100 protein-coding genes (1 of these 100 running past the window's edge) are annotated in these 115,343 nt (G+C 60.1%); 17 read left to right on the top strand and 83 right to left on the bottom strand.

The features are described 5' to 3' along the window. Window positions 1-43: 43 nt before the first annotated feature. Window positions 44-409 (top strand): glyoxalase superfamily protein, encoded by a 366-nt coding sequence (locus ACI5GA_RS26495; RefSeq protein WP_404634445.1) that lies wholly within the window; start codon window positions 44-46, stop codon window positions 407-409. 112 nt (window positions 410-521) lie between these two features. On the opposite strand, the gene ACI5GA_RS26490 is transcribed toward ACI5GA_RS26495, so the two are convergent. The 9 genes from ACI5GA_RS26490 to ACI5GA_RS26450 all read right to left on the bottom strand — a co-directional run bounded on the left by ACI5GA_RS26490 (window position 522) and on the right by ACI5GA_RS26450 (window position 10,228). Then, window positions 522-1,535, bottom strand: coding sequence for a GlxA family transcriptional regulator (locus ACI5GA_RS26490; protein ID WP_421424942.1), 1,014 nt, complete (start codon window positions 1,533-1,535; stop codon window positions 522-524). Window positions 1,536-1,596: 61 nt separating this feature from the next. Continuing rightward, the gene (locus tag ACI5GA_RS26485; protein ID WP_404634441.1) at window positions 1,597-2,595 is read right to left on the bottom strand and encodes a 4-hydroxyproline epimerase; all 999 of its coding nucleotides are present in this window, start codon (window positions 2,593-2,595) and stop codon (window positions 1,597-1,599) included. 34 nt (window positions 2,596-2,629) lie between these two features. Beyond that, entirely contained in the window at window positions 2,630-3,478 is an 849-nt protein-coding gene (locus tag ACI5GA_RS26480) for an ABC transporter permease (RefSeq protein WP_404634439.1), read from the bottom strand. Next, on the bottom strand, window positions 3,475-4,323 hold the full coding sequence (locus ACI5GA_RS26475) for an ABC transporter permease (RefSeq protein ID WP_421424941.1): 849 nt from the start codon (window positions 4,321-4,323) through the stop codon (window positions 3,475-3,477). The genes ACI5GA_RS26480 and ACI5GA_RS26475 overlap by 4 nt, the downstream gene beginning before the upstream one ends. Further along, window positions 4,320-5,438 (bottom strand): quaternary amine ABC transporter ATP-binding protein, encoded by a 1,119-nt coding sequence (locus ACI5GA_RS26470; RefSeq protein WP_404634435.1) that lies wholly within the window; start codon window positions 5,436-5,438, stop codon window positions 4,320-4,322. The genes ACI5GA_RS26475 and ACI5GA_RS26470 overlap by 4 nt, the downstream gene beginning before the upstream one ends. A gap of 91 nt (window positions 5,439-5,529) precedes the next feature. Further along, window positions 5,530-6,378: a glycine betaine ABC transporter substrate-binding protein gene (locus ACI5GA_RS26465; protein ID WP_421424939.1), complete on the bottom strand. Its 849-nt coding sequence runs from the start codon at window positions 6,376-6,378 to the stop codon at window positions 5,530-5,532. An 85-nt stretch (window positions 6,379-6,463) separates the two neighbouring features. Beyond that, the gene (locus ACI5GA_RS26460; RefSeq protein ID WP_421424937.1) at window positions 6,464-7,810 is read right to left on the bottom strand and encodes an NAD(P)/FAD-dependent oxidoreductase; all 1,347 of its coding nucleotides are present in this window, start codon (window positions 7,808-7,810) and stop codon (window positions 6,464-6,466) included. After that, a complete protein-coding gene (locus ACI5GA_RS26455; RefSeq protein WP_421424935.1) occupies window positions 7,807-9,324 on the bottom strand; it encodes an aldehyde dehydrogenase in 1,518 nt (505 codons plus the stop codon). The genes ACI5GA_RS26460 and ACI5GA_RS26455 overlap by 4 nt, the downstream gene beginning before the upstream one ends. Beyond that, a complete protein-coding gene (locus ACI5GA_RS26450; RefSeq protein WP_421424934.1) occupies window positions 9,317-10,228 on the bottom strand; it encodes a dihydrodipicolinate synthase family protein in 912 nt (303 codons plus the stop codon). The genes ACI5GA_RS26455 and ACI5GA_RS26450 overlap by 8 nt, the downstream gene beginning before the upstream one ends. 642 nt (window positions 10,229-10,870) lie before the next feature. On the opposite strand from ACI5GA_RS26450, the gene ACI5GA_RS26445 reads away from it, so the two are divergent. Both ACI5GA_RS26445 and ACI5GA_RS26440 read left to right on the top strand, forming a co-directional pair. After that, on the top strand, window positions 10,871-12,190 hold the full coding sequence (locus ACI5GA_RS26445) for a methyl-accepting chemotaxis protein (protein WP_421424932.1): 1,320 nt from the start codon (window positions 10,871-10,873) through the stop codon (window positions 12,188-12,190). A gap of 448 nt (window positions 12,191-12,638) precedes the next feature. Next, window positions 12,639-12,860, top strand: a complete 222-nt coding sequence (locus ACI5GA_RS26440) for a hypothetical protein (RefSeq protein ID WP_421424929.1) — start codon at window positions 12,639-12,641, stop codon at window positions 12,858-12,860. A 58-nt stretch (window positions 12,861-12,918) separates the two neighbouring features. Here the strand turns inward: ACI5GA_RS26440 and ACI5GA_RS26435 are convergent, their stop codons facing one another. From ACI5GA_RS26435 to ACI5GA_RS26405, 7 genes are all read right to left on the bottom strand, one after another. Further along, window positions 12,919-13,713: an acyl-CoA thioesterase gene (locus tag ACI5GA_RS26435; RefSeq protein ID WP_421424927.1), complete on the bottom strand. Its 795-nt coding sequence runs from the start codon at window positions 13,711-13,713 to the stop codon at window positions 12,919-12,921. Window positions 13,714-13,813: 100 nt separating this feature from the next. Then, window positions 13,814-14,593, bottom strand: coding sequence for a CHAD domain-containing protein (locus ACI5GA_RS26430; protein ID WP_404634419.1), 780 nt, complete (start codon window positions 14,591-14,593; stop codon window positions 13,814-13,816). A 21-nt stretch (window positions 14,594-14,614) separates the two neighbouring features. Next, complete coding sequence (locus tag ACI5GA_RS26425) at window positions 14,615-16,618, bottom strand: transglutaminase TgpA family protein (RefSeq protein ID WP_421424925.1); 2,004 nt, start codon at window positions 16,616-16,618, stop codon at window positions 14,615-14,617. A gap of 13 nt (window positions 16,619-16,631) precedes the next feature. Next, window positions 16,632-17,588, bottom strand: a complete 957-nt coding sequence (locus ACI5GA_RS26420) for a DUF58 domain-containing protein (RefSeq protein WP_421424924.1) — start codon at window positions 17,586-17,588, stop codon at window positions 16,632-16,634. Beyond that, complete coding sequence (locus ACI5GA_RS26415; protein ID WP_404634413.1) at window positions 17,585-18,502, bottom strand: AAA family ATPase; 918 nt, start codon at window positions 18,500-18,502, stop codon at window positions 17,585-17,587. Before ACI5GA_RS26415 ends, ACI5GA_RS26420 begins: the two co-directional genes overlap by 4 nt. A gap of 310 nt (window positions 18,503-18,812) precedes the next feature. Further along, window positions 18,813-19,091: a hypothetical protein gene (locus ACI5GA_RS26410; protein ID WP_166595210.1), complete on the bottom strand. Its 279-nt coding sequence runs from the start codon at window positions 19,089-19,091 to the stop codon at window positions 18,813-18,815. Window positions 19,092-19,205: 114 nt separating this feature from the next. Beyond that, complete coding sequence (locus ACI5GA_RS26405) at window positions 19,206-19,589, bottom strand: tautomerase family protein (protein ID WP_404634411.1); 384 nt, start codon at window positions 19,587-19,589, stop codon at window positions 19,206-19,208. Window positions 19,590-19,714: 125 nt separating this feature from the next. Here ACI5GA_RS26405 and ACI5GA_RS26400 point away from each other — a divergent pair, with 125 nt between their 5' ends. Continuing rightward, entirely contained in the window at window positions 19,715-20,611 is an 897-nt protein-coding gene (locus ACI5GA_RS26400; protein ID WP_421424921.1) for a LysR family transcriptional regulator, read from the top strand. A 73-nt stretch (window positions 20,612-20,684) separates the two neighbouring features. Beyond that, window positions 20,685-21,746, top strand: coding sequence for a patatin-like phospholipase family protein (locus ACI5GA_RS26395; protein ID WP_421424918.1), 1,062 nt, complete (start codon window positions 20,685-20,687; stop codon window positions 21,744-21,746). Between the two features lie 141 nt (window positions 21,747-21,887). Here the strand turns inward: ACI5GA_RS26395 and tssE are convergent, their stop codons facing one another. The 28 genes from tssE to kdpF all read right to left on the bottom strand — a co-directional run bounded on the left by tssE (window position 21,888) and on the right by kdpF (window position 59,801). After that, window positions 21,888-22,328, bottom strand: a complete 441-nt coding sequence (tssE, locus tag ACI5GA_RS26390) for a type VI secretion system baseplate subunit TssE (protein ID WP_421424915.1) — start codon at window positions 22,326-22,328, stop codon at window positions 21,888-21,890. Window positions 22,329-22,330: 2 nt separating this feature from the next. Further along, on the bottom strand, window positions 22,331-22,867 hold the full coding sequence (gene tssJ / locus ACI5GA_RS26385; RefSeq protein ID WP_404634403.1) for a type VI secretion system lipoprotein TssJ: 537 nt from the start codon (window positions 22,865-22,867) through the stop codon (window positions 22,331-22,333). After that, window positions 22,749-23,942: a type VI secretion system baseplate subunit TssG gene (tssG, locus tag ACI5GA_RS26380; RefSeq protein ID WP_421424913.1), complete on the bottom strand. Its 1,194-nt coding sequence runs from the start codon at window positions 23,940-23,942 to the stop codon at window positions 22,749-22,751. The genes tssJ and tssG overlap by 119 nt, the downstream gene beginning before the upstream one ends. Further along, entirely contained in the window at window positions 23,906-25,675 is a 1,770-nt protein-coding gene (tssF, locus tag ACI5GA_RS26375; protein WP_421424911.1) for a type VI secretion system baseplate subunit TssF, read from the bottom strand. Before tssF ends, tssG begins: the two co-directional genes overlap by 37 nt. Before the next feature lie 24 nt (window positions 25,676-25,699). Next, window positions 25,700-27,283: a type VI secretion system protein TssA gene (tssA, locus tag ACI5GA_RS26370; protein WP_421424910.1), complete on the bottom strand. Its 1,584-nt coding sequence runs from the start codon at window positions 27,281-27,283 to the stop codon at window positions 25,700-25,702. After that, window positions 27,280-30,336, bottom strand: a complete 3,057-nt coding sequence (locus ACI5GA_RS26365) for an ImcF-related family protein (protein ID WP_421425546.1) — start codon at window positions 30,334-30,336, stop codon at window positions 27,280-27,282. The genes tssA and ACI5GA_RS26365 overlap by 4 nt, the downstream gene beginning before the upstream one ends. A 310-nt stretch (window positions 30,337-30,646) precedes the next feature. Then, on the bottom strand, window positions 30,647-31,834 hold the full coding sequence (locus tag ACI5GA_RS26360; RefSeq protein WP_421424909.1) for a hypothetical protein: 1,188 nt from the start codon (window positions 31,832-31,834) through the stop codon (window positions 30,647-30,649). A 1-nt stretch (window position 31,835) separates the two neighbouring features. After that, window positions 31,836-32,099 carry a PAAR domain-containing protein gene (locus ACI5GA_RS26355; RefSeq protein ID WP_421424908.1) on the bottom strand — a complete coding sequence of 88 codons (264 nt, stop codon included), beginning with the start codon at window positions 32,097-32,099 and terminating at the stop codon, window positions 31,836-31,838. 25 nt (window positions 32,100-32,124) lie between these two features. Then, on the bottom strand, window positions 32,125-32,823 hold the full coding sequence (locus ACI5GA_RS26350) for a DUF3592 domain-containing protein (protein ID WP_421424907.1): 699 nt from the start codon (window positions 32,821-32,823) through the stop codon (window positions 32,125-32,127). A gap of 11 nt (window positions 32,824-32,834) precedes the next feature. Beyond that, window positions 32,835-33,872, bottom strand: a complete 1,038-nt coding sequence (locus tag ACI5GA_RS26345) for a formylglycine-generating enzyme family protein (protein ID WP_421424906.1) — start codon at window positions 33,870-33,872, stop codon at window positions 32,835-32,837. Further along, window positions 33,869-36,124 (bottom strand): hypothetical protein, encoded by a 2,256-nt coding sequence (locus tag ACI5GA_RS26340; RefSeq protein WP_421424905.1) that lies wholly within the window; start codon window positions 36,122-36,124, stop codon window positions 33,869-33,871. The genes ACI5GA_RS26345 and ACI5GA_RS26340 overlap by 4 nt, the downstream gene beginning before the upstream one ends. Window positions 36,125-36,209: 85 nt before the next feature. Further along, window positions 36,210-36,848 (bottom strand): DUF2931 family protein, encoded by a 639-nt coding sequence (locus ACI5GA_RS26335; RefSeq protein ID WP_421424904.1) that lies wholly within the window; start codon window positions 36,846-36,848, stop codon window positions 36,210-36,212. Next, on the bottom strand, window positions 36,845-37,333 hold the full coding sequence (locus tag ACI5GA_RS26330; protein ID WP_404634383.1) for a hypothetical protein: 489 nt from the start codon (window positions 37,331-37,333) through the stop codon (window positions 36,845-36,847). Before ACI5GA_RS26330 ends, ACI5GA_RS26335 begins: the two co-directional genes overlap by 4 nt. After that, window positions 37,320-37,958 carry a DUF2931 family protein gene (locus ACI5GA_RS26325; protein ID WP_421424903.1) on the bottom strand — a complete coding sequence of 213 codons (639 nt, stop codon included), beginning with the start codon at window positions 37,956-37,958 and terminating at the stop codon, window positions 37,320-37,322. The genes ACI5GA_RS26330 and ACI5GA_RS26325 overlap by 14 nt, the downstream gene beginning before the upstream one ends. Beyond that, window positions 37,955-41,989: a type VI secretion system tip protein VgrG gene (gene vgrG / locus ACI5GA_RS26320; RefSeq protein WP_421424902.1), complete on the bottom strand. Its 4,035-nt coding sequence runs from the start codon at window positions 41,987-41,989 to the stop codon at window positions 37,955-37,957. Before vgrG ends, ACI5GA_RS26325 begins: the two co-directional genes overlap by 4 nt. After that, window positions 41,982-44,651 carry a type VI secretion system ATPase TssH gene (gene tssH, locus ACI5GA_RS26315; protein ID WP_421424900.1) on the bottom strand — a complete coding sequence of 890 codons (2,670 nt, stop codon included), beginning with the start codon at window positions 44,649-44,651 and terminating at the stop codon, window positions 41,982-41,984. The genes vgrG and tssH overlap by 8 nt, the downstream gene beginning before the upstream one ends. A gap of 76 nt (window positions 44,652-44,727) precedes the next feature. Continuing rightward, window positions 44,728-45,219, bottom strand: a complete 492-nt coding sequence (locus ACI5GA_RS26310) for an Hcp family type VI secretion system effector (RefSeq protein WP_404640317.1) — start codon at window positions 45,217-45,219, stop codon at window positions 44,728-44,730. Window positions 45,220-45,253: 34 nt separating this feature from the next. Continuing rightward, window positions 45,254-46,921 (bottom strand): OmpA family protein, encoded by a 1,668-nt coding sequence (locus tag ACI5GA_RS26305; RefSeq protein ID WP_421424899.1) that lies wholly within the window; start codon window positions 46,919-46,921, stop codon window positions 45,254-45,256. After that, entirely contained in the window at window positions 46,921-47,610 is a 690-nt protein-coding gene (gene tssL, locus ACI5GA_RS26300) for a type VI secretion system protein TssL, short form (RefSeq protein WP_421424898.1), read from the bottom strand. Before tssL ends, ACI5GA_RS26305 begins: the two co-directional genes overlap by 1 nt. Further along, entirely contained in the window at window positions 47,607-48,959 is a 1,353-nt protein-coding gene (gene tssK / locus ACI5GA_RS26295; protein WP_421424895.1) for a type VI secretion system baseplate subunit TssK, read from the bottom strand. The genes tssL and tssK overlap by 4 nt, the downstream gene beginning before the upstream one ends. A 21-nt stretch (window positions 48,960-48,980) precedes the next feature. Continuing rightward, window positions 48,981-50,519, bottom strand: a complete 1,539-nt coding sequence (tssC, locus tag ACI5GA_RS26290; protein WP_421424893.1) for a type VI secretion system contractile sheath large subunit — start codon at window positions 50,517-50,519, stop codon at window positions 48,981-48,983. A gap of 39 nt (window positions 50,520-50,558) precedes the next feature. Further along, the gene (tssB, locus tag ACI5GA_RS26285; RefSeq protein WP_404640327.1) at window positions 50,559-51,053 is read right to left on the bottom strand and encodes a type VI secretion system contractile sheath small subunit; all 495 of its coding nucleotides are present in this window, start codon (window positions 51,051-51,053) and stop codon (window positions 50,559-50,561) included. A 455-nt stretch (window positions 51,054-51,508) separates the two neighbouring features. Next, window positions 51,509-52,198, bottom strand: a complete 690-nt coding sequence (locus ACI5GA_RS26280; RefSeq protein WP_404640329.1) for a response regulator — start codon at window positions 52,196-52,198, stop codon at window positions 51,509-51,511. A 258-nt stretch (window positions 52,199-52,456) separates the two neighbouring features. Next, window positions 52,457-55,111, bottom strand: a complete 2,655-nt coding sequence (locus tag ACI5GA_RS26275) for a DUF4118 domain-containing protein (RefSeq protein WP_404640331.1) — start codon at window positions 55,109-55,111, stop codon at window positions 52,457-52,459. A gap of 214 nt (window positions 55,112-55,325) precedes the next feature. Beyond that, complete coding sequence (gene kdpC / locus ACI5GA_RS26270; protein WP_421425545.1) at window positions 55,326-55,886, bottom strand: potassium-transporting ATPase subunit KdpC; 561 nt, start codon at window positions 55,884-55,886, stop codon at window positions 55,326-55,328. Between the two features lie 33 nt (window positions 55,887-55,919). Then, the gene (gene kdpB / locus ACI5GA_RS26265; protein WP_421424891.1) at window positions 55,920-57,995 is read right to left on the bottom strand and encodes a potassium-transporting ATPase subunit KdpB; all 2,076 of its coding nucleotides are present in this window, start codon (window positions 57,993-57,995) and stop codon (window positions 55,920-55,922) included. Window positions 57,996-58,005: 10 nt separating this feature from the next. Next, the gene (gene kdpA, locus ACI5GA_RS26260) at window positions 58,006-59,700 is read right to left on the bottom strand and encodes a potassium-transporting ATPase subunit KdpA (protein ID WP_421424890.1); all 1,695 of its coding nucleotides are present in this window, start codon (window positions 59,698-59,700) and stop codon (window positions 58,006-58,008) included. Window positions 59,701-59,705: 5 nt separating this feature from the next. Next, a complete protein-coding gene (gene kdpF / locus ACI5GA_RS26255; RefSeq protein WP_037009437.1) occupies window positions 59,706-59,801 on the bottom strand; it encodes a K(+)-transporting ATPase subunit F in 96 nt (31 codons plus the stop codon). Between the two features lie 351 nt (window positions 59,802-60,152). On the opposite strand from kdpF, the gene ACI5GA_RS26250 reads away from it, so the two are divergent. The 3 genes from ACI5GA_RS26250 to xopAW all read left to right on the top strand — a co-directional run bounded on the left by ACI5GA_RS26250 (window position 60,153) and on the right by xopAW (window position 63,228). Continuing rightward, window positions 60,153-60,905 carry a response regulator gene (locus tag ACI5GA_RS26250; RefSeq protein ID WP_404640337.1) on the top strand — a complete coding sequence of 251 codons (753 nt, stop codon included), beginning with the start codon at window positions 60,153-60,155 and terminating at the stop codon, window positions 60,903-60,905. Next, a complete protein-coding gene (locus ACI5GA_RS26245) occupies window positions 60,902-61,972 on the top strand; it encodes a sensor histidine kinase (RefSeq protein ID WP_421424888.1) in 1,071 nt (356 codons plus the stop codon). Before ACI5GA_RS26250 ends, ACI5GA_RS26245 begins: the two co-directional genes overlap by 4 nt. A 380-nt stretch (window positions 61,973-62,352) precedes the next feature. Continuing rightward, on the top strand, window positions 62,353-63,228 hold the full coding sequence (gene xopAW, locus ACI5GA_RS26240) for a XopAW family type III secretion system calcium-binding effector (protein WP_421424887.1): 876 nt from the start codon (window positions 62,353-62,355) through the stop codon (window positions 63,226-63,228). A gap of 90 nt (window positions 63,229-63,318) precedes the next feature. Here the strand turns inward: xopAW and ACI5GA_RS26235 are convergent, their stop codons facing one another. The 8 genes from ACI5GA_RS26235 to ACI5GA_RS26200 form a co-directional block, all read right to left on the bottom strand. Beyond that, window positions 63,319-64,335 carry an AI-2E family transporter gene (locus ACI5GA_RS26235; RefSeq protein WP_421424885.1) on the bottom strand — a complete coding sequence of 339 codons (1,017 nt, stop codon included), beginning with the start codon at window positions 64,333-64,335 and terminating at the stop codon, window positions 63,319-63,321. Between the two features lie 107 nt (window positions 64,336-64,442). Then, window positions 64,443-65,270 carry a DUF4892 domain-containing protein gene (locus ACI5GA_RS26230; protein ID WP_404640345.1) on the bottom strand — a complete coding sequence of 276 codons (828 nt, stop codon included), beginning with the start codon at window positions 65,268-65,270 and terminating at the stop codon, window positions 64,443-64,445. 132 nt (window positions 65,271-65,402) lie between these two features. Continuing rightward, window positions 65,403-66,257 carry an alpha/beta fold hydrolase gene (locus tag ACI5GA_RS26225; RefSeq protein WP_404640347.1) on the bottom strand — a complete coding sequence of 285 codons (855 nt, stop codon included), beginning with the start codon at window positions 66,255-66,257 and terminating at the stop codon, window positions 65,403-65,405. Then, complete coding sequence (locus ACI5GA_RS26220) at window positions 66,254-67,087, bottom strand: alpha/beta fold hydrolase (RefSeq protein ID WP_421424882.1); 834 nt, start codon at window positions 67,085-67,087, stop codon at window positions 66,254-66,256. Before ACI5GA_RS26220 ends, ACI5GA_RS26225 begins: the two co-directional genes overlap by 4 nt. Window positions 67,088-67,198: 111 nt before the next feature. Continuing rightward, a complete protein-coding gene (locus ACI5GA_RS26215; RefSeq protein ID WP_404640351.1) occupies window positions 67,199-67,642 on the bottom strand; it encodes a hotdog fold thioesterase in 444 nt (147 codons plus the stop codon). Between the two features lie 77 nt (window positions 67,643-67,719). Further along, window positions 67,720-68,178 (bottom strand): phosphohistidine phosphatase SixA, encoded by a 459-nt coding sequence (sixA, locus tag ACI5GA_RS26210; RefSeq protein WP_404640353.1) that lies wholly within the window; start codon window positions 68,176-68,178, stop codon window positions 67,720-67,722. Beyond that, window positions 68,175-68,519, bottom strand: a complete 345-nt coding sequence (locus ACI5GA_RS26205; protein ID WP_404640355.1) for a DUF4389 domain-containing protein — start codon at window positions 68,517-68,519, stop codon at window positions 68,175-68,177. Before ACI5GA_RS26205 ends, sixA begins: the two co-directional genes overlap by 4 nt. A gap of 25 nt (window positions 68,520-68,544) precedes the next feature. After that, window positions 68,545-69,570, bottom strand: a complete 1,026-nt coding sequence (locus ACI5GA_RS26200; RefSeq protein WP_421424880.1) for an NAD(P)H-dependent glycerol-3-phosphate dehydrogenase — start codon at window positions 69,568-69,570, stop codon at window positions 68,545-68,547. Between the two features lie 243 nt (window positions 69,571-69,813). Here ACI5GA_RS26200 and ACI5GA_RS26195 point away from each other — a divergent pair, with 243 nt between their 5' ends. The 3 genes from ACI5GA_RS26195 (at window position 69,814) to fabB (ending at window position 73,700) form a co-directional block, all read left to right on the top strand. Beyond that, complete coding sequence (locus ACI5GA_RS26195; protein ID WP_404640379.1) at window positions 69,814-71,739, top strand: response regulator; 1,926 nt, start codon at window positions 69,814-69,816, stop codon at window positions 71,737-71,739. 214 nt (window positions 71,740-71,953) lie between these two features. After that, window positions 71,954-72,469, top strand: a complete 516-nt coding sequence (gene fabA / locus ACI5GA_RS26190) for a 3-hydroxyacyl-[acyl-carrier-protein] dehydratase FabA (protein WP_421424878.1) — start codon at window positions 71,954-71,956, stop codon at window positions 72,467-72,469. 10 nt (window positions 72,470-72,479) lie between these two features. After that, window positions 72,480-73,700, top strand: coding sequence for a beta-ketoacyl-ACP synthase I (gene fabB, locus ACI5GA_RS26185; RefSeq protein ID WP_404640361.1), 1,221 nt, complete (start codon window positions 72,480-72,482; stop codon window positions 73,698-73,700). Window positions 73,701-73,871: 171 nt separating this feature from the next. On the opposite strand, the gene ACI5GA_RS26180 is transcribed toward fabB, so the two are convergent. Further along, a complete protein-coding gene (locus ACI5GA_RS26180; protein WP_421424876.1) occupies window positions 73,872-75,497 on the bottom strand; it encodes a methyl-accepting chemotaxis protein in 1,626 nt (541 codons plus the stop codon). 211 nt (window positions 75,498-75,708) lie between these two features. On the opposite strand from ACI5GA_RS26180, the gene ACI5GA_RS26175 reads away from it, so the two are divergent. Further along, window positions 75,709-76,572 carry a pirin family protein gene (locus ACI5GA_RS26175; RefSeq protein ID WP_421424875.1) on the top strand — a complete coding sequence of 288 codons (864 nt, stop codon included), beginning with the start codon at window positions 75,709-75,711 and terminating at the stop codon, window positions 76,570-76,572. A gap of 148 nt (window positions 76,573-76,720) precedes the next feature. Here the strand turns inward: ACI5GA_RS26175 and ACI5GA_RS26170 are convergent, their stop codons facing one another. Both ACI5GA_RS26170 and htpG read right to left on the bottom strand, forming a co-directional pair. Further along, window positions 76,721-77,446, bottom strand: a complete 726-nt coding sequence (locus ACI5GA_RS26170; protein WP_421424873.1) for a dienelactone hydrolase family protein — start codon at window positions 77,444-77,446, stop codon at window positions 76,721-76,723. A gap of 78 nt (window positions 77,447-77,524) precedes the next feature. Continuing rightward, window positions 77,525-79,429, bottom strand: a complete 1,905-nt coding sequence (gene htpG, locus ACI5GA_RS26165) for a molecular chaperone HtpG (RefSeq protein WP_421424871.1) — start codon at window positions 79,427-79,429, stop codon at window positions 77,525-77,527. A 333-nt stretch (window positions 79,430-79,762) separates the two neighbouring features. Between htpG and ACI5GA_RS26160 the strand changes: the two genes are divergently transcribed. Then, window positions 79,763-80,017 carry a hypothetical protein gene (locus ACI5GA_RS26160; protein WP_404640371.1) on the top strand — a complete coding sequence of 85 codons (255 nt, stop codon included), beginning with the start codon at window positions 79,763-79,765 and terminating at the stop codon, window positions 80,015-80,017. Window positions 80,018-80,113: 96 nt separating this feature from the next. Here the strand turns inward: ACI5GA_RS26160 and brnQ are convergent, their stop codons facing one another. The 10 genes from brnQ to sdhC all read right to left on the bottom strand — a co-directional run bounded on the left by brnQ (window position 80,114) and on the right by sdhC (window position 93,371). Continuing rightward, window positions 80,114-81,427 (bottom strand): branched-chain amino acid transport system II carrier protein, encoded by a 1,314-nt coding sequence (gene brnQ / locus ACI5GA_RS26155; protein WP_421424870.1) that lies wholly within the window; start codon window positions 81,425-81,427, stop codon window positions 80,114-80,116. A gap of 416 nt (window positions 81,428-81,843) precedes the next feature. Then, window positions 81,844-82,728, bottom strand: coding sequence for a succinate--CoA ligase subunit alpha (gene sucD / locus ACI5GA_RS26150; protein WP_421424867.1), 885 nt, complete (start codon window positions 82,726-82,728; stop codon window positions 81,844-81,846). Further along, window positions 82,728-83,894: an ADP-forming succinate--CoA ligase subunit beta gene (gene sucC, locus ACI5GA_RS26145; protein ID WP_108238734.1), complete on the bottom strand. Its 1,167-nt coding sequence runs from the start codon at window positions 83,892-83,894 to the stop codon at window positions 82,728-82,730. Before sucC ends, sucD begins: the two co-directional genes overlap by 1 nt. Window positions 83,895-84,097: 203 nt before the next feature. Further along, window positions 84,098-85,537: a dihydrolipoyl dehydrogenase gene (gene lpdA, locus ACI5GA_RS26140; RefSeq protein ID WP_404633538.1), complete on the bottom strand. Its 1,440-nt coding sequence runs from the start codon at window positions 85,535-85,537 to the stop codon at window positions 84,098-84,100. A gap of 169 nt (window positions 85,538-85,706) precedes the next feature. Then, window positions 85,707-86,945: a 2-oxoglutarate dehydrogenase complex dihydrolipoyllysine-residue succinyltransferase gene (gene odhB, locus ACI5GA_RS26135; protein WP_404633536.1), complete on the bottom strand. Its 1,239-nt coding sequence runs from the start codon at window positions 86,943-86,945 to the stop codon at window positions 85,707-85,709. 41 nt (window positions 86,946-86,986) lie between these two features. Next, a complete protein-coding gene (locus ACI5GA_RS26130; RefSeq protein WP_404633534.1) occupies window positions 86,987-89,818 on the bottom strand; it encodes a 2-oxoglutarate dehydrogenase E1 component in 2,832 nt (943 codons plus the stop codon). 324 nt (window positions 89,819-90,142) lie between these two features. Beyond that, a complete protein-coding gene (locus ACI5GA_RS26125; protein ID WP_108238738.1) occupies window positions 90,143-90,847 on the bottom strand; it encodes a succinate dehydrogenase iron-sulfur subunit in 705 nt (234 codons plus the stop codon). A gap of 11 nt (window positions 90,848-90,858) precedes the next feature. Next, entirely contained in the window at window positions 90,859-92,631 is a 1,773-nt protein-coding gene (gene sdhA / locus ACI5GA_RS26120; protein ID WP_404633532.1) for a succinate dehydrogenase flavoprotein subunit, read from the bottom strand. Window positions 92,632-92,634: 3 nt separating this feature from the next. Beyond that, window positions 92,635-93,003, bottom strand: coding sequence for a succinate dehydrogenase, hydrophobic membrane anchor protein (sdhD, locus tag ACI5GA_RS26115; RefSeq protein ID WP_404633530.1), 369 nt, complete (start codon window positions 93,001-93,003; stop codon window positions 92,635-92,637). After that, a complete protein-coding gene (gene sdhC, locus ACI5GA_RS26110; RefSeq protein ID WP_404633528.1) occupies window positions 92,997-93,371 on the bottom strand; it encodes a succinate dehydrogenase, cytochrome b556 subunit in 375 nt (124 codons plus the stop codon). The genes sdhD and sdhC overlap by 7 nt, the downstream gene beginning before the upstream one ends. 363 nt (window positions 93,372-93,734) lie before the next feature. Between sdhC and gltA the strand changes: the two genes are divergently transcribed. Further along, complete coding sequence (gene gltA / locus ACI5GA_RS26105; protein ID WP_404633526.1) at window positions 93,735-95,024, top strand: citrate synthase; 1,290 nt, start codon at window positions 93,735-93,737, stop codon at window positions 95,022-95,024. Between the two features lie 67 nt (window positions 95,025-95,091). Here the strand turns inward: gltA and ACI5GA_RS26100 are convergent, their stop codons facing one another. The 9 genes from ACI5GA_RS26100 to ACI5GA_RS26060 form a co-directional block, all read right to left on the bottom strand. Then, entirely contained in the window at window positions 95,092-95,700 is a 609-nt protein-coding gene (locus tag ACI5GA_RS26100; protein ID WP_404633524.1) for an START domain-containing protein, read from the bottom strand. Window positions 95,701-95,754: 54 nt separating this feature from the next. Continuing rightward, the gene (locus tag ACI5GA_RS26095) at window positions 95,755-96,012 is read right to left on the bottom strand and encodes a YkgJ family cysteine cluster protein (RefSeq protein ID WP_421424865.1); all 258 of its coding nucleotides are present in this window, start codon (window positions 96,010-96,012) and stop codon (window positions 95,755-95,757) included. Window positions 96,013-96,108: 96 nt separating this feature from the next. Next, a complete protein-coding gene (locus ACI5GA_RS26090) occupies window positions 96,109-96,912 on the bottom strand; it encodes a translation initiation factor 2 (RefSeq protein WP_421424864.1) in 804 nt (267 codons plus the stop codon). Between the two features lie 4 nt (window positions 96,913-96,916). After that, a complete protein-coding gene (locus ACI5GA_RS26085) occupies window positions 96,917-98,356 on the bottom strand; it encodes a PLP-dependent aminotransferase family protein (RefSeq protein WP_404633518.1) in 1,440 nt (479 codons plus the stop codon). 231 nt (window positions 98,357-98,587) lie between these two features. Then, on the bottom strand, window positions 98,588-99,403 hold the full coding sequence (locus ACI5GA_RS26080) for an OmpA family protein (protein ID WP_421424861.1): 816 nt from the start codon (window positions 99,401-99,403) through the stop codon (window positions 98,588-98,590). Further along, window positions 99,400-99,726 carry a DUF4398 domain-containing protein gene (locus ACI5GA_RS26075; protein WP_421425544.1) on the bottom strand — a complete coding sequence of 109 codons (327 nt, stop codon included), beginning with the start codon at window positions 99,724-99,726 and terminating at the stop codon, window positions 99,400-99,402. Before ACI5GA_RS26075 ends, ACI5GA_RS26080 begins: the two co-directional genes overlap by 4 nt. 61 nt (window positions 99,727-99,787) lie before the next feature. Beyond that, the gene (locus tag ACI5GA_RS26070; RefSeq protein WP_421424859.1) at window positions 99,788-100,615 is read right to left on the bottom strand and encodes a substrate-binding periplasmic protein; all 828 of its coding nucleotides are present in this window, start codon (window positions 100,613-100,615) and stop codon (window positions 99,788-99,790) included. A 138-nt stretch (window positions 100,616-100,753) separates the two neighbouring features. Beyond that, window positions 100,754-101,683: an electron transfer flavoprotein subunit alpha/FixB family protein gene (locus ACI5GA_RS26065; RefSeq protein WP_404633512.1), complete on the bottom strand. Its 930-nt coding sequence runs from the start codon at window positions 101,681-101,683 to the stop codon at window positions 100,754-100,756. Beyond that, window positions 101,684-102,433 (bottom strand): electron transfer flavoprotein subunit beta/FixA family protein, encoded by a 750-nt coding sequence (locus tag ACI5GA_RS26060; RefSeq protein ID WP_404633510.1) that lies wholly within the window; start codon window positions 102,431-102,433, stop codon window positions 101,684-101,686. A gap of 538 nt (window positions 102,434-102,971) precedes the next feature. On the opposite strand from ACI5GA_RS26060, the gene ACI5GA_RS26055 reads away from it, so the two are divergent. Next, a complete protein-coding gene (locus ACI5GA_RS26055; RefSeq protein ID WP_421424857.1) occupies window positions 102,972-104,636 on the top strand; it encodes an electron transfer flavoprotein-ubiquinone oxidoreductase in 1,665 nt (554 codons plus the stop codon). 106 nt (window positions 104,637-104,742) lie between these two features. Here ACI5GA_RS26055 and ACI5GA_RS26050 read toward each other — a convergent pair whose 3' ends face one another. Continuing rightward, a complete protein-coding gene (locus tag ACI5GA_RS26050; RefSeq protein WP_404633506.1) occupies window positions 104,743-105,648 on the bottom strand; it encodes an AraC family transcriptional regulator in 906 nt (301 codons plus the stop codon). Window positions 105,649-105,825: 177 nt separating this feature from the next. Here ACI5GA_RS26050 and ACI5GA_RS26045 point away from each other — a divergent pair, with 177 nt between their 5' ends. Then, window positions 105,826-106,878, top strand: coding sequence for an NAD(P)-dependent alcohol dehydrogenase (locus tag ACI5GA_RS26045; protein WP_421424855.1), 1,053 nt, complete (start codon window positions 105,826-105,828; stop codon window positions 106,876-106,878). Between the two features lie 183 nt (window positions 106,879-107,061). On the opposite strand, the gene ACI5GA_RS26040 is transcribed toward ACI5GA_RS26045, so the two are convergent. The 5 genes from ACI5GA_RS26040 to ACI5GA_RS26020 all read right to left on the bottom strand — a co-directional run bounded on the left by ACI5GA_RS26040 (window position 107,062) and on the right by ACI5GA_RS26020 (window position 112,208). Further along, window positions 107,062-107,868: an IclR family transcriptional regulator gene (locus ACI5GA_RS26040; protein WP_404633502.1), complete on the bottom strand. Its 807-nt coding sequence runs from the start codon at window positions 107,866-107,868 to the stop codon at window positions 107,062-107,064. A gap of 63 nt (window positions 107,869-107,931) precedes the next feature. After that, a complete protein-coding gene (locus ACI5GA_RS26035; protein WP_421424853.1) occupies window positions 107,932-109,245 on the bottom strand; it encodes an MFS transporter in 1,314 nt (437 codons plus the stop codon). 98 nt (window positions 109,246-109,343) lie between these two features. Continuing rightward, a complete protein-coding gene (gene dgoD / locus ACI5GA_RS26030) occupies window positions 109,344-110,492 on the bottom strand; it encodes a galactonate dehydratase (protein WP_404633498.1) in 1,149 nt (382 codons plus the stop codon). A 68-nt stretch (window positions 110,493-110,560) separates the two neighbouring features. Then, on the bottom strand, window positions 110,561-111,193 hold the full coding sequence (locus tag ACI5GA_RS26025) for a 2-dehydro-3-deoxy-6-phosphogalactonate aldolase (protein ID WP_421424851.1): 633 nt from the start codon (window positions 111,191-111,193) through the stop codon (window positions 110,561-110,563). Between the two features lies 1 nt (window position 111,194). After that, window positions 111,195-112,208 (bottom strand): 2-dehydro-3-deoxygalactonokinase, encoded by a 1,014-nt coding sequence (locus ACI5GA_RS26020; protein ID WP_421424850.1) that lies wholly within the window; start codon window positions 112,206-112,208, stop codon window positions 111,195-111,197. A 358-nt stretch (window positions 112,209-112,566) separates the two neighbouring features. Here ACI5GA_RS26020 and ACI5GA_RS26015 point away from each other — a divergent pair, with 358 nt between their 5' ends. Continuing rightward, the gene (locus ACI5GA_RS26015; RefSeq protein WP_421424849.1) at window positions 112,567-113,730 is read left to right on the top strand and encodes an acyltransferase family protein; all 1,164 of its coding nucleotides are present in this window, start codon (window positions 112,567-112,569) and stop codon (window positions 113,728-113,730) included. A gap of 9 nt (window positions 113,731-113,739) precedes the next feature. Here ACI5GA_RS26015 and ACI5GA_RS26010 read toward each other — a convergent pair whose 3' ends face one another. From ACI5GA_RS26010 to ACI5GA_RS26000, 3 genes are all read right to left on the bottom strand, one after another. Then, window positions 113,740-114,219 carry a VOC family protein gene (locus tag ACI5GA_RS26010; RefSeq protein ID WP_421424848.1) on the bottom strand — a complete coding sequence of 160 codons (480 nt, stop codon included), beginning with the start codon at window positions 114,217-114,219 and terminating at the stop codon, window positions 113,740-113,742. A gap of 148 nt (window positions 114,220-114,367) precedes the next feature. Next, on the bottom strand, window positions 114,368-115,123 hold the full coding sequence (locus tag ACI5GA_RS26005) for a GGDEF domain-containing protein (RefSeq protein ID WP_404633488.1): 756 nt from the start codon (window positions 115,121-115,123) through the stop codon (window positions 114,368-114,370). A 14-nt stretch (window positions 115,124-115,137) separates the two neighbouring features. Continuing rightward, a protein-coding gene (locus tag ACI5GA_RS26000) for a DUF1987 domain-containing protein (protein WP_404633486.1) crosses the window boundary here: on the bottom strand, window positions 115,138-115,343 show its 3' portion. 181 nt of this gene lie beyond the right edge of the window; only the last 206 of its 387 coding nucleotides appear in the window; its start codon lies off the right edge, out of view — the gene reads right to left on this strand; its stop codon occupies window positions 115,138-115,140.

The raw sequence follows: 115,343 nt of genomic DNA, 5'->3' as shown, positions 1-115,343 counted from the left end.
GCTCGGATAGAATCCTTGGCTCTCTCAACAAGGAGCGTGACCCATGCAGGTTTCAGGAGCCATTCCGTTGCTTCGTATCTTTTCCGAGGAACAGGCGAAAGCGTTTTATGTGGACTTTCTGGGGTTCAGGATCGAGTGGGAGCACCGCTTCGCAGACGATCTGCCGCTGTATGCCCAGGCCCGGCGTGGCGATCTGGTCGTCCACCTGACTGGTCATCATGGCGATGCCACACCCGGCTCGACGATTTTTGTCCCGGTGATAGAGATCGAAGCCTTGTGCGAAGAACTGAACGCCAAACGCTACAAGCACGCCCGCCCCGGGATTCAGGAGCAGGGTTGGGGCAAAGTGATGGAAATTGCCGATCCGTTTGGCAACCGGCTTCGATTTTGCGAGTTGGCACAAGACTGATCCATACCGACTCGCTCCAGCCCAGCCGTTGCTCTTGCTCTTCATGCGCGCAGGTCCAGACCAAGCCCCGCTAGCTCTGACGGACAGAATCAAGAGCGCCACTACAAACACTTCACTTCACCAACCGCTTTTCCTTCGACGGCCGATACCCGAAATACGAGCTGTAGCATTTGCTGAAGTGGCTCGGTGAAACGAACCCGCACGCCACCAGCACTTCGACCTGAGACAATTCGGTGTGCTGCAACAACCGTCTGGCTTCAGTAATGCGCAGTTCGAGGTAATAGCGCTGTGGCGTGGTGCCGAGTTGCTCCTTGAACAGCCGTTCGATCTGCCGACGTGAACGCCCGGCGTACACCGCCAGTTGCTCCATTTCCAGCGGCTCTTCAAGGTTGGCGTCCATGAGTTTGACGACTTCCTTGAGCGGCGCGCTGACCGAGATGTGGCGGCTGGGTTTGATCCGGCGATAGCGCGACTCTTCGAAGGACAGAATGTCTTCGATGCCTTCCACCAGCGCCTTGTCGTGCAGGCCCTTGATCCACTCCAGCGCCATGTGGAACGCGCCCGAGGGGCTCGACGCGGTCAAGCGATCCCGGTCCACCACGAACGGCTCACTGGTGACGTGGGTGATTTTCGACAGCTCCGCCAAGGCCGGGCGATGCTCGGGATGGATGGCGCAGCGATAACCTTCCAGCAACCCGGCCATACCCAGAAACCAAGCGCCATTCCACAACCCGGCCAGGACAATGCCCAGATCGGCAGCCGTGGTCAACAGCGCTGTCAGGGCTTCGTGGGTTTTGAGTTCAGTGCGATAACCGCCGCAGATGACCAGCAGATCGAGGTCTTTGAGGGTGGGCAATTCAAGTTTCGCGTCAGGCCGAATGACCAGCCCCAAGTCGCTGATGACCTCGCCTTCCTGCAAACCGAACGTGCGCGAGGTGAACAGTTTGGGTCGCAGCAAATTGGCCGTGACGATGGTGTCCAGCACTTGGGTGAAAGCAGGCAGGGAAAAGTGTTCGAGCAACAGAAACCCGGTCCGGGTCGTTGCACAGGGTGTGTTTTTATTGTCGTCCAGGTAGCGAAGGTTCTTGCCCTTCATGCCCCCACTGAACTCGCGTCTTTCGCTCAACGTTTGCCTCGGTCATTAAAAGTGCGGCCCCGACGCCTCATCGCGCATCCGGGCCGCCGTGCTACGCCAACTGAAAGCCGTGGGCGAGCGGGTCTCTGTCGTCTACAAAAATGGTGTTGTGGCCGGTCACCTGCGCCCAGCCGGTGATGCTGGGCTTCATGCCCGCAAAATCGCCAACGTGGGTCGCCGCCTCGACTTTGCCCTCGTAGAGAGTACCGATCAAACTCTCGTGCCGGTAGAGGTCACCCACCTTCAAACGGCCTTTGCCGAACAACTGCGCCATTCTCGCCGAGGTGCCGGTGCCGCCGGGAGAACGGTCGATGGCCTTGTCGCCGTAGAACACCGCGCAACGACCATGGGCCGTGCTGTCTTTCGGCTTGTCGCACCAGATGACGTGGTGCACGCCGCTGATCCGCTCGTTCTCCGGGTGAATCGGGTTGCTGACGTGGGCCAGCGCCTCGCGCAGTTTCACGCTCAGGCCGACGATGTCGGCGCTGCTTTGCCCTTCCAATCCCGGCCAGTTGACCTGAGGCTCAACCACGGCGTAGAAGTTGCCGCCATAGGCGATGTCGACCGTCAGGGTGCCAACACCTGGCACCTCAACTTCAACATCGGCACTGTGCAGGTAGCTGGCGACGTTGTGCAGGCTGACCGACGTCACGTGTTCGCCCTCCAGCGTATACACCACGTCAACGCGCCCGGCCGGGGTTTCGATAGCGAGCCTGCCCGGCTCCCGAGGCGTAATCAGCCCCTCTTCGATCACCACTGTCGACAACCCGATGGTGCCCGCTCCGCACATGGGCAGGCAGCCGCTGACTTCGATGAACAGCGCGCCGAAGTCGCAATCATCCCGCGTCGAGGGGTAGATGATCACGCCGGACATGACGTCGTGGCCGCGCGGTTCGAACATCAATGCCTTGCGCACCCAGTCGTGGTCGCGCACAAAGATTTCGCGGCACTCGGCCATCGACACCGAGGGCAACAGCGGCCCACCGCCTGCGACCACCCGCACCGGGTTGCCGCAGGCGTGCGAGTCGATACAGAAGAAACTGCGTCTCATCGTGGTAATTCCCTGTCAGACCATTTTGTTGGGCCTAAGCCAGCTTGTTTGAAGAGCGACGCTGCAACGCGCCGCGAGACAACCGGTCCAGCAACAGCGCGATGGCGACGATGGCCAGACCCGCACGCAGACCCAGGCCCATTTCCATGCGCGACAAACCGCGCGTCACCTCTGCACCGAGGCCACCCGCACCGACCAGCCCCGCCAGCACCACCATCGCCAGCGACATCAGAATGCACTGGTTCAGGCCCACCAACAGGGTCGGTGCAGCGGTCGGCAGTTCGATCTTGAACAGGATGTCCCGTGGCGAGGCGCCAGACGCCTGCCCCAGCTCCAATAGGTCTTTGGGCAATTGTTTGAACGCCAGCGTGGTCAGGCGCAGCATCGGCGGAATGCCGTAAACGATGGTGGCGATGATCGCTGGCACGCGGCCCAGGCTGAACAAAATCACCGCTGGAATCAGGTACACCCAGGGCGGCACGGTCTGCATGATGTTGAGGATCGGCAGGAAGGCGTCATCGACCTTCCTCACCCGCGCCGCCAACACACCCAGCGGAAAGGCGATGGCCACCGAAATCAGCACCGCCACCGACACCAGCGCGATGGTCTGCATCGACGCCACCCACAGCCCGGAGAACAGACAGAACGCCAACATCAGGGCCGAAAACACCGCCACGCGTTTGGTGGCAAAGATGAACGCGGCGACGAACACGATGGCAATCGTGACGTAGGGATGAGGCGCCAGCAGGGCCTTTTCCACCACGCCCAACACCGCTTCGACGATCTGACTGATGAACACGAACAGACCGTGCAGGTTGGCGTTCAGCCAATCGACGGCAGGCGCCAGAAACTCACCGGGGGAAAAACGGAAATCCGCGATCATTGCGCTTCTCCTGTGCGCGACCGAACGGCGCTCTGGGCCAGACGGTCGAGGATCATGGTCAGGATGACGATGGCCATCGCTGCGTTGATCGACTTGGCGATGTCCAGCGTGCGCACCGCGCCATAGATCGACTCACCCAAGCCGCCGGACCCGACGATCCCAGCAATCACCACCATACCGAACGCCATCATCAGGCTCTGGTTGACCCCGGCCATGATGCTCGGCATGGCGAACGGCAGGCGGATCTTGAAGAACATCTGCAAACCCGTCACACCGCTGGCATCGCCCAGCTCGATGAATGCTTTGGGCGTCATGCGAATGCCCAGTGAGGTCAGGCGCAACGCTGGCGGCAGGGCAACGATGAACGTCGCCAGCAGCGCGGTCGCCGGGCCATAGCCCAACAGCGCAATGGCGGGCAGCAGGTAAATGTAGGGCGGCATGGTTTGCACCAGGTCCAGGCACGGATCGACGACCCGATCGAAGGCCGGGGTCAGCCCGGCGATCACGCCCAGAGGAATGGCGACGACCAAGGCCAGCAGTGTCGCGGTCAGCACCAGCGCCAAGGTGCTGACCGTTTCCGGCCACAGCCCGATCAAGGCGCAGAACACCAGAGCCAGCGCGGCGATAATTGCAAAGCGGGTGCCGACCATCTTCCAGCCCAGCACCGCGATGATCAGCGCCACGACGTAATACGGCGGGAATGCGAGGCACCACAGCACCGCTTTGTAGAGCCCGGACAGCGCATCGTTGGCCGCGCTGAACAGGAAATCACCGTGGTCGGCCAGCCAGCCGAGGCCCGCGTCGACGGCCTCGTCGAACTGGCTGGAAAAGTCGGGAGTGTTCATGCCGAGGCCTCCAGCGCCGCGCCCGCTGCCGAGGCCGCGAATTCGTTGGGAATGCCTTGCACGCCGCGCAGCAGATCACGGGTGGTGACGATGCCGACCACCGCGCCGTTGTCGACCACCGCCAGTGCATCGCGCTCGGATTTCATGGTCAAACCGATCAGTTCATCGATGTCAGCGCCGGGTGAGGTCTTGATCAGGCGGCTGACGTCGCAACCTGGATTCGAAGCCTTGTACGCCTCCACCGGGGTCATCACCGAATGGGCCTTGACCAGATGCAGGCGGGAAATACCCGCGACGAACTCGGCGACGTAATCGTCCGCCGGGTTGAGGACAATCTCCTCGGCAGTGCCGACCTGGATGATCGCACCGTCCTTCATGATCGCGATGCGATCACCGATGCGAATGGCTTCTTCCAGGTCGTGGGTAATGAAGACCGCTGACTTGCCCAGTTCCTTGGTCAGTTGTCGGAATTCGTCTTGCAGTTGCCTGCGGATCAGCGGGTCGAGCGCACTGAACGGCTCGTCCATCAGGATCACTTCAGGGTCTGCGGTGATGGCGCGTGCCAGGCCGACACGCTGCTGCATGCCGCCAGACAGCTCACTTGGGTAACGTGACGCCCACTCGGTCAAACCGACCTTGGCCAGCGCACGTTCGGCCACCTGATAACGCTCGGCCTTGCCGACGCCCTGCACTTCCAGACCGAACGCGGTGTTTTCCAGCACCGTGCGGTTGGGCAGCAGGGCCACGCTCTGAAACACCATGCCGATGTGGCGGGCACGGACTTCACGCAGTTGCGCCGGGTTGAGCGAGGACAAGTCCTTGCCCTTGACCAGGATCTTGCCGGAGCTTGGGGTGATCAGCTTGTTGAGCAAGCGGATCAAGGTGGACTTGCCACTGCCGGACAATCCCATGATGCAAAAGATTTCTCCGCGGCGAACCTGGAGACTGACGTCCGAAACCCCGACCACGCAGCTGTAGTCTTGCAGGATCTGGCTCTTGGAAAGGCCCTGCTGAACCACAGCGTTCATTGCAGCAGGGGCGCTTTTCCCGAAGATTTTCCAGACGTTCTGGCAATCCACCAGCACTTCGTTTGTGTCTATTTTAGCCGTAGTCATTTCGTAACCCGTCGAGCCAGTTGTACTGACTTCTCTCATTGATCAAAAGGCGGCAGTGGCAAAGCTGAAACAGTCAGCGTGGAGCGCTTTATCAGTTCTTGACGTTTTCCCAACGCTTCAACAGGTCGGCATGGTTGTCGGTCCAGTCCTTGACGGCCTGATCCATGGTCTTGCCATCCTTCACTTCGGTGTTGATCGCAGTAATGTCCGGCAGCGGCACATAAACACTGGCCATCAACTCACGCGCATGGGGGAAGTCAGCCGAGAAGCCCTTGTGGCCGATCCAGTAGTAACCCTGTGGTGGCGGGAAGATGCCTTTCGGGTCCTTGAGGAATTTCACGTCGTATTTCTGCACCATCCACGACGGCTCCCAGACCGTGACGGCGATCGGCTCCTTGCGGTCCACGGCCGACTTCAGCGCAGCGGTCATGGCGGCGGTGCTGCCCTCTACCAGTTGCAGCTTGAGGTCATAGCCCTTGACCACGTTGGTGGCGTCTTTCATCAGGCCCGAACCCGGCTCGATACCGATGATCTTGCCGCCGAACTTGTCCGCGTTGGCGTTCAGTTGATCGACCGAATCGATGTCGACGTACTTGGGCACCGCGATGCCCTGATAGAGGCCATGGGAAACCGGGGACAGTTTCTCCAGGCGGTTCTTGTTCTTGTTCCAGTATTCGTTGGCAGCGTAGTCGGTCTGGGAGGCCAGCACCTGAACGTCACCTTTGGTCAGCGCGGCGTAGGCAATGCCCCACTCGGAGAACTCGACGACCTTGACGGTGTAGCCTGCGTCTTCCAGCACCTTTTTGGTGATACCGGTGATGGGCGTCAGGTCTTCCCAGTTCATGGTGCCGACGGTGATGGTCTTTTCTTCAGCATGGGCCGACAGGGTCATCATCCCCGCGACAGCCACAGCGCAAACGGTTTTCCAGATGTTCTTCATGGCGCTTCCCCGATCTACGTTTATGAAAATCAACTCGTGTGTGTTTTTTCCAAACCTGATGCGTGTCATGCCGGGTGACGAATCCTCACCCTTCTTTTCCTGCCCTCAATTCCTGCCAGCGAATGACCGAACTCACCCCCAGTTGGGTCAGCAGGCGCGGTGGCAGTTTGCTGGGTTCCGGCGACTGGCTGAAACGCTGCAAAAACGCTGACTCCGTACCCGTCGCCAACTCCGCAGCCATGACCCCAGCCAAAGTGCTTTTCACCGTGCCCAGACCGTTTTCGCAGCACGCCGCGTAGAGGTTGTCTTCCACTTCGCCGAAGGCCGGCACGCTGTTGCGACTCAGGCACAGACGCCCCGCCCAACTGAACTCGATGGGCGTGTCTTTCAGCTCAGGAAAGCGTGCGTCCAGCGATTGCCGTTGTTCTTCAGCGATGGCGGCAACTCGTTTGGGCGTGACGGTGATGCTTGGGTCGTAAGTGAACTTGGTGCGAATGACGATGCGTGACAGCCCGTTTTCAGTGATCTTGCGCACCGTGGCGCCCATCGGATCGGCAGGCAACAAGGCCCAGCGATCCTTGCCCGTGGCGGGGCGAGAAAACTGATCATGGCTGTAGGCAGCGGTCATCGAGGCGTAGGTGAAAACGTGCAGCAAACGCCCCTGAAAATGCCCGAAGTCTTCGATGTGGCCGTTGACCGCGAGAATCACTTTCGGCGCACTGACCTGCCCCGTATGGGACTTGGCGACCCAACCGGCCCCCGCCTTCGTCAACTCGACAATGGGCGAGCGCTCGTAGAGGCTGATCTTCTGCGCCAGACCATCGGCCAGATCGCGGATGTACTGCGCCGGTTGAATCATCACCGCACCGGGGGTGTACAACCCGCCGTGGTAGTAATGAGAGCCAGTGATCTCGCGCATCTGCGCCGCATCGAACAGCTCATGTTTCTCGCCGATCCCGGCCAGGGATTTGGCGTACTTGAGGTTCAGCTTCAAACCCCGCTCGGTGGCCGCCGCATTGATCTTCCCGGACGGGTCGAAGGTGTGCGCCGACATCCCGTACTCGGCGGCGGCGTGCGCCGCGAAGCCGATGGCGAAACGGTTCTGCTCGATTTCCAGTGCGGTGGCCGATTCTCCGGCCACCGAGTACTCGCCCGTCGAGAGGCTGTGGGGCACGTCGATCATGAAACCGGAGTTTCGTCCCGCCGGGCCTTTGGCGATTTCGTGGGCATCGACCACGACAATGCTGTCGTGGGGACGCAACTGGGACAGCCGACGGGCCGCCGACAGACCGGCAAATCCTGCACCGATGATCAGCCAGTCCGCCGACACGTTCCCATCAAGCATGCGCACCGGGGCAGAACGCGTGGAGATCGCCTCCCAGCCTGAAACACCGGTGTCGACCGGCAGACGCTTGATGGTATGCGTGTTCATTTTACGGTCTCGTCAACGGAGCGGTCGGACACGTCGATCCAGATGGTCTTGATCTCGGTGTACTGGTCGTGAGCGAACACCGACTTGTCGCGACCGCCGAAACCGGACTCCTTGTAACCGCCGAACGGGGTCGACGCATCGCCCTCGCCGAAGCAGTTGACGGTGACGATGCCTGCACGGATTTCCCTGGCCAGCTTGATCGCCTTGCGCAGGTTCCCGGTGTACACCGAAGCGGCCAGGCCGTAGGCGGTGTCGTTGGCCAGGGCGATGGCTTCGGAGATCGAGTGGAAGGTGGTCACCGACAGCACCGGGCCGAAGATTTCTTCCTGGAACAGACGGCTGTCGCGGTCCACGCCATCGATCACGGTCGGCTGGATGTATGCGCCGTCCTGAGTGTCGCCGCCGTACACCGCCTCCAGCTTGCTGGAACTGGCGTAGTCCAGGTACGACTTCACTTTTTCGAAATGATCGCTGCTGACCAGTGCACCGACGCGGTTCTGCGGGTCCAGCGGGTCGCCCATTTTCCACTCACGGATGTAGGCGCCCATGCGCTGAAGCAGTTCGTCTTTGACTGAGGCGTGAACCAGCAAGCGCGAGGTGGCCGAACAGTTTTCACCCATGTTCCAGAACGCACCGTTGACCACCTGCTCGGCGACCAGGTCCAGGTCCTCGGCGTCGTCCATCACCACCGCCGGGTTCTTGCCACCGCACTCCAGCACCACGCGTTTGAGGTTCGAATCCGCGGCGTAATGCAGGAAACGACGACCCGTGGCGGTGGAACCGGTGAAGCTCACCATGTCGACGTCTTTGTGCAGGCCGATCGGCTCGCCGACGTCCTTGCCGGTGCCGGTCACGATGTTCAGAACACCGGCCGGAATACCCGCTTCGAACGCCAGTTCAGCGACACGCAGGGTGGTCAGGCTGGTTTGCTCGGCCGGTTTGACGATCACCGAGCAACCGGAGGCCAGTGCCGGGCCGATTTTCCAGGCCAGCATCAACAGCGGGAAGTTCCACGGCAGCACGCACCCGACAACACCGATCGGCTCGCGAACCACCATGGTCAGGGCGTCATTGCCCACGGGCGCCGTGTGGTCGTAGAGCTTGTCGATGACTTCGGCGTGCCAACGCAGGGTGTGAACGGTGTCCGGCACGTCGACCAACTGGCATTCACGCACCGGTTTGCCGCTGTCCAGGCTCTCCAACACCGCCAGCTCATGGCGATTGCGCTCCAGCAACTTGGCGAACTCCAGCAAAACAGCCTTGCGTTCGCCCGGTGGCAGCAAGCGCCAACGCCCGTCGTCGAAGGCCTCTTTGGCTTTGCTGACGGCGTAGTCCACGTCTTCGGTATTGCACGCGGCGATGTCAGTCAGAAACGCGCCGTTGGCCGGGTTGATCGTGGCCAGCGTGTTACCGGAAATCGCCGGTTTGAACGCGCCGTTGATGAAGGCGTTGGAGGGAAACGACATCGACTGGGCGATGGCGGCGTATTCAGCCGCTGTAAGAAGATCACGCATGGCTGGCTCCGGAAGTGATGTGTGCGACGGTGCGTTTCAGAGTGGTGACAACGGTCTGGAAACTGCGCTTGTCATCCGCGTTCAGCGGACGTAGCGGTGCACGCACATCCCCCACTTTCAATCCATTCAATTCACAACCGAACTTGATGCATTGCACGAACTTGCCGCCGTCCAGTGCATTCATCATCGGCATCATTGCCGACATGATCTGACGGCCCTTGTCGAAGTTCTTTTCAACGACACACGCCTCATATAAAGCAACGTGTTCGCGCGGCAGGAAGTTTGAACCGGCACACACCCAACTTCTTGCCCCCCAGGCGAAGAACTCCAGCGCCTGATCGTCCCAGCCACAGGATAATGCGATGTGCGGATATTCACGCGCCAGAAGATGCACACGGCCCATGTCGCCAGAACTTTCTTTAATCGCCTTGACGTTCTTCGACTTACCAACGCGGGCCAAGTAGTCTTCGTTCATTTGCACACTCATCCGGCCCGGATAGTTGTACAACATGATCGGCAAGTTGGCGGCGCGGTCGATGGTCAACGCATGAATGGCGTTTTCCTGATCGGTGGGTAGCGCATAAGGCGGGGTGGTGACCAGAATGGCATCCGCCTTGATCCGCTTGGCATCCTCGGCGAACATCACCGCGTCTTCAGTGCGAATGGCGCCGGTTCCCACGATCAACTGCACGCGAGTGCCAATGACTTCCTTGGCATGGGCGGCCAGTTTCAGACGCTCTTCGGCGGTCTGGGCATAATATTCGCCCGTCGAGCCACCAATAATGATGCCGTGCACTTTCGCTTCGATCAGAGATTCAAGAACCTCTGAAAATACGCTCCAGTCGATTTCACCGTCAGGCGTATGTGGCGTGACGGCCGGTGTATAGATGCCTTCGAATTTCAAGACGTTTCTCCGGTGATGTATGGCGCATAAACTGTGTAAAAAAAGAATATTAAACAGCGTTAAAAAACATGCCTTTGTGCACTCGACATACCGGCCAGGTCGCAGAAAAACATTCAGCGATCAACAGACGCAGGTGTACCGCTCGCTCGAACCGAAAGAGGTGCGAGAGACGGAGGGACCGTGATCGTTAGAAACTGTTTAGTCGGGACAAGACCGCTATCAATAACGGGCGCTGTTCGACAGTGGGCAGAGGAAACTCAAGTGTGTTCATAGACCGTATCTGTCCCCATTGGCAGTGACGACGGTTTCTTGTTTTCAAGCGGTACGGAGAGGCCCCGTCCACTTTTTTGCACGTCTTGAACCCCCGATTCATGCCGGGGATTGCTTGCGGCTTGTGTGAAGATTACGTGTCGTTCGAGGGCAGGAACAAGAAACTTTTACGCTCATCAATCCATAAACTGATGTTATCGATCGAGGCAAAAACGGGGATTCACGATCGCTTTTGAAGGGCATCGAGGGGTGTTTCTGCCGTGCCATGGGGTGATGTCGCAAGCGTTGATCCAGATCAACGCCACTGTCACGCCCTGTTGAGAAACTACTGGCACCTTGCCTTATCACGTGCAATCACAGAAGAGCTTCCTTATGAGCCGCTGGTTGAGCAACATCTCGCTGAAGTACAAATTCTGGGCGGTGAACGCCGTCGCCTTCATCACCACCTTGCTGCTGGTGGTGTACGCACTGAACATCGAGCAGCAAAGCCGCGCCGAGGATGCCCATCTGGCTGCCCAGGCTCAGACGCAGTTACTGGCCGCATGGCCTGCCGGGCAACCGGTGCCAGCGTTATCGCCGCTGCCCGCCCCGCCCTCTTTCAATCAGTTACTCGCCGAGCACTTCACGCAGTACGCCTTCGCGGTACTGGTGTTGATGCTGGCCATGCTCAGCGCTTCGCAGTTGCTGATCCGCTTTCTGCTGACCCACCTGAACGCCCTCAAGGACGTCATGCTGCACGTTGAAAGCAGCGGCGATCTGTCCGCCCGGGCGCCCATGGCCGGAGAAGATGAGGTCGGGCAGATGTCCAAGGCTTTCAATGCCATGCAGGCCGGGTATCAACGAATCGTCGGCACGGTGGCGCAATCGGCGGCGCGGCTGGATCAAGGTGCTGTGCACCTGGCCACCGGCATGAGCGATGTGCGCGAAGGCATGCTGGGCCAGCAAAGCGAAACCGATCAGGTGGCCACGGCCATCAATGAAATGACCGCCACGGTCTATCACATCGCTCAGCACGCCAGCGCCACCCGGGACCAGTCACAAAATGCAGATGCCCTGGCGGGCAGCGGCAAGGACGTGGTGGACCGGGTGCAAGCCTCGATTGCCGGGCTGTCCAGCGGTGTGCAGCAGACGGCGGGGATGATTCAGCGCCTGGCCGAAGACAGCCAGAAGATCAACGGCGTGGTCAACGTGATTCACAGCATTGCCGAACAAACCAACTTGCTGGCCCTCAATGCCGCCATCGAAGCCGCCCGGGCCGGGGAAATGGGCCGTGGTTTCGCGGTGGTGGCTGATGAAGTGCGCAATCTGGCCAAGCGCGTGCAGACCTCCACCGACGAAATCACCACCATGGTCTCGGCGCTGCAAGCGGGCACGCGCGATGCCGTGGATTTCATGCAGGAAAGCTCTTATAAAGCTGACGATTGCGTGCAACATGCCCAGGAAGCCGGAGAGGCGCTGGCCGCAATCACCGAAGCCGTGGCACAGATGCGCGAGAGCAACACGCAGATTGCCGTGGCCGCGCAACAGCAGAGTCAGGTGGCAGAAGAAATGAACCGGGCGGTGGTGAGCATTCGTGACGTGACCGAGCGCACCGTGCGCCAGACCGTGGACTCAGCCAGCACCAGCGATGAGCTGGCGACCCTGGCCGGTGAATTGAACACCGCCATCGGGCAGTTGAAGCTTCAGGGCTAGAGCCTGCTGAGTTGTCACCCTGGATTCTGAATGGGCAACTCCATCTCATGTAGAAGAATCTATGTTGCCTGGCTAACTGCATTCGCCACCAAGGCGGCTCCCACAATAATTGTGTCGAACCCAGATTTAACGTTCGACGCTGAACCTGTGGGAGCCGGCTTGCTGGCGAATGCGTCGGATCAGATGATATTTGCGTTTCTGACACGCCGATTTCGCCAGCAAGCCGACCCCACAAGCGTTGCGCCGGTCCAGAGTGTGCTGATTGCCTCCAAGCGGAGAAGCCCCCGCAGGGGCGCGCCACATCCACGATCGGTGCTTTTCCTCACCGATTGCTTTCCCCCATCCTGGCTATCAATCCGATAGCAATCCTCCATTCGCCGTCCCGCGAACACAGGCCTATTCTGAACCCATCGAAAACGGTTCTTATTCAGGCATTACGGAGGTCATCATGCCCAAGTTCATTTCCAATCTTCACCTTGAAGACTTCTTCAGTGCCACACACAAATCCGGTCTGTCGTCGAAACTGGTGCTGTCGTCCATGGCGTTTCCGCTGTCGATCGTCTCTGGCCTTCTGCTGCTGGATGGCGCGTTCAACGCCAGCATCACCTCTGCCGGTATCGGCATTCTGGGGCTCATTGCAGCGCAGGCGATCAAAACCCCAGGCCAATAAGGTCTCGGGGCAGGTTTTCTCAGGGTCCAGTTTTCACAGAGCTTCGTTTTCTCAGGGCTTAGCCGAACACGGTCACCGTCTGACGGCTGATCGCCACCAACTGGCCTTTAGGCGTCCATAGCGCTGCCGCAACATGGCCATAGCCATCGCGGGCATGCTCGATCACCGCACGGTATTGCGTCCAGTCGTGGGTCGTCATTTCCGGCAGCGGCTGAACGAACTCGATGGTCCACGTCAGCGAACTGCCCGGCGCCGGTTTATTCAGGTGAGGCAATACCGCAGGCGGCCAGGTGTCGACCAACGCCAGCAGATGCGCTTCGGTCAATCGCTCCTCTGCCACATCCCGCAACCGTGCATAGCCGCCAATGGCAGGCGATTTCGTGTTCGTGTACGGCAAACCACCCAAGGCCCAGCGCATGTCGATATAGCGCAAGTATTCGGGCATCACGCCGGGAATGAACGGGAACACCGGCACCTCGTCGACCGGTTTGAATTCAGGCGCAGGCTCCGCCGCTACGGCAATCGTCGATTCGCGGGCCGCACCGAAACTGCCCTGAATCAGCGTCACGGTTTCGCCGTTCTGGATCGCCCGCCCCAAGACCTGGCTCACGGCCTTGCCTTCGCGCAGGATTTCCACTTCAAAGGCAATCGGCACATCAATGGCAGGCGGGCCGACGAAACACACCGCCAGCGAGCGAATCGGCCTGCCCGCCGGAACCTTCCCGCGCATGGCTTCGAACAGCAAGGCCGCCATCAGCCCACCAAAGCATGAACGCCCCTGCCCCCATGAGGCGGGAATGGAAACGGACGCAGGATTGTCGCGCACGGCGTCGAGCAATTCGGAAAAGGTCATCAGGCACTCCATGTGGCTCGGCAAAGACATGCCCGGATCTTAACCAGACGCCCTCTGCCGAACAGCGCTCATAACTGCCAATCCTGCGGCCTGATCGGGATCAAGGGACGGGGCGATCACCAAAACAGGCGTGGTGCAGACGCTCCAGCGCTTTGTCGGACTTCTCCTCGGCGCGCAGAATCCCCAACTCCCACCCTGCCACACACGGTGCCAGATCGGCTTGTTGCTCAGCCTGCGCCAACCATTGCAGATGATCGTGCCAGTCGCCCAAAGCGCCCTGCGCCGATTTCAAGCGCTTTTGCATGCCTTCAGGTTGATGACTGAGTTCGGGATACGCTTCAGCAGCATAACGCACGCGCTTGATCAGCAAACGCAGGCGATGGCGATCATGGGCCGGATCGGCCATGGCTTCGCGCAGTTGCTTCCACTGTTTGTCCATGCGTTTTTCGATGCGCTGGCGCAGGCGTTTCAACAGGCCGTGACGTTGCTGCGCGCGCAAAAACGAGGGCAACTGATCCAGCACGCCGAACAGGCGATTCAGTTCGGGCGACGTGGCGACCTGCGGACACGCCGCATCCAGATACGTCGTGCGCTTGAGCGCCGCCTGATTCATCCCCTGTTTGTTGAGAAAAACCGCCAACACCTGCATGTCGCGCAACGGCGTGGTCAGGTCGCCCACCCCTTTGGCGGCTTCTTCGACCTGATCCATTCCCGGCAGGCCACGCAATGGCCGCAGCACACTGCGCAGGCGCCGGACCGTGGTGCGCAGTGCATGCAGCGCCTCGCTGTCGGTCGAGGCGGCCAGTCGTGCATGGCACGCCAGCAGTTTGACGTTGAGGCTGAGAATCTCGGCGATCAGATGATCGACCATGGCAGACATGGAACACACTCCTTCATCATTTCAAGACGGCGATTTGTCTTTCGCCGCCGACAGGCGCCAGGGCAAACGACGGCGCACCTGTTTCAAACACCGACGCAACTGGCCGACCGAGCCGGGTTCACCGGCATAGCGTTGTGCTTCGAACTCTCGGGCAAAATCCTCGATGGCGTCGGCGTGGTCAGGAAAACGCTGTGCCGCACGCCGGGCAAACGCCTGAGCACCCTCACCGGGCTGACGTCTGAGACCTTGCCTGGCCAGCAATCGTTCGAATGCCGCAAACAGACGCAACTGGGAATCGCTTTCCCGACGCCACGGCTTGAACAGCCACAACGCCAGCAAACTCAGAATGACCACCGCCCCGCCCGCGAAGACCGGCGCCTGAAAGCCCGAAAACCAGCGACCCAGCACCTGCAACTGCTGCTGGCCCTGGTACCCCAGCACCCAGCGTTGCCAGCCGTAGTTGAGATTATCCCAACTCAGGCGAATCGAATTGAGCCAGGCCAGGTGTCTGTACCGCAGCGCCGACATGGGCGAATCCGCGAGGAATTCTTCATCCGGCGCCAACGCCTGTTCCAGACCCTGTTCAATTCGCGCTGGCGCTACGGCGGCGGTCGGGTCGACACTGCGCCAACCCACCCCGGCCTGCCAATATTCGACCCAGGCATGGGCATCGAGCTGACGCACGCTGATGTAATGACCGTCCGGATTGATCTCGCCGCCCTGATAACCGGCCACCACCCGCGCCGGAATGCCCGCGGCCCTCAACACGAATGTCATCGCCCCGGCATAGTGAGCACAGAACCCGGCGCGGCTGCCGAACAGGAAGTCATCGATACTGTTGGGTCCCAAAACAGGAGGCTTGAGGGTGTAATGGAATGGCTGCTCGGTGAAGTACGACAGCAGGCTGTCGACCATGTCGTCCGGCTTGGGATGACGACGATGCACGTCCGCCGCCCACTCGCGTGCCTCGGGGTTGCTCTTGGCGGGCAGTTGCAGGTTCTGCATCCTTGCGCCCTCACTCAGAGCGGTTTCACGCACCGCATTCGGCCATGAGTTGACCGCGTACAGCATCGACTGATCGATGGGCCGCCTGCGCTGCCAGCGAAAATCGCTCATCTGCCGCACACCATTCAGGTCGGGCACCCCCATGTCCAGCAACATCAGCCACGGTTTGCCGGTGGGCTCCATGACCACGCTGTAGCTGATCTTCTCACCCTCCTTGCGCCAGTCCGGTGCATCGGGCACCTGTGCGCGGGAGGACTGTGACCAGCGCCGACCGTCGAATTGCTCCAGCGTCAGCGCGCGCCAGTACTGCTGATCGCGAGAGGGAATCGGCCCGTCAAAACTGGCACGAAACACCAGTGCCGCCGATTTGCTCAACTCGGCGATATCACCCGGCGCCATACTGTCCGATAGCCCCGTGAGCGCCTTGTTGCTGGGCTGGGGCAATGACCAGAGCGGGTCCAGCCGGGGAAAGAACAGAAACAACAGCAGCATCAATGGCACGGCCTGCAACAGCAGCTTGGCGGAGAGCATCAAGGTGGCGGCAGGTCGCGTGGCCAGGCTCGATTGCTGCAAACCGATCAGCGCCGCCAGCAACGTGGCGATGGGCAACAGGGTAAACAGCCCCCAGAGCAGCGCATCCTCGAACAGATAGCCGACGGCGACGCAAAAGAACCCGAGGAAGATCAGCACCAGTGCGTCACGCCGGGTCTGCATTTCCAGCATCTTCAGGATGAATGCCGCGATCAGCAGCGCGGCTCCGGCGTCCAGGCCCACCAGGCTGCCACGGGCCAGAAAGATCCCGCCCGCCGTGCCCACCAACAGCCCGGATTTGACCCAAGTGCCCGGCATGCGCACCCGCATGCGAAAAATCTGGATGCGCCAGAAGCTGCACACCAGCCACAACACGATCAATGCCACAGGGATGTGCAATGAAAACGGCACGATCACCAGCGCCTGAGCGATCAGCAACCAGTTGAGGCTGACCCGTGGGATCGGCTTGCCCAGATTGGCGGAGGTCATGACTCGCGCTCACTCATGCCCGCACCCCGTACAGCGCCAACTGCCGTAAACAGGCCTCGCGATGGGCATCGCCAGTGTCCACCGCAGACAGAAAGCCCGGCAGGCGCAGGGCAAACGGCTGCTGACGCTGGGACAGCTCCAACACCCAGTAACACAGGCGCGACAGCCGCTCTTCGATATCCCCGCCCAGCGCCATGAAATCCAGGCACAGGTCATGGCCGCTCAGGTCGGTGAACTCCTTGACCATCAGGCCTTGACCGCGCGACCAGGCTTTCCAGTGCATGCGCCGCATGGAGTCGCCGGGTTGCCACACGCGCAGGCCTTGATAATCGTCGACACCTTGCCCTTGCGTCGCCTGCCCGTCGTCTTCGGCGTGGGGTTGCACCCCTTGCAACAGCGGCAGGCTGCCCGCCACCGGACGCGGATAAATGAGTATCGTCTGCTCCAGATCCAGCCAGCTCCAGGCGCGGAAAATACCCAGCGGAAACACACTCTCGACCCGCAGGCGCGGCGCCCGCAGCCAGCCTCGGTTAACGGCGGGCAGCGTCAAGGCGACCTCGACCTGACGCTGCGGATCGACATCGGTCTGCTCCAGTTGCTCACTGTCCCAACCCAGCGCAATGGCCTGATGACCGCTGGAAGCGCTTTCCAGCCGCAGCCGCAGTTGCACCGGCTCGCCGACGAACACCGAGCGTGCGTTGCTGGCGCTGAGGATCAGGCCGCTGAAATTGCGATAGGTGTGCAGGATGCCGAGGATGCCCACCGACAGCATCAAAAACGTCAGGCCATAGGCCAGGCTGTTCTGGTAGTTGATCGAGACCAACAGCAGTAAAAACAGGACAAGTGCGTAGGTGCCGCCGACCCGGGTCGGCAGGATGAAGATTCGACGGTGATCCAGCTCGATCCGCGACGCCGGGGGAATGCGACGCCCCACCCAGCGTTGCCAGAGCGGCTTGAACTGAGAGATCAAAGCACCGGCACCTCACGCAGCAGCCATTGAACCAACGCCCCGCCCCCATGCCCGGTCGGGTCGGTCCGGTCGCGCAGGCGATGGCCGACCACCGCAGGCAGAATCGCCTGAACGTCTTCAGGAATCACATAATCGCGCCCGATCAGCAGCGCCCAGGCCCGTGCCGCGGACAAAATCGCCAGACTGGCCCGCGGCGAGAGGCCGTAGGCAAACTGTGGCTGGCTGCGCGTGGCATCGACCAGCCGCAGGACGTAATCGACCAGCGCATCACTGACCCGCACCCGACGCGCTTCCTCTTGCAGAGCGGCCAGTTCGGCGTGGTCGATGATCGGCTCGATGCGCGGCAACAATTCACGACGGGACTCGCCCAGAAGCAGGGCTTTTTCCGCAGAGCGTGCCGGGTAGCCCAATGACAGGCGCATCAGAAAACGATCCAGTTGCGACTCGGGTAACGCAAAGGTGCCGCCCTGACTGAACGGGTTTTGCGTGGCAATCACGAAAAACGGATCGGGCAACAGGCGGGTGGCGCCTTCGATGGTCACCTGCCCTTCTTCCATCGCTTCGAGCAACGCGCTCTGGCTTTTCGGCGTGGCACGGTTGATCTCGTCGGCCAACACCAGTTCGGCGAAGATCGGTCCCGGATGAAAGGTGAATTGCCCGGTTTCCCGATCGAAAACCGACGTGCCGAGAATATCGCCCGGCAGCAGGTCAGAGGTGAATTGAATCCGCTGAAAGCTCAACCCCAGAATTCGCGCCAGCGCGTGGCTGAGCGTGGTCTTGCCCATGCCGGGCAAATCTTCGATCAGCAAATGCCCGCCGCCCAGCAGGCAGGTCATGGCCAGACGGACTTGAGGCTCCTTGCCCAGCACCACTTCATTGATTGCGTTCAGACACGCATCCAGTTTTCTGCCCATTGGAAAGCCTCCCCAGGCGACTGCTCTTGGCTAAACGGGACCGCAGACCATGCCAAACCTGCTGCCAGACATGCCGTCACTTTAAAGTCAGCGTAGGCGGTTTCGCCAGAGCGGAGGGAGGGATCGAGAGGATTTGTTGTGCACATTAGCCAACGTGATGGATTCGCCGAACGTGTGGGAGCCGGCTTGCTGGCGAAAGCAGTGTGTCAGCCAACTCATCTGTGACTGACCCACCGCGTTCGCCAGCAAGCCAGCTCCCACAAGGACCGCGTTGAGTCAACTCGGCAATTAGGGCGGTCTAGGCCCTTACTCAACGCCCCGCGCGGGACTCGCGAATGTAGAAGCGCGCCTTCTCGGCTTTTTCATTACAGCCTTCGAACGCTTCGAATTGCTGCTGGGTCTTGGCACCGGTCAGCAGTGACAGTGCCTTGGAGTAGCTGACAGTACCGGCAAAACCTTCGGCCTTGGCCAGATCCAGCTCGTGCCAGGCGGCGTCCAGATTGGTGGCGCAACTGTCGCGATAGGCGGTTTTACCGGCGCAGCCTGTGAGAACAAGGGCGAGCAGGGGCAGACAAATCCAGGCTTTCATCGGGTGTTACCTCAACAATGGAAATCGACAATGCGCGTTGGACGGTGTAGCGATGTAAAAGTGCCATAACCTGGACTCGCAGCGCATCGGTTTTCATTGTCTGCCCGTGCTCTTTCAGGCGTATTGCATCTCGCCGTTACCAAACGACCAGTTTTCCCGCTTGGTCTCGACCAGATTGATGAACACATCCTCCTTGCGCACGCCCGCTCGTTCATGAATCCCCTGCGCGACCGCCTGATAGAACGCCTTCTTCACCTCGGTCGTTCGCCCCTCGTTCCATGTCACCTGAATGAACACGATATTCGGCGTGTAGGTAACGCCCAGATACCCCGCCGCAGGGTAAATCAGTTCCTCGGCGGCATGGCGCTGAACGATCTGAAACTTGTCGTGCTCGGGAACATTGGCGGTGCTGCGCATCGCCTCATACACAACTTCACTGATAATCGCCAATGTGTCAGGCGAGGTGCGGTCGGCAACATCTATACGAACCAGAGGCATGGTGGTGTCCTTGCTTGAGGAGGCAGAGGCCCGGCGAACACATTGCCGGGAACAGGCCTTCACCCTATGCTCAGGAAAAAACCGCTTCAAGCGCATAATTAGCACCATTTACATGAGCATTTCGCATGCTATTTGAAGACCTCAAGGCGTTTGTCGCGGTGATCGAATGCACGTCGCTGACCAAGGCCGCGTCGCGCCTGAACCTGACCCAGTCCGCCGTCTCGCGTCGCATTCAGCATCTGGAGCAAGTGCTGGACGCAGAGCTGTTCGATCGCTCGACTCGTCCGCCTCAGCCCTCCGCCATCGGACGACGCATTTACCAGCGCGCCGTCGGTTTGCTGCACGACGCCGACCTGCTGCTGGCCATTCCCCAAGAGGATGCAGCGCCCAGTGGCACCTTTCGCGTCGGCTTTCCGCAGGTGATCGCCGACATCGCCGCGTTCGATCTGGTGTCGCGCATGAAAGCGGCATTTCCGCGACTGGACCTGCAAGTGATCACCGACTGGAGCTTTCTGCTGGAAAAGCGCCTGGCCCGTGGCGAATTTGACGCGGCTGCCCTCATGCGCCCTGCCCCCAGCCGTGCCCCGACCGGGTTCGAAGGCCAACAACTGGGCGCGTTCGAGGTGTGGGTGGTGCAAAGTCGCGCTCAACCGCTGGCTGACCCATCGTCGAGTCTCGCAGCCCTCGCCGAACACGAATGGGTGCTCAATCCGGAAGGCTGCGGCTACCGCGATGCCCTGGTCGCCGCCATCGAGGCCAAGGGCAAGAAACTCAAACTGGGCATCGACACCCACGGCACGGCGATTCAGATGCGCATGGTTGCCTCAGGACTCGGGTTGGGGCTGATTCCTCGGCAGTTCATGGACGACAGCCCGCTGGCCAGCGAATTGTCGGTCATCTCGGTCAGTGATTTCTCCCTGACCATGGACATCTGGGGCGTCATTTCCGGACAGCCGGGCAACCTGCGTCTGGCCCATGACTTGTTGGCGCAAACCGTTCGCGAGGGTCTGGCCGGGCGCTAAAAATCTGCACCCGGACAGGTGAATCGCAGGCGCCTTGGGCGTAGGGTAGAAGCCTTGCAAGGGGGAGTGGCGCATGAAAAAAAGAATCGCACTGGTCCTGGGCTCAGGGGGCGCCAGGGGGTACGCGCACATCGGCGTGATCGAGGAACTGGAACGACGCGGGTATGAGATCGCCTGCATCGCCGGCTGTTCGATGGGCGCGGTCATTGGCGGTATCTACGCCGCAGGAAAACTGCCGCAATACCGGGCCTGGATCGAAAGTCTGGACTACCTCGACGTGCTGCGGCTGGTGGACGTGAGTTTTCGCCTCGGCGCCATTCGCGGGGAAAAAGTCTTCGGGCAGATTCGCGAAATCGTCGGCGAGGTGAACATCGAGGATTTACGCATCCCCTACACTGCGGTCGCCACCGACCTGACCAACCAACAGGAAATCTGGTTTCAGGAAGGCAACCTGCATTCGGCCATGCGTGCCTCGGCGGCGATCCCCAGCCTGTTCACCCCCGTGGTGCAAGGCAATCGCACGCTGGTGGACGGCGGGCTACTCAACCCATTGCCCATCGTTCCGGTGGTGTCCAGCCATTGCGACCTGATCGTCGCCGTGAACCTCAACTCCACCAACCAGAAGCAATACCAGCTGCCGGTCATCGAACGCCCACCTGCAGTAAAAAAGCGTTTCGACAGCCTGATCAGTTCCATCGGCTCGCACCTGCCGTTCCGGCGCAAGCTGGACGTGGCAGGCGACGATGTCTTGCGGCTGGAACAGGACAGCCTCAAAGCCACTGCCGCCGTCCTGCCCAACCCATGGCTGGACAGCAAAGACCCGGAATCTGCCGACCCGCAAGGCCAGCAACCCGCCGCCGCCCCCACCAAGGCGGGAGCGCCGAAATCGGCCAGCGGCGCGGTGATCGTCGACAACGTCGGCCCGGCGTCGCTGCTCGACCTGATCAACCAGAGTTTCGAGGTGATGCAAACGTCATTGGCGCAGTACAAGATCGCCGGTTACCCGCCCGACATCCTGATCAACGTGCCCAAGCGGGTGTGTCGGTTTTTCGAGTTTTACAAGGCGCCCGAGTTGATCGCCCTGGGCCGTGAGATTGCGCGGGACACGCTGGATCGGTATGAACGCGAGCATTGATTCACGCATTGGTCTGCGCTACCGCATTCGTCGGAACGCCGCCCGCACCAAACCGGCTCCCAAGGATCGCGCCGAACCTAAACCTCGTGTCCGGCGCAAGAACTGTGGGAGCCGGCTTGCTGGCGAAAGCGGAGTGTCAAATCACAAAGGTTTCAACGCATACCGATCCCTGAGATGACGAACCAGCACCCTCCCCTCCGGCCCCAAGGTGGTGCCGAAGAGCACACACCCGCCGTCCTTGAGCTGCACGTCCAGCGCATAGTCCAGATGGCCAGGCAGCGTTTGCGGTAACAGCTCGATGCTCACTGCCGCCAGGCGCGGCTCATATTTGAGCAAGGTGGCCGTCATGGTCCCGATCAGCCTATTGGCCGTCGCTGGCAGTCCCTGCAAGACCACCCCCATATCGGGCAACCCATAATCCGGCAAGTGACTGAGGCTGCCCGCCCGGCTACCGAGGACGCGGCGAATGTTGTCGAGAATCGAGAGCGTGCGCTGTTCGGTTTCGTCGATGCGCTGTAAGTCCAGTTCGCCGTGAACATTCTGCAGGAGCATTTCGTACAGCGAAGGTGTCACGCCGTCCATGATCACGCCTCCGGCCGAGGGCGCAGACGCAGGCGGTCATCGCTCAGATCAATGATGCGTGGCCGGTCGGCGTCGAGCTCGTCCCGCGTCAGGGTGATGCGCCACGTGTTGGCCTGTGTATCCGGCGTGCGCAACAAGGCCACCACCGTGACGAATCGTGTTTCCGGCTTCAACGGCACATTCAGTTGCGCCCCCTCCCCGGGCTTCAGGAGCACAGCCTGCCTGTCCAGCAACTCGGCGCCCAGCAGGCTTTCGTCATCATTGAGCAGCCGCTCGTAGGTGCCCAGTTCGATCGATCGTCTGTCGCTGACTTGATAAACCCTGAGCACCGTCGGCACCGACAACGCGGTCATGTCACGGGCATCGGTGTTCAGTGCCCCCCGACCGTTGAAGTCCAGACTCAGGCGGGTGATCGGCGTGTCAAATAAAGCACTCATGGTGGACGATGTGGCGTCGGATACCTTCTGTGCCACCCCACAAGCGGTCAACGGCAGAGTAATGGCTATGCAGATCAGTGCGTTCCAGAGTGTTCGGATCATGGTGAAGGCTCCTTGCGTTCGGGTTATCGGGCAAACCTTGATAGCGGCCCAGGTTGATCGTGACGATGTCTTCATGACAGCGAATCTTGCCAAGTGCACTGCGTGGCACCACGCCGGTCATGCCCAGTCTCACCGCAGTCTGGCCCAGCACTGGCCTTGGTAAATCACCGATGGATAACGACAGCTGCACCTTCGCGGTGTAACGCCAGCCCAGATAGACGCGCAGCAACACCAGCAGGTCGGTGTGCAGCCGTGCATGAGGCAGCCAGCCCTGGGTCTCCGTTGGATCGCGGGTAGACAGGGTGATGAGCAACTGGCTATTGGCATCGAGGCCGACAGGTCCCAGTGGCGTGCCTTGAGACAGGCTCGCTGGATGAGCCCGCGACAGGCGCGCAGGTTCAGCCAGTCGAACCGACTGCGGCCAATGTGGCGTCACCCGCGTTTGGGTGGCGGGCGCCAACAGCGTGACCAGTGCCGCGATTCCCTCGGCATTGCGCGTGGGCAGGCGCATCACGCTGAGCAGCGCAAGGAAGCGCGAGACCGGCGTCGCGATGTGCCGCGCAGTGCCCGGAATGCCCAGACCAATCAGGCCAAGCAGGCACTGCGACGTAGCATCGGTGCCGCCCGCTTCGAAGGAAGCTGGGTACGAGTATTTGCGCCAGATGCGATAGAACTGGGTGAATATCCGGTGATTGAAAATGTCGAGAAACGCCTCCAGTGCCTCATGCCCCTCCCGACGCTGAGTGATGTCGTCGAGATAGGCCGTCGGCAAGGGCGAGTCGACGCCGTACAGCCCCAACAACCGCGTGCGCATCGTGGCACAACCTTCGGGATCGTCTGCGATCTCGATGGCTTTCAGTTCGGCCGCCGGAAAGCCCATGCCGGGGTCTGGCCGAAAGCGTACCGGGTCCTGTTGCGGGTGCTCGGTGCTGCCCAGAAGCGGATGACCCGGCAAGGCTTTTTCCAGCAACTGGCAGAAGCGATAGACGTGAGTCTGCGCCACCCGCCCCTCAAGCCTGCCCAGCAGGCCCGACGCGTTCAGCCGGGAATTCGCTGATTGTGATTTTCTTTCCATCGCACGCACTTTCCAGAAGGTTGCAGCACCAGGGTGAGTTGGTTGAACAGGTGAATGTCGGCATACAGCGCGAAGAATCGATTGAGCATTTCGCCGAACAGCCGCAGATCGCCCTCGCCGGCAAAGCCGTGCTCATCCAGCGTGACTTCGATGTCTACACCCCGCAGCAGAAAGCCTTTTTCGAAGCGCTGAATCAGGAAATGGCCGACATCCAGAATGGCGGCGAGACGGCGGCGATTCATCTCGCTGCCGGTCCAGTCGTACAACGCCAGGGTGCCTCGCAGCACTTCGGCGCTGTCCATCATCGACAGAAAGTTCGACCCCAGATGACTGAGCACCCGCCAATGAAACCGATCCCGGTCCGGCGGGTAACACGGCAACGTGGGCGCCGACAGATTACGAACACTCAGGCTGCTCTGAGTGGACCCGACGGCGCTGTCGAGCAAGGTACTCTGCAACGCCTTGCGCGGTAGCTGACCGTGGGTGCCGGTCAGGCGCAGCGACAGGCTTTCCTGTCGGTCCTGCGCGGCGTTGTCGAATCCGTCGCCGCCGAGAATCAGCCAGGTATCGTGCAGGCCGTTGGCGCCCCGCTTGAGGCGGGTATGGAAATAATGCTCGGGAGCCTCGTCACGCAACATCCCGCCCTTGTGGCGAAAACTGCTGAAAGGCACGTACTCATGCCGCGCGCCGCCCTTGGACGAGACGACGCTGTCCACCGTATATATTTCGGTGTGGCCGTCCTGCAAACGCATGGGCCGCAACAGGTACTCGGTCTGCAACGGTTCGACCGTCAGCGGATCGCACTCCAGCGAAAACAGATTGATCACCGGCACCGCGTGCAAACGAACGTGCTCGGCAGTCAAGGCGAACGTGTGCGGCCATGGCTCGCGCAACACCACGTCCACCTCGAACCAGGTGGTTTCCGGCGTGAGCTTCACGTGTTCAAGACCACACAGCGTCACGAACATGAATTTCTCGCGGAAGGTGAAGTATTCCAGCAACAGCTGATAGCCACTGAATGCACTGTCGCCCTTGGGCCACAAACGATCCTCTTCGCGAAAGCCCCTGGCGGCGAAGTGACCAGACAGTGGTTGCCGATCCTGCTGCCCGGACAACCGCACGTAGAGTTCCTGCGTGTTGATTGTCAGGGCCAGGTGCAAGGTGCTGGCCAGCGGCGCGGAGGCATTCAAATAGAGCGGCAAACGGCTCATATCCACCTGACGCCAGTCTGTCGACGCACTGCACTCGAAGCGAAAGCGCAACCGCGAACGGCCATCCGGCTCATGCCCCTGCTGCACACTCGCCAGCGCGATCGGCCGCAACACCAGGTCCTGAGTCGTGGTGTAGCGACAGCGCGTCTGCTTCGGCCCCAGGGGACGAGACTGGACCTCAAATCCCTTGGCAACGATTTCGCTGCCTTTCAACTGCATGGCATCGGGTGCCAGTTCGACGATGGCGAGCGACGGGATCGTGCGCAAATAGTGCGGCCAGAGCAGGCTGACCAGGCCTTCGGTCAACTCCGGTAAATCGTCGTCGAGCTTTTCCCTCAGGCGCCCCATGAGAAACGCGAACCCTTCGAACAGCCTGTCCACATACGGGTCCTGAGCGCCGGGCTTGTCCAGATTCAGGTACGCCGCCCGGTCGGGAAACGCGTGCGCAAACTCCTTGCCCGCTTCGCGCAAATAACGCATTTCGGCATCGAAGTACTGCAACGTGAGGTTGTCTTCATTCACTGAAAAACTCCTTGTAAATAAACATCAGGGGCACAGGGCCGCTGCGCGCACCGGATCGATGGCGACCAGCGCCGCCAGTAACGCGTCCATGCGTTGATGAGTGGGTCTGTCGGCGTCGTGACGTTGCGCTTTGTGTCGCAGCAGCTTGAGCAGGCGCGCCTTGACCTCGAAACTCAGCTCCGGCTCCCAATCGGCCAACGCCTGTCGCTGCCCGATGGCATCGAGTTCACTCAACAGGTGCAGCGCCAGATCGCCTTTGCCGTACTGCTCGGCAACGCGCGCCATCAACAGCCTTATGCGCCAGCGCTGGCGACCGCTTTGCTGCGCATCGGGCTGGGTGATCAGCCCGTTCAGCGCAAACTCCACGCCGTGGCTGCTCGCCTGTTCAAGCGCGTCGTTCTCCAGTGCGAGAAGGTGAGCATCCGCCGATGCCAGTGGCGCAGCGGGTGCTGTCAGCCATTGCCGGGAATCCCCCACCGCCATGCGTTGCGCGATCCACTCTCGCGTGGTCTGGTCGGCAAACGGGCTGCCGTCGCTCCAGCGCAATTCGTCCAGACCGGGCAGGCGCTCGATGAGCGTGACCAGATCCCGAGCGACAATCGGCGCCCAACTGTCCATCGGGGCAGGCTGCTTGCTGAGCGCCTGGAACAGGTACCACTGCACATCCAGCCAGAAGTGATTGACGCCCTCACTGAACACGCGCTGCGCCTGATCGATCAACTCGCTCCAGTACTGTTGCAGATACAGGCGCTTGAGCTGAGCCCGATAATCGCTGCGCGGCGGCGTCAGGCGGGTCAGTCCCCCCGCCTCCTGTAAAGGCGCGCGATGCACAGTGTCCCACCGCAGGCTTTTCATCAGTCGATGGGCCGCCAACCAGCCTTGAGGCTGGTCACACAGATAAGCCGCCAGTGTACGACCGCTGTCCAGCAAGTCGCGCCCGGACTTGATCGCACGTCCAGGCGCCGTCATCTCCGAGGCGGCGTCGTGGCTTGCGCTGTGTTGCGGCACCACGGCATCCACCCCGCCGGACTGGCTCAAGCGAGCCAACAACGCGGCATACAGCGCACCCAGTTCAGGGCGTTGCGCCTCCGGCAACCGACCCAGCCCATGCTCCAGCCAGACCAGCGCTGCCACAGTCTGCTCCGCTTCGCCTTTCACCACTTCCGGGTACAACGCCAGGCTGTCCAGCACCTTGCTGCTGGTCAGCCACTCCAGCGCCATTCGCCGACTGTTGGGGCGTGCGGGTAACACCGCATCACCGAATTGTTCCAACAACGCGGCGATCAGACTCAACCCTTCACTCAGCCCGACCTCGCCCAGCGTGTGCAGGCGCGCCCACAGGTAATACGACGCCACGCGCACATCTTTGCAGCGCTGTGTGAGCAGCTTTTCCGCGAGTTCAGCCACACGCTCGGCGTCGATACCCGACAGCTTGTTGACCTCCTCGCGCATGAACTGGAAATCGTCGTCATAACCGGGGTCTTCACCTACCGCGCAATCATCGTTGATCGGCTCCAGCAAGACCGCCCAGCGCTCGGCTTGCGCGCGTGCCAAGGCCAAGCCGTCACGCTCTCCCAGACACTGAGTGATCAGGGTTTGCAGGCTCATGACTCACCCCCATTGTGTGCGGGCTGGCGTGCGGTCAGAAAAATCTGCTTCGGCAACGTGAAACCGCGCAACTTCAGCAAGCTCATCGGCCCCGCGCCCAGTTCGGTGCGCAGGTACCAGGTCAGGCCCAGCCCGTCCGGGGCAGTGAGTACCACGCGAAAGCGGCTTTCGCTGTCGTCCAGTGGCGTGACCCTCGCCTCTTCCAGCAAGCGAATTAGCCCCCAGGTTCCTTGATAATCCCCATACAAGCGCTCGCCGGTGCGCACGCTGGTCCACGTCAGGCTCGCGCCGGGGTGCGCGCTGCTGCCCGGCCAGGCAAAGCGCTGCCAGCTTTCCTTCTGGTTGAAATAGTGATGGCGTTCGCCATTGAGGGTGAAGGTGGTCTGCACCACGTCGCGCACGGCCTTGCCTTGCAGCTCGAAACTCAGGCCCATGCCGCCGTCGGTGTACAGCACGTCCGCCAATTGGCTGAGTTGGTTGATCGCGGCGAGAAACTGCGGATTGATACGCAAACCCTGGCTGTGTTGCGGGTCGGCCACCCAGCGGTTGCCTTCCTTGCGCAGCACGCCGTCCAGTTGCCGTTGCAAAAACTGTTCGATGCGCCCGGAATCCGCTCGGATCAACTGGCCCAACAGGGGCAGCGAGGCATCACTGCCCGTCGCCGCGAACGGGTAGCGACCGACGAACGCGTCATTCCAGTGATCGACGATGGACTGTTGCCATTGCCGGTTCAGACTCGCCGCCGAAGGTTGCAGCACCTGCTGCCACGCCTGATCCAGCGGCTGCACGAACAGCGTCTGGCCAATGCCCGCCCATTCCGCGCCGAGGCTGGCAGCCAGCAGATGACCGTAGGCCTGAGTCTCGGTCAAATCGATGCCCTTGCCCTGAAACACCGTCTGCGCCAGGGCCTGGGTCATGCCCTGCGGGTCGCTGGCGTTACCCACCTGTTGCAGCTTCAGGCGCGCGCGGGTGACGCGGGTCATAAAGGCGTGCAGGCTAAGGCTGTCGTCACCCGCACCTGCTTCTTTGCCCATCAGGCTGAGCAGCGGTCCGAAGGTGGCGTCCAGCGGTCCGTGATGATCGGGCAAGGCCTGATCGATCCCCTGCGTCTTGTCACGGCCCACCAGTTTCTGCGCCGACTTGAGCAGTGAAGTGCTCAGGGCTTGCGTTGGCTGCCCGGCCTGCCCTTGCCAGGCGAGGTTGTTCATCAGCGCGATCAACGGCGACTGGCGCACGTCGCTCATCAGGCTCAACTGATCGATGACATCGCCCAGGCTGCCCGTGCGCTGCCAGCGCAGGCTGTTGAGAAACGCCAGCCAGGCGCTGCCGTAATCCTGAAAATAACGCGCCGTCAGACGCTCGCGCAGCGTGTCGGGAGTCAGGTCAGGTGCGATATCGCCTTCGCGGTCGCTCAGCACCCAGTCGATCTGTTCACGTCGCGCCTCGGCGATGCGCTCGATGGCGTCGCGCACCTGCCCGTCCCACGCCTGGCGGGTAAACACCCCCGGCACGCTGGCAGTGCTGCTGAACAGGCTGCGCGCGTCGGTCTCCCCCGTCAGGTCCTGCAGGTCCAGCGCCGCGTACTCATCTGCGGCGCTGTCCAGCACCTGACGGTACAGCGTGGCTTCGGCATTGCGATGGCCCAACTGGCCGATCAACACCTGTCGCGCCCGCGCCAACAGCGTCGGGTCGACCTCGATGCGCCACTCGGGATGGGACTTCAACTGGTCGGCGTAGAACTGCCATAGCGCAGGCGACAACCCCTGCCACAGCCCCGGCGAGACGCCCGCTCTCTGCGGCTCTGCCGCTTTCAACACCTTGCCCAGGAACGCCGCGTCCACTTTCTCTGGCCGGGCCATCATCAAATACGCCTTGAGTTGCAGGTACGCCGTATGGGCCTGCGCACTGCGCTCAGGGCTGTTCGGCGGCAAGGCGATCAACGCCTGCAACTGCTGCTCCAGCAGCGCGCTGGCCGGATCGCGCATCAGCCGATGATTGGCCTCCACATAACGCGGCCACAAGCGCTCCAGCAACACCCCGTTCTGGCTCAGACCGAACCGCCGAGACCACGCCTCGCCGTGCTGCGCACGCCAATCCAGCCGACCCAATTCACGCATCAGCTCATGCAACGCCAACACCTGCTGATCGGGGTCGCCCTGCGGCCGCACCGCCGCCAGATTGCGCTCGACCTCCAGCAACTGCGCGCGATTGCTGACAAACGACAGCAACAGCCCCGCGCCCCACAGCGCCGCCAGACTCAACGCGCACGCATACGCGATGCGCGTCTTCGGCCAGCCAATGCGCCGCGCACGACCGGGGCGGTCCTTGAGAATGCCGTACCAGGCAGGGTCCATCAGCCAGAACGACGAACGCACATCATCACGTACGGGGAGCACGGCCTTCAGCGGCGGACTGAACCACAGACCGCGCAGCGTCACGCCCGGTACAAAACGCCCGAACAGCGGCGACAGCGCCTTCGCCCACCGAGCGATCTCTCCCGCCTGCAAATCACGGGACAAACGCAACAGAAAATCGTGATGAAGGTTCTCCTGAACCTGCGCCCAGCCGCCCCGACGCAGCGGCTCGATCACCCCGCGCAACACCTCGCTCAAGGCCTTGGCAGAAGGCTGCGACGGCAACACACCGCCCACCGGCTGCGTCGCCCGGCCGTCCTGCCCCCACTCCCCGTCACAGACATGCCAGATGTGCAGCGGCAACTGCCAACGCAGCGTTTGGGCGAGTTCGCGGAGTTGGCGCACGCCCTGGCCCATGGCCTTGGTGTCGTTGCGTTGGTCGGCGGTCAACGCCCAGACCACGCCGTCGAAGGCGCGTCGATGGCAGAGGGATTTCCAGTGGGTGAGTGAAGGGTTAACCGCTGCCTTTTGTGCAGAGCCGCCCTGGATCAGCACAATACCCTCGCCTTCGAGCCATGGGTTGGTCGACAGGCCGGGGGCCAGGGCGTCGAGTTGGGCGGGTTCGCCGAAGACCAGGAGCAGGCGGAATTTCTGGCGCCAGAGGGGGCCGTGGATTTGCTTTAGCTGGGTTGCACACATCCCAATGGAGCCTGAGTCGAGCTCTCCTTTGGTAGAACGCAAATCGCCACCCGAGGCTGCGCGGAACCAGGACAAGAATTCCATCCGGCTCAGTGAACTGATCATCCATTGGTCAGCACGGTTAAAAAAAATCAGCAGCAAGCACGCCGCGACCAGCGCCGCTGACCACTTCCATTGTTCAAGCTCGGTTCTGTGCTCGACAACCGGGTTGTCGACCCAGATCAGCAGTGCCCCCGCAACAAGCAGACTGGCAATCAGAATCCAGCCGGCGATCCGTATTTTGTTCAAGATTCCATCCTCATCGAACGCCTCATCCAGGCTGAACAACGCAGGCTTGCGTTGAATGGTCATGCAGCAGAATCAATTGAGGCCTTGCCTCGACAAGCGCCTGCTCTGCGGCAACGATCAGCGTCGTGTTCCCAACCGCAGCCCCCGCCTTTCCGAACGAGCCGTCCAGCGAGTGCCAGGCGTCGGTAGGGGGAGACTGCCCAGATTCATGGAGGTCGACGCTGAGTACCCCGGTGATGCCCTCGGGTAACTGGCTGTGCCAAATGAAGAAATCTGCACTGTCCGGTGGGACCTTGCCCCAGAGCAGAGCCCGTCGAATGTCGGCCGCGCCACGGGTTAGCTTGACCGGTCTGTGAATCCACGACTGTGGGCGCAACCCTTTTTCGGCGCACCACCCGGTATGCGCCAGCAATATCGCTGAAACAGACTCGCCCTGACCGTCCCCGGGTTCTGAGAGCCTATTGATTTCCAGCGACAGACAGGCACGGGCTGGAAAGCCATCGTCCAGCCATGCATCCAGCCACAACAATCCGTCCTCCTGCACAGCGAACGCCACCTGATCACGGGCGCCCAGCGCTCCTCGGATAGAACGCCACAGGGCTTCAACCTCGTCCTGAGACTGCTCGACGCAATGACGAATCCGCACGTGCAGCGATGCGTCATTCAGCACGTCCTGCATATCGGCCTCAAAGCCTGCCAGCACGCGTTCAATGGACGTTGCCAACCGCAGGAGGTGTTCACCTTTCCTTCGCTCCCGCTCATCTTCCCGGGCAGGGCAGTCAAAATCCGCTTGCGGATTGGTCTCCTGCGCCGGAGAAACCTGTTGTCCTGCGCGCAAGGTCTGCGCCAACTTCGAACTGCCCGAATCACAAACATAAGAGGCGGCCAGCATCGCAATGGCTCGCTGTCCGCGCTCGATCAACTGACCTTCGTGCTCGTCATGACTGTCGTTCCAGTTCTGCGCATAATCGCGGCGCTGTTCATGCATCAGCAGCCTGATCGAAAACAGCATGATCCCGCCCAAGAGCGGCAATACCAGCACCGAGCACCAGAACCAGGTGGATGAGTAACTGTCCGGCGCCGACCAGAACACGGCCACCAGCGCGCCGCACAGCAGCGTGAACACAAGGATGAACAGCAGCCCGCGCCCTATCCTGGGAGATGCGGGCAACTGCATCTTTGCCGGAAGCGCATCGAGATCGACAGGCATCTCATGCCCTCCCGACCTGAGGCAACGAGGTGATCAACGTACAACCACACTCGCAACGGTGCCCGTGCAAAGCCATTGCGCGCCCCAGGTAGGTCGAACCTTTATCACCCTCCGCGATAGCGTTAGGCCCATGACCGGGCAAGGGGCAAATAACCTTATCGCCCACACAGGCAACAGCAGCACCGTTAATGATGATTTGGCGGGTTCCGGCAATGACGACCCCGCCCGATGACAGTAAGTCACCGGTGCGAATAACAGGTTTCATAGAGTGAATCCGATATGAAAAGTGGTTAACTTGCCGACGGAGGCAAGAATGAAATATCGACGTAATACACCTTCAAGTTACCGGGTTTGACGAAGACATTGATTTTGTCCTGGGTGACGTAAACCGTGGGATCGAACCAGATATGCTCGCTTTCAAAACGGTGCAAGGCATAGGTTTCCGGATTGGTCCACTCGCAGGTAATCACGTAGGGATGGCGCCCGTTGACTGAAAACCGGGCATTGCGCTCGACCGAAGTAATCGTTGCGCAAAGACTGGCACCGCGCCTCATGAGCGCCGCCTTTTTTCGGCGTTTTAATAGCCCCATCAAAAACATCGCAGCGCCTATGGAGAAAAAAACAACCCCCAACAACACTTCAACCACGACGTCCCCCCATAGAGAGAAAAAACTGTCTATTTTCGCCTCCTCGGGAGCATGAACCTTATACAGCACGTTGACAGATTCGCCTTTCTTATAGGCCGCTGGATTGCTGCCCACCGAAGACACAAAACTGTGTTCCCCACTGTCTGCTGCAAATTTTATGACAGGCTGGTAATAGACCACACCCTCCGATACTCGGGTCTTGAAGCCTTCGACCACACCCACAACAGACGCTGCACCTTTTAGAAACTCACTGTCACTCTTATAGCTGCTGACAGCCATCACCAGCATGCCAAGGCCTACAATAGAAAAGACCCATTTCAATATTAACAATATGACATTCATAATAATTCCTTTTATTCGGTTACTACAGGAGCAGGGCTATTGACGACGCAGCGGGCGGTTTTGTCGAACAAGGATGGCGAGCCATCTCTAGAGATACTCCCTAACGGATCAATCTTGGTTCTGAATACGTTAGCACCGCCACCCCACCACGGGTCCGCACCTCCCTGGCCGCGCAGCACTTTGGTGTAGCGACCAAATGCGTCTTTAATCATCGGCTTTTCAGGTCCTTTCGGATCTTTTAACGGCGAATACGAATAGTAATCCGGATCGTACCAATCACTGACCCACTCATAGCCATTGTCCGTCATGGAATACATGCCCAATGGATTGGGCGGAAACATAGCTACCGGTAACGGGGACATGTTCCCAGTTGTCCACCCCATCTCTTCGGCAAACGCTTCCACATTTCCAAAGCTTGAAATATTGATACCTCTGGGAAAATACTCCTCTGTGACCAAATCATAAGATTCAGCCTTGTAGGTGCCGTCGTCAGTGGCGACCATTAGAAACTGCCCTCTACTTCGGGCGGCATACTCCCACTGTGCTTCAGTAGGCAGCGCAAATGGGAGCCCAGTTACAACTGCTAGCCAATTGCAGTAGTTTTCCGACTCAAACCAATCTACATGAGCAGGTGTATCGGCACGACTGTTCATCTGATCCCATTCAGATTTAGGTGACGCACCATCGTCTCTGAGCTGAAGCGCACTCGCTCTCAGATAGAACTGAAACTCTGCGTTAGTCACTTTAAACTTGCTCATCGAATAACTGCTAAGCTCGACTTCATGCAAGGGACGACTGTGCTTTTTCATATCATAGGGTAAGTGTTCAGGAGCATACTCTGGGCCAAAGTCGCCCATCAGAAATTTACCACCTTCGACAAATACTAAATTGGCCTTTACTTTTTCGATGAAACCACGCAACTCATCGGCGGGCACTGCCGGAGAGAAAGATGTGTGGGAAGTACTTTCTTCATTGCAACCTTGCAGAGCCAACATCAGACAGATCCCACAAACCATATGATGATTGAAATTTACCAAACGCATATTCATGCCAGCTCACTCTTCGGCGTTAAAGCTGGGTCAAAATTGCATCGCGCCGGATAATGCAGATGAGTGTCGCACCGGGTGCGATAGTAGTAACTGTTATTCATTGACAGCGAATACCCCGTCGCGGGCAACTCTTTCAAGTTGCCATATATCGCGGTCAAGCCGTCACGTATTTCTCGCATGTCATCATCTCGATTACGCCCCTCTTGCAAAAAGCGAATCAAATGATCTTCTTGAGCTTTTGAGACTGTTAGCGAGTCCCCTGACAACCTGGAGCCATCATTCGTGATGCGGCACATCACCTTGTGCCACTCCGAAGTCGTTTGAATGCTGTTCAGAATTAAAATGACCGCTTCCTTACGACGATGATAGATATCTCCACCCCAAGAGCGATTACTCAAATCGACATGATCGAGTCTCCCGTGACGAGTCAGCAGATAGAGAAATATACCTTTTGCTTCTGGAGTAGAAACTAACAAATCTTCCCGCCATTCAATAACAATCTCAGCAATCTGATTTCGCCCGCTAGAATTATGAATTTCATCTACACTCTCACGCGCTATAGAGGCGACTAGCTTTTTAAGCTCAGCGCGCATTTGTTTTGGTGACTCAATGGCCCATGCAACACCTCGATACACCAAATTTTCCCCTTCTATCATTTTCAATACGCAATATTGCGAATACGCCCTAAACGCTTCTTCATTGAAATACTCAAGAATCCCATAATTATTCAAATACAGTTGATAAGCTACCCACCGCCCAAACTCAATAATGTCTTTAGCCCCCACCTCAGCAATAAACCCACCTTTCGCCCCCGTCCCCACGCAAAGACTCGCCGCAACATGCAAACAAAACTTGCCATTGATAAACGTGCAGTAGAACTTTCCACCTGCTCCGAGTCCGGTCATTCCCGCGATGCTGGAACCGATCGTGGCGAAGTCGACGTACTCTCCTGCATTTGCCTTGTCATCAGGCGGCACCTCTCCCGCGCTGTCCGGCGGTGGCGAAGGCTTGAGCCATTGCAGAGTGCTCTTGCCGAGCAGCTCCACCTTGGCGCCGGCAAATCCACCCGCGGTGATCGTCGCACCCTGGTCCTCGGCTTCCATGGCCTGAAAGAAATTTCGCCCTTGTTTTTGGCGTGTCCGAAAACTGGGCAAGCGGCCTGACTGACCTGTGATGACCTGCTCATCGCCTTTGACCATCACTTGCACCTGGCCCTCGATCTGCAATGAGGCACCGAGAAAGCCATTGATCTGCCCTGCGAGGCACACACGAATCAGCCCCAGGTCCAGGGTCTTGCCGCTGCGCGTCTGCATGGTCAACGGCCAGCCAAACCGGTCGGGAACGTAGCGTTCAATGTCGGCATAGCCCGACGCCAACGTCATGACCGTCTGGCTTTCAGCTTTGATGGCGGCGCTGCCTTTGTTGACATCAAACTCGGCATTGGCCCCCAGATTGGAGGTGAAGCGCATGAACTGCGCGGCACCCGACACATCGACGTTATCGGTCAGGCTACTCTTACCAAGCAGGCTGTGGTTCCAGCTTTCGGCCCAATCGAACAGGGTGACGTCTTTATTGAATGCCTCCAGATCAAGGTCCGAACCGGCCCACCCGAGGACATCCTTCAGTTCGAGCTTGAGTTTGTGCCACTCGAACGCGGTCAGTTGCTCCATCAATTTGGCGGCGTCTACCACAAGATTGCCGCCCGAATCACGACTGATAATGCTGTCTTTGCCGCGCTTGCCGCCCCCCTGTCGCAACGAGACGGCGTGAAGACGACGCTTGGCCTGTTGGTCAGTGAAGTAGCTCTGCTTGACATACGCATACGGCATGCGTCTGGCACCGACCTGCGCCGCCATCGGAATCAACTCGACGATGTTGTCGTAGCCCACGCCACTGGCTGTTCCGGCCAGTTTTTCCTTGATGGCTTCACGGGTGGCCTTCAGCTCGGCTTCCGCAGCATCGATTGCCGCCAGGCTCTTGCTTGTCTGATGCATGGGGGCGGTTGCTTTGACGCAGTCATCATAATGTTTCAATGCACCGGAGTACTTAGCCTGAGCCTGATGGAACCTGTCCATTTCATCGGCCATATCACGCCAATGCGTTTCGAATTCCCCTGCCTCTTTACCTGCGAGAAAAACGAACTCTTCGGTTTCCGGGCGAAAGTAACAGCGCAACGCCGAGCGCGGCACATTGACCACCGTGCCTTTTTTGCCCAAACGGTTTTCGGCGAGAGGTGACTGATCCTGGATCATCTATTTCAACTCCATAAATGATGAAATGGCTTCATGCCGGGTTTACTGACGGATATCTCTTCCAGGGCTGATCGCTGAGCAACGCTTACCAACTGCCATAAGGAATTCCGAATTGCTCGACGTAGGCCTTGTTTTCGGGTTCCAGAGGCACGTACTTGCCTTCGCTCTTACCGAGGTATGGGCCGCGGGGTTCGATTTCAGCTTGGTAGCGGCCGATTTCGAGGTATCCCAAGCACCCAGAACCCACCCAGACCTTGACGATGCCCCCCGGGGCCATGCCCAGCGTTATCTTGTCGCGATAAAGAGTGAGCACTTTCTGATCCGGTTTGCAAAATACGGTCTCGGGCTTGACCATCTCGTCTCGTACCCATTGAGGAATATGAATACGAAGCTTGTAGGCTTGCGGCTCAACCAGCGACTGCCAGCGCAGAAATAGACGCTCTGGGAGATCGACGTTGTTGATGGGCATTCCACCCGATCCTCCGTTGTGCCAGCCCTTAGCGCTACCCGTATAGCTCGCAACCCCTCCGGTCACATGGAAAAACGGCAGCCCTCGCTGGTCGATCACATCCACTGTCTCGACCCACACCTCCATGTGCTTGGGCGCAGCCAATCCCACATACCACGCGTAATAAGGCAGCTTGGGAGGCGGTATCGGTTGTGGACCACTGGCACAGGCGCAGAGGCTGATCAGCAGCCCAACTAGAAGCATCAGTCGTTTCATTGCGGATATCCCTTCTGCGGCTGATCGGGGTATACGTTGCGGCGGTTATCCGGTGCAGGCTTGGCAAGCATCACGCCCTTGGTCGGTGTCCAGTGCGCCGACTGGTGGATGTAACGCGAACGCAGCAATCGCTCTTGATCGGGATCAAGCACGACAGAAGAGCCCGCCAGCACCTGCTCGATGATGTGGTCAGCGACAGGCGCCAGATCGAAGGGCAGCTTGAAGCGCTGATCGCTGTCGCTGATCTCGTCAAACGGCACACCATGGCGCACGCCCAATTCGCGCATCACGCGCAACCCGACCAGCGCCAGTTCCCCACGAACGCTTCGCTCCAGCGTTACGGTGAGCCAGTAAGCCTGCGTGTCGTTGCCATCCCTGCGGTAATGAGCCTGAGCGGCCGCCCAGGCTTTGGCTTCGATACGCCCATCACCATTCAGGCCGCTGGCACTCAGCGGGAAAGCTGAGCAACGCTTACCAACTGCCATAGGGAATTCCATTTTTCTCGATCCATGCCTTAGCTTCTGGCGTGGGCGCGCGGTAGTACTCGCCCTTGTTGTTCAGGTATGGGCCGCGGGGTTCGATTTCAGCTTGGTAGCGGCCGATTTCGAGGTATCCCAAGCACCCAGAACCCACCCAGACCTTGACGATGCCTCCCGGGGCCATTCCCAGCGTTATCTTGTTGCGATAAAGCGTGAGCACTTTCTGATCCGGTTTGCAAAATACGGTCTCGGGCTTGACCATCTCGTCTCGCACCCATTGAGGAATATGAATACGAAGTTTGTAGGCTTGAGGCTCCACCAGCGACTGCCAGCGCAGAAATAGACGCTTTGGGAGATCGACGTTGTTCACGGGCATCATTTTTCCCCCACCTTTGTGCCAGCCTTTCACCTGCCCTGTGTAACTGGCTACCCCTCCGAACACATGAAAAAACGGCAACCCTCGCTGGTCGATCACATCCACTGTCTCGACCCACACTTCCATATGCCTTGGTGCAGCCAAGCCCACATGCCACGCGTAATAAGGCAGCTTGGGCGGAGGTATCGGTTGTGGACCTCTGGCACAGGCGCAGAGGCTGATCAGCAGGCCAACTAGAAGCATCAGTCGTTTCATTGCGGATACCCCTTTTGCGGCTGATCGGGGTATACGTTGCGGCGGTTATCCGGTGCTGGCTTGGCAAGCATCACGCCCTTGGTCGGTGTCCAGTGCGCCGACTGGTGGATGTAACGCGAGCGCAGCAGTCGTTCTTGATTGGGATCCAGAACGACCGAAGAACCCGCCAGCACCTGCTCGATGATGTGCTCGGCGACAGGCGCCAGATCGGTGGGCAGCTTGAAACGGCGATCGCTGTCGCTGATCTCGTCAAAAGGCACACCATGGCGCACGCCCAGCTCGCGCATTACGCGCAACGCCACCAGCGCCAGTTCCCCACGCACGCTTCGCTCCAGCGTCACGGTCAGCCAGTAGGCCTGCGTGTCGTTGCCATCCCTTCGGTGATGAGCCTGAGCAGCCGCCCAGGCTTTGGCCTCGATGTTTCCGTCACCATTCAGCCCGCTGGCGCGCAACCCCTCCGCCTGCGCGACCATGGCCAGCCATTGCGGATGCGACTCCAATGAGCGGCCCGCTGCGACCTCAATCCGTTTGGGCTCGACCAGCCACAGACGCTCCCGAGCATTAGGCAGGTAGCCTCCGCCAATGTCCGAATGCACGCCGGGAAGGCTGATTTGCAGGTGATGACTCAGTACGCCATTCAGTGCGAAATTGAGCCTGCACTCGTCCCGGGCCCCCAACTGAATCACTTCGCGGGCACAGCGAGGAGGCAAGTACAGGTTGACACCGTCGTTGTCGCTGTTGGCCGGACTCCAGTCGCCACGCTCAGGCGAAGAGATGGCCGCCACAGTGTCGAACAAACCGATCAGGTTGAGCTTCACACCCACCGCTGGATCAAAACTGTTCACCAACCCAAAGCGCCCGGGCTGAAGTAATTCTTTGAAAATCCCGCAGCCCGGTTTGAGGAATTCGTTAGCGCAATGGCGGGCAGCGGCGGCACCACGACTGAAGCCGAAAATGTCAACTTCGATGCGGCGAACTGCAATGCCAGGATTAAGAGATACAAATTCCCGAAGCTGGATTTGAATAGCTTCAGGTGCTTGCTGAACTTTCGCTACGACTCCCGTCTCGCCACGCCCCAGCCCCTGACCAATCACCGTGGCATCTTTGCCACCACTCCGCGTACCAATGCCCTCTACATAGACAGAGACAAAGCCGATATCCGCACTCTTTTTAAGTGGTGTTACGGCGTTATCCGGATACAGCTGATGCAAATACACCACATTACTCGGCGCATTCCCGTAGCTGTTATCCGGCGCCTGCGCAAACGCGCTCCCGGTAAACCCATCGAAGCCGTATTTGTTGCAGACCGACTGGATGCTTTCCAGATCCCGGGCGTCGTAGATCTCCAGGTCCTCCCGCCGACACTGTTCGGTGGCTGCCGCGTTGGCCATGTTGTTGCCGGTGCCATCGAAGAACAGGCCCAGACGCAGGGTGATGCCCTCTTCCAGTTCTTCTTCCTCTTCCTCCTCTTCGCGTGCTTCAGGGTCCAGCTTCACACCGGTTTCTTCCAGAGTGATCCGATCGGCGCCGTAGCCGTAGGCGCGCTCGGTCAGGCCTTCGCTGTCGGTGACGCCCTGCACGGTGCTGCCGTCGGCCAGGGTCATGCGGTAAGGAATGTAGGGCGCGGGTTTTCCGCTGTCCTTGTCGACCATGCGAAAGCCACCCTTCATCGGGTACAGGAACTCAGGGTCTTCCTGTTTCCACGGTTGCAGGGCCTTGTCCAGTGAGGACGCGCCGCCCCAGGTGATCCGATCATTCTTCAGGTTGATGCGGTTGGGGCAGCCGATTTCGACGCTGCCGTTGGCGATCTTGAGGTAGGCGCTGCCACTGACCAGGGTGATGCCGTTCTTCGCATTGAGGACAATTTCACCGTCAACACTTTCCAGGCTTAGCTCGGCCTTGGAGCGAAGGGTCATGGCGTCACTCTGCGCCTCGACCCGCACCGGGCCTCTGGCCGCCAGCAGCTTCAACCCCAGCCGATGGGCGTACAGGCTGATAGCCTCGCCCGCCGCGACGCTGAAGCGTTTGAAGACGCTCACGTCGGCGCTCTCGGCCGCGGTGACCGCAAGATTTTGCGCGGCCGACACTTGCAGGTTCGTCCCGGAGGTCAGCGCCATGCCTTCCGGCGCCGATGCCAGCAGCCCGACCTTGTCGAGGCCGGACAACGCGGCTTTCAGGCGCTTTTGCTCAGCCGCATCGGCGGGCAAGGCCCCCGACACCGCAGCACTTTGCGCCAACGCCTGCACCAGTTGCAGTGCATCTTCCAACTGCGCCAGCGCGGCGTTCATGCTGAGCACATCACCCTGCGCTTTCGGCTGGCGGTCGGCGGTAATAAACAACCCCTTGCCACCCCGAATCGCCCCCCAGCCATCGGTCCTCAGCTCAAACCCTTCCCCGCGCTTTTTCTTCTGCGCATCCACCAGATGCCCCAGGTTCAACTGGCTTTTCCCGCTGTGCTCGGTGCTGAGCTTCACATGCTCCTGTCCGCGCTCATCCTCCATGCGCAGTTTGTTATTGGCCGGGGTGCGCAGCACGTTGCGTCTGTAGTCGAGCCGCGCCAGGGTCACGTGGTCGGGGTGTTGGTCGTCGTGCAGGGCGTGGGCGATGTAGGGGCGGTCGGGGTCGCCTTGTTCGAAGGCGATGGCCACTTCGGTGCCGCAGATCAGCGGCAGGTGCAGGCCGTGGGTGTCGCCCGCGTAAGGTCGGGCCAGGCGCAGCCAGAGGCTTTCTTCGCCCTGTTTCCAGTCGTCGCGGTCGAACAGGAAGTTGACCTTGTAGCGGCCTTCCCTGTCGATGTGGCTGTAGGGGTCGTTGGCGCGGTTGCTGGTGACGCGGGCAGGCAGTGTTCCGGCGATGCGCGGTTTGGGCTGCAACGGCGGTCGGAAGCAGACGCGCTCGGCGTAGGGCATGGCGTCGAAGGTGGTTTGCAGGCTTGAATCGCGGGCGGCGTGCAAGGTCAGGCCGGTGATGACCGCGCCCGGTTTGAAGGCCTGCGGTGCGCCGCCGGTGATGTCCAGCACTTGCGCCAGATGAAGGGTGGCGCAGTTGCTGGTGCCGCTCAGGCCGGTCTGGGCGTTGAGGTAGCGTTCGTGGCGCAGGCGGGCGTAGAAGAAGCCGCTTTCGCTTTGCAGGTCTTCGTCCTGATCCAGTTTGTCGCCGAGTTCGGTGTAGGGCTCGGCGTAGTGATAGGCCTCGCCGTAGGTGGTGCGCGCGCCGCGGGTCTGGTCGACGTTGTCGTCGAGTCCGACACGGGCGTTGCGTGGGTCGTAGGCACGGAAATGGATGTTCTTCTCGACCACTTCGTGGCGGGCTTGCAGGTTCCACACGGCATCCTGAGTGCCACCGCTCAGGCCCGACGGAGGGCGGCATGGCAATGGGGTGCGGGGCCAGCGGTAGTGGCGCTGGTCGTCGTGGAATTCCACCACGTCGATGCCCAGTCGGTCATCGCTGACGAAGCGGTACCAGATGCCGACCTCGGCCAGCAGGCGGGCGATGAAGGCCAGGTCGCTTTCGTCGTACTGCATGACCTGCAAGCGTTGCGGGTACTCGCGCACGGTGTTGAACCAGAAATCCTGACCGAGCATGTCGTGGCGGCTGCGCAGGACGTGATCGACGATTTCCGGCACGGATTTGTGCTGATAAATACGGGTTTGTCTGCCACGCGCCAGCCGGGCCAGACGCGGTTGCAGGGTCACGGCGTAGCGCGCTTCGTCGTGGGAGCCGGACAGACGCCGAAAGCCGGTGATGACGCCGTTCACGGTGCGCAGTGGTTTGATCTCAGGCTCCGGAAAGCCGGGGAACGGCTTGTCCAGCGGGTCGGGCACAGCATGCAGGCTGAAACGGGCCTGACGGTTGAGCACGCGCTCGGCGGCGATGTCCTGATCTGACGAGGTGAATTCGATCTGGTAGGTGAACGGCTCGCTCAGGCGCTCGGTGCCGGTGAAGGTCAGGACGTCGAGGGTGGTGTCGAGGCTGCAGACCCAGAGGGTGTGGCGGGAGTGGTCGAAGAACAGACGAGAAGGCTCAAACATCGGCGCTCTCCTCGTTCAGCGATTCGGCGGTCGCGCCTTCGGAAAATTCAAGGGTGATGCCCTCTTCATCGCAATAGCTCAGCGTGACGCTTTGTGTGGGCTGGCCCAGCGCCTGACGCTGCAACAACTGCTGGCTCAGTACTGGCAAAATCTGCTGATTGAGCACGCTGTCGATGTTACGCGCACCGCTGTCTGGCAGCAGGCAGGCGTCGACCAATACATCGCTGAGGCGTTCGTCGATCTGGCCGTTCAGCCCATAGTGGCGACGCAGGCGCTGTACCACTTTGTCCAATTTGAGGGTGACGATGGTTCTGAGCGCCGACGCGTGCAGCGGGCGATAGATCAGGGTTTGGAAACGGGCCAGCAACGCGGGTTGGAAATGCTCGCGCAGGATGGGCCGCAGCCGTTCGTGCAACGTCGCGTCAGGCGCGTCGGGCTGTTGCTCAAGACAGGCCTGCAAGGCATCGCTGCCGAGGTTGGAGGTCATAACGATCACGGTGTTGCGAAAATCGATCTCTCGCCCTTCCCCGTCGCGCATGAAGCCACGATCAAACACCTGATAAAACAGATTGAGTACATCACGGTGGGCCTTCTCCACTTCGTCGAGCAGGACCACGCTATAGGGTCGCTGGCGAACGGCCTCGGTCAATACGCCGCCCTGACCGTAACCGACGTAACCCGGCGGCGAACCCTTGAGCTGGCTGACGGTGTGCGCTTCCTGATATTCAGAGAGGTTGAGAGTGATCAGCGAACGCTCGCCACCGAACAACTGATCGGCCAGCGCAAGCGCGGTCTCGGTCTTGCCGACGCCGCTGGTCCCCACCAGCAGGAAGACACCCAGCGGCGCATCTTCGCCGGTAAGGCCGGTTTTGGCCGCACGCAGCCGCTGTGCCAGCGCGCTCAGCGCGTGGTCCTGGCCGATCACGCGCTGCGCCAGTTGTTGCTCCAGCTCCAGCAGGCGGGTTTGCTCGTGCTTGAGCAGATTGCCCAGTGGCACGCCGGTCCAGTCGGCGACCACTTCAGCGACACTGCGCGCATCGACATCCAGCGAGACCAGGGGTTGTGCACCCTGAATCCGGACCAGCTCCTGGCGCAACAGTGCGCAGTCGTTTTGAGGGGATTCACCACGGCGCATGGCAAGCACGTCGTGACTCAGGCGCAACTCTTCGCGGTATTGCTGCTCAAGCGTTACCAGTTGTTCGCCGAGTTCGGCCTGACGTTGGGCAATCTTTGCCAGACGCCCCTGGGCCTGAATGCCGTGCACCTGTCGATCGGCTTCAAGCGCCTTACGTTCCACCTCCAGCGAGGCGCGTTCAGCCTTGAGCCGCACCAGTGCATGAGGTTCGCAATCGATGCTCATGCGCACCCGTGCGCTGGCGGTGTCCAAAAGGTCGACGGCTTTGTCCGGCAACTGGCGGCCGGTAAGGTAGCGGCGCGACAGATTGACCGCAGCTTCCACTGCCCCGTCAAGGATGTGCACGCCGTGATGCCGGGCGTAGCTGGCCTTGAGGCCGCGCAGCATGACACACGCCGTCGCATCGTCAGGCTCATCCACCTTGACCTTCTGAAAGCGGCGCTCCAGCGCGGCATCGCGTTCGAAATACTGGGTGTACTCGGCCCAGGTGGTCGCGGCGATGGTACGCAATTCTCCCCGCGCCAATGCCGGTTTGAGCAGGTTCGCGGCATCGCCACCCCCGGCCTGATTCCCGGCGCCGATCAACGTGTGCGCTTCGTCAATGAATAGCAGGATGGGCTTGCTCGACGACTGCACGGCCTGAATGACGTTTTTCAGCCGCTGTTCGAAGGCGCCCTTGACGCCCGCCCCCGCCTGCAACAGACCCAGATCCAGCGAATGCACGCGGACCGTTTTCAGGCTGTCCGGCACCTGGCCCTGGGCGATGCGCAGCGCCAGGCCTTCAACCAGTGCGGTCTTGCCGACACCCGGCTCGCCCACCAGGATCGGATTGTTCTTGCGGCGACGACTGAGGATGTCGATCACCTGACGGATTTCATCGTCGCGCCCGAACACCGGGTCGAGCTGTCCGGCTTCGGCTTTGGCGGTCAGGTCCTGAGTGAAGGCGTCGAGCGCTTCGTGGGTCGTATGAGAAGACGGCGTGGCAACGGGAGGCCCGGTCACCTCGTCCGTTGCCACATATGGCTGGATCAGGTGTTCATCCTGTCGAGCCTGTTGTGTTTCTTCAGAATGTTCGTGGAGAAAAGGCACGAGCTGTTCGAGCTGCACCCGGCTCAGACTGAGCAACGGCCACGCCGCTTCACAGGTCAAGAGTTCCGGCATCTCGATCAGAGCACCCAGCAGATGGACTGAGCGCAGCCGGTCATGGTCGCCGTCCAGTGACGCCAGCAACCAGGCATTTTCGATCAGTTTCTGTAATTTGCCGCACAACCGCGGCTTGTCCTGCATGCTGCGAGGCAGAGCGTCCAGATGATTCCACAGCCCTGTCCAGAGCGCCTCCATGTCCCATTCGTAGCGGCGCACGATCAGGGGCAGATCACCATTGGCCTGCCCTAACAGCTTGAACAGCCAGTGCTCGACGCTCACATGGGGGTGCGCGCGGGTCTGGCACAACGACGCGGCCGAACTCAATGCCTGAGCGCAGTAAGGGTTCAGGCGACGCAACAAACGGGTGGGGTTCTGTACCATCGGGCACATCCTTGTTCTGGGGTCAGGGGATGTCGGGGAAACGGCACACGTGGTCCACCACGCGTGCCGTGGCGGGTTATGCGCTCGGACGCTCGCTCCAGGCGTCGGAGTGAATGATGTTGCCGTCCTTGTAGGTCCAGATGATCTTTTCGTAGCGCAGCTCGATCATCTCCAGATGGTTGTGTTTCTCCTTCGAGGGGTCCTTGACGTCGTGCATCTTCGGCGCCACGCCGACCACCTTGACGTTCTCCAGCCGGGTGTTGAAGTACTCGACTTCCTGACCGGCATCGTCGATGCGGTACCACTTGAATTCGGCACTCTTGAGGGTCTGCCCGGAAGTCACGGCCTTGTACAGGTACGCGCTGGACGCATCGATTTCCTTGGTAAAACGAAACGGGGTGTGCACCCGTGCCCCGGTCAGCTTGCCGGTGTTGCTGTCGGTGGGGATGTAGACGTTGTGATCTTGGGCCAACACTTCGATGCTGCCTTCCCGGTTCTGAACGTCGACCGAACCTTTGATCTCTGCGCCACCATCGTCTTGCAGCCACAGATAAACGGGTATAGCCATGTGAAGCTCCTTGTTTACAGCGTTGTGTGCCGCGTCATGCGGCAGGGGTGGAAACGTCAGCGACCGAGCCGGAAGGCAAACAGGCCTCCGCTTCGGGCACCAGACGAATGTCGACACGGCGGTTCGCACGGCGACCGGCTTCGTTGTCATTGCTGGCGATCGGTTGGGTATCGCCGAAACCCTGCACCGCGAAACAACGGGCAGGGATGTCCCCCATGCGCTGCATCCAGTCCCGTACTGCGGCCGCACGGGAGCGGGACAGCAGCAGGTTGTGCTCGGCGCTGCCGATGGAGTCGGTATGGCCACTGATCACAATCAGCCAACCCGGCTGAGCCTTGATCCCCTGCAAAGCGTTGATCAGCACCTTGGTCGAATCAGGCCTGAGCTGGGCGCTGCCGCTGCTGAACAGCGACAGGCTGTTCAAGCGTATGGGGACGATCAGTTGCACCACTGGGTCATGGGGCGGTGGGTGGTGCCCGGCAATCATGGCCAGCAAGGGCGCGCGCAACTGCTCACCCCGGTACAGGCCAAACCCCAGCGACAGCGGCTCGCCATGCCGCCAGTAGTTGTCCAGCAAGGAAAGGTCTTCACGCAGGGCTTCGATGGCCTGTTCCTGACGCGCAAACTCCGGTTGATCACGCCGTTGTGCCGCCGTGATCACGGTGTATCGGTGTACGTCATCCGTGACCTGACGCAGCAACAACATGTTCTGCCGGTCGGAACTGAGCAGCGCGATGGCGGCAGCCGAGGTGAATGCCCACAGCGCAATCGTGAAGGCACGACGTCGGGCAGTACGCGCCACCGGCCTTGGCAGTAACGGAAGCAGTGGATCGGGCAGCGGCAATGCTATCCCGGGCACATCGGGAACCGCCTGCGCCAGTGCGATCTTGCCCTGGAGCCACTGTTGCCACAGGTTGCCCTCAACGGATCGAGGCAGTATCGGCACGGCGGCTATTGAACAGACCGCCATTCGCACACTCATGTGCGGGAGGACGCGTTCGCCCAACCAATGCGCTGCGTGATGGGCCTGAATGCAGGCTTTCAGGCGATCGTCCTGTTGCTCTGCACGTTGCCAGTCGGCTGCGGTCAGGCACGCACCGGCATCATGAACCAATGCATCTGAGCCGCCGGCGTGCCAACTGAGCCACACGGGATCGGTTACGACGGTCTGCTGATAACTCACCAGCATCAACGGCAGTGGCGCACGGCTCCTGCGAGCCACCGCCAACTGGTGGCAGAAGGTGCGCACATGACCCGCCAGCGCCGACACATCGTGATGCTCGACCGCATTGACCACGAACATCACGCGCAAGCGATCACGGCAATCCGGGTACTGCGCGATCAGGCGCGTCACGGTTTCCGGCAGGTGCAACACATCGGGGATTGCCAGGTACACCCCGGAGCGGGTGACGCGCAGGCGCTCGGCCTCACCGCCCAACGGGGACGGCGATTCGGTCTGGCCGTCACCGCAGACCAGCACCACAGGCACCCTGCCTGCCGATTTCAATCGGGCCAGCGTTTCAGCGCAATCCGACGAAGGCGGCGCTCTGCGCCCGGCCATCAGCCACGCAAAGGTTGTCAGCGCCACCACCACGAGGATCGCAAGGACACGATGCGTCGTCGCCAGTGGAAGGATTGCGCACAACGCCAGCAGCAAACCCGCCGTCCACAGGTAGAGCATCCGGGTCAGTTTGAGCGTCATCAGAGCGGTCCCCGCACCGGAGCCATCGACGCGATCAGATCCGACAAATGCTGATCCAGCCCCCACCAGAGCCCGGCGAGCAGCATCGTCGCCAGCAGGCCATGAAGCACTGGCGAGCCTCGCCACCGAAATGCGTCTGACAGCCGTCTGCCAACGAGTTGCCTGCCCAGCGCAGGGCCGATGCGCCAGGGCAGCACTTTTTCCCGCAGCGCGTGGACCAGTTCCTGCCGCTCCGGGTGGTCGAAGTCCCTGTAGCGCCCGAGAAACCCCAACGTCAACACTCGCTGATACACCGTCAGGACGTGAGGATCGAGGACTGGCGCACGCAAGGCTTCACGCATTTCCTCATAAAGAAATTCGCCCGCCTGATGACGATTGAAGAACCGCACCTGAAGCGGCTCGCGGGCCCATGTTTCCTTCGCGGTTTCCTCGGCGCAGGTAAACACGGTTTCATCGAGCAGCGCGCATTGCGCATGGCTGATGCTGTCAATGCTGCGCTGACTGAAACCCGCCCTCTGGAGCGCGTCACGTACGTGTTGAACCTGCGCGGCGCACAGGTTCCACAGTTCATTGTTGCTTCTGGCCCGGCCTCCCTGACGCAGTTCGATGATCAGCAGGTAGCTGTCCTGCAGCAACTCATCGGTGTTCACGCCAGCAAAGGGCGAGGTCGTGGATTTGAACAGGCTCATGTGCGCAACACCGCAAACAGTTCGAGTTTCAGGTCATCCAGAGGCTTGGAGATGTAAAGGGCGCAGACCCCTTCGTTCAGAATTGCCCGCCCCTGAGCATGTTTGAAATCGAAGGCGAAATACTGGTTTTCCAGACGTAACGGGATCGCCGCCGGAACGTGGCTGAGTGACTGCAACAGCGTGCCGTCCCGCCCGCTGTTACGCAGTTGGAAGACGTCATCAGGCGTCCCGACCTTGCACAGCACCGGAAACTCCTTTTGCAGGAATGCCGCCGACTCGCGGCAACGTACGGACAGGTAAAAATCGGCGCCCTCCGGCTCGCACAGACGCGGGTCATGCAGTTTGAACTGCCAGCGATTGGCGCCCTTCTTCTCCAGTTCCAGCGTGACCACGCGGGACGGAAGACTGGCTTCGAGCAACGTGGAGATCGTCTGCATCAGCGGCCGAAAAACGCTGCTCAAGTGCTCATGGCTGTACGCCGGAATACGGTCAATGTCGTGCTCCAGCGAGAACGTCAACAGACTGCCTGCAAACCTGATCAGCTCCAGGTACACGGCTTCGGGGTGCCGGTTCGGATACTTCAGCACATCGGCCAATACCGGCTGATAGGTGTTGAGAGCGTTGAGGAGCCAGAACAGCGACACATCCGCTACGGCAAAGTCGGCCATGCGCTGATTGCTTTCCCGGCGCATGCCCATCAAACGCTGCCGCTTGGCAGCCACCTGCGTGAGCAGATTGTCCAGTTGAACCAACAGCCCAGGATGCGCCGCAAAGCTGAGCAAGGGCGGCACGTAGTCCGGATCCAGCGTCCAGGCGCCCTGGCCGTCGCGTGCCAGGCGGGCGACAGGGCACGTGACGTAATCCGCGTTGCTGTCGCAGGACAAGCGCAGGCTCAGGACGTGTTCCAGCACGCCCATCGACTGGACCTCGTCGCCATGGATGTCTTGCACGTTGCGCCAGTCCTGGCGGTAGCGCATCGGTCGGACAGCACGCTCGCCGTCGAACAGGCAATTGCCGCCATTGCCCTGTTCAAGCGGCAATGCGAGCAGCACCAACGCCTCTTGAAGCGTGGCGGGCAGAGCATCCAGTGCCAGTGCGTCGGGCAAACGGTCCACATGATCGGTGTCGATCGGTGTGCCGTCCGGCAGCTGCAGACTTAACCGACTGGCCTTGAGCTTACCCAGCATCAAGGCCTGCTGATCGAACTGCACCGCCTGAACACCCCACGGATGAACCCATGACAAATGCGCCAGACGCTCCTGGCTCCACGCTTCCCAGCGAGCCTGCTGTTGAAATTGCTGCTGAGACAGCAGCGCACCTGCGGCCCACAGCGGGCGGTCAATCTTCATCGCTCAGACTCCCTGCGAGACTCAGGCCTTGGCCTTGGGCATTTGCGAAACCAGCGACAGGTTGACGTCCATGCCTTCCACCTGAAAATGCGGCACGGCGAACAACTTGACGCGGAAGAAGCCGGGGTTGTCGTCGATGTCCTCGACGATCACCCGCGCCTCACGCAGCGGATGAGACGCCTGAAGGTCGTCGCTCGGATCGGTCATTTCGGTCACCAGCCCACTGACCCACGTGTTCAGCTCCAGCTCCAACAGGCGGCGGTCCTTGGTGGTGCCAATGTTTTCTCGCTGGATGAGCTTCAGGTAATGGGCAATGCGTGAGAGCAGAAAGATGTAAGGCAGGCGCGCATTGATGCGGCTGTTGGCGGTGGCGTCAGCAGTGTCGTACAACGCTGGTTTCTGCGTCGAATTCGCCGAGAAGAAACAGGCGTAATCGCGGTTCTTGTAGTACGACAGCGGGATGAAACCCAGATTGGCGAATTCGAACTCCCGCGTTTCGGGAATCATGACTTCCGACGGAATCTTGACCTGATTGCCCGTACCAAGGTCGTAGAGGTGAATCGGCAGATCCTGGACGGCGCCACCGGATTGCGGCCCTCGAATCTGCACGCACCAGCCATTGGCGATGAAGCTCTTGACCATGTTCGCGGCAAAGGCAAATGACGCATTGGTCCACAAGTACTTGTCGTGGTCGACGCCTTTCACGCTTTCGACATAGTTGAAGCTGCGCACGGGAACGGTGTCGGGACCGTACGGCAGGCGTCCCAGTACCCGTGGCAGGGTCAAGCCGATGTAGCGCGCATCATCGCTGTCGCGAAACGACTTCCACTTGATGTATTCGGCTCGATCGAAGTAGTTGCCGATGTCCTTGATCGCCGCCACTTCCTCCATGCTCTGCTTGCCGAAAAACGCCGGCCCCACGGACCCAATAAAAGGCATGTGCGCTGCCGCCGCGACTTTCGAAATATTGCGCAGTAGCGCAATGTCCTGCGGGCCACGCCCGAACTCATAATTTGAAATGGCTGCCGCGATAGGCTCTCCGCCGGGGGTATCGTATTCCTGGGTGTACGTGTGCAGGTACAACCCGCTCTGAGTGATCTCCGGGGCGTCTTCAAAGTCCTGGACCAGATGATCCTTGCTGACATCCAGCAATTCGATGCGCACGTTCTGACGGAAGTCAGTCTGATCGATCAACGACTTCACACCCCGCCAGGTAGACTCGACGCGCTGGAAATCAGGATGGTGCATGACCGCATCCAGTTGACGGCTGATCTGGCAGTCAAGTGCGGCGATGTGTTCGTCGAGCAGGGTTTTGTCAAGGCGCTGCACTTTGCGCGACGACTGTTTCAACAGATCGAGAAATACACTGACAGCCGCGGTCACCCGCTCGTCGGCCGAGACATCAGACAGCGCTTCAATGTTCTGGAACGATTCGATGTTGCCCAGGGTTTCAACCGGGCTGAGATTGATCTTGCTGAACAAGTCCCCGTAAACACTTTGCGTTTCTTCCGGCAATACGGGAGCGTCGCGCGAAGTCGCGCCGGTATTATTTACAGACATGAATATTCCCTATAAGAAAACCACGTAAAACCGAGATAACTATTCCGTGGCCAAGGCAGCCAACTCGGCGCGAAGTCCGTCACTCAATGTATCGTCTCGAAGAATGCGTTCCAGTTCCTGGCGAAACGTTGCGTTGTCCAGCAAATTGGATTTGAGGTCACGCAGTAAATTGCGCATGGCCAACAGCGCACGCAACGCCGGAATTTGCCGGGCGACGTGCTCGGGTTCAAAATCTTTCATGGCGCGAAACTCAAGCGCAACGCCAGCCTCGCCCCCCTCTCCTGCCACGATATTTTCTACGGTCAGTTTCACACTGGGCGCGTACTCGAATAACACGCTGTCGATATTATTCTTGTTGATGTTGACCTTGTGCCGTTCTGACAACGGGGCCGTTTCCCTTCCGTTACTGTAGTCCCCCATCAGCATGAGCTTGAGCGGCAGCTCGACCTTTTTCAGGGCGCCGCCGGTGTGCAGATCGAGTTTGATGTTGACGCGCGCTTTCGGCACTTCATTTTGAAAACTGTTCGAGGCCATGACTTCTCCTTGACCGGACGCGAGCGTGATCGAATATAAACATTCCGTTTAATAAAAACTTGCAAACCACCCACAGGCCGATGGCAAACCAAAAGAGTTAAATATCTAACGCACCCCAGTGCTTTTGACGGGCAGCACGATATAGAGACGACCGGGAACATTCCAGCCCCCAAGGCAACTTTCAGAAACGTCTTACTTGTTTTCTAATTTGGTAATAATCACTTCATCGACTGAGCGCACCGCGACCGCCTATGTATTGTATTAACGAGGAGCCAAAGGGGGAATCAGCTATATCGATGAGGAGAAGGCTAGATAGGATCACCTTCCAGCACAAGGGGGTTAAAAGAATTCGGAAATTTCACGCAAGCGAGAGAGATCGACTGTGTGGGACCCATGAAACTCGGAGCACCAAATACGGTAATTTCCCGATGACGGGCGAGTTCCACGGGTACGCATCAGAGCACCATCAGTCGGTACCCCACCCCCGCCTCGGTCATGATGAATCGCGGGGCCGCAGGATCGTCAGCCAGTTTCTGCCGCAAGTGGCCGACCACGATACGCAGATAATGGGTGTCCTCCACGTGAGTCGGACCCCAGATGTCCTTGAGCAGTTGTTGCTGGGTGATCACCCGACCTGGGTGGCGGGCCAGTTGGGCCAGCACGGCGTATTCCTTCTTGGTCAGGGCGACTTCGTTGTCGTCGAGCAGCACCCGACGGTACGCCAGATCGACCGTCAGCGGGCCGATGACCAACGCTGCCTCTGTCTGGCTGCTGTCCGGTACTTGCCGCAACAGCGCACGGATCCGCGCCAGAAACTCCTGAATGCCGAAGGGTTTGGTCACGTAATCATTGGCCCCGGCGTCCAGCGCGCGCACTTTCTCACCCTCGCTGGCCCGCACCGAAAGCACCAGCACCGGCACACTCGACCATTCGCGGAATTGGCTCAGTACATTTTGGCCGTCGATGTCTGGCAGGCCCAGGTCGAGCACCAGCAAATCGGGCTTGTTCAGCGCGGCCTGACTCAGACCCTCGGTGCCAGTTCCGGCTTCCAGCACTTTGTAGCCTTGTGACGCGAGGCTGATGCGCAGAAATTTGCGAATCTGCGGTTCGTCGTCGATCACCAGGATGGTGGGGGTCTGGCTCATGGAAATCCTGTCAAACGGTATATCAGTTAGAGATGAGGTAACTCATGCATCGCTTTCGCCAGCAAGCCGGCTCCCACATGTTCAGAGTCGAATGCGAGATTGAGGTCGAGCACAGCCCTTGTGGGAGCCGGCTTGCTGGCGAATGAGGACTGTCAATCAACGAATCCACGGCTGACTCCCCACCATCACCCATGAAGCGGCTTCCACAAAAAAAACGCATACAAAGGATGGCCGCCAGCCTACCGCAAAGCCGCTTGACTACGCCTGCTCCATTTCCGCCTCAGGCTGCGCCTGCAATGGCAAATGTAGGCTGATGCAGGTGCCGCGTCCGTCGATACCCTCGCCGACGCTGATACGCCCACCATGGGCGCCGACCATGCCCTGACAGATCGCCAGACCCAGTCCGGTGCCCTGTCCGCCGCGGTCGCCCCGCGCAGCGGTGTAGAACATGTCGAAGATCTTCGCCCGTTCGGCTTCGGGAATGCCGGGGCCTTCGTCGCTGACCGCGAATACCAGTTCCTCGGCCGACGCGCTGACCTGAATCTGCAAACGGCCATGAAGCGGCGAAAACCGCGCCGCATTCTCCACCACATTGATCAACGCCTGTTCGATCAGCGCAGCGTGAACGTAGAGCAACGGCAGTTCGGCGGGCAGATCGGTAATGACCTGCAACGGTGCCAGTACCGCACGCAGGCGGTTCAGCGTGCTGCCGACGATGTCACCGGGCGAGACCCAGTCCCGCGCCAGCTTGAGTGCGCCGTGACCCAGGCGCGTCATGTCCAGCAGGTTCTGGATGTAACGGTCCAGACGCTCGGCTTCATCGCGCGTGCCCTCCAGCAATTCGCGGCGGTCGTCCACGGGAATCGCCTCGCCCAACGCCAACAAGCTGTCAATGCTTCCGCGCATGGCGGTCAGCGGCGTGCGCAGGTCGTGGGACACCGATGCCAGCAAAGCGCTGCGCAATTGCTCGGTTTCGCCGTGCAAACGCGCGGCTTCCAGGTCCTCAGCCAGACGAGCACGGGCCAGCGCCTGACCCAAGGGCTGACTCAGCGCGGTCAGCAGGCGTCGGCGCTGAGCCGTAAAATCCTGCCCCGAACGTGGCCTGACACCGAGCAACGCCAGCGGCGCGTCGTCGACCCACAACGGCAGCCACCACCAACTGCCCGATGGCAGAGTGCCCGTGCCTTTGCCCGCAGGCTGGCCGTGTTGCCAGGCCCAATCGGCGGCGGCGCGTTCGAATTCGACGAACTCCAGCGGCCCTCCTGTTTCGACTTTCCAGCCTTGGGCTGTATCGTGATCGAGGATGCACAGCTGCAGCTCGCGCCACCCCGCCAAATGATGCTCGGCGGCACTGAGTACGGCCTGTCTGTCCGTCGCTGCGGTCAGTCGTTTCGACAGGTCGAGCAGCTCGCTGGTCTCTTCCTGCGTGTCGCGTAATGCCTGCAACTGCCGACGCTGACGGGCCGCGAGGTTGCCGGTCAACGCAGCCATCATCAGGAAGAACAACAGGGTCAGCACGTCTTCTTCGCGCTGAATACTCAGGGAGAAATTCGGCGGAATGAACAGGAAGTCATACGCCAGAAACGACAGCACCGAGCAGACCATCGCAGGCCCCACACTACTGCGCACGGCCACCAACAGCACCGCCGCCAGAAACACCAGCGAGATGTTGGGCAAAGCCAACACGCTGGACACCGCCCACGCCAGCGCACTGGCCCCGACCGTCGCCAGCACCGCCAACAGATAATCGAACCAGCGCAGCGAACGCGGGGTGATGGAGCGAGGCTGATCAGGACGTGCTTCGCTGTCGAGCACGTTGATTTCCAACCCATGTGCATTGCGTAACAGACGCGCCGCCAGCCCGCCACCGAACACGCGCCGGCGCAGTAGAGGCCGGGACTGGCCTACCAGCACAAGGCTGGCGCGACGCTCGGCGGCGTGTTGAATCAGGGTCTTGGCCACCTCCGGCGCACGCAACACAACGACTTCGCCGCCCAGCCGTTCGGCCAGTTGCTGAGCACTTTGCAGACGGCTGCGGGCCAGTTCATCGAAAAACCGCCCGTTGTCGACATGCACCAGACTCCACGGCAGGTGCCGACGCTGGGCAACGCGACTGGCATGGCGCACCAGCCGCTCGGCTTGGGCATCGCCATCGACCCCCACCAACAGACGCCCGCGCACCGCAGGCGCGGCCTGACCCAGTTGCCGGTAGCCTTGCGCCAGATCGTTATCGACTTGCGCCGCCGCGGTCTGCATGGCCAATTCACGCAGCGCAGTGAGGTTGGTCTGAGTGAAGAACGCGTCGATGGCCGCGCGCGCCTGCTCCGGCACGTAAACCTTGCCGTCGCGCAGGCGCTCCAGCAGTTCGCGGGGCGGCAGGTCGATCAACACCAGTTCATAGGCTTCCTGCAACACCCAGTCCGGCAGGGTTTCGCGCACCTGCACGCCAGTGATGCCGCGCACCTGATCGTTGAGGCTTTCCAGGTGCTGGACGTTGACCGTGGTGTAGACGTCGATCCCCGCCGAGAGCAGCTCTTGAATGTCCTGCCAGCGCTTGGCGTGACGGCTGCCGGGCGCATTGCTGTGGGCCAGCTCGTCGACCAGTGCCAGTTTCGGTTTTGCAGCAAGCAGACCATCGAGGTCCATCTCTTCGAGCATCACTCCACGGTATTCGGAACGCAGCATGGGCAACTGCGGCAGGCCGCCGAGCAAGGCTTCGGTTTCGGCGCGACCATGGGTTTCGACGACGCCGACCAGCAGCGACACGCCCTGACGCAACTGGGTGTGGGCGGCCTGCAACATGGCGAACGTCTTGCCCACGCCGGGGGCTGCGCCGAGAAATACTTTCAGCCGGCCACGGTCATCTCGGGGGAGAGAAGCCAGCAAGGCGTCGGCGCGGGTGTCTGAGTTCACGTGGGGTGTCCTGTTTGTTGACTGGCTCCGGTACAAACGTTGTGGGAGCCGGCTTGCTGGCGAAAACGGTGTATCAAGCAATGTTCGAGTGACTGACAAGATGCATTCGCCAGCTAGCCGGCTCCCACAATCATCGCGCTGAGCCGAAGATTTCTGATCGTCCCCCACAAGGGATTCGCGTCAGCGGTAATAATCAATCGTCCCGGCCATCAATTTACTGTTTTGCGGTCGGCAACTCACTCAAACTCTGGTTCAACGCCAGCACATTCACCACCGGCGGGCCGATCAGCGGATTGTAGGTGTTCTCGCTCACCAATCGTTGCACCGTCTCTCGTGACAGATGCCGGGCGGTGGCGACACGGGTCACCTGATAATCGGCCGCCGCAGGGGACAGATGAGGGTCCAGGCCGCTGCCCGACGTGGTCAGCAGATTCAACGGCACCGGCCCCTGCCCTTCGACCGTTTCTTTCGCCGCGTCATCCGCCACTCGCGTGGCCAGCGCCGGGTTGCTTGGCGCCAGGTTGCTCGCGCCACTGGACACGGTAGCGAACGCTCCCGCCGAGGGCCGCGGGTGAAACCACTCTTCGCCAGTAAAGCTCTGCGCGATCAGCTCCGAACCCCGCACCTTGTCCTGATCGTCATACACCAGGCTGCCATTGGCCTGATCCGGAAACACCGTCTGCGCAACGCCGGTCACTACCAGCGGATAAACCCCGCCGGTGATCAAGGTCATCAACACAATCAGGCTCACGGCGGGACGCACTATAGTCGACATCATTCAATCCTCAATTCAATCAGAGCACAGCACTTAAACCAGGTGCAGGCCGGTCAACAGCAGGTCGATCAACTTGATCCCCACGAACGGCACGACAATCCCGCCCAGCCCATAGATCAGCAGGTTGCGCCGCAGCAGGTGCGCCGCACTCGCCGCCTGCACCCGCACGCCGCGCAGGGCCAGAGGAATCAGCACCACGATGATCAGCGCGTTGAAGACGATGGCTGACAGGATGGCGCTCTGTGGGCTGGTCAGTCCCATGATGTTGAGCACGCCCAGTTGCGGGTAAATGGCGGCAAACAACGCGGGCAGGATCGCGAAATACTTGGCCACGTCGTTGGCAATCGAAAAGGTGGTCAGCGCGCCACGGGTGACCAGCAATTCCTTGCCGATCTGCACCACGTCCAGCAGCTTGGTGGGGTCGCTGTCCAGGTCGACCATGTTGGCCGCCTCCCGCGCTGCCTGCGTACCGTCGTTCATCGCCATGCCAACGTCCGCCTGGGCCAGCGCCGGGGCGTCGTTGGCGCCGTCGCCGCACATGGCCACCAGACGCCCGTCGTTTTGCTCCTGACGGATGCGCTCCAGTTTTTTCTCCGGCGTGGCTTCAGCCAGCACGTCGTCCACGCCCGCTTCGGCGGCGATGGCAGCGGCGGTCAGCGGGTTGTCGCCAGTGACCATGACGGTGCGAATGCCCAGTTTGCGCAGCTCATCGAAACGCTCGCGAATGCCCGGTTTGACCACGTCCTTGAGGTGAATCACGCCCAGCAACGTGTGGTCGACCGACACCAGCAGCGGCGTGCCACCGGTCTTGGCGATCTTGTCGATTTCGCGGGAGAGGGTCAGGGGCAGATCGGCGCGATCACGGCCAATGAATGTCAACAGCGAATCCACCGCACCCTTGCGATAAACACGCCCGTCGAAATCCACCCCGGACAGGCGGGTTTCAGCGCTGAACGGTACGGCGGTGAGCTGGCTCGGTGCAGGCTCGTTCATTGGGTGCAGCGCACGCAGGTACTCGACGATGGATTTGCCTTCAGCCGTGTCGTCCGCCAGCGAGGCCAGCAATGTGCCTTCGCTCAGTTCCTTGCCGCTGACGCCAGGAGCCGCATAGACCGCCGCACAACGACGGTTGCCGAAAGTAATGGTGCCGGTCTTGTCCAGCAGCAACACGTGCACATCACCTGCGGCTTCCACGGCGCGGCCGGACTTGGCGATCACGTTCAGGCGCACCAGACGGTCCATCCCGGCGATCCCGATAGCCGAAAGCAGGCCGCCAATCGTGGTGGGAATCAACGTCACCAGCAATGCCACCAGAAACACCAGCGGCAGGTTGCCCCCGGCGAAATGGGCGAACGGTTGCAGGGTCACGACCACCAGCAGAAAGATCAGGGTCAGGCCAATCAACAGAATGTCCAGCGCCACCTCGTTAGGGGTTTTCTGGCGTTTTGCGCCTTCCACCAGCGCGATCATGCGGTCTAGAGTCGATTCGCCAGGGTTGCTGCTGATGCGCACCAACAACCAGTCCGAGACCAATCGGGTGTTGCCGGTGACCGCCGAGCGGTCGCCGCCGGATTCGCGAATCACGGGAGCGGACTCACCGGTGATTGCCGCTTCGTTCACCGCCGCGATACCCGCGATGACCTCGCCGTCGCCGGGGATCAACTCACCGGCCTCGACCCGCACCACATCACCTTTGCGCAGAGTGCTGGCGTTGACCGTGATGAACGCACCGGTCGCGCCTTGCAAACGAGCCTTCAGGCCTTCGGTTCCGGCTTTCAGGCTGTCGGCCCGGGCCTTGCCCCGGCCTTCGGCCAAGGCTTCGGCGAAGTTGGCGAACAGCACGGTGAACCACAACCACAGCGCGATCTGCACAGCCACGAAGGTCGGCACGGCGGGGTTGGGAATCAGGCACAACACGGTGGTCAGAATCGCCGTCAATTCGACCACCAGCATCACCGGTGCGCGTTGCAACTGGCGCGGATCGAGTTTGACGAAGGCCTGAATCAGCGCCGGACGCCACAGTTGGGCGAAGCCGGTTTTCACGGATTCGGCGATCTGCTCAGGTTGTTTCGGTGCAACGTCTTTGGGTACAGCAGCACGCATATTCATGATGTGATCCTCAGAAACCCAGGCTCAGGTGTTCGGCAATCGGGCCCAGCGCCAGAGTCGGCAGGAAGGTCAGGCCGCCCACCAGCAAAATGGTCACGGTCAGCAGCGTGACGAACAGCGGGCCATGGGTCGGAAAACTGTTCAGGCCCAGGGGCGCGGTCTTCTTCGCCGCCAGACTGCCCGCCAGCGCCAGCACTGGCAGGATGTAGCCAAAGCGGCCAATGAACATTGCCAGGCTCAGCATCAGGTTGTGGAACAGGGTATTGGCGCTGAAACCGCCGAACGCCGAGCCGTTGTTCGCCGTGGCTGACGTGTAGGTGTAAAGCAACTGGCTGAAACCATGGGCGCCGGGGTTGCTCACCGCGCCTGCCGGGCCGGGCAACGAGGCGGCCAGCGCACCGAACACCAACACGCCCACCGGCATGACGATCAGCGTCGCCACCAGCAATTTCACTTCCCGGGCTTGTAGCTTCTTGCCGAGGTATTCCGGGGTACGGCCGATCATCAATCCGGCGAGGAACACCGCGATCAGCACGTTCAGCAACATCCCGTACAACCCTGCGCCGACACCGCCGAAGATCACTTCGCCGACCATCATGTTGGCCAGCGCAATCATGCCGCTCAGCGGATTGAGGCTGTCGTGCATGCCGTTGACCGAGCCGTTGGACGCGGCGGTCGTGGCTGTCGCCCACAGCACGGTGGCCGTGGTGCCGAAGCGGGTTTCCTTGCCCTCCATCGGCGCAGTCTGCTCGACATTGGCGATGTGCAGCGCCGGGTTGGGCTGGTACTCGGCCCACAGCGCCACGGCACCACCGATCAGGAACAGCACGAACATGCAGGCGACGATAGCGCGGCTCTGGCGCATGTCCTTGACGTAGTGGCCAAAGGTGAACACCAGCGCTACCGGGATCAGAATGATCGAGACCAACTCGAACAGGTTGCTCCACGCCGTCGGGTTCTCGAACGGGTGCGCCGAGTTGACGCCGAAGAAGCCGCCGCCGTTGGTGCCCAGTTGCTTGATGGCGATCTGGCTGGCGGCTGGCCCCAATGGAAGGGTCTGATCAGCACCTTGCAGGGTGACCGCGTCCACGTAATGGGCGAAGGTTTGCGGCACGCCCTGCCACACCAGAAACAACGCCAGTACGAGGCACAGTGGCAGCAGGCCGTAGAGGGTGGCGCGTGTCATGTCGGCCCAGAAGTTGCCCAGATGCTGCGTCGAACGGCGGCCAATCCCACGACATAACGCCACCAGCACAGCAATGCCGGTCGCGGCGCTGACGAAGTTCTGCACGGTCAGCCCTGCCATCTGGCTCAGGTAGCTCAGAGACGCCTCTCCGCTGTAGCTCTGCCAGTTGGTGTTGGTGACGAAACTCATCGCCGTGTTGAACGCCAGCGACCACTCCATGCCCGGCAGCCCTTGTGGGTTGAGCGGCAGCGCGCCCTGAAACAGCAGAATGGCGAACAGCACGACAAACCCCGCCAGGTTGAACGCCAGCAGGGCCAGGGTGTACGTCTTCCAGTTTTGCTCGACGGCCGGGTCGACACCGGACAGCCGATAGCAGATGCGCTCGACTGGCCCCACCACCGGGGTCAGCCAGGTGCGCTGGCCTTCCATGACTTTGTAATAGAAGCGCCCCAACAGCGGCGCGGGCAGCAACACCAAGGCGAAGAACGCCAGAATCAGCAGATAGTCATAACCGTGCATGGCCGTCACTCCTCGACCCGGCCAGCACGCAACAGCGCCACCAGCAAATACACGAATAACCCTGCCGCCAACAGCAGAGACACCCCATCCAGAACGCTCATGAAAACACTCTCCGTCATACGGCGATTACCGTGTGGGAATTGTCTTCATGAGGGGTGTAAAGGAACGAGATCAAGGGTGGGCGTGGGGCATAAAGAAAGTGTAAAAACTGCCGATCACGTACAGGCCGCTCCATGGCTGAACGCAATCAAGTGGGAGCCGCCTTGGTGGCTCCCACAAAAAAGGGTGGGGGTCACACCCGAATGGCGGCTTGTAGCTTTTCTGATACATTCACGACAATCCACAGACACCTGCTACCCGCACCCTTCCGCCCCGCTCGCCAGCGAAGTAGCATGGCAGCGTCGTTCCTCACTCGCGGCCCTTCCCGGCGGCATCACCATGGCGGCAGCACCATGCAAACGACCCCTGACAGCACCACCGCCAACGCACCGGCCGAAGAGCGGCGCTGGAACACCCGCGCGCTGATCGTCGATGACGACGTGCCGATCCGTGAACTGCTGTGCGACTACCTCGCCCGGTTCAACATCCAGAGCACTGGCGTCACCGACGGCAATGCCATGCGCCAGGCGCTGGCCGAAGAAACCTACGACGTGGTGGTGCTGGACCTGATGCTGCCCGGCGAAGACGGCCTGTCGCTGTGCCGCTGGCTGCGCAGTTCGTCGGATATCCCGATCCTGATGCTGACCGCACGCTGTGAACCCACCGACCGCATCATCGGTCTGGAACTGGGTGCCGACGACTATATGGCCAAACCGTTCGAACCTCGCGAACTGGTAGCCCGCATCCAGACCATCCTGCGCCGCGTGCGCGATGACCGTACCGAAGAACGTACCACGCTGCGCTTCGACAACTGGCGCCTCAACAGCGTCCTTCGCCAACTGACCGCGCCGGACGGGCTGGTGGTGCCGTTGTCCAACGCCGAATTCCGCCTGCTGCGCGTGTTCCTTGAACGTCCGCGTCGCGTGCTCAACCGCGAACAACTGCTGGACGCCGCCCGCGGCCGCTCCATCGAAGCCTTTGATCGCAGCATCGACCTGCTGGTCTCGCGCCTGCGCCAGAAGCTTGGTGACGATCCGAAATCCCCTCAACTGATCAAGACCGTACGGGGCGAAGGCTATATGTTCGACGCCAGGGAGATTGGTTGATCCGCTCGGCTGACACCCTGTTCGCCCGACTGTTCGGCGGCGCACTGCTGGCGATCATTCTGGCGCACCTGCTGGCGTTCATCTGGTTTCACTACTACGACCCTCATCGCCCGCCTCCGCCTCCACCGCCACACAACGCGCAGGACATGCCGCGCGGCTACCCGGACAAACCGGACGACGACATGGCGGCGGAAGAAATGCGCCGTCCGCCACCACCGTTTTTCGGTATCCCGCTGATTCCGCTGCTGTTCCAGTTGATCACCCTGGTGATTGCTGCCTGGTTCGGCGCCAAGGCCCTGAGTCGGCCGGTCCGGCGTATCAGCGATGCCGCCGAACGCCTGAGCGAAAACCTCGACAGCCCACCGCTGACCATCACCGGTCCCCGCGAGGCGCGCCAGGCCGCTGCGACGTTCAACCTGATGCAGGAGCGGATTCGTGAGCAGGTGCAACAGCGCGGGCGCATGCTGGCGGCGGTCTCCCACGACCTGCGCACTCCGCTGGCGCGTTTGAAACTGCGGGTCGAACAGATCGAGGAGCCCAAGCTGCACGGGCAGATGACGCAAGATTTGAACGACATGATCGGCATGCTCGACGCCACGCTGACCTACCTCAATGAGCAGCGAACCAGCGAGGCCTTGCAGTATTTCGACGTGCAGGCGCTGATCGAGTCGCTGACCGAGAACGCTCAGGACAATGGCGATGACGTCGAAGCCAGCGGCAGTTGCCGACCGCTGAAATCCCAGCCCATGGCCCTGCGTTCCTGCCTGCACAACCTGATCGACAATGCCTTGCGCTATGCCGGGCATGCGCGGGTGGAGATTGAGGACTACAGTGATCGCCTGCTGATCCGCGTGGTCGATCGCGGGCCAGGCATCCCGGAAAACCTGCGCGAAGCGGTGTTCGAGCCGTTCTACCGGGTTGAGGGGTCGCGCAACCGAAACTCGGGCGGCGTGGGCATCGGCATGACCATCGCCCGCGAAGCCGCCCGGCGCATGGGCGGTGATCTGCGCCTGGAAGAAACTCCCGGCGGCGGCCTGACGGCATCGATCGATTTGCCACGGATCTGAACGCAGCTAAAACATGTCGGGGCAACCTTCACTCACCAAAACGCCCCATCACTGTGGGAAATTCTACGTTGGCTGGTTAACCGCCTTCGCCACCAAGGCGGCTCCCACAGAACCGGCGTCGATCACGAACCTATGACTTGGCACACACCCCTGTGGGAGCCGGCTTGCTGGCGAAGGGGTCCTGTCAGTTGTCACGCAAAGACCTGATTCACCGCATTTGCCTTCAAGGCGGCGCCCACAGGGTGAACCTGCACCCGCGATGTACCTGCCCCCGTAAGCCTCGCGTTACAAACACCACATACCCACGACATCCCACCCCGCGACGCTGCATAAGCCGGTACACCGTACCGGCTTCATTCATCTGATGGGGAGTCAGTCCGATGGTCACAGGTATCAGCGGCAGCAGCAGTTATTCCAGCTACATCAGTTCAAGCAGCTCCACCCGCAGCACCGACAAGAGCAAGCAGTTCGCCGACGACCTGCTGAAAAAGCTCGACACCAACGGTGACGGCAGTATCGACAAGGATGAACTGAGTTCAGCCCTGTCCTCCGATTCCAAAGACGGCATCACGGTCAGTCTGAGCAAGGCGTTCAGCGATCTGGACAGCAACGACGATGACAGCCTGGACGCCGACGAGTTGGCGTCCATGACCCCGCCACCGCCGCCACCGACGCAGATGGACGGCGGCTCGGCGGCGGATGAAGCCCAGGACCTGCTGAGCGCCATCGACACCGACGGTGATGGCAGCGTCAGCAGCGACGAACTGACCGCCGCGCTGAGCAGTTCGGACAGCAGCGCCGACAGCACTCAGGTATTCGACGCACTGGACACCAACAAGGATGGCACCGTCAGCCTCGAAGAGCTGACCGCCAGCCTGCAACAGGCTCAACAACCGCCTCCCCCGCCCGCGCAAGACTCCAGCGACCTGTTCAGCAGCCTGGACAGCGATGGCGACGGCAGCATCACGGCCGCCGAACTGACCAGCGCCCTGCAAAGTGGCAGCTCGACCAGCGGCTCCAGCAGTTCCACCAGCACCGACGCGATCAATTCGCTGTTCAGTGCCCTGGACGCCGACAGCAGTGGTGGCGTCAACGCCGACGAGTTGAGTGCGGCGCTCAAGCCTGACAATACTCAGCAGCAGACCACCACGACGCAGGCCACTGAGGCGTTGAATCGCATGGTTGCTGCCCTCAGCGACCGCTACAACCTCAATAGCAACGCGACGGCCGGTAAATACGTGAGTATTTCCGCCTGATAAAAAAGCGCCGCCGGATCCGGTCCGGCGGCGCTTTTTTATCTTCAGTGCGCGTTATTTGGGCACCTGCCGTGCGCGGCTGTCAGCGACCTAGTCGAGCAGCAGGCTATAAGCCACGGCCAAGAGCGTCGGGCCGATGAACAGGCCAATGAAGCCAAACGCCAATAACCCGCCGAACACCCCCAACAGCACGATCACCAACGGCAAATTGCCGCCACGGCTGATCAGATACGGCTTGAGCACGTTGTCGACACCACTGACGATGAACATGCCCCACAAACCGAGAAACACGGCCATCCCGTACTCGCCTTTCCAGGCCAGCCAGGCCGTGGCCGGAATCCAGATCAGCGGCGGCCCCATGGGCACCAGACTGAGCAAAAACGTGCCAATACCCAAGACCAGCGCTCCCGGCACGCCCGCGATCAGAAAACCGATCAACGCCAGAATGCCCTGAGCGGCTGCCGTACCGATCACCCCGTTCACCACCCGCTGGACCGTCCCGGCCACCAGATCGACGTAATACTGGGCCTTGTCGCCGATCAGCCGCTCCAGCAGGCTCAGCACGAACGCCGCCAGACGCGGACCGTCGCGGTAGAAAAAGAACACGAAGACGATACTCAGGGTCAGCTCCAGGATGCCCCCGCCGATCTGCGCACTACGGGCCAGCAGCCAGTTACCCACCTGCCCCAGATAGGGTTTGAGCGTGGCCAGCATCGCCGCGCCCTGCTGATCGATGGTGTTCCAGTAGCCCACCAATCGCTCCCCGACCAAGGGAATGCTGCCCAACCAGGCGGGTGGGTCGGGCAAGCCATCGACCTGCACATCGCGAACGAACGCCGTGGCATCGCGCACATGATCAGCCAGGTTGAACCCGAGCCACACCAATGGCGCGGCCACCAGTACCATCCAGCCGAGGGTCAGAATGCTCGCGGCCAGTGACTCCCGGCCATTGAGCGCGCGGGTCAACAGGCGCATCAGCGGCCAACTGGCAAACGCCAGCACCGCCCCCCAGAACAGCGCAGACCAGAACGGCGCCATCACCCACAGGCAGGCGCCCAGCAGTGCCAGCAGCAGAATCTGCACCAACAGGCGATCGTTATTGAACATGGGTCATACCGTAGAAGAGAAATCCAGAACGCGCAGCATAACGGCGAACGTCGACGCTCGCCTTACACCAATTGAACAGCAACTGAATGCCTGAGATAAAACACTCCTCAGCGAATGAGTTCGACGACCAGCCCCTGAGTCTGCTTGCTGCCGATTTCCAGTCGGGCTGCGCGCACGCTGTTGTTGACCAAAGCCTCACGCCACGCCTCGGCCTGCGGCCCGGAAAGCGTCACACGCAAGGTGCTGTCCAGATTAAGCCCTCGTGAGAGCAAAGTGATCCACGGCTGTTTGGGCTCACCCTTGAGCATAGGCAAGTCCAGATCACCGGAGCTCTTCAGCTCTCTGAGCAGGGTCGCAGAGGTGGGCAGCACCTCGCCCAGCGGCGCGTCAGCCTGGAACTCTTCGACATGCAGCAAGGCGCGGCGATTGCCGCGAGTGATGCTGTACAACGCCACCAGCGTGTCGCTGTCCGGCGACAGGCGCAGCAGCAAATAGGCTTGTCCGTTGTCGGCCCCGTAGAGCCGCGCGTTGCTGAACACTTCGTTGGCCCACAAGCTGCTTTCACCACAGTCCCGGGCCTGACACCAGAACAACAACTGCGCGCCCTGCTGCTGAAAGGCTTCGCGAGCGGCCGTGAAGGCCTCGTCGGCGGATCGCTCTGGCGGTAATTGATAGGTCACGGCACTGGCGGTGCCACGGGAAGCCACCTGACCATCGAAGCGCAATTGGCCGCTGATCTTGCGAATCGAGCCCATGGGAAAAATGCGTTCAAGGTTCGCAGCGGGCTTGTAATCGACGATTTCAGCGTCAGTCGGCCGAGGCAAGTTGGAAAAGTCCTGACTGCCCGCGACATCGGCGGCCAGACCGGTCGTGGCGTAACCGGTCAGGCACAGCAGCCAGCCGAGCGTGCAGGCAGCACGCGTGGAAAGGCTCATGGGCGGATCATCGTGGGGGCCATCACGACCGCACGCGAGCGCAGTCCGAGGGAGGGAATCGAGTGTGGGCGGTGGTCCATCGTGCAGTCTCCTGTTTCAACCCGCCCAGCCTCGACAGTTGCGCTGCGCAAGTCAAGAAACGGCGAAGAACCGATTGAAACAGTCTGCAACAGAGGTCGCGCCCGCCTCGTCGTTCAGATGCAGATGATGCCCACCGGGTAACACAGTGACCTCGAACGAAACACTGTCGAGCAGCGCGGTGTTCTGCGCCAGCATGCCCAGGTCGGCAACCACCAGGTGTGCAGGACAACGAATGGCATTCACGAAGGACAAAGCTTGGGCGCGCGTCAGACGCATCGCCGACGCCAGTGTCAGGCGGCTGTCACTGCGCCAGGTGTAACCGCCCGGCACCGGCATCAGGCCACGCTGCGCCAACAGCTCAGCAGCTTCGCGACTGACAGCGACCATGCCTTTCATGCGGGCTTCGACCGCTCGGTCCATTTCGGCGTACACGGGCTTGCGCTTGCTCGATTGCGCCAGTTGCGCCAGCAAGGCGGTGCCCATTCGTTCCGCCGCGCCTTCAGGCTCGCCCAACGGCGGAATCAGGCCGTCGATCAACGCCAGACGACTGATACGATCCGGCACCGACCCGGCGAGGATCACCGAGACAATGGCACCCAACGAATGCCCCAGCAGCGAAAACCGCTCCCACCCCATCTGCTGCGCTACATGCAGCACGTCATGGGCGTAATCCGGCAAACCGTAACCGGCGCCCAGCGGGCGGTGATCGGAATGGCCATGCCCGGCCATGTCCAGCGCCAGAATGCGCAAGCCTTTGAGCTTCGGCGCCAGGCGAGCGAAGCTGTTGGCGTTGTCCAGCCAGCCATGCAGCGCAATCACCGGCAAGCCATCTTGCGGCCCGAACAAATGGGCCGCCAGTTCGATGTGCGGCAGGCTCAGCCGAATCTCTTCGACCGCACAGCTCATGCGCGAGCTCGCTGACGGGGCTGCGTCCGGGTGACGACCTGCCCAGGTGTGGCCCAGCGGGAAAACAGGTTCTTGAGCATCTGCGCGGTGTCCTCGGGGTGTTCCAGCGGGAACATGTGCCCGCCCGGCACCGAAAGATACACGCCTTCACGCATGCTTTTCACCGACATCGCGTGATGGCGGCGCACCACATCACTGTGTTCGCCCCGCACCAGCGCCAACGGCACTTGCAGGTGACGGGCCACGCCAGGGCTGGTGTGCGGCACGCTGCGATAGATGCTGATCTCGGTGGTGGGATCGAAACGCAGGCGCAATCGATCACCGTCCGGCTGCAAACCGTGCAGCAGATAGGCCTCGAAACATTCGGGATCGAAACGGCGGAACAGGGTCTTGCCCGAAAAATAATGCCGCGCAGCGTCCAGATCGCTGAACACCTCACGTCGGCCCAGCGTGCGCCCTGCCGGGGTGATGCGGTCGATGAAACCGAAACGCTTGGCCGCACGGATCATCCATTGATCGAAACGCGTCAGCACGGGCGAATCGAGCATGACCACTCCGCGATACAGCTCCGGATGCCGCAAGGCCGCGTGGTAATGCAAAACGCCGCCCAGCGAATGACCAACCCCCCAGACCGGCTGTGGTTGTTCACGCAGGTGATGGATCAACTCGTCCACCAGATTCGGCCAGTTGTCGGTCACGGGAAAACGCGGATCGTGGGCGTGCTGCGCCAGATGAGTGATGTGAAACTCATCGCCCAACGCTGCGAACAACTTGCCGTACGTGGCGGACGGGAAGCCGTTGGCGTGAGCGAAAAAGACGTGTTGAGTCATGCCGGCGCATCCAGAAACCGTGATCAGGCTGCAATTGTGTGCGTGAGCCTGACACGGCGGCAATGACCGGAAGTGCCATCGGGGATGACACTCCGGCCAGCGCAGACGCATTCAGCGTGCAGGCGGCTGCTCACCCAGCGGCACGACCGCAACGGTCAGGCGCGAAATACAACTGGCCTTGCCGTCTTCGCCGGTCAGGCGGATGTCCCAGACGTGCGTGGTGCGACCGATGTGCACCGGATGCGCCACCGCCGTGACCCGACCACTGCGCAGGCCCCGCAAATGGTTGGCGTTGATTTCCAGCCCGACGCAGAAATACTTGCTGGAGTCGATGACCAGGTAGCTGGCCGACGAACCGACCGTTTCTGCCAGCACCACCGACGCACCACCGTGCAGCAGGCCGTAGGGTTGGTGTGTGCGGTGATCGACCACCATGCTGGCGGTCAGAGACTGATCGTCGAACGCTTCGAAACGGATGTCCAGTTGCTCACCGATGGTGTTCTTCTGCATCGCGTTGAGCGCGTCGAGGTTGGGGGTGTCACGCCATAGGCTCATGGGTTGTCCTTATTATTGAATAGTCCACAGTTGAACGGCCCCCACAGGAGAACATCATCTGCCGGGCCGAGGCCGAATCACCCCGGATGCCTGACCCCGATCAGGTTCATCGCACCCGCCACCGGGAAATCTGCCTCCAGTTCAGCAAGACTCGCCGTGTGCATTCCGTGGGCCTGCTGCACGTTGCCATGCACCGCCAGACCGATCAGCGAGCCGACCAACGGCTGGTGACTGACCAGCAAGACGTCGTCCGAGGCATAGAGGTCCAGATTGTCCAGCACCTTACGCGGATCGCTGTCCGGCGTCAGCCAGGGGACGGTCACGATCGACTCGGAAAACCCCAACGCCTGACGCACCAGCTCAGCGGTCTGCTGCGCTCGAACATAGGGGCTGGCGATGATCCAGCGCAGCGACTGGCCCAGCAGGTGCGCCGCGCTGGTCAGCACCTCCTGGCGGCCGTTGTCGGTCAGCTCGCGTTCGGCGTCGGTACGAGCGCGGTACTGAGCCTCGCCATGACGCAGAATCCACACTTTCATAGTTTCGGTTCCTCATCCCGCACCGGGTGCGCAGCAGCCGGCACGGTGTGCGGAGCCTCGCCTTCCGGTGGGCGCGGCGCGGGCCAGTCGGCGAATGGCCAAGGCTTCTGGTCAGTGTGAAACGTGCCAAAACGGCCGATCTGCGCAAAATACTGACTCAGGCTGTCACCGAACGACATCAGGCTCAGACTCGGCGCCCCATAGAACAGGCGATACGCCAGTTGCACCAGCACCACCACCGCCAGCACGACGGCTGCGACTTCCCAGACCACGGCAAACACCAGCATCCACAGGATGCGCAGCAGGATCGATTCGTGCTGCTTGAATTTTGATTCGTTCAAAGGTCTCTCCTTGAGCCAGCGGGTATTAGTTGAAACCGCTGGTCGAGATGAAATCGACATCGGTCTTGGGTTCGGCGCGCATCAGCAGTTCGATGACCTGCTCCAGCGTACGCCCTTCGAACAGGATAGCGTGCAGCCCCGCCACCAGCGGCATGTAGACCTGGGCTTCCTGGGCCTTGACCTTGAGCACCTTGAGCGTGTTGACCCCTTCGGCCACCTCGCCCAGACGGGTGACGGCCTCATCCAGCGTCAGCCCCTGCCCCAACGCGAAACCGACCTGATAATTGCGGCTTTTGGGGGACGAACACGTCACGATCAGATCACCGACACCGGCCAGCCCCAGGAAGGTCATCGGGTTGGCACCCTGGCTGACCGCAAAGCGGGTCATTTCGGCCAGCGCGCGGGTGATCAACATGCTTTTGGTGTTCTCCCCCATGCCCAGCGCCACCGCCATGCCGGCGATGATCGCGTAGACGTTCTTCAGCGCGCCGCCCAGCTCCACGCCAAAACGGTCGGCGCTGGCGTAGACGCGGAAGGTGCGCCCATGCAACGCGGCCTGAACCGCCTGGCACAGCGCCTCGTCTTCACTGGCCACCACCGTGGCCGTCAGCGCATGTTCAGCGATCTCACGGGCCAGATTCGGCCCGGACAACACACCGATGCGGGCTTTGGGCGCGATGTCTTCCAGGATTTCGCTCATCAGTTTGAAGGTCTGGGCCTCGATACCCTTGGTCAGGCTGACCAGCATTTTGCCGGTCAACAGCTCGACATGGGGGATCAGCACCGTGCGCAGCGCGCTGGAGGGCAACGCAACGAACACCAGTTGACTCTGGCTCAATGCGCTTTGCAGGTCTGTCACCGGCTCCACGGCATCGAGCACCTTGATACCTTTGAGGTAACGCGGATTCTCGCGATTGACGCGAATCGCCTCGGCCTGCTCGGGGTCGCGCATCCACTGCAGGACCCGGTGGCCATTTTCGGCCAGCAAATTGGCCACGGCCGTGCCGAAGCTGCCACCACCCAGAACGGCGATCGGTTGCTGTTGGGTCATAAAACAATCCATCTAGGGCCATCGGAACTGGCGATGGCAGCATTATACGGAGCGCCGTGCTCGCCACCAGCGGCAAAACACGACAGCCAGATGCGAATGGCGGACACCCTACTCTTCACGAGGAAATTCCCTACGGCTCGGTTAAGATGCGCGCACTTTGTGAAAATTCCACCGCGCCGCTGATGAGCTATCGTTAGGGCGCTTTCAATGAACATTGCACTCACGACAGGCGGGAGTCCGGCCTTGACGGCACAACGCGGCTGGAACATCAGCACCCGCACGCAGATTCTCAGCCTCGGCCCGGCCCTGCTGCTGACCCTGTTACTGATCAGTTTTTTCACCGTAGTGCGCATTCAGGATCTGCGTCAGGAACTGACCCACACAGGCCAACTGATTGCCAACCAACTGGCCCCAGCGTCCGAATACGGCGTGATCGTGGGCAACGACGAAGTGCTCGAAAGCCTGATGAAGGCGACCATGAGCACGCCCCACGTCCGCTTCCTGGAAGTTCAGGACAGCGCGGGCAAAGTGCTCGTCCACGTCGAACAGACCACAGACAACGTCCGATCACACCAACTGGAAGTGTTTCAGGCCCCCATTCGCCTGCAACAGATCAAATCCGAAGGCAATCATTCCGACGACATCGACGATATCGCCAGCGTCCCAGTCGAAGACTATCTGGGCCGCGTGCTGGTAGGCATGTCCAGCGATGCCTTTAACCTCAGGGAACAGGAAATCCTGCTCAAGGCGGGCATTCTCGCGCTGTTCGCCCTGCTGTTTACGTACATTCTGGCGCGACGTCTGTCCCTGAGCCTGTCTCAACCCATCAGCGCCATGAGCGATGCCGTCAAAGCCATTCAGCATGGCGATTACACTGCGCCGCTGCCGGTGGCCGACGACGCCGAGCTCGGCGATCTGGCACGCCACATCAACAACCTGGCATTGGGCCTGGAGAAGGCCAGCCGCGAGCAGAAGAAAGCCATGGACGAGTTGATCAGGACCCGGGAGGAAGCCGAACGCGCCAATAGCGCGAAATCCGAGTTTCTGGCCATGATGAGTCACGAGTTGCGCACGCCGATGAATGGCGTGCTGGGCATGCTGCAATTGATGGAAACCACCAGGATGACCGAGGAACAGGCCGAGTATGCGGCACTGGCCACCGAATCCACCGAGCATCTGTTGCGCGTCATCAACGACATCCTCGATTTCTCCCGTTTCGAGCGCGATGCCCTGGAGCTGGAGAACATTTCGTTCAACCTCGCGGACCTGATCGCCACCTCCGTACAGGCGTTTGCTCACAACGCACAACAACGTGGCCTGGCACTGGAACTGGAACTGCCTCCCGGAATGGACCTGCTGCGGGTCAAGGGCGATCCGACCCGCATCCGTCAGATCCTCGTCAACCTGATCGGGAACGCCCTGAAATTCACCGAGTTCGGCAGCGTGCGGGTCGAGACTGGGTGGCAACAGACCGATGCCCAACACATCCTCTTCACCTGTGCAGTGCGTGACAGCGGTATCGGCATTTCGGCGCAATTGGTGGAGTCGATGTTCGACGCCTTTCAGCAGGCGGACAATTCCATTTCCCGACGCTACGGCGGCACCGGGCTGGGCCTGCCGATTGCACGCAATCTCGCTGAGCGCATGGGCGGTTCATTGCGCGCACAAAGCAGCGAAGGCATCGGCTCGGTATTCACGCTGCAAATCCCGTTGCAGCGCGTGGCTCAGGAAGACCCTTTACCCACGCCGGGCGCCGTGGGCGAAATGCCTCAGGAGCGCGACGGCTGCGTGCTGCTGGTCGAGGACAACCCCGTCAACCGCACCGTGGTCGAGGCCATGCTGCGCAGTCTGGGTTTACAGGTCAGCGCAGCGGGCGACGGTGCCGAAGCGGTGAGCATGGCCAGCAAGGAAAAATATGCACTGATCCTCATGGATTGCCGCTTGCCAGTCATGGACGGCTACGAAGCGACCCGCAGAATTCGCGAACTACCGGGGCTCGACACCCTGCCCATCATTGCGCTGACGGCGAACGCCCGGCACGGCGATCGCGATATTTGCTTACAGGCGGGCATGAACGACTACCTGGCCAAACCCTTCAAACGCACTGATTTACAGCAGGTTTTGCAGCGCTGGCTGACCATTAAAGCATCTGCGACTGGCGATAAATGATAAATTGCGGCAGTCTTGTGTGCCGTGATCGACCCGCGCACGCGCGCGAACGGACAATTTCAGTGTACAGGTGTACATTCATTTCACCTGTGCTGTGACTTTCACTACAACGCAATAGTCTATGAGTAGGCTGCCAGCGGCGGGACAACCCGCTGGCCAGATTGGGTGAAACAAATAGCCACACCCAGCCGCACAGGATTATCGAGGAGCTCGCATGACCAAACAAAACGCCTTTACCCGGGAAGACTTGCTGCGCTGCAGTCGCGGCGAGCTGTTCGGCCCAGGTAACGCGCAACTGCCCGCCCCCAACATGCTGATGATGGATCGCATCACCCACATCAGTCAGGAAGGCGGCAAGTTCGGCAAAGGTGAATTGGTCGCCGAACTGGACATCACTCCGGACCTGTGGTTCTTCGGCTGTCACTTCGAAGGCGACCCGGTCATGCCAGGCTGCCTGGGCCTCGACGCCATGTGGCAACTGGTCGGTTTCTTCCTGGGCTGGCAAGGCCTGCCGGGCCGCGGCCGTGCGCTGGGTTCGGGCGAAGTGAAATTCTTCGGCCAGGTCCTCCCGACCGCCCAGAAAGTCACCTACAACATTCACATCAAGCGCGTCCTCAAAGGCAAGCTGAACCTGGCGATCGCCGACGGTTCGGTCAGCGTGGACGGCCGTGAAATCTACACCGCCGAAGGCCTTCGCGTCGGCGTCTTCACCTCCACTGACGATTTCTAAGGGTATTCGCATGCGCCGCGTCGTTATCACCGGTCTGGGCATTGTTTCCTGCTTGGGCAATGACAAAGAGACCGTCTCCGAAAACCTGCGTAACAGCCGCCCTGGTATCCGCTTCAATCCGGAATACAAGGAAATGGGCCTGCGCAGCCAGGTATCCGGCTCCATTGATCTGAATCTGGAAGAACTGATCGACCGCAAGGTCTACCGCTTTGTCGGCCACGCCGCTGCTTACGCCTATCTGGCGATGCAGGACGCGGTCAAGGACTCCGGCCTGACCGAAGAGCAGGTGTCCAACCCACGCACCGGCCTGATCGCAGGCTCAGGTGGTGCTTCGACCCTGAACCAGATGGAAGCGCTGGATATCCTGCGTGAAAAAGGCGTCAAGCGCGTCGGTCCATACCGCGTGACCCGCACCATGAGCAGCACTGTTTCGGCATGCCTCGCAACGCCATTCAAGATCAAGGGCCTGAATTACTCCATCGCTTCTGCCTGCGCCACCAGTGCTCACTGCATCGGTACCGCCATGGAACAGATCCAGATGGGCAAGCAGGACATCGTCTTCGCCGGTGGCGGTGAAGAAGAGCACTGGAGCCAGTCGTTCCTGTTCGACGCCATGGGCGCCCTGTCCAGCAAGCGCAACGAAACCCCAGAGCAAGCTTCCCGTGCCTACGACGCTGACCGTGACGGTTTCGTCATCGCGGGCGGTGGCGGCATGGTCGTGGTCGAGGAGCTGGAACACGCTCTGGCCCGTGGCGCGAAGATCTACGCCGAGCTGGTCGGCTATGGCGCCACTTCCGACGGCTACGACATGGTCGCCCCAAGCGGCGAAGGTGCCATCCGCTGCATGCAGCAGGCGCTGTCCACCGTTGACGGCACCATCGACTACCTGAACACCCACGGCACCTCTACCCCGGTCGGCGACGTCGCTGAAATGAAAGGCGTGCGTGAAGTGTTCGGCGCCAACGCTCCGGCCATCAGCTCCACCAAGAGCCTGTCAGGTCACTCCCTAGGCGCCGCAGGCGTTCACGAAGCGATCTACTGCATGCTGATGATGGAAGGCAACTTCATGGCCGGTTCGGCGAACATCGACGAACTGGACCCAGAAGTAGCCGACTTGCCGATCCTGACCAAGACTCGCGAAAACGCCGAGATCAACCTGGTCATGAGCAACAGCTTCGGCTTCGGTGGCACCAACGCCACGCTGGTGATGAAGCGCTGGACCGGCAAGTGATTCAAGCCGTTTCCCGCACATGAAAAGGCGCCTTTCGGGGCGCCTTTTTCATGACAAGGATCTGTACTTGTGGGAGCCGGCTTGCTGGCGAAGGCGCAGTGCCAGCGAATACATAGGGCACTGACACTCTGCCTTCGCCAGCAAGCCAGCTCCCACAGAACGAGGTCATCCTCAGACCGCGAACTCTCCCACCATCCCGTTCAGGTCCGTCGCCAGACGCGACAAATCCTGGCTGGCCGCCGCCGTCTGATTGGCACCCGCCGAGCTTTGCAGCGCCAGATCACGAATATTGGTGATATTACGGTCCACTTCCCGCGCCACCTGCGCCTGTTGCTCGGAGGCGCTGGCGATCACGGTGTTGCGCTCCGTGATCTGGGAAATGGCCAGCGCAATCTCGTCCAGCGCCACACCGGCGGACTGCGCCAGCTCCAGGGTAGAGCGTGCGCGGTTGTTACTGCCTTGCATCGCGGCGACCGCCTGGTCGGTGCCCTGACGGATATCCCCCACCAACGCCTCGATCTCCTGGGTCGACGACTGCGTCCGATGGGCCAGCGCCCGGACCTCATCCGCCACCACCGCAAACCCACGACCGGCCTCTCCCGCCCTGGCCGCTTCAATGGCGGCGTTGAGCGCCAACAGGTTGGTCTGCTCGGCCACGGAACGAATCACGTCCAGCACCTTGCTGATGCCATACACCTTCTGCGCCAGCACCTCGACCTGATCACCGGTCTGGGTAACGTCCCGAGCCAGATGATTGATCGAAGCAACAGTCTCCTGCACTTGATGTCGCCCGCGTTGAGCAATGCGTTCGGACTCATCCGAGGCTTGCGAAGTCGCTACCGCATTGCGCGCCACTTCTTCCACGGCCACGGTCATCTGATTGACCGCCGTCGCCGCCTGATCGATTTCCAGGCTCTGCTGATGCAGGCCACGCGTGGAGTCTTCAGTGACAGTGCTCAGCTCTTCCGATGCCGACGCCAACTGGTTCGATGAATCGGAAATGCGCAGGATCGTGCGACGCAGGCTCAGTTGCATGGCTTTCAAAGCATCCAGCAGCCGCGCAGGCTCGTCGCGTCCTTGAACCTTGATCTCAGCGGTCAAATCTCCTGCCGCGATCACCTGCGCGATGCCCAATGCCTGCGCCAGCGGCTGAACGATACTGCGCGTCAGGCCCCAGGCCAGCACCAGCGTGATCAGCGCCGTGAGCACCATCATGGCGGCCACCCAACTTAGCGCACTGCCGAAGACCTGCTGTGCTGCGTCAGTGGCGTTACTGGCTCCTTGCTTGTTCAGCGCCGTCAGTTCATTGAGCGCCTGAGTCATCGTGTCGGCGTGCTGATTCATTTCACCATTGATGACTTGCACCGCGTCATCCAGACGGTTCTCTTTCGAAAAGTCCATGACCCGTGTCTGACGCTTAAAATAGGCCTGCTTGGCAGTCGCGAAACGCTCGTAAAGCTCACGCTCGCGAGACGCTTCAATCATCGAGACATAGCGCTGTTCCGCCGTTTGCAGTTTCACCTTGAGCTGCTCGATCTTGTTGTAGTTATCCTGCAAGGCCGCAGGATCACGTCCGACCATCAAACGCAGCGTCAGGGTGCGGATCCTCATCAGGTCCTGCCCCATAACGCCCAATTCCATGACACTGGGGAGCCATTTGCTCTCCACCAGATCCGACTGCTTGCGCATGCTGGACATCTGCAACAGCGCAAAAGCACCCAAACCGAAAACCAGCAGCGCCAGCACCCCAAAACCAAGCGCAGCCCGGGGCGCGATATTCATGTTTCTTACGGTCACAATGGGTCCCTCCCCAAAATCCTGCCTTCAAAGTGCGGCTGGTCAACGCCTCAGTATCGGCTGAACAGGCTAGATTCTGTAGGACAATTAAGTGATTTATTTGAGAGCGATTCGTAATAACCACCATTCGATTGGATATGTCAGCACAGACGATCCAGACGGTGAGATTTTGCCCTTGTATGCTGTTGCAAAGCCCCATGAGAACCCTGACATGTTGACGATCAAACCCCGTGCCGAAGACGTCGAAGGCCAGCCGATTCTGCGCCCCCTGCCCTCCGCTCAATGCCGCAACGTCGGACCTTTCGTGTTCTTCGATCACATGCTGGAAACCACTTACGCGCCTGACAGCGGAATGGACATTCGCCAGCACCCCCACATCGGCCTGTCGACCCTGACGTATCTGTTTGAAGGGGAGATTCAGCACAAGGACAGTCTGGGCAGCGATCAGCGCGTATTGCCCGGCGAAGTGAGCTGGATGACCGCAGGCAAGGCGATCGCCCACATCGAACGCACCCCGGAGGACTTGCACGAGAGCGGCTCACGGCTGCATGGCTTGCAGGTCTGGCTGGCCTCTCCCCAGGAGCATGAGCAAGGTGCCGGGCATTACAGCCATCACCCCGCCACGAGCCTGCCATTGAGCGACGCCATGGGCATCGCGATTCGTATGATCGCGGGGACCGGGTTTTGCCTGACCTCCCCGGTTCCGGTGCTCTCACCGACGCTGTATGCCGAACTCAAGATGCAAGCGGCGACAACGCTGTTGATCCCGGCGGAACATGAACAGCGAGCACTGTATGTGATTGAAGGCGGCATGGAACTGGACGGCGAGCCAGTGGAGCCTCGCAGTCTGCTGGTGCTGGATGCTGGCAGCGAGCCGACGCTGTGTGCCAACAGCGAATCCCACGCGGTCCTGATCGGCGGCGCACCGCTGGATGGTCCGAGAAGAATGAACTGGAATTTCGTCGCCAGCGATCCAGCGCTGATCGATCAGGCAAGGGCAAAGTGGGCGGCCGGGGACTGGCCGACGGTGCCGGGGGAAGTGGCGAGGATTGAGTTGCCAGCAGGCAGGAAGTAACACTCGAACGACGCGTCGAGCACAGAACCTGTGGGAGCGAATTCATTCGCGAAACAGTGGCACATCCAACACATCAGCGTCGGATGTACTGACCTCTCGCGAATGAATTCGCTCCCACAGGGTTTAGCGGGGTGCCAGCTAAATAGCGTTAGCCGGCGAACACTTCATCCAGCAGATTGTGCATGGCGGTGAACGCACGCTTGGAAACTGTCGGGTTGTACATCTGTACGCCCGGGTTATTGGCATGCGGATCGGTGAAGGAGTGGAACGCCCCGCCGTAGCTCAGCAGTTGCCAGTCCACATTGGCCGCATTCATTTCAGCTTCAAACGCAGGCAACTGCTCTTTCGGTACCAGCGGGTCAGACGCGCCGTGCAAGACCAGTACTTTGCCTTTGATGTTTTTGGCATCGGCCGGGTTGGTGGTGTCCAGCGTTCCATGGAACGACACTGCCGCTTTCAGTGGAGCGCCAGTACGCGCAAGCTCCAGCGCACAGCAACCGCCGAAGCAGAAACCGAACGCCGCCAGTGAGGCTTTGTCCACCGCCGCTAACGTTTGTGCGGTGAGTTGGTCCAACGCAGCCTGCATGCGTTTGTTCAGCAAACCACGATCATTCTTCAGCGGCATCATCGCGGCCAGCGCTTCGTCGGCATTGGTCGGACGCACGCCCTGGCCATACAGGTCAGCCAGCAATACCACGTAACCCTTGGCGGCCACCTGCATGGCAATCTGTTCAGCGTCTTCGCTGATGCCCATCCAGTTGGGCGCCATCACCAGACCCGGCACCGCTTTCGCGCCTTCGCTGAACACCAGACGACTCTCATAGCTTTGGCCGTCAATCTGATACACCACGGACTGCACAGTAACGTTGCTCATTGCCAACTCCTACGATTGAAAATATGAGGAAGTTCAAATGACAAAACCCGCCGAAGCGGGTTTTGACGTGTTGCGATGTTAAACCGAGAGTTCGACCAGTAACTTGTTCAAACGGCGCACATAAGCGGCCGGATCCTTCAAGCTGTCGCCCGCAGCCAGCGCTGCTTGGTCGAACAAAATGTGCGACAACTCGCCGAAGCGGTCTTCACTCTGCTCGTTGTCCAGTTTGCCGATCAGCGGGTGAGTGGGGTTGAATTCGAAGATTGGCTTGGAATCCGGAACCTTCTGCCCGCTGGCTTCCAGAATCTGACGCATTTGCAGACCCAGATCCTGCTCACCGATGGCCAGAATCGCAGGCGAGTCGGTCAGGCGATGGGAGACACGCACTTCACTGACTGCATCGCCCAGTGCGGCTTTCAGACGCTCGATCAACCCTTCCTTGTCCTTGGCGATTTCTTCCTGGGCCTTCTTGTCCTCTTCCGAGTCCAGCTTGCCCAAATCCAGATCGCCACGAGCCACGTCGACGAAACCCTTGCCGTCGAAGTCGCTCAAGTAGCTCATCAGCCACTCGTCGATGCGATCGGTCAGCAGCAGCACTTCGATGCCTTTCTTGCGGAAGACCTCCAGATGCGGGCTGTTCTTGACCTGTGCGTAGCTTTCGCCGGTCAGGTAGTAGATCTTGTCCTGACCTTCCTTGGCGCGGCCCAGGTAATCGGCCAATGCCACGCTTTGCTCGCCGCTCTCGTCAGAAGTGGACGCAAAACGCAGCAGGCTGGCGATTTTTTCCTTGTTGGCGAAGTCTTCAGCCGGGCCCTCTTTCATCACCTGGCCGAAGTTTTTCCAGAAGCCTTTGTATTCTTCCGGCTGGTTCTTCGCCAGCTTCTCCAGCATGTCCAGCACGCGCTTGGTCAGCGCCGACTTCATCGAGTCGATGATCGGGTCTTTCTGCAGAATTTCACGAGAGACGTTCAGCGACAGGTCGTTGGAGTCCACCACACCCTTGATGAAACGCAGGTACAGCGGCAGGAACGACTCGGCCTGATCCATGACGAACACGCGCTGCACGTACAGCTTCAAGCCGCGTGGCGCTTCGCGCTGGTACAGGTCGAACGGCGCACGGGCCGGGACGTACAGCAGCGAGTTGTACTCCAGCTTGCCTTCGACCTTGTTGTGGCTCCAGCTCAGCGGGTTCTCGAAATCATGGGCGATGTGCTTGTAGAACTCCTGATATTCCTCGTCCTTCACATCGGTACGAGAACGGGTCCACAGCGCGCTGGCGCGGTTGACGGTTTCCCACTCCTCCGCTGGCGCAGGCTCACCTTCCACGGCGATCTGCTCTTTTGGCAGTTCGATCGGCAAGGCGATGTGATCGGAGTATTTCTTGATGATGTTACGCAGACGGTAGCCATCAGCGAATTCGTCTTCACCGTTTTTCAGGTGCAACACGATACGGGTGCCGCGTTCGGCTTTCTCGACGGTCGCGACCTCGAAGTCGCCCTCGCCTTTCGACGACCAGTGCACGCCTTCGCTGGCGGGAGCACCGGCACGGCGGCTGTAGACATCAACCTTGTCCGCCACGATGAACGCCGAGTAGAAACCCACCCCGAACTGACCGATCAGGTGCGAATCTTTCTTTTGATCGCCAGTCAGGTTTTTCATGAAATCAGCGGTGCCGGATTTGGCGATGGTACCCAGATGGGTGATCACATCGTCGCGGTTCATGCCGATGCCGTTGTCTTCCAGGGTCACGGTTTTCGCGGCCTTGTCGAAGCTCACACGGATTTTCAGCTCGGCACCGCCTTCCAGCAGTTCAGGCTTGGACAGCGCCTCGAAGCGCAGCTTGTCCACCGCGTCGGACGCGTTGGAAATCAGCTCACGCAGGAAGATTTCCTTGTTCGAATACAGCGAATGGATCATGAGGTGCAGCAGTTGCTTCACCTCGGTCTGGAAGCCCAGGGTTTCCTTTTGAGTTTCCACACTCATGGTCATCAAACTCCAATCAGTCCACACGAATAGGGTTGCCGCCCAAAGGCCCGACAGCACAAGGCTGGACGGCGGGTTGTCATCAAAGTGGGGACGGGCGTGGGGATTTCAAGGGTGCGGATTTTCAATTCGCACAATCTTCATGAACAACTAACGCCTGTCTAACGGAGGTAGCGTCCGCTGAGCCAAGGGCAAAAACGATTAATCAGAACATTCGCACACTCCGGCGTAACACGTCTGAAACAGCGCACTATTTATTCCCACAAAAGAGGGAACCAAATTAATTAGCACGTGTTCGAAGGCACGTCGATGTTCAATAAGGAGAAACACCCCATGCGTAAGACTTTAGCCATTGCCCTCATGCTCTCTGCCACCCTGGGCCTCGCTGCCTGCGATAAAAAATCCGAGGATAAACAACAGGATGCCAACAAGGCTGCCCAACAGTCTCAAGAGTCGATGCAACAGGCTCAAGACAAAGTGAACGAAGCGGCCAAAGAAAGCCAGGAAGCTGCACAAAAGAATGCCGAAGCGGCTCAAGAGCGCGCGAAAGAGGCGAACGAGCAGGCACCCGCGACAACTAAGCCGTAAGTTCCAAAGATTCAAAAAAATAAAGCCCGCATTTAGCGGGCTTTATTTTTATGCAGCGTCATTGAACAGCAATCGGGTCAACCCCATGCGCGCCCTCTACGCGAGCGCTTCACTGCGCTTGCCCATCACGCGATCGACCACAAAGGCCCCGAACAGGGTGATCAGCGACGGGATCAACCAGGCGAGGCCCTGCTCACTGAGTGGCAGGTGTGCAGCGGCAGAAGGCAAATAATCGCCGAAACCGGCCCCCTTGATCGCATCGACCGTACCGAACAGCAATGACACCAGCATCACCGGAGCCACCACACGCCCTTGGGAACGCCAGAACTCCTTGCAGAAGCTCAGCGCGACCAGCGCAATGCACGGCGGGTAAATCGCCGTCAGCACCGGGATCGAGAACTGGATCAGTTTGGTCAGGCCGAGGTTGGACACCAGCAGCGAGAACGCCGCCAGCAGAATGACCAGCGTCTTGTAGAACAGCGGCAGCAAGCGGCTGAAATATTCGGCGCAGGCGCAGGTCAGACCCACTGCCGTGACCAGACAGGCCAGAGAAATCAACACGGCCAGGAAACCGCTGCCCAGCGAACCGAAGGTATTTTGCACATAGGCATGCAGCACTGCTGCGCCGTTGGTGGCTTCAGCCGCCACCGCATGGCTGCCCGAACCCAGACGGAACAGGCTGATGTACACCAGCGCCAGCCCCAGACCCGCAATCAGGCCTGCGATGATGGCGTAACGAGTGATCAAGCGTGGCGACTCGACGCCACGGGAACGAATGGCGTTGACGATGACGATGCCAAACACCAGCGCGCCCAGGGTATCCATGGTCAGATAGCCATTGATGAAGCCCTGAGAGAACGGTGCAGCGACATACGCCGGCTGTGCCGTACCCACGTCACCGACAGGCAGCGCGAAGGCGGCGATACCGAGCACCGCCAGAGCGATGATCTTGAGCGGCGCCAGGAAGCGTCCGACGGTGTCCAGCAAGCGTCCTGGATACAGCGAAATCCAGAACACCAGCAGGAAATAGACAAGACTGTAGAGAAACAGCGCCAGCGGGCTTTCGCCAGTCAGAGGCGCCAGACCCACTTCAAAGGAAACGGTGGCCGTGCGCGGCGTTGCGAACAGCGGCCCTACGGAGAGATAACAAACGGCAGCGAGCACAGTGCCTGCCACTTTACCGATCGGACTGCTCAGGGCGTCCATGGCACCGCCGACCTTGGCCAGCGCCACGACGGTCACCACGGGCAGACCTACCGCTGTGACAAGAAAGCCCAGCGCCGCCATCCACACATGAGGACCCGCCTGAAGACCCACGATAGGGGGGAAGATGATATTGCCAGCACCCACGAACAACGCGAACGTCATGAAGCCAAGTGCCAGGATGTCCTGGCCTTTCAACACTTTCATTAAAGAAACCACACTGCAGAATCGGAATTAAGAAGAGGATTTCCCAATGGGTGAAGGGAAATGCTGCCCATCCTTTTAGGACAGGCCCGTTGGGCACAGCAGCGCCTTTTGGGGGCTGACCGAGCAAAATGGCGGGTAGCCTACCCTATTTCACGCGCCATTACAGGGCAGACCGACCGATGCATGCACATCCGTGTCGCATTTCGGAAATATCCTACATATTGATTGATATCCGGACTGTAGGAGAGAGCTTGCTCGCGATAGCTGCGTGCCAGTCATGAAAATGAATCAGACACACAGCCATCGCGAGCAAGCTCACTCCTACAGGGTTTGGGTAAACATAAAAAATCTCCGGAAAACACAAAGGCCACCCGAAGGTGGCCTTTGTCGATCAGACAATGATCAGCAAGCGATGCTTACTTCTTCATTTCCCAACCGGTCAGCTCAGCCAAGGCTTTGCCGATGTCTGCAAGCGAACGGACAGTTTTCACGCCAGCGTCTTGCAGCGCAGCGAATTTCTCGTCTGCAGTGCCTTTGCCGCCGGAGATGATTGCACCTGCGTGGCCCATGCGCTTGCCCGGAGGAGCAGTCACACCAGCGATGTAGGAAACAACCGGCTTGGTCACGTTTGCCTTGATGTAGGCAGCCGCTTCTTCTTCAGCCGAACCCCCGATCTCACCGATCATGACGATCGCTTCGGTCTGTGGGTCGTTCTGGAACAGCTTCAGGATGTCGATGAAGTTCGAACCCGGAATCGGGTCACCACCGATACCAACACAGGTCGACTGACCGAAACCGGCGTCAGTGGTCTGCTTCACAGCTTCGTAAGTCAGGGTGCCGGAACGCGACACGATACCGACTTTACCTGGCAAGTGGATGTGACCTGGCATGATGCCGATCTTGCACTCGCCCGGAGTGATGACACCTGGGCAGTTAGGGCCGATCAGGGTAACACCCAGCTCGTCGCACTTGACCTTGGCATCCAGCATGTCCAGGGTAGGAATGCCTTCAGTGATGCAGACGATCAGCTTGATGCCGGCGAATGCAGCTTCCAGGATCGAGTCTTTGCAGAAAGGAGCTGGAACGTAGATGACCGATGCGTCAGCGCCGGTGGCTTTGACAGCTTCGGCAACGGTGTTGAACACCGGCAGGCCCAGGTGAGTGGTGCCGCCTTTGCCTGGAGTCACGCCGCCAACCATTTTGGTGCCGTAGGCAATGGCTTGTTCGGAGTGGAAAGTACCTTGCGAGCCGGTGAAGCCCTGGCAGATAACTTTGGTGTCTTTATTGATCAGGACGCTCATTATTTGCCCTCCGCAGCTTTGACGACTTGTTGAGCAGCGTCGGTCAGGCTGGTAGCTGCGATGATGTTCAAACCGCTTTCTGCCAGTACTTTTGCGCCCAGCTCAGCGTTGTTGCCTTCAAGGCGAACAACAACCGGGATTTTCACGCCGACTTCTTTCACGGCGCCGATGATGCCTTCGGCAATCATGTCGCAACGAACGATGCCGCCGAAGATGTTGACCAGTACTGCAGCGACATTGCTGTCGGACAGAATGATCTTGAACGCTTCGGTCACGCGCTCTTTGGTCGCGCCGCCGCCAACGTCCAGGAAGTTGGCTGGCTTGCCGCCGTGCAGGTTGACGATGTCCATGGTACCCATGGCCAGGCCAGCACCGTTGACCATGCAGCCAATGTTACCTTCCAGTGCCACGTAGTTCAGTTCGAACTTGGCAGCGTGGGCTTCACGTGGGTCATCTTGCGATGGGTCGTGGAAAGCCTTCAGCTTGGGCTGACGGTACATGGCGTTGGCGTCGATGTTGATCTTGGCGTCCAGGCAGTGCAGATCGCCGTCAGCCTTGATCACCAGCGGGTTCACTTCAAGCAGGGCCAGGTCGTGGTCCTGGAACAGCTTGGCCAGACCGGTGAAGATCTTGGCGAACTGAGCGACTTGCTTGCCTTCCAGACCCAGCTGGAATGCCAGATCGCGACCCTGGAATGGCTGAGCGCCAACCAGTGGGTCGATGGTGGCTTTGAGAATCTTCTCAGGCGTGTCGTGAGCGATTTTCTCGATGTCCACGCCACCTTCGGTGGAAGCCATGAACACGATACGACGGCTCGAACGATCGACTACAGCGCCCAGGTACAGCTCTTTGGCGATGTCAGTGCAGGATTCAACCAGGATCTTGGTGACCGGCTGACCGTTGGCATCAGTCTGGTAAGTGACCAGACGCTTGCCCAGCCACTGGGCAGCGAACGCAGCTGCGTCTTCTTTGCTCTTGACCAGCTTGACGCCGCCAGCCTTACCGCGACCACCTGCGTGAACCTGAGCTTTGACGACCCACTCGGTTCCGCCGATCTTGTCGCACGCTTCTGCTGCTGCTTCCGGGGTGTCTACTGCGAAGCCTTTGGATACTGGCAGGCCGTATTCAGCAAACAGCTGCTTACCCTGATACTCGTGAAGATTCATGCTTTTTACCGTCTTCGTTAGGTACTGCGCTTCGGTGCTGCTCGTCCAGGCGTGCCGCACCACCTGTGACCGCTTCTCCTGACGATTATCCGGCCATCACCGAAGTCATGACCTGACCCTTGTCAGGAGTTCGAGTCCAACGGACCTTCCGCGGCACGCCTTGCGAGCAAGGCCTGCGACGGGCGGTCCGCCGTGGTTTTTTCTTAGCGTTTCTTCTTGTTCTGAATGTGGATGGCGTGGCCATTCACAGCCAGCGCTGCTTCGTGCAGAGCTTCGGACAGGGTCGGGTGCGAGAAGACCATCATGCCGATGTCTTCAGCGCTGGTGCCGAATTCCATACCGATAGCGCCCTGCTGGACCAGTTCAGCAGCGCCTGGGCCAATCACGTGTACACCCAATACGCGGTCGGTCTTGGCGTCCGCGATGACCTTGACGAAACCGCCAGTGTCGTTGGCCGCCATTGCACGGCCGCTGGCCGCGAACGGGAACTGACCGACGTTGACTTCAACGCCTTCGGCTTTCAGGGTCTGCTCGGTTTTACCGACCCACGCGATTTCCGGGTGGGTATAGATAACCGAAGGGATCAGGTCGTAGTTCATCTGGGTCTTGTGACCCTTGATGCGCTCAACCACCATGATGCCCTCTTCCGACGCTTTATGCGCCAGCATCAGACCACGAACCACGTCACCGATCGCATAAACGCCAGGCACGCTGGTTTCGCACTGATCGTTGACGAAGATGAAGCCGCGCTCGTCGATGTCGACGCCGCTGTCGGCTGCCAGCAGATCGGTGGTAACCGGACGACGGCCTACCGCAACGATCAGGCGGTCGAACGTGATGTTCTGCTCACCGTCTTTGTCGGTGTAGTTGACGACCACTTCGTTGCCGTTGACTTTCGAACCGGTGACGCGAGCGCCCAGTTTGATGTCCAGACCCTGCTTGGTGAAGGTCTTCTGTGCTTCTTTGGACACGGCTTCGTCAGCGGCTGGCAGAAACTTCTCCAGTGCTTCCAGAACGGTGACCTTGGAGCCCAGACGGGACCATACCGAACCCAGCTCCAGACCGATCACGCCAGCACCGATCACGCCCAGACGCTCTGGTACTGCCTGGAATTCCAGGGCGCCAGTGGAGTCGACGATGACGTTCTGGTCGACCGGAGCCGGTGGAATGTCGATCGGACGGGAACCGGACGCCAGGATGATGTTGTCGGCTTCGATCACTTCAGTGGTGCCGTCAGGCTTGGTCAGCTCGACTTTCTTGCCGGCCAGCAGTTTGCCGTGACCTTGCAGAGAAGTGACGCCGTTGGCCTTGAACAGGCTGGCAACGCCGCCGGTCAGGCCTTTGACGATCTGCGACTTGCGACCGACCATGGCCGGTACGTCCATCTTCACGTCGCCCGAGATCGAGATGCCGTGAACGTTGAACTGGTTTTTCGCTTCATAGAACTTCCAGGAGCTGTCCAGCAGCGCCTTGGACGGAATACAACCTACGTTCAGGCAGGTACCGCCGAGGGCCAGCTTGCCCTCTTTATCCTGATACTTCTCGATGCAGGCAGTCTTGAGACCAAGTTGCGCAGCCTTGATGGCGGCAACATAACCGCCAGGGCCTGCGCCAATCACTACCACGTCGAATTTCTGGGACATAACAAAGTTCCTTGTTAGCTGCGAGCTTGAAGCTGCAAGCCACAAGCCGGACTGCGCTGATTTGCAGCACCGGCTTGCCACTTGTTCATAGGGGCGAAACTGTACACCTCAAACTGCACGCTGGTCTGCTTCCAAAGGAAGTTTTCAGCCTGCAGCATGGAGATGCCTCTTAGATGTCCAGCAACAGACGAGCCGGATCTTCCAGCAGGTTCTTGATGGTCACCAGGAAGGTCACAGCTTCTTTACCGTCGATCAAGCGGTGATCGTAGGACAGAGCCAGGTACATCATCGGACGGATCACAACCTGACCGTTGATCGCCATCGGGCGTTGAACGATGTTGTGCATGCCCAGAATGGCCGCTTGTGGCGGGTTCACGATCGGGGTCGACATCATCGAACCGAAAGTACCACCGTTGGTGATGGTGAAGGTACCGCCAGTCATCTCGTCGATGGACAGTTTGCCGTCACGGGCTTTCTTGCCGAAAGTGGCGATGCCGCCTTCGATTTCAGCCAGGCTCATCTGCTCGGCGTTACGCAGAACCGGAACCACCAGACCGCGGTCGCTGGAGACGGCAACGCCGACGTCTGCGTAGCCGTGGTAAACGATGTCGGAACCGTCGATCGACGCGTTGACTGCCGGGAAGCGCTTCAGCGCTTCGGTAGCCGCCTTGACGAAGAACGACATGAAGCCCAGACGCACACCGTTGTGGCTCTTCTCGAACAGGTCCTTGTACTTCGAACGCAGAGCCATGACTTCGGTCATGTCGACTTCGTTGAAAGTGGTCAGCATGGCCATGGTCGATTGAGCTTCAACCAGACGCTCGGCAACCTTGGCACGCAGACGGGTCATCGGCACGCGCTTCTCGGTGCGGTCGCCAGCGGCGAAAACAGGCGCAGCAGCAGCTGGAGCTGCGGCAGGCTTGGCAGCAGGTGCGGCGGCCGGAGCGGATTTCTTCGCTTCGATGGCAGCCACCACGTCTTCTTTGGTGACACGACCGTCTTTGCCGGTGCCTTTGATGCTGGACAGCGCGATGCCGTTTTCTTCAGCCAGCTTGCGGGCAGCCGGGGCGCCGATGGCGTCTTCGTCAGCAGCGGCAGCAGTAGCGGCTGGCGCGGCAGCAGGAGCAGCGGCCGGAGCAGCAGCGGCAGCCGGAGCAGCCGATGCAGTGGCGCCTGCGTCCAGGGTTGCGATCAGTTCGTTGGACAGGACAGTGTCGCCCTCGCCCTTGACGATGGAAGCCAGCACGCCGTCTGCTTCGGCCAGCACTTCGAGCACGACTTTGTCGGTTTCGATGTCGACCAGCAGTTCGTCACGCTTAACCGCTTCACCCGGCTGTTTGTGCCATTTGGAAATGGTGCCGTCGGCAACGGATTCCGGGAAAGAGGGGGCTTTGATCTCAATAGCCATTGTCTGTAATTCCTTAATTCGGTTTCTAGTGCGCGAAGGCGTTAAACAGTGAACGCGTCTTGCAGCAGTTTTTCCTGCTGTTCGGCGTGCATCGAAGCGTAGCCACAAGCAGGCGCAGCGGAAGCATCACGACCGGCATACTCAAGCACCAGATTGCGGTTGTGATTGCCGATGCTACGGCGCAAGTGATGCTGGCTGCTGTACCAGGCGCCCTGGTTCATCGGCTCTTCCTGACACCAGACCACATTGGTCAGGTTGGTGTAAGGCGCGATGGCCTCCATCAGGTCGTCTTCCGGGAACGGATAGAGCTGCTCGATACGCACGATGGCGATATCTTCGCGGCCTTCGGCACGGCGTTTTTCCAGCAGGTCGTAGTAGACCTTGCCACTGCACAGGACCAGGCGGGTCACTTTTGCCGGATCGAGGGTATCGATTTCCGGAATGACCGTCTGGAACGAGCCTTCGGCCAGATCTTCCAGGGTCGAGATCGCCAGTTTGTGACGCAGCAGGGATTTGGGCGACAGCACAACCAGCGGTTTGCGCAGCGGACGAATCACCTGACGACGCAGCAGGTGGTAGATCTGAGCCGGGGTAGTCGGCATGCACACCTGAATGTTGTGCTCGGCGCACAGTTGCAGGTAGCGCTCCAGACGTGCCGATGAGTGCTCCGGACCCTGACCTTCGTAGCCATGAGGCAACAGCATGGTCAGACCGCACAGACGGCCCCACTTGTGCTCGCCGCTGGTGATGAACTGGTCGATCACGACCTGTGCACCGTTGGCGAAGTCACCGAATTGAGCTTCCCAGATCACCAGCGCGTTTGGCGTGGTGGTCGAGTAGCCGTATTCGAATGCCAGCACGGCCTCTTCCGACAGGAAGGAGTCGTACAGTTCGAATTTGGGCTGACCGGCGAACAGGTTCTGCAGCGGCAGGTAGACGCTGGCGTCCTTCTGATTGTGCAGCGCAGCATGACGGTGCGAGAAGGTGCCACGACCTACGTCCTGGCCGGTGATGCGCACAGGATGGCCTTCGAACAGCAACGTGGCGTAGGCCATCGTTTCTGCGTAGCCCCAGTTGATCGGCAAGCCACCGGCCTGCATCTTCTGGCGGTCTTCGTAGATCTTCTGAACCTGACGCTGAACCACGAAGCCTTCCGGCAGCTCCATCTGCTTGGCAGACAGCTCTTGCAGGGTCTTGAGGTCGAAACGGGTGTCGTGACGCGCGGTCCAGGCGTGGCCCAGGTACGGACGCCAATCGACGAACAGTTCCTTGTTAGGCTCTTTGACCAGGCTCTTGACCACGTGCATGCCGTTGTCCAGTGCACTGCGGTACTCATCGACCTTGGCCTGAGCGCCTTCAGCGTTCAGCACACCGGCGGTGGCCAGTGCATCGGCGTACAGCTCACGGGTGGTGCGCTGCTTGGCGATCTGCTGATACATCAGAGGCTGAGTACCGCTTGGTTCGTCGGCCTCGTTGTGGCCGCGACGACGGTAGCAGACCAGGTCGATGACCACGTCACGCTTGAACTGCATGCGGTAGTCAATCGCCAGTTGGCTGACGAACAGCACCGCTTCCGGGTCATCGCCGTTCACGTGCAGGATCGGGGCCTGAATCATCTTGGCAACGTCGGTCGCGTACTCGGTGGAGCGCGAGTCCAGAGGATTGCTGATAGTAAAGCCGACCTGATTGTTCACCACGATGTGGATGGTACCGCCGGTCTTGAAACCGCGGGTCTGCGACATCTGGAAGGTTTCCAGAACCACGCCCTGACCTGCGAACGCAGCGTCACCGTGGATGGAAATCGGCAGCACTTTCTCGCCAGTGGTGTCGTTACGACGGTCCTGACGAGCGCGCACCGACCCCTCGACCACAGGAGAAACGATCTCCAAATGGGACGGGTTGAATGCCATCGCCAAGTGAACTTCGCCACCGGTGGTCATGACGTTGGACGAGAAACCCTGGTGGTATTTCACGTCACCGGAGCCCAGCTCGACCTTCTTCTTGCCTTCGAACTCGTCGAACAACTCGCGCGGGTTCTTGCCAAAGGTGTTGACCAGCACGTTCAGACGACCACGGTGGGCCATGCCGATGACGATTTCCTTGGTGCCGTAGGAACCGGAACGCTGGATCAACTCGTCCAGCATCGGGATCAGGCTTTCGCCACCTTCCAGACCGAAACGCTTGGTGCCCGGGTATTTGGTGCCCAAGTACTTTTCCAGGCCCTCAGCCGCGGTGACGCGCTCGAGCAGATGGCTCTGAATGTCGGCGGAGTAAGCTGGACGGCCACGCACGCTTTCGAGGCGCTGCATGAACCAGTTGCGCTGGTTGGAATCGACGATGTGCGTGAACTCGGCGCCGATGGTGCGGCAATATGTCTTCTGCAAAGCGTCGACGATTTCGCGTAGGCTCGCTTCCTCCTTGCCGATGAACAGGTCTCCGGCACGGAAGGTGGTATCGAGGTCAGCGTTGGTCAGACCGTAGTGGTCGATCGACAGGTCAGCTGGCGCAGTACGCTTCCACAAACCCAGCGGATCGAGCTGCGCACCCTGATGGCCGCGCATACGGTATGCCTGGATCAGTCGCAGCACTTCGACTTGCTTCTTCTCGTGTTCACTGCTCACGCTACCGGCAGAGACCGGCTGTGCGCGACGCTGGTTCTTGCCCAGCAACACGAAATGATCGCGAACCGTAGAGTGCGATACATCGGTGACAGTGCTGCCATCTGCCGGCAGCGTCTGGAAGTAGGTGCGCCATTCTTCTGGCACAGCGTTAGGGTCGTGCAGGTAGAGCTCATAAAGCTCTTCCACATAGGCAGCGTTACCACCTGAAAGGTGGGCGCTGTTCCACATGCGCTGCATCACGCTTTCTTGCATGCTTGGTCACCCTCGGTTAGGGGACACCATCAGCGTCGATGGCCCGGGCAAACTCGAAAGTCCATACAACGACCGCTTCAGGTCGTCGAGTGCACCAAGTCGCCAAGGATCGCGCAGATAGCCCGGGTACCAGCCCGGATGCCCCTGCTGGTCTCATTTCTTCAAAATAAGAGCCGCAGCCTGATGGCCGTTGCTCAGGTTTAAACCACGACATGGGCTGTTGCCTGTGCCGCAGCGTTTACGGGTACAACATTTTCAAATACTGCAGTGCATCGATGCCACAAGGTGCAACGAACCGGCCCGTGACATGCACGGGCCAGAACATTAGATACCGCTGGTCAGAAGCATGCTGCGAACGTGACCGATAGCCTTGGTTGGGTTCAGGCCTTTCGGGCAAACGTTCACGCAGTTCATGATCCCGCGGCAACGGAACACACTGAACGGGTCGTCCAGCGATGCCAGACGCTCCTGGGTCTTGGTGTCACGGCTGTCAGCCAGGAAACGATAGGCTTGCAGCAGGGCAGCTGGACCGAGGAACTTGTCCGGGTTCCACCAGAACGAAGGGCAGGAAGTCGAGCAGCAAGCGCACAGGATGCACTCGTACAGACCGTCCAGCTTCTCACGTTCTTCAGGCGATTGCAGACGCTCGATGGCCGGAGCCGGCGTATCGTTCTGCAAGAATGGCTTCACCTTCTCGTATTGCTTGTAGAAGATGCTCATATCGACGACCAGGTCACGAATGACCGGCAAACCAGGGAGCGGACGCACCACCAGCTTGTTGTTCTTCACCACGGCAGACAGCGGCGTGATGCACGCCAGGCCGTTTTTGCCGTTGATGTTCATGCCGTCAGAACCGCAAACGCCTTCACGGCACGAACGACGGTAAGAGAAACCTTCGTCCTGCTCTTTGATCAGCGCCAGCACGTCCAGAACCATCAGGTCCTTGCCACCGGTATCGACGTCGAACACCTGAGTTTTAGGTGCCGAGTCGGTGTCGGGGTTGTAACGATAAACTTCGACTTTCAACATAGCAGCCACCCTTAGTAAGTCCGGACTTTTGGTTCGAACGCCGGAACGGTCTTCGGCGCGAAGTTGACGGCACGTTTGGCAACGCGCTTGTCACCCGGGTAGTACAGGGTGTGGCACAGCCAGTTGACGTCATCACGGTCTTCGAAGTCTTCACGGGCGTGAGCGCCGCGGGACTCGGTACGGGTGTTGGCAGCGATCGCGGTGGCTTCAGCGACTTCCAGCAGGTTTTGCAGCTCCAGCGCTTCGATACGCGCGGTGTTGAAACCCTGGGACTTGTCGTTGATTTTCACGTTGGCGATACGCTCGCGCAGGCCCGCCAGTTGCTCGATGCCCTTCTCCATGTATTCACCGGTACGGAATACACCGAAGTAGTTCTGCATGCAGCTCTGCAGCTCGCGTTTCAGGCTGGCAACATCTTCACCTTCGGTGCGGCTGTTCAGCGCGTTCAGACGGTTCAGCGCGACATCGATGTCGGTATCGCTGGCGTCGGCGTATTCGATGCCGTCGCTCAGCGCTTTTTCCAGGTGCAGACCGGCGGCGCGGCCGAATACGACCAGGTCGAGCAGCGAGTTGCCGCCCAGACGGTTGGCACCGTGGACCGATACGCACGCCACTTCACCTACGGCGAACAGACCTGGAATGATCTGGTCGTTGCCTTCGGCGTCCATGGTGATCGCCTGACCGTGGATGTTGGTGGCAACGCCGCCCATCATGTAGTGGCAGGTTGGAACGACAGGAACCGGAGCGACGACAGGGTCGACGTGGGCGAAGGTCTTGGACAGTTCGCAGATACCTGGCAGGCGGCTGTGCAGCACTTCCTCACCCAGGTGATCCAGTTTCAGCAGCACGTGATCCTTGTTCGGACCAACACCGTTACCGGCGATGATTTCTTTAACCATGGAACGCGCAACCACGTCGCGACCTGCCAGGTCTTTCGCGTTCGGCGCGTAACGCTCCATGAAGCGCTCGCCGTGAGCGTTGATCAGGTAGCCACCCTCACCGCGGCAGCCTTCAGTGACCAGTACACCTGCGCCAGCAATGCCGGTTGGGTGGAACTGCCACATTTCAATGTCCTGAACCGGAACACCCGCACGCAACGCCATGCCGATACCGTCACCGGTGTTGATCAGGGCGTTGGTGGTGGAGGCGTAGATACGGCCTGCACCGCCGGTGGCCAGAACGGTAGCCTTGGACTTGATGTACATGGTTTCGCCGGTTTCGATGCAGATCGCGATCACGCCGACGAAGGCGCCTTCGGAGTTCTTCACCAAATCGACGGCGTAGTACTCGTTCAGAAAGGTGGTGCCCGCTTTCAGGTTACCTTGATACAGGGTGTGCAGCAGCGCGTGACCGGTACGGTCGGACGCCGCGCAAGTACGGGCAGCCTGACCGCCCTTACCGAAGTCCTTGGACTGACCACCGAACGGACGCTGGTAGATACGACCGGTTTCGGTACGGGAGAACGGCAGGCCCATATGGTCCAGCTCGAAAACCGCGGCCGGGCCTTCCTGACACATGTATTCGATAGCGTCCTGGTCACCGATGTAGTCGGAACCCTTGACGGTATCGTACATGTGCCAGCGCCAGTCATCGTTCGGGTCGGCCGAAGCGATGGCACAGGTAATACCACCCTGGGCGGACACAGTGTGGGAGCGGGTCGGGAAGACCTTGGTGACTACGGCGGTCTTATGGCCGCCCTGAGCCAGCTGCAAGGCAGCGCGCATGCCCGCGCCGCCACCACCAATGATGATGGCGTCGAAGGAAAGAGTCTTGATGTTAGCCATGAATCAGATACCCCAAAGAATCTGCACACCCCAGACGAAGTACGCGAACATCACGATGCCGCAGAACGCCTGGAACAGGAAACGCACAGCCAGCGCCGACTTGCCGAAGCTCATTGGCGTCAGGTAGTCGGTCGCAATGGTCCACATGCCGACCCAGGCGTGAGCGCCCAGAGCAACGAGGGCCAGCAGACTGAAGATGCGCATTCCGTTATGGGAGAACAGGCCATGCCACTGGGCGTAATCGAGGCCCGGGTGCACAACGATGTATCCGATCAGGAAAATGAAATAAGCCGCGAGCACTACGGCGGAGACGCGTTGCGCCATCCAGTCATAGAGGCCCGAACGAGACAGGTTCGTAACGCTGGTTACCATATCCAAACTCCCGCCAGAACGATCAACACCACGGAAACGGCGATGACGATTTTCGAGCCCAGCTTTCCGCCTTCCAGCGTCTCACCGACACCCGAATCCATGATCAGGTGACGAACGCCCGCCACCAGGTGATACAACAGGGCAGACAGCAGCCCCCATGCGATGAACTTGGCCAGAGGACTGGTCAAGGTCGCCTTCACATCGGCAAAGCCTTCTTCGGAACCCAGCGATTTGCCCAATGCGTAGAGCATGAAGGCGATGCCGACGAACAGAATGATGCCGGAGATGCGGTGAAGGATCGACGTGATCGCGGTGATGGGGAGTTTGATGGTCCTTAGGTCTAGGTTTACAGGTCGTTGGCTATTCACGGCTTTTTTTCACACTGAAGAGCCCCTAGGAATCAGGGCAAGTTGTTGGGAAGTGCACTGGTCAGGTACCCACTACCCAGGAAGTGACGACCCCCAGAAAAACAGGCTTGCAAGCCCCTGGCGGTCGGGTGCCGAGTATAGACAGTTAGCCAACTAATGACAACGCACACGCCCTCCCCTAATGGCGGATTGCATTAGCGGAATAAAAGGCGTAAATGGCAGGGAATTTCGCGGAAAACCGTGGGTTAAAGCCTTCTGCTACAAGACTTTTGGCAAATTGACTTTAGAATTTATCTCACTATAGTGATGCGGGCCCTGCGTGGGGGGCCTGTCTGATGATTTGAAGCATAAATAGGAGGCCACATGGCTGACAAAAAAGCGCAGTTGATCATCGAGGGCGCTGCCCCCGTCGAGCTGCCCATTCTGACCGGCACCGTTGGTCCCGATGTAATCGACGTACGCGGCCTGACCGCCACCGGACGCTTCACATTCGACCCAGGCTTCATGTCGACCGCCTCATGCGAATCCAAGATCACCTACATCGACGGTGACAACGGCATTCTGCTGCACCGTGGCTACCCGATCGAGCAACTGGCCGAGCAGTCCGACTACCTCGAAACCTGCTACCTGCTGCTCAATGGCGAACTGCCAACTGCCGAACAGAAAGCCCAGTTCGTCGGCAACGTGAAAAACCACACGATGGTTCACGAGCAACTGAAGACCTTCTTCAACGGCTTCCGCCGCGACGCCCACCCGATGGCCGTCATGTGCGGCGTTGTCGGCGCCCTGTCCGCGTTCTACCACGACTCACTGGACATCAATAATCCGCAACACCGCGAAATCTCGGCGATTCGCCTGGTCGCCAAGATGCCGACCCTGGCCGCCATGGTCTACAAGTACTCCATGGGCCAACCCATGATGTACCCGCGCAATGACCTGAGCTACGCGGAAAACTTCCTGCACATGATGTTCAACACGCCGTGCGAGATCAAACCGATCAGCCCGACGCTGGCCAAGGCCATGGACCGGATCTTCATCCTCCACGCCGACCACGAACAAAACGCATCGACCTCGACCGTGCGCATGGCCGGCTCTTCGGGCGCCAACCCGTTCGCCTGTATCGCCGCCGGTATCGCTGCACTGTGGGGACCTGCTCACGGCGGCGCCAACGAAGCCGTACTGACCATGCTCGATGAAATCGGCGATGTGTCCAACATCGACAAATTCATTGCCAAGGCCAAGGACAAGAACGACCCGTTCAAGCTCATGGGCTTCGGTCACCGCGTTTACAAGAACCGCGACCCACGCGCCACCGTGATGAAGCAGACCTGCGACGAAGTACTGCGCGAGCTGGGCATCACCAACGATCCGCAACTGGAACTGGCCATGCGCCTCGAAGAGATCGCTCTGACCGATCCGTATTTCATCGAGCGCTCGCTGTACCCGAACGTCGACTTCTACTCGGGCATCATCCTGAAGGCGATCGGCATTCCAACCAGCATGTTCACCGTGATCTTCGCCCTGGCACGCACCGTTGGCTGGATCTCGCACTGGAAAGAAATGCTCTCCAGCCCGTACAAGATTGGCCGTCCGCGCCAACTGTACACAGGCGAAACGCCACGCGACATCAAGCCCTTGGCTGAGCGCAAGTAAGCGATACGACCAACGAAAAAGGCTGCCACTGGCAGCCTTTTTTTTGTTTGCGCAGAAGCTGTAACAGCTACTTGGCAGCCGCACGCTCGCGCAATGCTTTCAACGTATTGAAAGGCGCATCGACTACAAATTTGTTCGCCAACCACGACGGAACACTGCCACCCGGCTCGGTGTGCACCTGATACGTCACTTCCGTTTCGTTCGGACCCTTTGGCACCAACTTCCAGAAGCCCTCGACCTGAGCTACGCGGACAAAGCCTTTTTCTTCCGGAATGTACGCAGGCTGCCCCAACAGGTTCCGCGTCACACTCCCATCTGCACCCTCAACCGTGGTGATTTGCAGAACAGAATCACGAGGCGTGACAGGCCATGGCGTGTTGAACTGGGTGTATGTCCACGTCTTGTCACCATCGTGCTTGAGCACTTTTTGCAGCTTGCACTCGTGCACCCACGAACAAGCCCCAGCCACATCCTCTTGCAGAGCGCGCAACTTGGCGACACTGGCCCCGATTGTGGTAACACCCTGGTACGCCTTGTATTGCGAGCCCGCAACATCACTCAACGATACCTTGATGCCATCCTCATTCTTGGCGACCTTCCAGTCATCAGCCTGAGCAGCACTCATCACCAGTACAGTCATGCCAAGACCTAATGCAATCCGGTACAGAGAACCCATATCTTATTCCTTATTGTTGGTAGTTCCGATGCGTCAATTGCGCACACATGTGCGTCAAGCGACCGATGTGGCCTGCTCCCACCAACCGATTAAGCGAATAGCCTCCTCGGAGCTGTCGCCACACACTTCGGGATCCGCCCCAAACCCGCCGCACACCAAAGGCCGATCAGGCTGACCGAAGATCATGCACAGCATGTCGACCGACAACTGCACACAACGTTCTCCTGCCGGCTTGCCCCCAGGCATGCCAGGGATGGGCGACGAGATGGAGGGCGCGATGCAGCAAGCGCCACAGCCCGGACGGCATTCCATGAAGGTATTCTCTTGAAGATCGATGAGAGACCGCTGGATCTTAACCGCTGAAACGCACGTTTGAAAACGCAGCGTTTTCGGCAATCACCAGCAGATTTACTGTTTGAATTTGAAATCCAGCGCGGCGCCGTCAACTTCCTTGCGTGCCTCGTTACGCAGCTGCAGCTCCATTTCATTGCTCAACAAGCGCCCCTGTAGCTGGAAATCCGAAGGGGCTTCGCTGTCAGGGAACATTTTGGGTAGCAGCGGTTTACCGCCCACAGGCTGGGCTTTTGCCTTGCCGTTGGCTGTGATGACGTTGGCGGGAGGGTTGAGCTGCTTGACCATGTCGGGCGGCAAACTCAAGTCCAGAGACGCCTTTGGCAATCGAGTGTCCTTTACCACTTGAGCGGGCGTTTTGCTCTTGCTGGCCACCGGTGCGCGGTTCGCCACTTCGGCGTTATCCGCTTTAACCTTGGCGGATTTGGCGTTCACGCTGGGCGTCTTCTGTTCGATCGCAGCCGCCTTGGCGGGCGTCGTGGCCTTCTTTGCCACATCGGCCTTCGCGGGATCGGGGCGAGTGTTTGCAATGACAGGCACGACATTCACGTTGGGCTTGAGCTCATGCACGACTGGCGCCGGGTCCGGCGCCTTTTGAACCGGCACAGCGGCTTCAGAAGCCTTGTCAGCAGGCACCACCGCAGGTGCTTGCGCAGCCACCTTTGGGGGCGGCGCAGGCGACTTGTCAGCGTCACATCCACTGAGCAACACCCACATCAAAAGACCGACATATCGCAGTGAATTCATAATTGAACGGCAGAAAAATAGGCGGAAGCCAATATGCTGGCTCTTTGCAGGATCGCTGACAAGTGAAGGCCTTGTCAGCGACCTCGTTATAAAGTGGAAAACGCCCGGCGGCACGAGTTCACCAGGATTGACCGGCGTCCTGACACAGCTGTTTGGCCAACATGCCCAGCGTCATCAACGCTCGCTCGGCCTCCCGATTCCAAGGCAAACCACAGTTCAGGCGAATACAGTGATTGAATTGTTCTGTATTGCTGAAAATCAGGCCCGGCGCAATGCTGATGCCCTGCTCCAACGCCCGGACATGCAGTTCCTGCGTATTGACCCTTCCCGGCAAGCTGATCCACAAGATGAACCCGCCAGCGGGGCGACTGATCTGTGTGCCTTCCGGAAACATCTGTTGGACTGCCAGCTGGAATGCACTCAGATTCTTCCGATGCTCCTGTCGGATGTAGCGCAAGTGGCGATCGTAACCGCCGTTTTCCAGATAAGACGCCACCGCCATCTGCGTCACACTGCACGCAGAATGGGTACTGAACGTCTGCAAACGCTGGATTTCCGCTTGGTATTTACCGGCGATCATCCAGCCGATCCGCACGCCCGGCGACAGGGTTTTCGAGAAACTTGAGCAATAGATCACGCGCCCCAGACGATCAAAGGCCTTGAGCGCCTTGGTCTTGTTCTGCTCGTACATCAGCTCGCCGTAGATATCGTCTTCGATGACCTGAATATCGAAGTCGGAGGCCAGTCGCAGCAGGTGCTTCTGCCGCTCTTCAGGCATGGTGCTGCCCAAGGGGTTACTCAGGCGCGAGGTCATCACCAGCGCCTTGATCGACCATTGATTGGCCGCCAGTTGCAAGGCTTCCAGACTGATACCCGTGTTCGGGTCGCTGGGAATCTCGATCACTTTCAGGCCCAGCAGATCAGCCAGTTGCAGCAGCCCGTAATAGGTAGGGGACTCCGCCGCAATCAGGTCCCCCGGGCTGGTCAGCACCCGCAGCGACATTTGCAGTGCATCGACACAGCCATGGGTGATCACGACATCAGAAGGGTCGACCACCACACCTGCATCGCGCATGCGGATCGCCACCTGCCGACGCAGCGGCTCAAATCCGGGACTGAACATGTAGTTGAAGGCACGGGGGCTCTGAAAACGCGTGACCTTGGCCAGTTGCTGATGCAAGGCGCGCAGCGGCAGGTAGTCGATATGGGGCACAGCGGCGCCAAAGGCAAAGACGCCCTCACGACGCGCCTCGACCAACACTTGCTGAATGATACTTGCTCGCGTGACCAGGCCAGGCCGCTCAACCCGCGCAATATCAGGGGTCGGCGCCGTCAGCGCGGGGGTCTGATGCACGTAGTAACCGGACTGCGGACGTGCGCGGATCAGCCCCTGATCCTCAAGATTGGCGTAGGCCTGCAATACCGTCGCATGGCTCACATTGAGCTGAGAACTCATCTTGCGCACCGAAGGCACACGCTCACCGGGCTGATAAACGCCACGGCGAATGTCTTCAGCCAACTGCTGAGCGATGCGTTGATACAGCAGAAGATTGGTCATTTCGTGTCCCTCGATTGCGCGCTTTCACTGCTATGGCCGAGTGCGAAACAGCGATCAGCGCAAGCCACTTACCGTAACAGTTGGGAAGTGTACGGGGACAGTTCACTTCGCGGCTAGTCATACTTCGGTTTGCAAAAAAATAAACTGCAGCATATCTGCCAAATGACCGGCTTTTATGCACAAAAAAGCCCGGTTTTTCTGAAAAAAACCGGGCTGATTGAAAAATATTTTTCAGCGGGCAGCGCTGAGCTTGCCTTTTTCGTCAGAAAACACGATTTCAACCCGACGATTTTGCGCCCGACCGCGTTCCGAACTGTTCACATCCACCGGAAATTGATCACCGTAACCCTCAACCTGGATGCGCTCGTCTTCAATGCCAAGGTCCGACAATACATCCGCCACGGCCTGCGCGCGGTCGCGAGACAGTTGCAGGTTCTCCTGGCTGTCACCCGTGCTGTCGGTGTAGCCCTCGATCCGTACCACCCGCTTTGGGTTGAATTGCAGGAACTGTACGACCTTCAGCACGGTGCGATTGGCAGAGCTTTTCAACTCCGCGCGCCCCGTGTCGAACAACATGTCGCCAAGGGTCATCACCAGACCGCGCTCATTTTGTTGAGTCGACAGGCTGATGACCTGATCCTCTGCCCACTTGCCCTGCTGCTGCGCCCCGGCGAGCTTGGCTTCGCGCAGTGCCAGTTGCAGGCGCTGGCGTTCGAGCTCAAGCCGCGCCAGTTTTTCCTGATTGAGCAGCAACTGGCTGTGTTCCGCAGCAATGGCACTGTATCGGCTACTCAGGTACGCGTAGTGGCTGACGTCGTCCGAACTGCCAACATAACTGGACAAGCGCTCAGCTCGCGCCAGCAATTCACCGGCACGGATCACATCCTTGGGCGCGCTGCGCAATACGTTGGTATCACCCTTCACTTTCTGGAAATCGGCGCTGGCGCTTTGCAGTGCTTTTTCACTGTTCTGGTGCCCGGCGCAGCCATACAGACCCGCACTGCCCAGGAGCAGACATACGCTCAAGATGCGAGGGATGCAGTTCATTGAGCAGCCCCCAACTGTTTGCGCAACCGCTCCAGACGAGTGTTCACCTGGGTTAGTTGCTCGTCGCTCTTTTGAGTCAGTACGCGTGCTTCCGCCAGCCGCGCATCCAGCTCCGACTGCTCCGCCTGCATGCGTGCATCCTTATAGGACTCGTTCGTCATGTCGGCCCGGGCTTGGGCGAGCTTTGCCTGAGCACTGGCCATATCAGGCTCTTCGTCGGTGGCGCCGACAGCCGTCGCCTGAGCAACAGCCTGTTCGGTGAGTTTGAGTTGCTCGTTGGGCGCGGGGTCATTGGCGCAGCCGAATAGCGAGACAATGGCCATGACGGCGAATAAAGGTCGTATTCTCGAAAAAACGCTCAAAACGAATTCCTGTTGAACATGCTTACTGTTTGAGGGCGCTGGTCGGCTGCTGAAGTTGAGCTTTCCACAATTCCAGGTTGTGCGCGATAGCTTCACTGGAACGACCCGAAGCCGCCAATTCTGTCATTTTTTTCGCCAACTGTCCGCGCAGCCAAGGGTCGTTACAGGCCGAATTGAACGACAGCGCCAAATACAAACCCGGTCGATCAAGCGGCAACGGCTGCGACTGAAGGTCCTTGGCCATCGCCAGCGTCTGCACCAACGCCATTCCGGCGTAGCGCCCGGCAAGCACAAACTCGACCTGGCCCAGCATCAATTTCTGGAACGCTTGCGTCAGATTGGGCTGTTTCTCAAGGGTCAGATGCTCCTTGATGGCGTTATCGAATCCGGGAGTGATGCGGGTTTTTTCCGAGATCGCACCGGGATGCCCATGCAAGTCAGCGAGTGAGTTAAATGGCTGCGCATGCCCGACGCGGGTCCAGACCATGATTTCGTTCTGGGCAATCGGCGGGTGAATGAAATCCAGCGATTCCAGTTCGTTATTATTCAGCGGCGTGTCGGCCAGCAGGTCCATTCGGCCAGTGCGCACTTCTTCCAGTGCCTGGCTGCGCTTACCGCCATAGAGCAATTCAACTTTGACGCCCATTTGCGCCGCAGCCTCCTTGAGCAGGTCGGCGTTGGCCCCCATCAAGTGCGCGGGGTCCTGCGGGTCTCGCCACAGATACGGCGGCGCGTCGGGGCTGCCGGTCACGACCAGCCGATCACATTTGCCTGCCGCACTAGCCTCCATCGAGGGCAACAGCAGCAAACCTGCAAACAGCGTGATCAGCGTCTGCCTTGGCGACGGCATGGCAACATCCTTTCTCAATCCAATAAAAAACCCGCTCATTCCAGGCTATGGAACACACAGCGCACCGATGAAACTCGATGATCAGTGGGTTCGAACAGCCCGAAAGAACGGGTTCTCTTTATAAGTCAGACGACTGGATTAGACCAGCTTCTCCAACTCGGGAACGGCTTCGAACAGATCCGCCACCAGACCGTAATCGGCCACCTGGAAGATCGGTGCTTCTTCGTCCTTGTTGATCGCAACGATCACTTTGGAGTCTTTCATACCGGCCAGGTGCTGGATCGCGCCGGAGATGCCGACAGCGATGTACAACTGAGGTGCGACGATCTTGCCCGTCTGACCGACCTGCATGTCGTTCGGTACGAAGCCTGCGTCGACCGCAGCGCGGGAGGCGCCGACGGCAGCACCCAGCTTGTCGGCCAGGGCGTACAGGTGTTTGAAGTTGTCACCGTTCTGCATGCCACGGCCGCCAGAAACGACGATTTTGGCAGCGGTCAGCTCAGGACGGTCGGACTTGGCCAGCTCTTCACCGACGAAAGACGATTTGCCTGCGTCGTGAGCAGCGCCCACGGCTTCAACAGCAGCGGAACCGCCCTCAGCAGCAACGGCATCGAAGCCGGTGGCGCGAACGGTAATGACCTTGATAGCCGCCGACGACTGAACGGTCGCAATGGCGTTACCCGCGTAGATTGGGCGCTTGAAGGTGTCAGCCGATTCAACCGAAATGATTTCGGAGATCTGATCGACGTCCAGTTGTGCAGCCACACGCGGCAGGACGTTCTTGCCGTTGGACGTCGCTGCAGCCAGAACGTGGCTGTAACCCGATGCCAGCTCAACGACCAGTGGCGCAATGTTTTCTGGCAGTTGGTGCGCGTAGGCCGCATTGTCGGCCACCAGCACTTTCGAAACACCGGCGATTTTCGCAGCGGCTTCTCCGACAGCGCCAACACCCTGGCCTGCGACCAGGACGTGAATGTCGCCACCGATCTTGGCAGCAGCAGCAACGGTGTTCAGGGTGGCGGGAGCGATCGCGCCGTTTTCGTGCTCAGCGATAACCAGGATAGTCATTTAGATTACCTTCGCCTCGTTCTTCAGTTTCTCGACCAGTTCAGCAACCGACTTGACCTTGATGCCTGCGCTGCGAGCAGCCGGGGCTTCGACTTTCAGGGTCTTGTTGGTGGAAGCCACGGAAACGCCCAGTGCATCCGGGGTGACGGTTTCCAGTGGCTTCTTCTTGGCCTTCATGATGTTCGGCAGCGACGCGTAGCGTGGCTCGTTCAGACGCAGGTCGGTGGTGACGATGGCCGGCAGGCTCAAAGACACGGTTTGCAGACCGCCGTCGATTTCGCGGGTGACGGCAACCTTGTCGCCCGAGACTTCGACTTTAGAAGCGAAGGTGCCTTGCGCGTAACCGCTCAGGGCAGCCAGCATCTGGCCAGTCTGGTTGTTGTCGCTGTCGATGGCCTGCTTGCCGAGGATGACCAACTGTGGCTGCTCTTTATCGACGACGGCTTTGAGCAGCTTGGCCACGGCCAGGGAGTTCAGCTCGTCAGCGGCTTCAACGAGGATGGCGCGGTCGGCACCCAGGGCCAGCGCGGTGCGCAGTTGCTCCTGAGCAGTGGTCGGGCCGACGGTCACGACGACGATTTCGCTCGCAACGCCCTTCTCTTTCAGGCGAACAGCCTCTTCCACAGCGATTTCGCAGAAAGGGTTCATGGACATTTTGACGTTAGCGAGATCGACGCCGGAGTTGTCCGCTTTGACGCGAACCTTGACGTTGTAGTCGACCACTCGTTTGACAGCTACAAGAACCTTCATGGATTCCTCGTTACTCTCCGGTGAAAAGAAGTCGCCAGGTCGTGCCTGGCGATGGGTACACGTCAGTGTAAAGAACACCTTTGAAAACAGCGTATTCGTGGTTGCTTAACGGTGAGTTCAGCAAAAAACAACCGCCCATCCGCCTTAAGCCAAGTCATACGCGGGCCGCACGTGTAAACTGCTCCCCGCCTGCGGTCCTTGAAGATTCAAGGTACTTTGCGGGTTTGCTGCACGGCACTCGCGTCGCTTTCAGAGGTGTTCTCGTACCAACGGCCAGCCTACGGCGAGCGCAAAACCGCCCGTATCTTGACCGGAACGCCTATTCCGGTCAATACGACAAAAACGCCAGTCACAAGCCGTCTCCCTATGTTTTATCAGGGTTTCAGCTGATTCAAACAAACGTTTGTATTGGACCTTCAAGGTGGTGTAGATATAATGCGCCCCTTTGAGATGACACCCGGATGACAACCTGCCCCGCGTGTCGGTTTTCAGTGACCTATAAAAAAATACCGTTCGAGCCTTGATCAGGAGATAGCCAGTGGAACGCGAATTTATGGAATTCGACGTCGTCATCGTCGGAGCCGGCCCCGCCGGGCTGTCCGCCGCATGCCGTCTGAAGCAGAAGGCCGCCGAAGCGGGCCAGGAAATCAGCGTCTGCGTGGTGGAAAAAGGCTCCGAAGTCGGCGCCCACATTCTCTCTGGTGCCGTGTTCGAACCGCGCGCCCTGAACGAGCTGTTCCCTGACTGGAAAGAGCTTGGCGCACCGCTGAACACGCCGGTCAAGGGCGATGACATTTATGTGCTGACCAGCGGCGAAGCCGGGACCAAAGTCCCTGGCGCCTTCGTGCCGAAAACCATGCACAACGAAGGCAACTACATTATCTCCCTCGGCAACCTGTGCCGCTGGCTGGCACAGCAGGCCGAGAATCTGGGCGTCGAAATCTATCCAGGCTTCGCCGCTCAGGAAGCACTTATCGACGAAAACGGCGTGGTGCGCGGAATCGTCACAGGCGACATGGGCGTGGACCGCGAAGGCCAGCCCAAAGACGGCATGTACACCCCCGGCATGGAACTGCGCGGCAAATACACCCTGTTCGCCGAAGGCTGCCGTGGCCACATCGGCAAACAACTGATCAAGCGTTTCAATCTGGACAGCGAATCCGACGCCCAGCATTACGGCATCGGCCTTAAAGAAATCTGGGAAATCGACCCGGCCAGGCATCAACAAGGCCTCGTCGTGCATACCGCTGGCTGGCCGCTGGACGTCATGGGCACCGAGAACACCGGCGGTTCCTTCCTTTATCACCTGGAAAACAACCAGGTGGTGGTCGGTCTGATCGTTGACCTGTCGTACTCCAACCCGTTCCTGTCGCCGTTCGACGAGTTCCAGCGCCTCAAGCATCACCCGGTCCTCAAGCAGTACCTGGAAGGCGGCAAGCGCATCAGCTACGGCGCTCGCGCGATCTGCAAAGGCGGTCTGAATTCGCTGCCGAAGATGGTCTTCCCGGGCGGCGCACTGATCGGTTGCGACCTGGGTACGCTGAACTTTGCCAAGATCAAGGGCAGCCATACCGCCATGAAGTCCGGCATGCTGGCCGCCGAATCGCTGGCCGATGCCCTGCTCGCCGGTAACGAAGGCGGTGAAGTGCTGAACACTTACGTGGATGCGTTCAAAGGCAGTTGGCTGTACGAAGAGCTGTTCGCCAGCCGCAACTTCGGCGCGGCGATTCACAAGTTCGGCCCGATCCTGGGTGGTGCGTTCAACTACATCGATCAGAACTGGTTCGGCGGCAAGATCCCGTTCACTCTGCACGACAACAAGCCGGATTACGCCTGCATGAAGCTGGCCGCGGATTCGAAACGCATCGAGTACCCGAAACCGGACGGCAAGCTGAGCTTCGACAAACTGAGTTCGGTGTTCATCTCGGGCACCAACCACGAAGAAGAGCAACCGTGCCACCTGAAGCTGAAGGACCCGAACATCCCGATCAGCGTCAACCTGCCCAAGTACGACGAACCGGCGCAGCGCTACTGCCCGGCGGGCGTGTATGAGGTGGTGACGCAGGAGGACGGCGCCAAGCGCTTCCAGATCAACGCCCAGAACTGTGTGCACTGCAAGACCTGTGACATCAAGGACCCTTCGCAGAACATCACCTGGGTCACACCGGAAGGTGCGGGCGGACCGACGTACCCGAATATGTAAACGCCTGTAGGAGCGCGCTTGCCCGCGATGAACGATGACGCGGATTGCCTGACAGACCGCGGTGCGGGTTTCGCGGGCAAGCGCGCTCCTACAATGCGCTACCGAGTCATGCCGAAATCCTCAGCTGCGCCCCCTCCTCCCCCGGACTGCGCTCGAAGTAGCGCTTGTACTCGCGACTGAACTGCGATGTGCTCTGATACCCCACCTTGTGCGCGACCTGCGCCACGCCCATGCCTTCACCGATCAACATCTGTTGCGCCTTGAGCAATCGCACGCGTTTGAGGTACTGGACCGGCGACAGCAACGTGCAGCGTTTGAAATGCTCATGAAAGGTCGAAGCGCTCATGTTGGCGCAACGGGCCAGTTCTTCGACGCTCAGCGCTTCGTTGTAGTGATCGCGCAGGTGCTGCAATGCCGCGGCGATCCGGGCGAAGTGGCCTTGCTGCTCGACCAGCGCGCGTAACACCCCCGCCTGTGGTCCGCGCAAGGCGGCATACAGCACCTCGCGAACCAGCGACGGCCCCATGACCTGACGATCCATCGGCGTGTGCAGGCAGCGCAACAGGCGTTCGACGCTTTCCCGCATCGGTGCGTCCAGCGCCGCAGAGGTCATGGATTCCGGGGTCTGGGCCTTGACCGACGCATCGATGGGCAGCGCCATGGCTTGCACCAAATCCCCCAGCACCATCCGGTCAATCGAGACCGACACGCCATACAGCGGCTCTTCAGGCGTAGCGAAGGTTTCGCACATGAATGGCACCGAGAGGGCTTGCACCAGATAGTGCCCCGCACCGTATTCGAATGTCCGAGCGCCCAAACGCGCCAGCTTGCTGCCTTGAGCCAGGATGATCAGGCTGGGTTCGTAGATCTGAGGGCTGCTGGCAACGTAATAGCTCCATGAGAGTGTCTGTACGCCTGGCAGCCCCGTGTCGAGAAAACCGGGTGTATGGGAAAGCGGCTTGATCAAAGACACCAGCGTTTCGTTTTCTGCGGAATGAGAAGTCAGGGGCATGGGGAACCAGGCAGAGGATTAGACACTGGCATGATCGCAGATCCGCACGCCCACGCATCGCCCGATCATCCATCTCCGGAGCATTAGGCATGACAGACGTAGGAATGGTCATGGTCGCAGAGAACCTCGCTGAGCAAAATGCATCGCCTCCACTGTATCGTTTTAGCGAGGTTCCACATGTACACAGCTATCGGTTACGCCGCCCAGTCGGCCACCACTCCCCTCGCCCCCATGACCTTCAACCGCCGCAGCCCGCGCCCGGACGATGTGGCCATCGAGATTCTGTACTGCGGCGTCTGCCACTCCGACATCCATCAGGCGCGCAACGAATGGGGCATCGCCGTTTATCCGCTGATGCCGGGCCACGAAATCGTTGGCAAGGTCACTGAAGTCGGCGCCAACGTGACGAAACACAAAGTCGGCGACCTGGTCGGCGTCGGCTGCATGGTTGATTCCTGCCGTCATTGCGAAGCCTGTGCGGCGGATCTGGAACAATATTGCCTGGAAGGCCCAACCCTGACCTATGCCACGCCGGACCGGGTCGACGGCAGCAACACCATGGGCGGCTACTCCAGCAGCATCGTGGTCAGCGAACACTTTGTGGTGCGCATTCCCGAAAAACTTAACTTGGCAGCTGCCGCGCCGATCCTCTGCGCAGGCATCACCACCTACTCGCCGCTCAAGCACTACGGTGTGAAAGCGGGCGACAAGGTCGGTGTACTGGGCATGGGTGGTCTGGGCCACATGGGCATCAAATTCGCCAAGGCCATGGGCGCCGAAGTCACATTGTTCACCCGTTCGGCCAGCAAGGCTGAAGAAGCCCGTCGTCAAGGCGCAGACCATGTGATTGTGTCCACCGACGCCGCGCAAATGAAGGCCGCAGCCGGGCGTTTCGACTTCCTGCTGGACACCATTCCGGTGCAGCACGACCTGAACCCGTACCTGGAAACCCTGCGTTTTGACGGCGTGCATATTCTGGTGGGCCTGATCGAACCGGTCGACCCGGCACTGCATGCGGCCAACCTGGTGATGAAACGCCGCGTGCTGGCCGGCTCGTTGATTGGCGGTATCGCCGAAACTCAGGAAGTGCTGGATTTCTGCGCCGAGCATGACATCAGTTGCGACATCGAGATGCTCGATATCAAGAACATCAACGAGGCGTACAGCCGCATGATCGCGGGCGATGTGAAGTATCGGTTCGTGATTGATATGGCGACGTTGAAGGCCTGATCACCTTACCGTGATCGTTGATCGTTCCCACGCTCTGCGTGGGAATGCCGGTAGTGACGCTCGCGGAGCGTCCATCAATGCATTCCCACGCGGAGCGTGGGAACGATCATCATCGGCTGTACCGGCGTATCGCGAATGAATTCGCTCCCACAGAGGGATCGCGGAGTCTGGCAGACCTCTACCTTACCCACCCAACTCCGCCGACAAGCGCGCCGCCACTGCCTTGATCACCGGCACCAGCTCGGCCATCTTCTCCAGCGGCATGTAGGGAACGGTACTGGCAATGCTGATCCCGGCCACAATGTGTTTGCTGGCATCCCGAATCGGCGCCGCCACGCAGCGAATCGACGGTTCGTTGTCTTCCAGATCGAATGCATATCCGCCCTTCACGTACTCGTGCATCCGCGTGCGCACCTGTTCCCAGGTCTGTTCCTCATAAGCGGGCCAGAGTGGATTCCTCACCCCTTCCGGCACGCTGATATCGAACAGCCGCTGCCATTCACTTTCCGGGCTGTCCAGCAGCAGCGCCTTGCCGATCCCGGTACGTGCCAGCGGCATGCGATGGCCGACCCGAGAGCGCATTTCCGGGCCGTTGCGGCCTGGGTTTTTGTGCAGATAAAGCACGTCATCGCCTTCGCGAATCGCCAAATGCACGGTGTCGCCGGTCAGCGCTGACAACTCATCGAGAAACGGTCGCGCCAGCATGGGCAGCGGCAGTTCTTCCCGCGCCTGAAACCCCAACTCGATCAGCTTTGGCCCCAATACGTAACCCATCTGTGGCAGCACCCGCAGGTAACGCTCTTCAACCAGACAACTGGCCAGACGATGGGTCGTGCTGCGCGTCGTGCCGATCAGGCGGGCAATTTCCTTGAGGTCACGGGCACCACTGGCCACCGCGTGCACCACACCCAAGCCGCGCATCAACGTTTGCGTGCCGGTAGGTGCTGGGTCTTTGCCTGTTGTCGGTGCGGTGTCGGGGGAATCTTGCATATCGCGCCTTATCGATGTGGGAGCTGGCGACATTATCGTCGCCAGTTCTTTGCAGTGCCAACCTTACAGCTCGATCCGCTCCACCTTGCCCACCAGCAGGATGTAGGACAGCGCGCCGAGCAACGCCAGCACGGCAATGTAAGTGATCGCCGGGGCGAACGACTCACCCGACGCCAGGAAGCCGATCACGATCGGCGTGGCGATGGCAGCAAGGTTGCCGATCAGGTTGAAGGTGCCGCCAGTCAGCCCCAGCAAACGAGCCGGTGCCAGGGTCGAGACCAGCGACCAGGTGATCGACGCCAAACCGTTGCCGAAAAACGCCAGCGCCAGGAAAGCGATGACCAGCGGCGTCGATTCCACACAGTTGGCACCAATGATCGACGTGGAGATCAGCAGGCCCGCGATGATCGGCAGTTTGCGCGCAAAACCCACGGTGTAGCCGCGACGGATCAGCCAGTCGGAAAAGAAGCCCGAACAGAGCACGCCGATGAAGGCGGCAAGAAATGGCAGCGACGCCAACAGCCCGGACTTGATGAAGTCCATGCCCCGGTATTTGACCAGGTAGGTCGGAAACCAGGTGAGGAAGAACCACAGGGTGGAGTTGAGACAGAACTGGCCCAGGTAAATGCCCCACAGTTTGCGCTTGCTCAGGACGATGCCCAGGCCGGACCAGTTGAAGCCTGCCTTGGCTTTGGCGGTGTCAGTCTGGATGTCCACCAGCCCGCCGCCCTCTTTGATCAGGTCGATTTCTCCCTGATTCACACCTTTGAAGTCACGAGGCTCGCGATAGACCATGTACCAGATCGCCGCCCACAGCACGCCGACACCACCGGTGACAACAAACACCATGTGCCAGCCGAATGCGGTTTGCAGCCAGGCGAGGATCGGGGTCAGGAACGCCAGGCCCACGAATTGCCCCGAGGTGTAGAAGCCCACCGCGGTGGCGCGTTCTTTTTCCGGGAACCAGGCGGTGACCACGCGGCTGTTGATCGGGTAGGCCGGAGCTTCCAGAGCGCCGACGGCCATGCGCAGGACGAACAGGCCGACAAAACTGCCGACGAAGCCGAGGAAAATGGTGGCGATGGACCACAGTGCCAGCGCGACGGTGTAGAGGATGCGCGGCGGGACGCGGTCCACCAGCCAGCCGCCGGGCAATTGCATGGCCGCGTAGGTCCAGCCGAACGCAGAGAAAATCAGACCGGCGTGCACCGCGTCGATGCCCAGTTCGCTGGTCAGCGCGGGGGCGGCGATGGACAGGTTGCTGCGGTCCAGGTAGTTGATGACCACGGTGATGAACAGCAACACCATGATGAAGAAGCGTTTGCGGGTGGGCGTGGCAGTGATCGCCTGCGCCTCCGGCAAGGTCTGTGTGCGCATGGGGGAGTGCCTCTTTTTATGGTTGTCTGAGGTCGTGTGTATTTTTTGGAAGTGTTGATCGTTCCCACGCGGAGCGTGGGAACGATCAGAGGATCAGATCACCACTCGGCAAAGCTGCCATCGGCATGGCGCCAGATCGGGTTGCGCCAGCGGTGGCCGACGGCGGCGCGTTCCTTGACGTACTCCTCGTTGATTTCGATGCCCAGACCCGGACCATTCGGGATTTTCACCATGCCCTGTTCGTAATCGAACACCCGTGGATCTTTGACGTAGTCCAGCAGGTCGTTGCTTTCGTTGTAGTGAATGCCCAGGCTCTGCTCCTGGATGAACGCGTTGTAGCAGGCCGCGTCCAGTTGCAGGCACGCCGCCAGCGCGATCGGCCCCAGCGGGCAATGCAGCGCCAGCGCCACGTCGTAGGCTTCGGCCATGTTGGCGATCTTGCGGGTTTCGGTGATGCCGCCTGCGTGGGAGGCATCAGGCTGGATAATGTCGACGTAGCCTTCGCTCAGCACACGCTTGAAGTCCCAGCGCGAGTACAAACGCTCGCCCAGCGCAATTGGCGTGCTGGTCAGCGGCGCCAGTTCTTTCAAGGCCTCGTAGTTTTCGCTGAGCACCGGCTCTTCGATGAACATCAGCTTGTAGGGATCCAGTTCCTTCATCAGCACCTTGGCCATCGGTTTGTGCACACGACCATGGAAATCCACACCGATGCCGACGTTAGGGCCGACCGCATCGCGTACGGCGGCGACGTTGGCCAGCGCCAGGTCGACCTTGTCGAAGGTGTCGAGGAACTGCAGTTCTTCAGTGCCGTTCATCTTCACAGCGGTAAAGCCACGGGCCACAGCCTCCTTGGCCGCTCGCGCCGTGTCAGCCGGACGATCACCGCCAATCCACGAATACACGCGAATCTTGTCGCGCACCTGGCCGCCCAGCAGGTCGCTGACCGACACGCCCAGCGCCTTGCCCTTGATGTCCCACAGGGCCTGGTCGATACCGGCCAGGGCGCTCATGTGAATCGCGCCGCCGCGGTAGAAGCCGCCGCGATAGAGTACGGTCCAGATGTCTTCGATGTTGCGCGGGTCTTTGCCGATCAGGTAGTCGGACAGCTCATCCACGGCAGCGGCCACGGTGTGGGCACGGCCTTCGACCACAGGTTCGCCCCAGCCGGTCACGCCCTCGTCGGTTTCCACTTTCAGGAAGCACCAGCGCGGCGGCACGATGAAGGTCGTCAGTTTGGTGATTTTCATCTTGTCTCTCTCTTATTCGAAGTCACGTAGTCCGCAAGCGGCGTCTCAAGAACGACCGCCGATCATCATCATTGGCCGACCGGGCGATACTGCTTCCAGGCCGCAACATAGGCCTTGGCACGCTCAGCCACATCGCTGGCGCTCATGCCCGGCTTGAACAGGCCCGAGCCCAGACCAAAACCGCCCACGCCCGCCTCCAGGAACACCTTCATGTTGTCCGGCGTGATGCCACCCACCGGCAGCAGCAACGTGCCCGCAGGCAACACCGCCAGCCAGGCTTTCACCACGGCAGGACCCATCTGCTCAGCCGGGAACAGCTTGAGTACATCGGCGCCGTTGGCCAGCGCAGCGAAGGCTTCGGTCGGTGTGGCGACGCCTGGCGACAGCAACAAGCCCTCGGCCTTGGCCGCACGCATCACGTCGGGATCGCTGTGAGGCATGACGATCACCTGACCACCCGCCGTTTTCACCTGACGCACCTGCTCCGGGGTCAGCACCGTACCGGCGCCGATCAGGCAATCGGCGGGCAGGCTCTGACGCAGCAAGCGGATGCTGTCGTACGGCCGGGGGGAATTGAGCGGCACTTCGATGACACGAAAACCGGCGGCGTACAGGACGTCGCCAATGGCGATGGCTTCTTCGGGGCTCAGGCCGCGCAGGATCGCGACCAGGCCGTTTTGCGCGAGGGCTTGCTTGAGCATGTCAGTTCTCGACGTGTTGGGGCCGGGGAGCGGCCACGGAAAGAGGGGCAATCAGACCGGCCTGTAGCGCGACCTGCCACAAGCCACGTTCGGTGGCCTGTTCGGCAAGGGTCACCTGCGGGAAACCGTTGGCGTCCAGCGCGCGCTGGTAACGTTCGAGCAACGGACCGCTGCCGATCAGAATCACCGCAGGCAGCGCGGCGTCGGCCTGTGGCAGCAGTTGCTTCAACGCGACGATTTCATGACCGATCAACAGGCCAGACAGATAATCGGGCTGCTGCGCGCCGGACAGTACACCGGTCAGACCCAGCGTCCGGGTGCTGAAGATGGTCGACAGCGGCCCGGCAGCGCCGTCAGAGGAGCGCGAAACCGCCACGCCCCGGTCAAACGCCGCGCAATCGAAGGCCTCGCTGCGCTGCATCGTGCGCCCGAGGATGGTGTGAGCGGACAGCGCGGCGTAGACCTCGCCAGTCATGAAGGTGTCGAAATGTTCGATGCGCCCGTCCACCGCCCTCACCCACTTGGAGTGGCTGCCGGGCAAGCCGATCAACAGGGATTGAGTGTCATGGGTGGGCAAGGCGTTGAGCACGCCAAGCACTTGGGTCTCTTCGCCGCGCATGACATTGGGCAGTGCCGAGCGCTGCAACACGCCAGGCACGATGTGTACGTCCACACCGCGAAGACTGCGCACGCTTACCAGTGCCGAACTCAGCGCACTGACGCTGGCCGGGGTTTCCTGATAGACCGCCTCGCGCCAGCCCTGAGCGCTGCCGACCATGCCACAGGCAATCACCGGCACATGCGGCCCAGCATCGAGCCAGTCACCGCAGGCCTCGTCGAAGGCCAATTCGAATCCGTCCGCGCACAGTTGCCCGGCAATCGGCCGAGGCGTCGAAGGCAGTTGCATGATGCCCGCACTCAGCGAGCGTTGTTCCAGTACCCGGCCGTTCTCGCCGAGCCGATACGCGCGAAGGGAGGTCGTCCCCCAGTCGAGCGCGATCAATTGCGCCTGCATGGCTTCACCTGATTGTTATTAATGAGTGAATGCGGGGCGAACTATAAACCTGGTGCTACAAATTTCTCAATATGTAAATCAATATCCCATATATTGGGATATTTACGATTTGCGACGAATATACGATGGGTCTCGCGAAACGCGGGTGGTAGAACCTTCAAGCGCTAGGGCATACTCCAACGCACTTGGCGCCCATATTCCTACAAGCCATGACCACCGCTCATCAGCCTTTCGTGCCGAAGGTGGTAACCTCCCCGCCCCTTTTCCTGCCTGTTTTTTCGACGGCTTCAGCGCGTATTCACGCTTGATAGCTCACGACCAGCCAACGTCTACACTCATCTACAAAAGGACCCGTAAGATGAAGCGATTCCTCGTGCTCGACAGTTTTCGCGGCCTCTGCGCAGTGGCCCTGATCGTTCATCATTCGCACATTGAACGCAGCATCACTGAGCTTTCGTTTTTCCGGAACGCCAGCCAGTTCGCCGGGTTCTTCTTCGCGTTGAGCGGCTTTTTGATCTATCGCCGTTACAGCAGCCACCTGGGCACCCCTCGCCTGTTGGGTGAATTCATGGTCACCCGCGCCTGTCGGGTCATGCCGCTGCATGTCGCCGTGTTGCTGTTCTTCATCGGGTTCGAATGCCTGAAGCTGGTGCTGGAGCGCTATGGCCTGTCGCTCAGCTATCCGGCGTTCAGCGGCGACCGGGCACCGAGGGAAATCCTGCCCAATCTGCTGTTGATCCAGGCGTGGTGGCCGACGTTCAACGCCCTTTCCTTCAACTACCCGTCGTGGCTGATCAGCGTCGAGTTTTACGTGTGGATGATCTTCGGCCTGCTGCTGTTCTCGTTGCCGGGTATCGCGCGCAAGCTGTTTCTGGTTCTGGCCGTGTTGGCGTTCGTGGCGCTGTATCTGGAATTCACGTTGATTCCGCGCAACGTGCTGTGGGGGATATCGTGTTTCTTTGCAGGGGCGATGACCTATCGCCTGTACGTGCGTCTACACGATTCGGCACCGGGGCCATGGGTGTCCAGCGTGCTGGAAGTCGCCATTCTGGCGGCAATCTTCTGGGTGATGACCGAGGGGGGCGGCCCGTTGACCGTTGAATTGGGGCTGCTGTTCTGCGCGGCCATCCTGATCTTTTCCCACGAAGCGGGAATCGTCTCGCGGCTGTTGAGCCTGCGGCTGTTTCCGGCACTGGGCAAACTCTGGCTGTCGATCTACCTGACCCACGCAGCGGTGATTTTCGTGCTGGCGACAGCCCTGACCCTCGCTTCGAAATTCGCGGGGATCTCGCTGCTGCTGGACAAACCGGGCGAGACCAGCGGGGTCATGGTGCGTTACCTGAGCACCGGCAGCGCGCTCAACGACAACTTGTTGATGCTGTTCGTGGTGGTGGCCGTGATCGTGGTCTCGATGATCACTCACTGCTACATCGAGGCACCGGGGATCCGCTTCGGCAAGCACTGGAAGCGTGGCACGCTGTTTCGCCGACGCAAGGACGACCCGCCGCAAGCCCAGGCTTGAGCGCGGGCTTCAGCCTTTCATGGCGGCTTCGATGACGGCTATGTCGATCTTGGTCATGTTCATCATCGCTTCGAAAGCGCGCTTGGCCGTTGCCCTGTCCCGATGGGTGTAGGCTTCGGTCAGGATGCGGGGAGTAATCTGCCATGACAGCCCCCATTTGTCCCGGCACCAACCACAGACGCTGGCCTGGCCACCGTTATCAATGATGGCGCTCCACAAGCGGTCGGTTTCGGCCTGATCGTCCGTCGCGACTTGAAACGAAAACGCTTCGCTGTGTGTGAACTCAGGCCCGCCATTGAGGCCGATGCACGGGATGCCCATGACGGTGAATTCCACCGTCAATACGTCGCCCTCCTTACCGGACGGGTAGTCGCTGGGCGCGAGGTGTACAGCGTTCACCGTGCTGTTCGGAAAGGTAGTGGCGTAAAAGCGGGCGGCTTCTTCTGCGTCGCCGTTGTACCAGAGACAGATCGTATTTTTGCTGACCATTTCACTACTCCAGAGCCGGGAGGATGGAGTAAGCAGTGTAGCTGCCACAGCACCTGTAGCAGTCCGGCTTGCCGGCGGTAGGGACCCGGAATACGCCACCGCCGGCAAGCCATGCTGCTATATAAGCTCGGACGCAGCTATCAAGGATTCACTGGCCCTCGGCCGCCACTTCAACGCGATTACGCCCCGTACGCTTGGCCTGGTACAACGCCGTATCCGCCCGCCCATAGGCCATGTCGAACCCCGTGCCCTGCGGATTGGCACTGACGCCGAAGCTGGCGGTGATCACCCGATTCACCGGATCGCCGAACACATGATCGGCGATGGCCTGACGCATGGCCTGGGCCAACGCCACACCCTCCTCCAGCGTCCCCGCCGGAATCAGTACCGTGAACTCTTCCCCGCCCACCCGACCAATGGCCCCGTTCTCACCGACAATACTTCGCAAACAACCCACAATTCCCTGAATCACCGCATCCCCCGCCGGATGACCAAACTCGTCGTTGACCTGTTTGAAATGGTCGATGTCGAGCACGATCAGCACCGCACCACTGTGCAACAGCGCCTGAGCCGTCATATCAATGATCGCGCCCCGGTTCAGCACCCCGGTCAGTGCGTCGTGGGTCGCGCGGTATTCAAGCTGGCGCGCCAGAGTTTGCAGTTGAGCGTTGAGGGCGTTCATCTCGCGCTCGGCACGGTCGCTACGCCCGATCAAACGGCGAGTTTCACGCATCAGGCGCTCGTAATGGGTCGCAAGCCCCGAGAGCGACTGGCGATAGACGTGTGCATCAGCATCCGGCAGCGCCAGCACCGAGCGCACCTCTTCAAGTGCCTCTGCCTCGCTGGTGAACAAGTCCGGGGCCGGGTCGCTGGGAATGCTGCGCGAAGCCACTGAAGCTGCCATGTCCAATACCCTCTTCACGTCGTGATGGGACGGTCATTGAAGACGATCGAGGTGAAGTCGGCCTTCAGCTCTTCGCCGAACTCGAAAATGGTTTCGTCTTCTTGTTCGTAATACCAGTTCACTTCGACCCCGTTACCCGCTTCGGCCGATTGGTCCAGCGCATCGAAAATGCTGAACAGCATTTTGGTGCTGGAACTGTTGAAGTAGGCCAGCGCGATAT

Origin of the sequence: Pseudomonas sp. Pseu.R1 (genome assembly GCF_045764065.1) — a bacterium.
Lineage (GTDB): Bacteria > Pseudomonadota > Gammaproteobacteria > Pseudomonadales > Pseudomonadaceae > Aquipseudomonas.
This window is presented reverse-complemented; position numbering and strand designations above follow the sequence as displayed.

Bases quoted from the DNA above. Each gene is read 5' to 3' on its own strand.
- ACI5GA_RS26495 (WP_404634445.1), top strand. From the start codon at position 44: ATGCAGGTTTCAGGAGCCATTCCGTTGCTTCGTATCTTTTCCGAGGAA.
- ACI5GA_RS26485 (WP_404634441.1), bottom strand. From the start codon at position 2,595: ATGAGACGCAGTTTCTTCTGTATCGACTCGCACGCCTGCGGCAACCCG.
- ACI5GA_RS26480 (WP_404634439.1), bottom strand. From the start codon at position 3,478: ATGATCGCGGATTTCCGTTTTTCCCCCGGTGAGTTTCTGGCGCCTGCC.
- ACI5GA_RS26475 (WP_421424941.1), bottom strand. From the start codon at position 4,323: ATGAACACTCCCGACTTTTCCAGCCAGTTCGACGAGGCCGTCGACGCG.
- ACI5GA_RS26470 (WP_404634435.1), bottom strand. From the start codon at position 5,438: ATGACTACGGCTAAAATAGACACAAACGAAGTGCTGGTGGATTGCCAG.
- ACI5GA_RS26465 (WP_421424939.1), bottom strand. From the start codon at position 6,378: ATGAAGAACATCTGGAAAACCGTTTGCGCTGTGGCTGTCGCGGGGATG.
- ACI5GA_RS26460 (WP_421424937.1), bottom strand. From the start codon at position 7,810: ATGAACACGCATACCATCAAGCGTCTGCCGGTCGACACCGGTGTTTCA.
- ACI5GA_RS26455 (WP_421424935.1), bottom strand. From the start codon at position 9,324: ATGCGTGATCTTCTTACAGCGGCTGAATACGCCGCCATCGCCCAGTCG.
- ACI5GA_RS26445 (WP_421424932.1), top strand. From the start codon at position 10,871: ATGAGCCGCTGGTTGAGCAACATCTCGCTGAAGTACAAATTCTGGGCG.
- ACI5GA_RS26440 (WP_421424929.1), top strand. From the start codon at position 12,639: ATGCCCAAGTTCATTTCCAATCTTCACCTTGAAGACTTCTTCAGTGCC.
- ACI5GA_RS26435 (WP_421424927.1), bottom strand. From the start codon at position 13,713: ATGACCTTTTCCGAATTGCTCGACGCCGTGCGCGACAATCCTGCGTCC.
- ACI5GA_RS26430 (WP_404634419.1), bottom strand. From the start codon at position 14,593: ATGTCTGCCATGGTCGATCATCTGATCGCCGAGATTCTCAGCCTCAAC.
- ACI5GA_RS26425 (WP_421424925.1), bottom strand. From the start codon at position 16,618: ATGACCTCCGCCAATCTGGGCAAGCCGATCCCACGGGTCAGCCTCAAC.
- ACI5GA_RS26415 (WP_404634413.1), bottom strand. From the start codon at position 18,502: ATGGGCAGAAAACTGGATGCGTGTCTGAACGCAATCAATGAAGTGGTG.
- ACI5GA_RS26410 (WP_166595210.1), bottom strand. From the start codon at position 19,091: ATGAAAGCCTGGATTTGTCTGCCCCTGCTCGCCCTTGTTCTCACAGGC.
- ACI5GA_RS26405 (WP_404634411.1), bottom strand. From the start codon at position 19,589: ATGCCTCTGGTTCGTATAGATGTTGCCGACCGCACCTCGCCTGACACA.
- ACI5GA_RS26400 (WP_421424921.1), top strand. From the start codon at position 19,715: ATGCTATTTGAAGACCTCAAGGCGTTTGTCGCGGTGATCGAATGCACG.
- ACI5GA_RS26395 (WP_421424918.1), top strand. From the start codon at position 20,685: ATGAAAAAAAGAATCGCACTGGTCCTGGGCTCAGGGGGCGCCAGGGGG.
- tssE (WP_421424915.1), bottom strand. From the start codon at position 22,328: ATGGACGGCGTGACACCTTCGCTGTACGAAATGCTCCTGCAGAATGTT.
- tssJ (WP_404634403.1), bottom strand. From the start codon at position 22,867: ATGATCCGAACACTCTGGAACGCACTGATCTGCATAGCCATTACTCTG.
- tssG (WP_421424913.1), bottom strand. From the start codon at position 23,942: ATGGAAAGAAAATCACAATCAGCGAATTCCCGGCTGAACGCGTCGGGC.
- tssA (WP_421424910.1), bottom strand. From the start codon at position 27,283: ATGAGCCTGCAAACCCTGATCACTCAGTGTCTGGGAGAGCGTGACGGC.
- ACI5GA_RS26365 (WP_421425546.1), bottom strand. From the start codon at position 30,336: ATGTGTGCAACCCAGCTAAAGCAAATCCACGGCCCCCTCTGGCGCCAG.
- ACI5GA_RS26360 (WP_421424909.1), bottom strand. From the start codon at position 31,834: ATGCCTGTCGATCTCGATGCGCTTCCGGCAAAGATGCAGTTGCCCGCA.
- ACI5GA_RS26355 (WP_421424908.1), bottom strand. From the start codon at position 32,099: ATGAAACCTGTTATTCGCACCGGTGACTTACTGTCATCGGGCGGGGTC.
- ACI5GA_RS26350 (WP_421424907.1), bottom strand. From the start codon at position 32,823: ATGAATGTCATATTGTTAATATTGAAATGGGTCTTTTCTATTGTAGGC.
- ACI5GA_RS26345 (WP_421424906.1), bottom strand. From the start codon at position 33,872: ATGAATATGCGTTTGGTAAATTTCAATCATCATATGGTTTGTGGGATC.
- ACI5GA_RS26340 (WP_421424905.1), bottom strand. From the start codon at position 36,124: ATGATCCAGGATCAGTCACCTCTCGCCGAAAACCGTTTGGGCAAAAAA.
- ACI5GA_RS26335 (WP_421424904.1), bottom strand. From the start codon at position 36,848: ATGAAACGACTGATGCTTCTAGTTGGGCTGCTGATCAGCCTCTGCGCC.
- ACI5GA_RS26330 (WP_404634383.1), bottom strand. From the start codon at position 37,333: ATGGCAGTTGGTAAGCGTTGCTCAGCTTTCCCGCTGAGTGCCAGCGGC.
- ACI5GA_RS26325 (WP_421424903.1), bottom strand. From the start codon at position 37,958: ATGAAACGACTGATGCTTCTAGTTGGCCTGCTGATCAGCCTCTGCGCC.
- vgrG (WP_421424902.1), bottom strand. From the start codon at position 41,989: ATGTTTGAGCCTTCTCGTCTGTTCTTCGACCACTCCCGCCACACCCTC.
- tssH (WP_421424900.1), bottom strand. From the start codon at position 44,651: ATGGTACAGAACCCCACCCGTTTGTTGCGTCGCCTGAACCCTTACTGC.
- ACI5GA_RS26310 (WP_404640317.1), bottom strand. From the start codon at position 45,219: ATGGCTATACCCGTTTATCTGTGGCTGCAAGACGATGGTGGCGCAGAG.
- ACI5GA_RS26305 (WP_421424899.1), bottom strand. From the start codon at position 46,921: ATGACGCTCAAACTGACCCGGATGCTCTACCTGTGGACGGCGGGTTTG.
- tssL (WP_421424898.1), bottom strand. From the start codon at position 47,610: ATGAGCCTGTTCAAATCCACGACCTCGCCCTTTGCTGGCGTGAACACC.
- tssK (WP_421424895.1), bottom strand. From the start codon at position 48,959: ATGAAGATTGACCGCCCGCTGTGGGCCGCAGGTGCGCTGCTGTCTCAG.
- tssC (WP_421424893.1), bottom strand. From the start codon at position 50,519: ATGTCTGTAAATAATACCGGCGCGACTTCGCGCGACGCTCCCGTATTG.
- tssB (WP_404640327.1), bottom strand. From the start codon at position 51,053: ATGGCCTCGAACAGTTTTCAAAATGAAGTGCCGAAAGCGCGCGTCAAC.
- ACI5GA_RS26280 (WP_404640329.1), bottom strand. From the start codon at position 52,198: ATGAGCCAGACCCCCACCATCCTGGTGATCGACGACGAACCGCAGATT.
- kdpC (WP_421425545.1), bottom strand. From the start codon at position 55,886: ATGTCGACTATAGTGCGTCCCGCCGTGAGCCTGATTGTGTTGATGACC.
- kdpB (WP_421424891.1), bottom strand. From the start codon at position 57,995: ATGAATATGCGTGCTGCTGTACCCAAAGACGTTGCACCGAAACAACCT.
- kdpA (WP_421424890.1), bottom strand. From the start codon at position 59,700: ATGCACGGTTATGACTATCTGCTGATTCTGGCGTTCTTCGCCTTGGTG.
- kdpF (WP_037009437.1), bottom strand. From the start codon at position 59,801: ATGAGCGTTCTGGATGGGGTGTCTCTGCTGTTGGCGGCAGGGTTATTC.
- ACI5GA_RS26250 (WP_404640337.1), top strand. From the start codon at position 60,153: ATGCAAACGACCCCTGACAGCACCACCGCCAACGCACCGGCCGAAGAG.
- xopAW (WP_421424887.1), top strand. From the start codon at position 62,353: ATGGTCACAGGTATCAGCGGCAGCAGCAGTTATTCCAGCTACATCAGT.
- ACI5GA_RS26235 (WP_421424885.1), bottom strand. From the start codon at position 64,335: ATGTTCAATAACGATCGCCTGTTGGTGCAGATTCTGCTGCTGGCACTG.
- ACI5GA_RS26230 (WP_404640345.1), bottom strand. From the start codon at position 65,270: ATGAGCCTTTCCACGCGTGCTGCCTGCACGCTCGGCTGGCTGCTGTGC.
- ACI5GA_RS26225 (WP_404640347.1), bottom strand. From the start codon at position 66,257: ATGAGCTGTGCGGTCGAAGAGATTCGGCTGAGCCTGCCGCACATCGAA.
- ACI5GA_RS26220 (WP_421424882.1), bottom strand. From the start codon at position 67,087: ATGACTCAACACGTCTTTTTCGCTCACGCCAACGGCTTCCCGTCCGCC.
- ACI5GA_RS26215 (WP_404640351.1), bottom strand. From the start codon at position 67,642: ATGAGCCTATGGCGTGACACCCCCAACCTCGACGCGCTCAACGCGATG.
- sixA (WP_404640353.1), bottom strand. From the start codon at position 68,178: ATGAAAGTGTGGATTCTGCGTCATGGCGAGGCTCAGTACCGCGCTCGT.
- ACI5GA_RS26200 (WP_421424880.1), bottom strand. From the start codon at position 69,570: ATGACCCAACAGCAACCGATCGCCGTTCTGGGTGGTGGCAGCTTCGGC.
- fabA (WP_421424878.1), top strand. From the start codon at position 71,954: ATGACCAAACAAAACGCCTTTACCCGGGAAGACTTGCTGCGCTGCAGT.
- fabB (WP_404640361.1), top strand. From the start codon at position 72,480: ATGCGCCGCGTCGTTATCACCGGTCTGGGCATTGTTTCCTGCTTGGGC.
- ACI5GA_RS26175 (WP_421424875.1), top strand. From the start codon at position 75,709: ATGTTGACGATCAAACCCCGTGCCGAAGACGTCGAAGGCCAGCCGATT.
- ACI5GA_RS26170 (WP_421424873.1), bottom strand. From the start codon at position 77,446: ATGAGCAACGTTACTGTGCAGTCCGTGGTGTATCAGATTGACGGCCAA.
- htpG (WP_421424871.1), bottom strand. From the start codon at position 79,429: ATGAGTGTGGAAACTCAAAAGGAAACCCTGGGCTTCCAGACCGAGGTG.
- ACI5GA_RS26160 (WP_404640371.1), top strand. From the start codon at position 79,763: ATGCGTAAGACTTTAGCCATTGCCCTCATGCTCTCTGCCACCCTGGGC.
- brnQ (WP_421424870.1), bottom strand. From the start codon at position 81,427: ATGAAAGTGTTGAAAGGCCAGGACATCCTGGCACTTGGCTTCATGACG.
- sucD (WP_421424867.1), bottom strand. From the start codon at position 82,728: ATGAGCGTCCTGATCAATAAAGACACCAAAGTTATCTGCCAGGGCTTC.
- sucC (WP_108238734.1), bottom strand. From the start codon at position 83,894: ATGAATCTTCACGAGTATCAGGGTAAGCAGCTGTTTGCTGAATACGGC.
- lpdA (WP_404633538.1), bottom strand. From the start codon at position 85,537: ATGTCCCAGAAATTCGACGTGGTAGTGATTGGCGCAGGCCCTGGCGGT.
- odhB (WP_404633536.1), bottom strand. From the start codon at position 86,945: ATGGCTATTGAGATCAAAGCCCCCTCTTTCCCGGAATCCGTTGCCGAC.
- ACI5GA_RS26130 (WP_404633534.1), bottom strand. From the start codon at position 89,818: ATGCAAGAAAGCGTGATGCAGCGCATGTGGAACAGCGCCCACCTTTCA.
- ACI5GA_RS26125 (WP_108238738.1), bottom strand. From the start codon at position 90,847: ATGTTGAAAGTCGAAGTTTATCGTTACAACCCCGACACCGACTCGGCA.
- sdhA (WP_404633532.1), bottom strand. From the start codon at position 92,631: ATGGCTAACATCAAGACTCTTTCCTTCGACGCCATCATCATTGGTGGT.
- sdhD (WP_404633530.1), bottom strand. From the start codon at position 93,003: ATGGTAACCAGCGTTACGAACCTGTCTCGTTCGGGCCTCTATGACTGG.
- gltA (WP_404633526.1), top strand. From the start codon at position 93,735: ATGGCTGACAAAAAAGCGCAGTTGATCATCGAGGGCGCTGCCCCCGTC.
- ACI5GA_RS26100 (WP_404633524.1), bottom strand. From the start codon at position 95,700: ATGGGTTCTCTGTACCGGATTGCATTAGGTCTTGGCATGACTGTACTG.
- ACI5GA_RS26095 (WP_421424865.1), bottom strand. From the start codon at position 96,012: ATGGAATGCCGTCCGGGCTGTGGCGCTTGCTGCATCGCGCCCTCCATC.
- ACI5GA_RS26085 (WP_404633518.1), bottom strand. From the start codon at position 98,356: ATGACCAATCTTCTGCTGTATCAACGCATCGCTCAGCAGTTGGCTGAA.
- ACI5GA_RS26080 (WP_421424861.1), bottom strand. From the start codon at position 99,403: ATGAACTGCATCCCTCGCATCTTGAGCGTATGTCTGCTCCTGGGCAGT.
- ACI5GA_RS26075 (WP_421425544.1), bottom strand. From the start codon at position 99,726: ATGGCCATTGTCTCGCTATTCGGCTGCGCCAATGACCCCGCGCCCAAC.
- ACI5GA_RS26070 (WP_421424859.1), bottom strand. From the start codon at position 100,615: ATGCCGTCGCCAAGGCAGACGCTGATCACGCTGTTTGCAGGTTTGCTG.
- ACI5GA_RS26065 (WP_404633512.1), bottom strand. From the start codon at position 101,683: ATGACTATCCTGGTTATCGCTGAGCACGAAAACGGCGCGATCGCTCCC.
- ACI5GA_RS26060 (WP_404633510.1), bottom strand. From the start codon at position 102,433: ATGAAGGTTCTTGTAGCTGTCAAACGAGTGGTCGACTACAACGTCAAG.
- ACI5GA_RS26050 (WP_404633506.1), bottom strand. From the start codon at position 105,648: ATGCCCCTGACTTCTCATTCCGCAGAAAACGAAACGCTGGTGTCTTTG.
- ACI5GA_RS26045 (WP_421424855.1), top strand. From the start codon at position 105,826: ATGTACACAGCTATCGGTTACGCCGCCCAGTCGGCCACCACTCCCCTC.
- ACI5GA_RS26040 (WP_404633502.1), bottom strand. From the start codon at position 107,868: ATGCAAGATTCCCCCGACACCGCACCGACAACAGGCAAAGACCCAGCA.
- ACI5GA_RS26035 (WP_421424853.1), bottom strand. From the start codon at position 109,245: ATGCGCACACAGACCTTGCCGGAGGCGCAGGCGATCACTGCCACGCCC.
- dgoD (WP_404633498.1), bottom strand. From the start codon at position 110,492: ATGAAAATCACCAAACTGACGACCTTCATCGTGCCGCCGCGCTGGTGC.
- ACI5GA_RS26025 (WP_421424851.1), bottom strand. From the start codon at position 111,193: ATGCTCAAGCAAGCCCTCGCGCAAAACGGCCTGGTCGCGATCCTGCGC.
- ACI5GA_RS26020 (WP_421424850.1), bottom strand. From the start codon at position 112,208: ATGCAGGCGCAATTGATCGCGCTCGACTGGGGGACGACCTCCCTTCGC.
- ACI5GA_RS26015 (WP_421424849.1), top strand. From the start codon at position 112,567: ATGAAGCGATTCCTCGTGCTCGACAGTTTTCGCGGCCTCTGCGCAGTG.
- ACI5GA_RS26010 (WP_421424848.1), bottom strand. From the start codon at position 114,219: ATGGTCAGCAAAAATACGATCTGTCTCTGGTACAACGGCGACGCAGAA.
- ACI5GA_RS26005 (WP_404633488.1), bottom strand. From the start codon at position 115,123: ATGGCAGCTTCAGTGGCTTCGCGCAGCATTCCCAGCGACCCGGCCCCG.